At 65.7% G+C, this 112,857-nt stretch carries 111 protein-coding genes and 1 tRNA gene (2 of these 112 cut by a window edge); 36 read left to right on the top strand and 76 right to left on the bottom strand.

Translation table 11 applies throughout. The features are described from left to right. From SBP01_RS05800 to SBP01_RS05640, 33 genes are all read right to left on the bottom strand, one after another. On the bottom strand, window positions 1–538 hold the 5' portion of the coding sequence (locus SBP01_RS05800) for a rhomboid family intramembrane serine protease (protein ID WP_275212676.1). The gene continues 80 nt to the left of window position 1, outside the view; only the first 538 of its 618 coding nucleotides appear in the window; its start codon is at window positions 536–538; the stop codon falls past the left edge of the window. A gap of 8 nt (window positions 539–546) precedes the next feature. After that, complete coding sequence (ilvA, locus tag SBP01_RS05795; RefSeq protein ID WP_275212677.1) at window positions 547–1,785, bottom strand: threonine ammonia-lyase; 1,239 nt, start codon at window positions 1,783–1,785, stop codon at window positions 547–549. Between the two features lie 47 nt (window positions 1,786–1,832). Further along, entirely contained in the window at window positions 1,833–3,098 is a 1,266-nt protein-coding gene (locus tag SBP01_RS05790) for an AI-2E family transporter (protein ID WP_275212678.1), read from the bottom strand. A gap of 40 nt (window positions 3,099–3,138) precedes the next feature. After that, window positions 3,139–4,098 carry an aldose 1-epimerase family protein gene (locus SBP01_RS05785; RefSeq protein ID WP_320537817.1) on the bottom strand — a complete coding sequence of 320 codons (960 nt, stop codon included), beginning with the start codon at window positions 4,096–4,098 and terminating at the stop codon, window positions 3,139–3,141. Window positions 4,099–4,283: 185 nt separating this feature from the next. Further along, window positions 4,284–5,192 (bottom strand): Bax inhibitor-1/YccA family protein, encoded by a 909-nt coding sequence (locus tag SBP01_RS05780; protein WP_275212680.1) that lies wholly within the window; start codon window positions 5,190–5,192, stop codon window positions 4,284–4,286. Window positions 5,193–5,325: 133 nt separating this feature from the next. Further along, window positions 5,326–6,033 carry an ABC transporter ATP-binding protein gene (locus SBP01_RS05775; RefSeq protein ID WP_414004288.1) on the bottom strand — a complete coding sequence of 236 codons (708 nt, stop codon included), beginning with the start codon at window positions 6,031–6,033 and terminating at the stop codon, window positions 5,326–5,328. After that, complete coding sequence (locus SBP01_RS05770) at window positions 6,026–6,958, bottom strand: ABC transporter ATP-binding protein (protein WP_414004268.1); 933 nt, start codon at window positions 6,956–6,958, stop codon at window positions 6,026–6,028. The genes SBP01_RS05775 and SBP01_RS05770 overlap by 8 nt, the downstream gene beginning before the upstream one ends. Further along, window positions 6,955–8,211: a branched-chain amino acid ABC transporter permease gene (locus tag SBP01_RS05765; protein ID WP_320537816.1), complete on the bottom strand. Its 1,257-nt coding sequence runs from the start codon at window positions 8,209–8,211 to the stop codon at window positions 6,955–6,957. The genes SBP01_RS05770 and SBP01_RS05765 overlap by 4 nt, the downstream gene beginning before the upstream one ends. Continuing rightward, window positions 8,208–9,212 (bottom strand): branched-chain amino acid ABC transporter permease, encoded by a 1,005-nt coding sequence (locus SBP01_RS05760; protein ID WP_320537815.1) that lies wholly within the window; start codon window positions 9,210–9,212, stop codon window positions 8,208–8,210. Before SBP01_RS05760 ends, SBP01_RS05765 begins: the two co-directional genes overlap by 4 nt. A gap of 87 nt (window positions 9,213–9,299) precedes the next feature. Next, window positions 9,300–10,532 (bottom strand): branched-chain amino acid ABC transporter substrate-binding protein, encoded by a 1,233-nt coding sequence (locus SBP01_RS05755; protein ID WP_320537814.1) that lies wholly within the window; start codon window positions 10,530–10,532, stop codon window positions 9,300–9,302. A gap of 353 nt (window positions 10,533–10,885) precedes the next feature. After that, window positions 10,886–10,959, bottom strand: a tRNA-Leu gene (locus tag SBP01_RS05750). 23 nt (window positions 10,960–10,982) lie between these two features. Then, window positions 10,983–11,924 carry an N-acetyltransferase gene (locus SBP01_RS05745; RefSeq protein WP_320537813.1) on the bottom strand — a complete coding sequence of 314 codons (942 nt, stop codon included), beginning with the start codon at window positions 11,922–11,924 and terminating at the stop codon, window positions 10,983–10,985. Window positions 11,925–12,055: 131 nt separating this feature from the next. After that, complete coding sequence (locus SBP01_RS05740) at window positions 12,056–13,552, bottom strand: NAD(P)/FAD-dependent oxidoreductase (RefSeq protein ID WP_275212688.1); 1,497 nt, start codon at window positions 13,550–13,552, stop codon at window positions 12,056–12,058. A 34-nt stretch (window positions 13,553–13,586) separates the two neighbouring features. Then, window positions 13,587–14,981: a S8 family serine peptidase gene (locus tag SBP01_RS05735; protein WP_320537812.1), complete on the bottom strand. Its 1,395-nt coding sequence runs from the start codon at window positions 14,979–14,981 to the stop codon at window positions 13,587–13,589. A 35-nt stretch (window positions 14,982–15,016) separates the two neighbouring features. Then, window positions 15,017–15,964: a Ppx/GppA phosphatase family protein gene (locus tag SBP01_RS05730; RefSeq protein WP_320537811.1), complete on the bottom strand. Its 948-nt coding sequence runs from the start codon at window positions 15,962–15,964 to the stop codon at window positions 15,017–15,019. After that, window positions 15,961–16,644: a DUF501 domain-containing protein gene (locus SBP01_RS05725; RefSeq protein ID WP_414004267.1), complete on the bottom strand. Its 684-nt coding sequence runs from the start codon at window positions 16,642–16,644 to the stop codon at window positions 15,961–15,963. Before SBP01_RS05725 ends, SBP01_RS05730 begins: the two co-directional genes overlap by 4 nt. Window positions 16,645–16,659: 15 nt before the next feature. Then, window positions 16,660–17,418: a septum formation initiator family protein gene (locus SBP01_RS05720; protein WP_320537810.1), complete on the bottom strand. Its 759-nt coding sequence runs from the start codon at window positions 17,416–17,418 to the stop codon at window positions 16,660–16,662. A 90-nt stretch (window positions 17,419–17,508) separates the two neighbouring features. Beyond that, entirely contained in the window at window positions 17,509–18,789 is a 1,281-nt protein-coding gene (eno, locus tag SBP01_RS05715) for a phosphopyruvate hydratase (RefSeq protein WP_320537809.1), read from the bottom strand. 133 nt (window positions 18,790–18,922) lie between these two features. Next, window positions 18,923–19,501 (bottom strand): MazG nucleotide pyrophosphohydrolase domain-containing protein, encoded by a 579-nt coding sequence (locus tag SBP01_RS05710; protein ID WP_320538289.1) that lies wholly within the window; start codon window positions 19,499–19,501, stop codon window positions 18,923–18,925. Window positions 19,502–19,562: 61 nt separating this feature from the next. After that, window positions 19,563–20,714: an adenosine deaminase gene (locus SBP01_RS05705; RefSeq protein ID WP_275212695.1), complete on the bottom strand. Its 1,152-nt coding sequence runs from the start codon at window positions 20,712–20,714 to the stop codon at window positions 19,563–19,565. 39 nt (window positions 20,715–20,753) lie between these two features. Further along, window positions 20,754–21,479 carry a DedA family protein gene (locus SBP01_RS05700; protein WP_320537808.1) on the bottom strand — a complete coding sequence of 242 codons (726 nt, stop codon included), beginning with the start codon at window positions 21,477–21,479 and terminating at the stop codon, window positions 20,754–20,756. A gap of 102 nt (window positions 21,480–21,581) precedes the next feature. Next, entirely contained in the window at window positions 21,582–22,217 is a 636-nt protein-coding gene (locus tag SBP01_RS05695) for a DedA family protein (protein WP_275212697.1), read from the bottom strand. Between the two features lie 5 nt (window positions 22,218–22,222). Beyond that, window positions 22,223–23,536 carry a thymidine phosphorylase gene (locus SBP01_RS05690; RefSeq protein WP_320537807.1) on the bottom strand — a complete coding sequence of 438 codons (1,314 nt, stop codon included), beginning with the start codon at window positions 23,534–23,536 and terminating at the stop codon, window positions 22,223–22,225. Further along, on the bottom strand, window positions 23,520–23,936 hold the full coding sequence (locus tag SBP01_RS05685; RefSeq protein ID WP_275212700.1) for a cytidine deaminase: 417 nt from the start codon (window positions 23,934–23,936) through the stop codon (window positions 23,520–23,522). The genes SBP01_RS05690 and SBP01_RS05685 overlap by 17 nt, the downstream gene beginning before the upstream one ends. 5 nt (window positions 23,937–23,941) lie before the next feature. After that, window positions 23,942–25,267, bottom strand: coding sequence for an ABC transporter permease (locus tag SBP01_RS05680; RefSeq protein ID WP_275212701.1), 1,326 nt, complete (start codon window positions 25,265–25,267; stop codon window positions 23,942–23,944). Continuing rightward, window positions 25,264–26,631, bottom strand: coding sequence for an ABC transporter permease (locus SBP01_RS05675; protein WP_414004266.1), 1,368 nt, complete (start codon window positions 26,629–26,631; stop codon window positions 25,264–25,266). The genes SBP01_RS05680 and SBP01_RS05675 overlap by 4 nt, the downstream gene beginning before the upstream one ends. Then, the gene (locus SBP01_RS05670; RefSeq protein WP_320537806.1) at window positions 26,624–28,243 is read right to left on the bottom strand and encodes an ABC transporter ATP-binding protein; all 1,620 of its coding nucleotides are present in this window, start codon (window positions 28,241–28,243) and stop codon (window positions 26,624–26,626) included. Before SBP01_RS05670 ends, SBP01_RS05675 begins: the two co-directional genes overlap by 8 nt. 175 nt (window positions 28,244–28,418) lie before the next feature. Next, the gene (locus tag SBP01_RS05665) at window positions 28,419–29,528 is read right to left on the bottom strand and encodes a BMP family lipoprotein (RefSeq protein ID WP_275212703.1); all 1,110 of its coding nucleotides are present in this window, start codon (window positions 29,526–29,528) and stop codon (window positions 28,419–28,421) included. A gap of 218 nt (window positions 29,529–29,746) precedes the next feature. Continuing rightward, the gene (locus tag SBP01_RS05660) at window positions 29,747–30,769 is read right to left on the bottom strand and encodes an NADP-dependent oxidoreductase (protein WP_320537805.1); all 1,023 of its coding nucleotides are present in this window, start codon (window positions 30,767–30,769) and stop codon (window positions 29,747–29,749) included. Continuing rightward, a complete protein-coding gene (locus SBP01_RS05655; protein WP_275212705.1) occupies window positions 30,766–31,197 on the bottom strand; it encodes an organic hydroperoxide resistance protein in 432 nt (143 codons plus the stop codon). The genes SBP01_RS05660 and SBP01_RS05655 overlap by 4 nt, the downstream gene beginning before the upstream one ends. Window positions 31,198–31,257: 60 nt before the next feature. Continuing rightward, on the bottom strand, window positions 31,258–31,692 hold the full coding sequence (locus SBP01_RS05650) for a MarR family winged helix-turn-helix transcriptional regulator (RefSeq protein ID WP_275212706.1): 435 nt from the start codon (window positions 31,690–31,692) through the stop codon (window positions 31,258–31,260). Between the two features lie 136 nt (window positions 31,693–31,828). Further along, window positions 31,829–33,028 (bottom strand): amidohydrolase, encoded by a 1,200-nt coding sequence (locus tag SBP01_RS05645; RefSeq protein WP_275212708.1) that lies wholly within the window; start codon window positions 33,026–33,028, stop codon window positions 31,829–31,831. 50 nt (window positions 33,029–33,078) lie between these two features. Beyond that, complete coding sequence (locus tag SBP01_RS05640) at window positions 33,079–34,212, bottom strand: mannose-1-phosphate guanylyltransferase (RefSeq protein ID WP_320537804.1); 1,134 nt, start codon at window positions 34,210–34,212, stop codon at window positions 33,079–33,081. A gap of 257 nt (window positions 34,213–34,469) precedes the next feature. Here SBP01_RS05640 and sdhC point away from each other — a divergent pair, with 257 nt between their 5' ends. The 5 genes from sdhC to SBP01_RS05615 all read left to right on the top strand — a co-directional run bounded on the left by sdhC (window position 34,470) and on the right by SBP01_RS05615 (window position 38,868). Next, a complete protein-coding gene (gene sdhC, locus SBP01_RS05635) occupies window positions 34,470–34,850 on the top strand; it encodes a succinate dehydrogenase, cytochrome b556 subunit (RefSeq protein WP_275212712.1) in 381 nt (126 codons plus the stop codon). A 3-nt stretch (window positions 34,851–34,853) separates the two neighbouring features. Continuing rightward, window positions 34,854–35,315 (top strand): succinate dehydrogenase hydrophobic membrane anchor subunit, encoded by a 462-nt coding sequence (locus SBP01_RS05630; RefSeq protein WP_275212713.1) that lies wholly within the window; start codon window positions 34,854–34,856, stop codon window positions 35,313–35,315. Window positions 35,316–35,419: 104 nt separating this feature from the next. After that, window positions 35,420–37,219, top strand: coding sequence for a succinate dehydrogenase flavoprotein subunit (gene sdhA, locus SBP01_RS05625; RefSeq protein ID WP_275212714.1), 1,800 nt, complete (start codon window positions 35,420–35,422; stop codon window positions 37,217–37,219). A gap of 1 nt (window position 37,220) precedes the next feature. Then, window positions 37,221–38,003: a succinate dehydrogenase iron-sulfur subunit gene (locus SBP01_RS05620; protein WP_275212715.1), complete on the top strand. Its 783-nt coding sequence runs from the start codon at window positions 37,221–37,223 to the stop codon at window positions 38,001–38,003. Window positions 38,004–38,097: 94 nt separating this feature from the next. After that, entirely contained in the window at window positions 38,098–38,868 is a 771-nt protein-coding gene (locus tag SBP01_RS05615; protein WP_275212716.1) for an alpha/beta hydrolase family protein, read from the top strand. On the opposite strand, the gene SBP01_RS05610 is transcribed toward SBP01_RS05615, so the two are convergent. From SBP01_RS05610 to glyA, 10 genes are all read right to left on the bottom strand, one after another. Continuing rightward, entirely contained in the window at window positions 38,825–39,874 is a 1,050-nt protein-coding gene (locus tag SBP01_RS05610) for a YihY/virulence factor BrkB family protein (protein WP_320537803.1), read from the bottom strand. The two genes, SBP01_RS05615 and SBP01_RS05610, sit on opposite strands and share 44 nt — an antisense overlap. A 37-nt stretch (window positions 39,875–39,911) precedes the next feature. After that, complete coding sequence (locus SBP01_RS05605; RefSeq protein WP_275212717.1) at window positions 39,912–40,517, bottom strand: 2'-5' RNA ligase family protein; 606 nt, start codon at window positions 40,515–40,517, stop codon at window positions 39,912–39,914. 4 nt (window positions 40,518–40,521) lie between these two features. Continuing rightward, window positions 40,522–41,562, bottom strand: coding sequence for a tryptophan--tRNA ligase (gene trpS, locus SBP01_RS05600; protein WP_275212718.1), 1,041 nt, complete (start codon window positions 41,560–41,562; stop codon window positions 40,522–40,524). An 18-nt stretch (window positions 41,563–41,580) separates the two neighbouring features. After that, complete coding sequence (locus tag SBP01_RS05595; RefSeq protein WP_320537802.1) at window positions 41,581–42,414, bottom strand: exodeoxyribonuclease III; 834 nt, start codon at window positions 42,412–42,414, stop codon at window positions 41,581–41,583. A 10-nt stretch (window positions 42,415–42,424) separates the two neighbouring features. Next, on the bottom strand, window positions 42,425–42,988 hold the full coding sequence (locus SBP01_RS05590) for a hypothetical protein (RefSeq protein WP_275212721.1): 564 nt from the start codon (window positions 42,986–42,988) through the stop codon (window positions 42,425–42,427). Between the two features lie 133 nt (window positions 42,989–43,121). Beyond that, window positions 43,122–43,973, bottom strand: a complete 852-nt coding sequence (locus tag SBP01_RS05585; RefSeq protein WP_320537801.1) for an ABC transporter permease — start codon at window positions 43,971–43,973, stop codon at window positions 43,122–43,124. Then, window positions 43,970–44,800 (bottom strand): ABC transporter permease, encoded by an 831-nt coding sequence (locus SBP01_RS05580; RefSeq protein WP_320537800.1) that lies wholly within the window; start codon window positions 44,798–44,800, stop codon window positions 43,970–43,972. Before SBP01_RS05580 ends, SBP01_RS05585 begins: the two co-directional genes overlap by 4 nt. Beyond that, window positions 44,793–45,752, bottom strand: coding sequence for an ABC transporter ATP-binding protein (locus SBP01_RS05575; RefSeq protein WP_320538288.1), 960 nt, complete (start codon window positions 45,750–45,752; stop codon window positions 44,793–44,795). The genes SBP01_RS05580 and SBP01_RS05575 overlap by 8 nt, the downstream gene beginning before the upstream one ends. Before the next feature lie 162 nt (window positions 45,753–45,914). Further along, complete coding sequence (locus tag SBP01_RS05570; RefSeq protein WP_275212724.1) at window positions 45,915–46,832, bottom strand: bifunctional methylenetetrahydrofolate dehydrogenase/methenyltetrahydrofolate cyclohydrolase; 918 nt, start codon at window positions 46,830–46,832, stop codon at window positions 45,915–45,917. Between the two features lie 3 nt (window positions 46,833–46,835). Then, a complete protein-coding gene (glyA, locus tag SBP01_RS05565; RefSeq protein WP_275212726.1) occupies window positions 46,836–48,134 on the bottom strand; it encodes a serine hydroxymethyltransferase in 1,299 nt (432 codons plus the stop codon). 271 nt (window positions 48,135–48,405) lie between these two features. Here glyA and purU point away from each other — a divergent pair, with 271 nt between their 5' ends. The 11 genes from purU (at window position 48,406) to SBP01_RS05510 (ending at window position 60,681) form a co-directional block, all read left to right on the top strand. Then, window positions 48,406–49,266, top strand: a complete 861-nt coding sequence (purU, locus tag SBP01_RS05560) for a formyltetrahydrofolate deformylase (RefSeq protein WP_275212727.1) — start codon at window positions 48,406–48,408, stop codon at window positions 49,264–49,266. Window positions 49,267–49,391: 125 nt separating this feature from the next. Continuing rightward, a complete protein-coding gene (locus SBP01_RS05555) occupies window positions 49,392–49,910 on the top strand; it encodes a gamma carbonic anhydrase family protein (protein ID WP_320537799.1) in 519 nt (172 codons plus the stop codon). Between the two features lie 98 nt (window positions 49,911–50,008). Continuing rightward, window positions 50,009–51,199 (top strand): ROK family transcriptional regulator, encoded by a 1,191-nt coding sequence (locus SBP01_RS05550; RefSeq protein WP_275212729.1) that lies wholly within the window; start codon window positions 50,009–50,011, stop codon window positions 51,197–51,199. Window positions 51,200–51,332: 133 nt separating this feature from the next. Beyond that, a complete protein-coding gene (mmsA, locus tag SBP01_RS05545; RefSeq protein ID WP_275212730.1) occupies window positions 51,333–52,889 on the top strand; it encodes a multiple monosaccharide ABC transporter ATP-binding protein in 1,557 nt (518 codons plus the stop codon). 46 nt (window positions 52,890–52,935) lie between these two features. Further along, a complete protein-coding gene (mmsB, locus tag SBP01_RS05540; protein WP_275212731.1) occupies window positions 52,936–54,219 on the top strand; it encodes a multiple monosaccharide ABC transporter permease in 1,284 nt (427 codons plus the stop codon). Window positions 54,220–54,268: 49 nt separating this feature from the next. Then, window positions 54,269–55,372: a sugar-binding protein gene (locus tag SBP01_RS05535; protein ID WP_320537798.1), complete on the top strand. Its 1,104-nt coding sequence runs from the start codon at window positions 54,269–54,271 to the stop codon at window positions 55,370–55,372. Between the two features lie 271 nt (window positions 55,373–55,643). Beyond that, window positions 55,644–57,110 (top strand): ABC transporter permease, encoded by a 1,467-nt coding sequence (locus tag SBP01_RS05530; protein WP_320537797.1) that lies wholly within the window; start codon window positions 55,644–55,646, stop codon window positions 57,108–57,110. 2 nt (window positions 57,111–57,112) lie between these two features. Beyond that, a complete protein-coding gene (locus SBP01_RS05525; RefSeq protein WP_320537796.1) occupies window positions 57,113–57,802 on the top strand; it encodes an ABC transporter ATP-binding protein in 690 nt (229 codons plus the stop codon). A 34-nt stretch (window positions 57,803–57,836) separates the two neighbouring features. Further along, the gene (locus tag SBP01_RS05520; RefSeq protein ID WP_320537795.1) at window positions 57,837–58,907 is read left to right on the top strand and encodes a Gfo/Idh/MocA family oxidoreductase; all 1,071 of its coding nucleotides are present in this window, start codon (window positions 57,837–57,839) and stop codon (window positions 58,905–58,907) included. Between the two features lie 110 nt (window positions 58,908–59,017). After that, entirely contained in the window at window positions 59,018–60,157 is a 1,140-nt protein-coding gene (locus tag SBP01_RS05515; RefSeq protein ID WP_320537794.1) for a serine/threonine-protein kinase, read from the top strand. Next, window positions 60,154–60,681, top strand: a complete 528-nt coding sequence (locus SBP01_RS05510) for a hypothetical protein (protein WP_320537793.1) — start codon at window positions 60,154–60,156, stop codon at window positions 60,679–60,681. Before SBP01_RS05515 ends, SBP01_RS05510 begins: the two co-directional genes overlap by 4 nt. 132 nt (window positions 60,682–60,813) lie before the next feature. On the opposite strand, the gene SBP01_RS05505 is transcribed toward SBP01_RS05510, so the two are convergent. Beyond that, window positions 60,814–63,024 (bottom strand): catalase, encoded by a 2,211-nt coding sequence (locus SBP01_RS05505; RefSeq protein ID WP_275212738.1) that lies wholly within the window; start codon window positions 63,022–63,024, stop codon window positions 60,814–60,816. A gap of 254 nt (window positions 63,025–63,278) precedes the next feature. Then, complete coding sequence (locus SBP01_RS05500) at window positions 63,279–65,498, bottom strand: NADP-dependent isocitrate dehydrogenase (RefSeq protein ID WP_275212739.1); 2,220 nt, start codon at window positions 65,496–65,498, stop codon at window positions 63,279–63,281. A 524-nt stretch (window positions 65,499–66,022) separates the two neighbouring features. On the opposite strand from SBP01_RS05500, the gene SBP01_RS05495 reads away from it, so the two are divergent. Together SBP01_RS05495 and SBP01_RS05490 are read left to right on the top strand one after the other, a co-directional pair. Beyond that, window positions 66,023–66,997 carry a hypothetical protein gene (locus tag SBP01_RS05495; protein ID WP_320537792.1) on the top strand — a complete coding sequence of 325 codons (975 nt, stop codon included), beginning with the start codon at window positions 66,023–66,025 and terminating at the stop codon, window positions 66,995–66,997. Then, window positions 66,981–67,211: a hypothetical protein gene (locus tag SBP01_RS05490; RefSeq protein WP_320537791.1), complete on the top strand. Its 231-nt coding sequence runs from the start codon at window positions 66,981–66,983 to the stop codon at window positions 67,209–67,211. Before SBP01_RS05495 ends, SBP01_RS05490 begins: the two co-directional genes overlap by 17 nt. Before the next feature lie 90 nt (window positions 67,212–67,301). Here the strand turns inward: SBP01_RS05490 and purH are convergent, their stop codons facing one another. Beyond that, on the bottom strand, window positions 67,302–68,987 hold the full coding sequence (gene purH / locus SBP01_RS05485) for a bifunctional phosphoribosylaminoimidazolecarboxamide formyltransferase/IMP cyclohydrolase (protein ID WP_320537790.1): 1,686 nt from the start codon (window positions 68,985–68,987) through the stop codon (window positions 67,302–67,304). 198 nt (window positions 68,988–69,185) lie between these two features. Between purH and SBP01_RS05480 the strand changes: the two genes are divergently transcribed. Beyond that, window positions 69,186–70,538: an MFS transporter gene (locus SBP01_RS05480; RefSeq protein ID WP_320537789.1), complete on the top strand. Its 1,353-nt coding sequence runs from the start codon at window positions 69,186–69,188 to the stop codon at window positions 70,536–70,538. Window positions 70,539–70,605: 67 nt separating this feature from the next. Here SBP01_RS05480 and SBP01_RS05475 read toward each other — a convergent pair whose 3' ends face one another. Beyond that, window positions 70,606–71,538, bottom strand: coding sequence for a hypothetical protein (locus tag SBP01_RS05475; RefSeq protein WP_320537788.1), 933 nt, complete (start codon window positions 71,536–71,538; stop codon window positions 70,606–70,608). 151 nt (window positions 71,539–71,689) lie between these two features. Beyond that, a complete protein-coding gene (purN, locus tag SBP01_RS05470; protein ID WP_320537787.1) occupies window positions 71,690–72,250 on the bottom strand; it encodes a phosphoribosylglycinamide formyltransferase in 561 nt (186 codons plus the stop codon). A 39-nt stretch (window positions 72,251–72,289) separates the two neighbouring features. Here purN and SBP01_RS05465 point away from each other — a divergent pair, with 39 nt between their 5' ends. Beyond that, window positions 72,290–72,718: a hypothetical protein gene (locus SBP01_RS05465; RefSeq protein ID WP_320537786.1), complete on the top strand. Its 429-nt coding sequence runs from the start codon at window positions 72,290–72,292 to the stop codon at window positions 72,716–72,718. 32 nt (window positions 72,719–72,750) lie between these two features. Here SBP01_RS05465 and SBP01_RS05460 read toward each other — a convergent pair whose 3' ends face one another. Together SBP01_RS05460 and SBP01_RS05455 are read right to left on the bottom strand one after the other, a co-directional pair. Then, the gene (locus SBP01_RS05460; RefSeq protein ID WP_320537785.1) at window positions 72,751–73,245 is read right to left on the bottom strand and encodes a hypothetical protein; all 495 of its coding nucleotides are present in this window, start codon (window positions 73,243–73,245) and stop codon (window positions 72,751–72,753) included. 161 nt (window positions 73,246–73,406) lie between these two features. After that, window positions 73,407–74,717, bottom strand: a complete 1,311-nt coding sequence (locus tag SBP01_RS05455) for a DUF6350 family protein (protein WP_320537784.1) — start codon at window positions 74,715–74,717, stop codon at window positions 73,407–73,409. Between the two features lie 205 nt (window positions 74,718–74,922). On the opposite strand from SBP01_RS05455, the gene SBP01_RS05450 reads away from it, so the two are divergent. Both SBP01_RS05450 and SBP01_RS05445 read left to right on the top strand, forming a co-directional pair. Further along, complete coding sequence (locus tag SBP01_RS05450) at window positions 74,923–75,318, top strand: DUF4383 domain-containing protein (protein WP_275212750.1); 396 nt, start codon at window positions 74,923–74,925, stop codon at window positions 75,316–75,318. Between the two features lie 205 nt (window positions 75,319–75,523). After that, window positions 75,524–76,354, top strand: coding sequence for an HNH endonuclease (locus tag SBP01_RS05445; RefSeq protein WP_320537783.1), 831 nt, complete (start codon window positions 75,524–75,526; stop codon window positions 76,352–76,354). A gap of 78 nt (window positions 76,355–76,432) precedes the next feature. Here the strand turns inward: SBP01_RS05445 and SBP01_RS05440 are convergent, their stop codons facing one another. Then, window positions 76,433–76,849 carry a PRC-barrel domain containing protein gene (locus SBP01_RS05440; RefSeq protein WP_320537782.1) on the bottom strand — a complete coding sequence of 139 codons (417 nt, stop codon included), beginning with the start codon at window positions 76,847–76,849 and terminating at the stop codon, window positions 76,433–76,435. Between the two features lie 174 nt (window positions 76,850–77,023). Here SBP01_RS05440 and SBP01_RS05435 point away from each other — a divergent pair, with 174 nt between their 5' ends. The 3 genes from SBP01_RS05435 to SBP01_RS05425 all read left to right on the top strand — a co-directional run bounded on the left by SBP01_RS05435 (window position 77,024) and on the right by SBP01_RS05425 (window position 81,821). Next, a complete protein-coding gene (locus SBP01_RS05435; protein ID WP_320537781.1) occupies window positions 77,024–78,205 on the top strand; it encodes a glycosyltransferase family 1 protein in 1,182 nt (393 codons plus the stop codon). Continuing rightward, a complete protein-coding gene (locus SBP01_RS05430) occupies window positions 78,202–79,593 on the top strand; it encodes a UDP-glucose/GDP-mannose dehydrogenase family protein (protein ID WP_320537780.1) in 1,392 nt (463 codons plus the stop codon). Before SBP01_RS05435 ends, SBP01_RS05430 begins: the two co-directional genes overlap by 4 nt. A gap of 68 nt (window positions 79,594–79,661) precedes the next feature. After that, window positions 79,662–81,821, top strand: a complete 2,160-nt coding sequence (locus SBP01_RS05425) for an EAL domain-containing protein (protein WP_320537779.1) — start codon at window positions 79,662–79,664, stop codon at window positions 81,819–81,821. Here the strand turns inward: SBP01_RS05425 and SBP01_RS05420 are convergent. Then, window positions 81,818–82,342 carry a hypothetical protein gene (locus SBP01_RS05420; RefSeq protein WP_320537778.1) on the bottom strand — a complete coding sequence of 175 codons (525 nt, stop codon included), beginning with the start codon at window positions 82,340–82,342 and terminating at the stop codon, window positions 81,818–81,820. The two genes, SBP01_RS05425 and SBP01_RS05420, sit on opposite strands and share 4 nt — an antisense overlap. 217 nt (window positions 82,343–82,559) lie before the next feature. On the opposite strand from SBP01_RS05420, the gene SBP01_RS05415 reads away from it, so the two are divergent. Together SBP01_RS05415 and SBP01_RS05410 are read left to right on the top strand one after the other, a co-directional pair. Further along, complete coding sequence (locus tag SBP01_RS05415; RefSeq protein ID WP_320538287.1) at window positions 82,560–83,111, top strand: dihydrofolate reductase family protein; 552 nt, start codon at window positions 82,560–82,562, stop codon at window positions 83,109–83,111. 125 nt (window positions 83,112–83,236) lie between these two features. After that, window positions 83,237–84,325 carry an IS630 family transposase gene (locus SBP01_RS05410; protein ID WP_275216658.1) on the top strand — a complete coding sequence of 363 codons (1,089 nt, stop codon included), beginning with the start codon at window positions 83,237–83,239 and terminating at the stop codon, window positions 84,323–84,325. A 61-nt stretch (window positions 84,326–84,386) separates the two neighbouring features. On the opposite strand, the gene SBP01_RS05405 is transcribed toward SBP01_RS05410, so the two are convergent. Continuing rightward, on the bottom strand, window positions 84,387–85,208 hold the full coding sequence (locus tag SBP01_RS05405) for an SDR family NAD(P)-dependent oxidoreductase (protein WP_320537777.1): 822 nt from the start codon (window positions 85,206–85,208) through the stop codon (window positions 84,387–84,389). Between the two features lie 165 nt (window positions 85,209–85,373). On the opposite strand from SBP01_RS05405, the gene SBP01_RS05400 reads away from it, so the two are divergent. Next, on the top strand, window positions 85,374–85,793 hold the full coding sequence (locus SBP01_RS05400; RefSeq protein WP_320537776.1) for a TfoX/Sxy family protein: 420 nt from the start codon (window positions 85,374–85,376) through the stop codon (window positions 85,791–85,793). A gap of 2 nt (window positions 85,794–85,795) precedes the next feature. After that, window positions 85,796–87,073 (top strand): NAD(P)/FAD-dependent oxidoreductase, encoded by a 1,278-nt coding sequence (locus tag SBP01_RS05395; protein WP_320537775.1) that lies wholly within the window; start codon window positions 85,796–85,798, stop codon window positions 87,071–87,073. A gap of 35 nt (window positions 87,074–87,108) precedes the next feature. On the opposite strand, the gene SBP01_RS05390 is transcribed toward SBP01_RS05395, so the two are convergent. After that, on the bottom strand, window positions 87,109–88,512 hold the full coding sequence (locus SBP01_RS05390; RefSeq protein WP_320537774.1) for a GntP family permease: 1,404 nt from the start codon (window positions 88,510–88,512) through the stop codon (window positions 87,109–87,111). Window positions 88,513–88,588: 76 nt separating this feature from the next. Beyond that, window positions 88,589–89,134, bottom strand: coding sequence for a gluconokinase (locus SBP01_RS05385; RefSeq protein ID WP_275212764.1), 546 nt, complete (start codon window positions 89,132–89,134; stop codon window positions 88,589–88,591). 190 nt (window positions 89,135–89,324) lie between these two features. Between SBP01_RS05385 and SBP01_RS05380 the strand changes: the two genes are divergently transcribed. Together SBP01_RS05380 and ctaD are read left to right on the top strand one after the other, a co-directional pair. After that, the gene (locus tag SBP01_RS05380; RefSeq protein WP_320537773.1) at window positions 89,325–90,059 is read left to right on the top strand and encodes a FadR/GntR family transcriptional regulator; all 735 of its coding nucleotides are present in this window, start codon (window positions 89,325–89,327) and stop codon (window positions 90,057–90,059) included. Between the two features lie 123 nt (window positions 90,060–90,182). After that, the gene (gene ctaD / locus SBP01_RS05375; protein WP_275212824.1) at window positions 90,183–91,928 is read left to right on the top strand and encodes a cytochrome c oxidase subunit I; all 1,746 of its coding nucleotides are present in this window, start codon (window positions 90,183–90,185) and stop codon (window positions 91,926–91,928) included. A gap of 133 nt (window positions 91,929–92,061) precedes the next feature. Here ctaD and SBP01_RS05370 read toward each other — a convergent pair whose 3' ends face one another. Continuing rightward, window positions 92,062–92,265 (bottom strand): cold-shock protein, encoded by a 204-nt coding sequence (locus SBP01_RS05370; protein WP_066274236.1) that lies wholly within the window; start codon window positions 92,263–92,265, stop codon window positions 92,062–92,064. 291 nt (window positions 92,266–92,556) lie between these two features. Between SBP01_RS05370 and SBP01_RS05365 the strand changes: the two genes are divergently transcribed. After that, a complete protein-coding gene (locus tag SBP01_RS05365; RefSeq protein WP_320537772.1) occupies window positions 92,557–93,627 on the top strand; it encodes a tellurite resistance/C4-dicarboxylate transporter family protein in 1,071 nt (356 codons plus the stop codon). A 32-nt stretch (window positions 93,628–93,659) separates the two neighbouring features. Here the strand turns inward: SBP01_RS05365 and SBP01_RS05360 are convergent, their stop codons facing one another. From SBP01_RS05360 to SBP01_RS05335, 6 genes are all read right to left on the bottom strand, one after another. Beyond that, window positions 93,660–94,007: a PRC-barrel domain-containing protein gene (locus tag SBP01_RS05360; protein WP_275212767.1), complete on the bottom strand. Its 348-nt coding sequence runs from the start codon at window positions 94,005–94,007 to the stop codon at window positions 93,660–93,662. Next, window positions 93,994–94,401 carry a hypothetical protein gene (locus tag SBP01_RS05355; RefSeq protein ID WP_275212768.1) on the bottom strand — a complete coding sequence of 136 codons (408 nt, stop codon included), beginning with the start codon at window positions 94,399–94,401 and terminating at the stop codon, window positions 93,994–93,996. The genes SBP01_RS05360 and SBP01_RS05355 overlap by 14 nt, the downstream gene beginning before the upstream one ends. Further along, window positions 94,398–95,627 (bottom strand): Nramp family divalent metal transporter, encoded by a 1,230-nt coding sequence (locus SBP01_RS05350; protein WP_320537771.1) that lies wholly within the window; start codon window positions 95,625–95,627, stop codon window positions 94,398–94,400. The genes SBP01_RS05355 and SBP01_RS05350 overlap by 4 nt, the downstream gene beginning before the upstream one ends. Then, entirely contained in the window at window positions 95,624–96,100 is a 477-nt protein-coding gene (locus tag SBP01_RS05345) for a hypothetical protein (RefSeq protein ID WP_320537770.1), read from the bottom strand. Before SBP01_RS05345 ends, SBP01_RS05350 begins: the two co-directional genes overlap by 4 nt. Before the next feature lie 119 nt (window positions 96,101–96,219). Further along, a complete protein-coding gene (locus tag SBP01_RS05340; RefSeq protein ID WP_320537769.1) occupies window positions 96,220–97,086 on the bottom strand; it encodes an SDR family oxidoreductase in 867 nt (288 codons plus the stop codon). After that, the gene (locus tag SBP01_RS05335; protein ID WP_320537768.1) at window positions 97,083–97,529 is read right to left on the bottom strand and encodes a nuclear transport factor 2 family protein; all 447 of its coding nucleotides are present in this window, start codon (window positions 97,527–97,529) and stop codon (window positions 97,083–97,085) included. Before SBP01_RS05335 ends, SBP01_RS05340 begins: the two co-directional genes overlap by 4 nt. Before the next feature lie 99 nt (window positions 97,530–97,628). Between SBP01_RS05335 and SBP01_RS05330 the strand changes: the two genes are divergently transcribed. Further along, window positions 97,629–98,306: a TetR/AcrR family transcriptional regulator gene (locus SBP01_RS05330; RefSeq protein ID WP_320537767.1), complete on the top strand. Its 678-nt coding sequence runs from the start codon at window positions 97,629–97,631 to the stop codon at window positions 98,304–98,306. A 57-nt stretch (window positions 98,307–98,363) separates the two neighbouring features. Next, entirely contained in the window at window positions 98,364–99,128 is a 765-nt protein-coding gene (locus SBP01_RS05325) for an alpha/beta fold hydrolase (protein ID WP_320537766.1), read from the top strand. Between the two features lie 84 nt (window positions 99,129–99,212). Here the strand turns inward: SBP01_RS05325 and mgtA are convergent, their stop codons facing one another. The 11 genes from mgtA to SBP01_RS05270 form a co-directional block, all read right to left on the bottom strand. Then, a complete protein-coding gene (gene mgtA, locus SBP01_RS05320) occupies window positions 99,213–101,927 on the bottom strand; it encodes a magnesium-translocating P-type ATPase (RefSeq protein WP_320537765.1) in 2,715 nt (904 codons plus the stop codon). A 130-nt stretch (window positions 101,928–102,057) separates the two neighbouring features. Beyond that, window positions 102,058–102,987 (bottom strand): urea transporter, encoded by a 930-nt coding sequence (locus tag SBP01_RS05315; RefSeq protein ID WP_320537764.1) that lies wholly within the window; start codon window positions 102,985–102,987, stop codon window positions 102,058–102,060. Continuing rightward, entirely contained in the window at window positions 102,984–104,018 is a 1,035-nt protein-coding gene (locus SBP01_RS05310; RefSeq protein ID WP_320537763.1) for a nickel transporter, read from the bottom strand. The genes SBP01_RS05315 and SBP01_RS05310 overlap by 4 nt, the downstream gene beginning before the upstream one ends. After that, entirely contained in the window at window positions 104,018–104,848 is an 831-nt protein-coding gene (locus SBP01_RS05305; protein WP_320537762.1) for an urease accessory protein UreD, read from the bottom strand. Before SBP01_RS05305 ends, SBP01_RS05310 begins: the two co-directional genes overlap by 1 nt. Before the next feature lie 152 nt (window positions 104,849–105,000). Beyond that, window positions 105,001–105,618: an urease accessory protein UreG gene (gene ureG, locus SBP01_RS05300; RefSeq protein ID WP_320537761.1), complete on the bottom strand. Its 618-nt coding sequence runs from the start codon at window positions 105,616–105,618 to the stop codon at window positions 105,001–105,003. Window positions 105,619–105,630: 12 nt separating this feature from the next. After that, entirely contained in the window at window positions 105,631–106,311 is a 681-nt protein-coding gene (locus SBP01_RS05295; RefSeq protein WP_320537760.1) for an urease accessory protein UreF, read from the bottom strand. Then, window positions 106,292–106,774: an urease accessory protein UreE gene (gene ureE, locus SBP01_RS05290; RefSeq protein WP_320537759.1), complete on the bottom strand. Its 483-nt coding sequence runs from the start codon at window positions 106,772–106,774 to the stop codon at window positions 106,292–106,294. Before ureE ends, SBP01_RS05295 begins: the two co-directional genes overlap by 20 nt. Window positions 106,775–106,784: 10 nt before the next feature. Then, window positions 106,785–108,542 (bottom strand): urease subunit alpha, encoded by a 1,758-nt coding sequence (gene ureC / locus SBP01_RS05285; protein ID WP_320537758.1) that lies wholly within the window; start codon window positions 108,540–108,542, stop codon window positions 106,785–106,787. Next, a complete protein-coding gene (locus SBP01_RS05280; RefSeq protein ID WP_320537757.1) occupies window positions 108,539–108,868 on the bottom strand; it encodes an urease subunit beta in 330 nt (109 codons plus the stop codon). The genes ureC and SBP01_RS05280 overlap by 4 nt, the downstream gene beginning before the upstream one ends. Before the next feature lie 10 nt (window positions 108,869–108,878). After that, window positions 108,879–109,181, bottom strand: coding sequence for an urease subunit gamma (locus tag SBP01_RS05275; protein ID WP_320537756.1), 303 nt, complete (start codon window positions 109,179–109,181; stop codon window positions 108,879–108,881). Window positions 109,182–109,437: 256 nt separating this feature from the next. Beyond that, window positions 109,438–109,953 carry a cupin domain-containing protein gene (locus tag SBP01_RS05270; RefSeq protein ID WP_320537755.1) on the bottom strand — a complete coding sequence of 172 codons (516 nt, stop codon included), beginning with the start codon at window positions 109,951–109,953 and terminating at the stop codon, window positions 109,438–109,440. A gap of 78 nt (window positions 109,954–110,031) precedes the next feature. Between SBP01_RS05270 and SBP01_RS05265 the strand changes: the two genes are divergently transcribed. Then, a complete protein-coding gene (locus SBP01_RS05265) occupies window positions 110,032–110,649 on the top strand; it encodes a TetR/AcrR family transcriptional regulator (protein ID WP_320537754.1) in 618 nt (205 codons plus the stop codon). Window positions 110,650–110,661: 12 nt separating this feature from the next. Here SBP01_RS05265 and SBP01_RS05260 read toward each other — a convergent pair whose 3' ends face one another. Beyond that, window positions 110,662–111,066, bottom strand: coding sequence for a hypothetical protein (locus SBP01_RS05260; protein WP_320537753.1), 405 nt, complete (start codon window positions 111,064–111,066; stop codon window positions 110,662–110,664). A gap of 401 nt (window positions 111,067–111,467) precedes the next feature. Then, the gene (locus SBP01_RS05255; protein ID WP_320537752.1) at window positions 111,468–111,947 is read right to left on the bottom strand and encodes a YybH family protein; all 480 of its coding nucleotides are present in this window, start codon (window positions 111,945–111,947) and stop codon (window positions 111,468–111,470) included. Between the two features lie 173 nt (window positions 111,948–112,120). On the opposite strand from SBP01_RS05255, the gene SBP01_RS05250 reads away from it, so the two are divergent. Then, a complete protein-coding gene (locus SBP01_RS05250; RefSeq protein WP_275212793.1) occupies window positions 112,121–112,510 on the top strand; it encodes a hypothetical protein in 390 nt (129 codons plus the stop codon). 167 nt (window positions 112,511–112,677) lie between these two features. Here SBP01_RS05250 and SBP01_RS05245 read toward each other — a convergent pair whose 3' ends face one another. Next, window positions 112,678–112,857, bottom strand: the 3' portion of a protein-coding gene (locus tag SBP01_RS05245; protein WP_275212794.1) for a cupin domain-containing protein. 183 nt of this gene lie beyond the right edge of the window; the window shows 180 of its 363 coding nt (coding positions 184–363); the start codon falls outside the window, past its right edge — the gene reads right to left on this strand; it ends in the stop codon at window positions 112,678–112,680.

The following is a 112,857-nucleotide window of genomic DNA, read 5'->3' as shown; positions in this document are numbered from 1 at the left end:
CCTGCCAGGAGACGAAGCCGCCCATGACTGGCAGGACGCCCAGCAGGATGCCGCCGTAGACCATAAACAGAACCACGGCGAGCAGGATTTGGCGCCAGCTGCCGTTGAAGAAACCACGGACCAGGAGGAAGGCGAACAGCCCGAACACCAGGCCTGAGGCTCCCACGGTGATGCCGCCGTCGCCAATCATCCAGACCGTCAGGCCGGAACCCAGCCAGCTGAATGCCAACGCAGTCAGGAACACCCGCAGCCCCGAGAGGAAGACCAGGAAGCCGAAAATGACCAGCGGAAGGGCGTTGGAGAGGAGATGGTTCATGTTGGCGTGCAGGAGCGGGAAAGTGAAGATATCCAGGAGCCCGTCAAGTGACCTGGGCCGCAGGCCAAAGGTCCTGTTCAGGGCGTGGAGGGTCAGCATATTGACCACTTCGATGACAAAGAGCAGGAACACAAAGCCGCCGGAGACCAGCAGCCCGCCCTTGGCGCGCGAAGCGGTGGTCTGCCTGCTCCTCGGTCGCCCGTCCCCCATCGCATCCAGCATGGCCGCTCCTAATGCACCACAATCGGCTGAAAGCCCTCGGCGCGGAGGGCGCCCAGGACCTGTTCACAATGTTCGTGGCCCTTGGTCTCGAGGTTAACGGTGATGGAGACGTCGCCCATGCTGATTGAGCCGCCCACCCGGGTGTGGTCCAGCCCGGTGACGTTGGCATCGTTTTCGGCAATGATTCGGGCGATCGTCGCCAGCGAGCCCGGCCGGTCATCGAGCATCATCCTCACGGTCATGTACCGGCCGGCGGCGGACAGGCCGCGCTGGATGACCTTGAGCATCAGCATCGGGTCGATATTGCCGCCGGACAGGATCACCGCCGTGGTGCCGGGGTTTTCGATCTTTCCGTCCATCAGCGCGGCCACCCCGACAGCCCCCGCGGGTTCCACCACCAGCTTTGCCCGTTCCAGCAGGAAGATCAGGGCACGCGCCAGCGAATCCTCACTCACGGTAACCACGTCATCCACCAGTTCGCGGATGATGCTGAACGGCAGCTGGCCGGGGCGGCCCACGGCGATGCCGTCAGCCATGGTGGAGACTTTCTTCAGCGGAACCAGCGCGTCAGCGGCCAGGGACGGCGGATAGGCCGCGGCGTTTTCAGCCTGCACGCCAATGATGCGGATCTCACGGCCCAGTTCGCGGGCTCTTTCCTTGACGGCCACGGCCACGCCGGCGAGCAGCCCGCCGCCGCCGACGCCCATCAGGATGGTGTCCACGTTGGGGATTTGTTCCAGGATTTCCAGCCCAACAGTGCCCTGGCCGGACACCACATCAACGTTGTCGAAGGGGTGCACAAAGACCATGCCGGATTCGTCCGCATAGCGCTGCGCCTCGGCAAGGGCCTCGTCCACGTTGTGCCCGTGGAGTACCACCTCGGCGCCGTGGCTGCGGGTGGCGGCCAGCTTGGGCAGCGCCACGCCCAGGGGCATGTAGATGCGGGCCTTGATGCCGAGTGCTTTGGCCGCCACAGCCACGCCCTGGGCGTGGTTACCGGCCGATGCGGCCACAACGCCGCGCTTTTTCTCCTCAGCGGACAGCTTTGCCATCCGCACGTAGGCGCCGCGGACCTTGAAGGAACCGGCCCGCTGCAGGTTTTCACATTTGAAAAAGACCTCGCCGCCCACCATGCTCCCGAGGGCCCGTGATGATTCCACCGGTGTCCGCGTAATAATCCCGTCGAGCAGCTTCTGCGCCTCAAGGACATCGTCCAGCGTGACGGGAAGGGTATCGAGGGTGTTCACGGACTGTTCTCCTTGGGTGGGTTCGGCTCCGGCGGCCGGCAGGCTGGTCAGGCCTTGCCCTCCGGATTGGATGCGTCTGTGCTGGCTGCGGCCTCCTCGCCACGGAAGGACCGGACGTCCGGCGGCCGGACTTCCCTGATGGTGTCATCAGTGTCCGGGCCAAGCGTCACTGGCCCTTCGGGGGTTACCAGCACTTGTTCATGTTCCCACGTTCTGGCAGCGATGTATCGAATTGCGGTGTTTGCTACGGCAAGAATAGGCACTGAGAACAGCGCCCCGGGGATGCCTGCCAGGTAAGATCCGGCCGCCACACTGAGGATGACCGCCACCGGATGCAGGGATACAGCCTTGCCCATGACCAAGGGTTGCAGGATGTGGCTCTCCAGCTGCTGGACCAGGAGCACGATGGCCAGCATGATCAGGGCGTTGACCGGGCCGTTGGCCACGAGCGCCAGCAGGACGGCGATGGCGCCGGTAACGAGTGCGCCGACCACCGGGATGAACGAACCAATGAACACGAGTACGCTCAGCGGCAGGGCCAGCGGAACCCCGATAATGGCGGCTCCCACGCCGATCCCCACCGCGTCCACGAAGGCGACAAACATCTGGATCCGCGCATAGCTGACCATGGAGGCCCAGCCTTTGCGTCCTGCGCCGAACGCGGCGGCGCGGGCCTTCTTCGGCAGCAGCCGCACAATGAAGGCCCAGATCCGGTCGCCCTCCAGCAGGAAGAATATGAGGATGAAAAGGGCCAGCACCAGGCCTGCGGCGAAGTGCCCGGCCGTGCTGCCGAAGGACAGCGCTCCGCTGAGGATGCTGCTGCTGTTGTTTTGCAGGGCAGAGGTAGCTTCCTTAAGGTACTGGTCGATCTGGTCCGCCGTGAGGTGAAGCGGTCCGTCGGCGAGCCAGTCCTGGATCTGTTGCACGCCTGCCAGGGCCTGGGACCACAGTTCGTCGAAGCCCGAAATCAATTGACGTCCAACGAGGGCAAGCGCACCCACGATCAGGCCTAGGAAGCCGAGCACGGTGATGGCCACGGCGGCACCGTTCGGCAGCCGTTTGCTGCGCAACCAGCGCACCACGGGGCTCAGCAGCCCGGCAAGGAGCGCTGCCACCATGACCGGAATGATCAGGAAGCTGATCCGGCTGAGCAGCCAGATCAGGGCGCCGCCCACCACCAGGATGAGCCCGACGCGCCAGGCCCACGAGGCCGCGATGCGGACCCCGTAGGGAATGTCCTGCTCGAGCTCCCGGTCCGCCCGGATGCGCGGCGGCATTGAAGTGGATGGGGTGGCGTCCTCAGCTGGCGTCATAACCTAATACTTCCTCAGCTCCGGCCCTTATGCGAAACGACTACCCGGCACCGTCCAACACGGCATCGATCCCCCAGGTCATGGTGAAGGACCCGTCCGCCGGCAGCCACCGCAGTCCGTCGCCGGAGTTGAAGGCGTTGGCGGGACCGGTCATGGGTTCGATGGCGACGGCCTTGGACCGCCCCGGCAGTTCGGTTGTCACAAAAACGTGCACGTAGCCGCACGCTTCGTCCTGCCACAGCGACACACTGCGCCCGTCGGCGGCCGAGAGCGTGTGGCGCGCCGCACCGCCGTCGAACGTCAGGTCAGTCAGTGCCACATCAATGTCAAGGTCCCCGACCCGCTGGCCCGCGCGGAAGTCGCTGTCCCCGCTGACCGGCTCCGAGCTGCGCGGAATCAGCCGCGCATCCGCCACCAGGCGGCTTTCCGCAGCGACAGTCAGGACCAGGTTCTCCACGTCCGCGTCACCCAGCCGCAGGTACGGGTGCGCCCCCAGCACGAACGGCGCGGGGACGGCGGAGTCGTTGATCAGGGTCTGCCTGACTTCCAGGCCCAGATCCTCCGTCAGCAGGTACTGCACGCGGTGCCGGACCAGGAAGGGATAACCGTGCTGGGGGAACACCGTCGCCTCCAGGGTCACCGAATACTGCGACTCATCAACGAGGTTGTAGGCGGAGTTGCGGAGCAGCCCGTGGCTGGCGTTGTTCCGCGAAACCTCGGTGATGTCGAGCTGCTGCTTCTTGCCGTTGAGGTACCAGATCCCGTCCTCTACCCTGTTTGCCCAGGGGGCCAGAGTGATTCCGGCGGCTCCGGGAGAAATTTCGGCATCCCCATACGTCTCCGTGAGTTGCACACCGCCGCGGCTGTACAGCCGGAGCCCGGCCGCCAGTTCGGTGACCACCGCAAGGGCATCAGCCCTGCGGATCTCATACTGACGGCCCGTGGCATATTTATGGGGCCCGGAGGCAGCGCTGGCGTCCGGGGCTGTACTGGAGGTCATGAGCACCACCGTACAGGGGCTCTCCCGGCTGCTGCCACGGCGAAACACCCCACGCCCTGCAAGGGTTCGCCGGAACCCTCACGGCCGGGTACAAAAACGACAGGGCTCCCGCACGTGCGCGCGGCACTGTGCGGGAGCCCTCCCGTAGTGGTGGGTGCTGACGACGGCGGTATCCCGCCCGGGTGCTAGTCGTCGCCCCGCAGAATGGCCAGGAGGCGGATGATTTCCACGTACAGCCACACCAGGGTGACAGTCAGACCGAACGCCGCGGTCCAGGAGAACCGCTGCGGGGCGCCGTTCCTGACGCCGGCCTCAATGCTGGTGAAGTCCATGACCAGGGAGAACGCCGCCAGGCCGATGGCGAGGACGCCGATGGCCACGCCGATGACGCCGCTGCGGAGACCGAACGGTTCGGTGGTCAGACCGGTCAGCATCATGACGAGGTTGACCACAGAGAAGAGCGCGTAACCCACCATGGCGATCATAAAGAAGCGCATGGCCTTGGGTGTCGCGCGGACCTTCCCGCTCTTGAACAGGACCAGGGTTACGGCAAACACGGACAGCGTGCCAATGACGGCCTGCAGGCCCACGCCCGGGTACATCGTGTCCAGCACGCGGGTGAGGCCGCCGAGGAACAGGCCTTCCAGCCCGGCGTAGGCGAGGATCAGGGCCGGTGAGGGCTGCTTCTTGAAGGTGTTCACCATCGCCAGGACGAAACCGCCCAGCGCGCCGACAATCATCAGCATGCTGGCAAGCCCCATGCTGACGAACATGGTGACGGCGGCCCCCACCAGAAGGACACCGAGGCAGGCGGCAGTCTTGACGATGACGTCGTCGAACGTCATCCGGCCGGTGTCGGCCGGACCCGCAGCGGGCTGGTTGTACATCTGCTGCAGTTGTTCGGTGGTCATGCCCTGCTGGGCGTAACCGGCCTGGCCATCCATGACCTGGCCGGGAGCACGGCCGAAGGCCTGCTGTCCATAGGGCTGCTGACCGTACTGGCCCTGCCCGTAAGGCGCCTGCGGGACACGCGGTGCCTGCGTTGCTCCACGGAAGTTCTTTCCGTTGAAGATCGGGTTTCCGCCAAGTGCCATTGCTGGTGTCCTCCAAGTAAGGGGTTGATTCTGAACCTTTAAGGTTCACGTTACCAATTACCACGCACCCGGGCAGCGATAAGTTCCCTCTTCAGATGGCTCGAGACCCAACCGTGATCCGGCCGGCCCGCTTTCAGCCCACGCCCAGGTACGCCTCCTTGATGGCCGGATTCGCCAGCAGCTCCTTTCCGGTGCCGCTGTGGGTGATCTCGCCCGTCTCCAGGACGAAGGCGCGGTGGGCGCCGGCCAGTGCCTGGTTGGCGTTCTGTTCGACCATCAGAACCGTGGTCCCCTGGTTGTTGATCTCCTTGATGATCTTGAAAATCTGGCGGATGAACTGCGGTGCCAGTCCCATGGAGGGCTCGTCAAGGAGAAGCAGTTTGGGATCGGACATCAGGGCCCGGCCGATCGCCAGCATCTGCTGCTCGCCGCCGGACATGGTGCCGCCGTACTGTTTGATCCGTTCCTTCAGGCGGGGAAAGAGGTCAAACACCCGCTCCAGATCCTGCGGCACGCCGCTTCTGTCCTTCCTGCCGAAGGTTCCCATGTCCAAATTTTCCATGACCGTCATTCCGGGGAAGATCCCGCGACCCTCCGGGGCCTGGGAAATACCGCGGACCACCCGGATATGCGCCTTCATCCTGGTGATGTCCTCACCGGCAAAGGTGATCTTGCCGGCCGAGGGGTTAAGGATTCCGGAGATGGTTTTCATTGTGGTTGTCTTACCGGCCCCGTTGGCGCCGATCAGGGAAACCACTTCCCCCTCGTTGACCGTGAAGGACATGTCCCGGATGGCGCGGATGCGCCCGTAGTGGACAGAAATCCCTTCAACTTCAAGCAACGTCATCTTCGGGCTCCCCCAGGTAGGCCGCAACAACCCGCGGATCTTCACGAATGGCCCGTGGCAGGCCGTCGGCAATCTTCTTGCCGAATTCCAGGACAACAATCCGGTCCGTTACACCCATGACCAGCTTCATATCGTGCTCAATGAGCAGCACCGTGTAGCCCTCGTCGCGGATGGTCCGGATCAGGGCCATCAGCTCTTCCTTTTCCGCCGGGTTGAAGCCTGCGGCCGGCTCGTCCAGGCACAGGACCTTTGGATCCGTGGCCAGCGCCCGGGCGATCTCCAGGCGGCGCTGATACCCGTAGGGAAGGTGGCGGGACAGAAAGTGCGCGTGGTCGGCAATCCCCACAAAATCGAGCAGGGCCATGCCGCGTTCGATCGCCGATTTTTCCTCCCTGATGTGGGTGGGCAACCTCAGCAGCGCGCCGCCGACGCTGGTGCGGTGGCGGGCGTCCAGGCCGACCACGACGTTTTCCAGGGCTGTCATCTCGCCGAAGAGGCGGATGTTCTGGAAGGTGCGTGAAAGCCCCAGCCTGGTGATCTTGTGCTGCTTCAGCCCGTTGATGACCTGGCCTTCGAGGACCACCTGCCCGCTGGTGGGCTTGTACACCCCGGTCATGGCGTTGAAGCAGGTGGTCTTACCGGCTCCGTTGGGCCCGATCAGCCCAAGGATCTCTCCCCGCTTGATGTCGAAGCTGATGTTGTCCAGCGCCACCAGCCCGCCGAACTTGATGGTGAGGTTTTTCACCTCCACGATGTTCTCGCCCACTTTGGCGGTGATTTCCCGGTCCGGCGCCACCATTTCGGCAAGCTCCGCCTCAACCCCCGCATCGGCCAGTGCTGCCACATCAGGTCCGGGCTGTACCCCCGCTTCCGTTGCCGCCGCATGCTTCGCTCCGCCCGTGGCGTTCTGCTCGCTCATGCCTGTGCTCCTTTCTCACTGGCCGGTCCGGGCCGTGCACCGGCCCCGGGTGGCGCGGCGGGCGATGACGGGCCGGCACCTTCCTTGCTGGCTATCTTTTTGTAGGCCGTCCGCCCATAGGCGAGCAGCCGCTGCCGGGCGGGCAGCAGGCCCTGGGATCGGAAGATCATAATGAGGACCAGGGCGATGCCGAAAATGAGGTACTTGTATTCCGCGATCGCGGTAAAGCGCAACGGAATGTAGCTCACCAGGGCGCCGCCGAGAATAGCTCCGACCTTGTTGCCTGCCCCGCCGAGGACCACCGCGGCAAGGAACAGGATGGAGGTGGTGACGTCGAATTTCTGGTTGTTCACGAACCCCACCTGGCCCGCAAACAGGGCACCCGAGAGTCCGCCGATGGCCGCCCCGATGGCGAACGCCCACACTTTGTATTTGAACGTGGGCACGCCCATGATTTCTGCTGCGTCCTCATCCTCCCGGATGGCAATCCAGGCGCGGCCCACGCGGCTGCGCTCAAGGTTGCCCACCAGCAGCGTGATGATGATGATGATGGTCAGTGTCAGCCAGTACCAGGGCACGCCGTTGGAGTTGGAAAAGATGGGGGTGCCGTCAGCCTCGGTGCCAGGAGGATGGCCAACGTTCTGAAACCCCACCTGGCCCTTCATGGCCGGAATGAGCGTGGCAAGGATGCGGACAATCTCGCCGAACCCCAGGGTGACGATCGCCAGGTAGTCGCCGCGTAGCCGGAGGGTGGGAACGCCCAGGACCACGCCAAAGAACATGGTCACGGCCATGGCAACCGGGATGGTCCACAGGTACGGGATGTGCAGGAACGGCGAGTCCGGGCTGGTCAGCATGGCTGCGCAGTAGGATCCAACGGCGAAGAAGGCCACATACCCAAGGTCCAGCAGGCCGGCGTAGCCCACCACCACGTTCAGTCCGACGGCGATGAGCGCGAACCGTGCCATGTCGAAGCAGGCCAGGGCGAAGTTGTTGCCCGGCTCTGTGGTGATGATGGGCGGGTTGATGAGCGGCAGCAGGTAGGCCAGGACCACAACCACAATAAGGAACGCCCATTGCTGTTGGCGGGACAGGGCATTCCACCGCTCGCCCCAGGATCCGAAAATCCCGCGGCGGCCGCGCTTTTCCGGCGTGACGCTGCTTCCGGGTCCGATGGTTTCGGCCTCGCGTTCCGCCGCGGCCTGGGCCGATGCTGCCTCCGGAAGCGGGGTGGGTCCGTCTATCATGCTCATGCTTTGCTCCTTCCCAGGGCAGTGCCGAGAATTCCCTGCGGTCGCAGCAGGAGGACCAGGACCAGGACCACGAAGGCCACCACGTCGGTCCACTGCGAATTTCCGAGCAGGATCTGGCCATAGTTGCCGATGAGGCCCAGGAGCAGACCGCCCAGGAGCGCACCCCGGACATTGCCGATGCCGCCCAGGACAGCGGCTGCGAACGCCTTGATGCCCAGAACGAAGCCGCCGCTGTACTGCACCCCGGAGGGGATTTTCATAACGTAGAACAGTGCCGCGGCTCCGGCAAGCAGGCCACCGATCACAAAGGTGGTGATGATGATGCGTTCTTTATTGACGCCCATGAGCGTCGCGGTGTCAGGGTCCTGGGCTACGGCACGGATGCCGCGGCCGGTCCGCGATTTCCGGATAAAGCGCTCGGTTGCCACCATCATGATCACGGCGGCGATGATGATGACCAGCTGCTGGGAATCCACGATGGTTCCGAAGATATCGAAGATGGGGGTGGGCCGGAACATGGTCAGTGCCAGCTCCGGGCTGGGACCGCGCCACAGGTAGATCAGGTACTGGATGGTGAACGATGCTCCGATGGCGGTAATCAGGAAGACGAGGCGCGGGGCGTTTCGCTTCCGGAGCGGCTTGTAGGCCACGCGCTCAAGGACGAAAGCTGTCAGGGCGGACGCAACCATGGCCACCACCAGGGCAAGGATGAGGTTCAGGATGATGGCCCAGATGTCCAGCCGCGGGACCGACGGGCCGAAGCCCAAGCCGCTGAGGGTGAAGAAGACTGCGTAGCAGCCCACGATGAATACTTCCGAGTGCGCAAAGTTGATGAGATTCAGGACGCCGTAGACCAACGTGTAGCCCAGCGCCACGAGTGCGTAAATGGCACCGAACGTCAGTCCGTCAAACGTTGCGCTCCAGAAATTCTCCATGAGGGACGGGACGTCGAAAGAGATCCAGTCGTTTTCCAGCGGCAGGTGGACGAGGAGTGGGAGCATCAGGACTTCCTGTCAGGCGTTAGGTCAGGAAAAGGCTGTGGGGCCGGCTAATGCTGGCCCCACAGCCGGTTTACTCTAAGGCGGCGACTACTCGCCGATTGGTCCAATCGGAACGATCTTGCCGTTCTCGACCTTGTAGCCGTACACAGTCGGTGCCTGGAGCTCGCCCTTGGCGTCCCACTTGTAGTGCTTGCTCAGGCCGTCCTTGTCATAGGTCTTGACCCAGGACAGAAGGTCGGCCCGGGACTGCTTACCGGCGTCGATACCCGACAGGAGCACCGTAGCCGCGTCGTAGCCCTCGATGGAATAGGTTCCCGGCTCGGCGCCCTTCGAGACTTCCTTATAGGCAGAGGCGAAATCGGGAATCAGTTCGCCAGGGATGCACGGGCAGGTGAAGTACGCGTTGTTGGAAGCGTCACCGGCCTGCTTGATGAACTGATCATCCTTCACACCATCAGGTGCCACGAAGGTGCCGGTGAACCCCTTGCCCGAGAGCTGCTGGTCGAACGGTGCGCCCTCAGCGTAGTAGCCGGAGTAGAACACAGCATCGGCCTTGGCGTTCATGATCTTGGAGATCACTGCCGAGAAGTCCTTCTGGCCGGTGGTGACCTTCTCGGTCCCGACCAGTGCACTGCCGAGCCCGGCGGAGGTTGACGTGCCAAGTCCGATGCCGTAATCGGAGTCGTCCTGAACGAGGTAAACCTTCTTGGCGCCCAGCTTGCCGGTCAGGAACTTGGCGGCAGCCGGGCCCTGGACGGCGTCGTTACCCAGGCCGCGGAAGAACGTGGTCCAGCCGTTCTCAGTAAGGCCGGGGTTGGTTGCGGACGGGGTGATGTGCACCAGGCCCTTCTGCTCGAAAATGTTGCCGGTCGCCTTGGACTCCCCCGAGAACGGGAGACCGATGACGCCCACAATCTCGGGTTCACTGACCAGCTGGGTGACAGGGCCGGTGGCCTTGTTGGGGTCACCTTCCGTGTCGAACTTCTTGAACTGGACCTGGCAGCCGGGGTTTGCGGCATTGTGCTGGTTGATGGCCAGCTGGATGCCGTTGAAGATGTTCACACCGAGCTGGGCATTCGCTCCGGTCTGTGCGCCTGCGTACGCCAACGTCGTTGTTGCGGCACAGGTCGCTTTGCCGTCGCCCTTCGGCAGGACAGCACCGGAAGGCACATCCACCTTGGAAATTGCCGGAATGTTCACCTTGCCGGAGGCTCCGGAGGTTTCGCTGGGGGCGGGGCCGGCCTGATTGGCACAACCCGAGAGGGTCAGGGTGAGGGTGGCTGCCGCCGCCCACGCCGTGATGACTTTCTTTCGGTACATTTATTTACCTTCCGAGCCGGATTATCTCGACTGCTGCGGATGACCGAGGCAGCTTACGCGTACTTCCGAAATTGTTTCCTGAGACTACTCCCAAAAGTGTGTCGTGAAACACATTGCCGGGAGGGTGTGGCGAAAACTGGATGCGAACGTGGATCAGGGGCTCCTGATTTAGCTTCAAAATAATGCAAATATGCCGCGGATATAAGTGACTGAGGTCACATCCTTATAACAGTAGTTGCATATGCGAAATCAAGCCGTCACCAGGAGGCGTGAGGGTAGCCGGCCGGTCCGGCCTCTGGAGGCGCCGGTGGAGGCAGGCAGGCGCGCAGGAGGGTGCCTTAAAAGAGAGTGTGTACCCCAGGTGGGACTCGAACCCACAACACGCGGATTTTAAGTCCGCTGCCTCTGCCAATTGGGCTACTGGGGCGCCCGGTCAATGGTATCCCGTGATCAGCCTGCCAGTGGTGCGGCATACCGGAAAGTGCCATGGACTCCGCCGGGCCAAAGTGCCAGCGGCAGCAGTTGGAACTTCTCGCCCCAGGACTCATCCGGCGGCAGGACGCCGAAGGAGGCTGCCGGGACGAACCCGAACCGGGCGTAGTACTCGGGGCTGCCCAGCAGCGCAATGCCGCCCTCCCCCGCTGCGTTGGCCCGGGCAATCGTGTCCTTCATCAGTGCGGTGCCGATGCCGTGCCGCTGGAGTCGGGGCGTGACGCCAATGGGTCCGAGCCCCAGCAGTCCGTAGTCACCCGCCCAACCGCGGGTGCTGATGACGTGGCCCACCACTTCACCCGCCAGCTCCGCCACCACACTGAATTCAGGCAGGTACTCGGCGCAGTCGAAGAGCCGGCGCAGCATGTCAACTTCAAGCGGTTCGCCCTCCACCGCCAGGCCGGTGACCGGCGAGACGGCGAATGCTTCGGCTGTCAGCGCGAGGATCCTGTCCCTGTCCGCGGGCGTCCCGTTCCGGAGGACCAGCTCCGGCTTCGGCTGGTTCAGGCTGGCAGCTGACAATTCATGGAGGACTTCGAGGGCGCGCGGCGCGTCCGCTACCGGCACCAGCAGGTGGTCGTGGTGAAGCCCCGCCAGCACGTTGCAGCTGATCCTGGCATCCGTCAGCGCCTTTCCGACGGCCGCCGTCAGCCCAATAGCGTCCAGTTCAGAGTGCACCTGCAGGGTGATCCAGGCACCCACGAAGTCGTAGGGAAGACCCAAACCATCCGCGGCCTCGCGCGGCAGGACCACCGCGAGGCCCTCGGCTTCCCGCACCAATGCCTGGATTTCAGGATCCAGCGGCCTGCCGTGCGGCCACAGGACGCAGACATATTCGCCGTCCCGGAGCACGGGGTGCAGCGTTGCGAGCAGGGCCTGGAGGTTGGTTTCGCCAGTCATCCTGACAGTCTAAAAGGAAGGGCGCCGAAGGCAGACTTGCCGGGCCACGCAAAACGGCGGCCGTCCCCCGGAAGGGGCGGCCGCCGTCGGGCGTTATCTCGGTGCAGCAGGAGGCTGCGGTACCGAAGACGCTACTTGGCGTCTGCGGTGACTGACTGCTTGGGATCCACGCTGGTGGCGGCGGCAGAACCGGGCTTTGCCGCGCCGGCTGAGGCCTCAGGGGCAGCCGGCGCAGCCACGGGGGCGGCGGCAGGCTTGGGCGCCGGGGTGGCGGCCGCCACGAACGCTCCGCGCGGGTTGTCCAGGTCGATCAGCTGCGTGGTATCGCGGCCCATGAAGAATGCCAGGATCCAGCCCATGATCACGCGGACCTTGCGCTCCACGGTGGGCATGGCCATGCCGTGGTAGCCGCGGTGTGCCAGCCACGCCAGCGGGCCCTTGAGCCCGATGCGGCCGATGAGGTTGATGTTGGCGACACCCTTCCACTCACCGAATCCGGCCACGGCGCCAAGGTTCTTGTGCTTGTAGTCCTTCAGCGGCTTGTCCCAGCGGGAAGCCCACAGGTTCTTGGCGAGGCGCTTGGCCTGGCGAAGTGCGTGCTGGGCGTTGGGGACGCAGGTGCCATCCGGCAGGCCGCTGCCCGAAAGGTCCGGCACGGCGGCGATGTCGCCGGCAGCCCAGGCGTTCTCAACGATGCCTTCGTCGCCGGAGATACGCAGGTCCGGGAGGACGCGGACGCGGCCGCGGGGCTCCAGCGGGAAGTCGGAGGAACGGATCATCGGGTTGGCCTGCACGCCGGCAGTCCAGACCAGCGTGTCGGCTTCAAATTCCTGGGCGAGGGTCTTGTCCGGGAGGTTGATGAGCTTCAGGGCGCCTTCGGCGCTGTCCAGCGAGGTGTTCAGCAGGACCTCGATGCCGCGGCTGCGAAGGTGCTCCACTACCCATTCGGCCTGGGGTGCGGTGACCTCGGGCATGATGCGGCCCATGGCTTCAACCAGGACGAAGCGGACTTCCTCCTGCTTGATGCGTGGGTTGTTCCGCACAGCGGCGCGCGCCAGGTCTTCCATTTCGGTGATGCACTCGATGCCGGCGAAGCCGCCACCGACCACAACGAAGGTCAGGGCCTTGGCGCGGGCGGCAGGGTCCGTGATGGTGGAGGCGGCTTCGATCCGCTCCAGCACCTTGTTGCGCAGGGCCACAGCCTCTTCGATGGTCTTCAGGCCGATGCCCTTGTCCGCGAGGCCCTTGATGGGGAACGTGCGGGTGATGGCGCCTGCGGAGACCACGATGTCAAAGTACGGGACTTCAATGTGGGGTCCGCCGTCCGCAGGTGCCACGACGGCGGTGCGGTTGGCGTGGTCGATGGAGGTGACGCTGCCCTGGATGAGTTCAGTCTGTTTCAGGTGCTGACGGTGGGACACCACGGCGTGGCGGGCCTCGATGTTGCCGCCGGCAACTTCGGGCAGGAAGGGCTGGTAAGTCATGTAGGGCAGTGGATCCACGAGGGTGACGATGCCACCGGCATTCGCGATCTTCTTCTGCAGTTTGAGTGCTACGTACAGGCCGACGTACCCGCCGCCGACGACGAGTACCCTGGGACGGTCCTGGAGCTCTGGGGTGGTTGCCATTTCTCAAGGATACAGTAGTTTGTGAAAATCTTCACTAACTGTGTTGGCCTTGGGAATCCGCGGTATCGAGGGCTCCGGTGTCCGGATCGTCCCGGGCCAGGCGCGGGTCCTTGGCGGCCCGGCGCAACTGGAACGCGGCCACGGCGATGATCACCACAAACAGCAACGCTGAACCGATGACCACCGCGGCGCTGATGGCGCTGTCCCGCTGCGAGGGAGGCACCACTGCGGGCACCGTGGGGTCGGGCAGGGTGGGAACGGCGCTGGCAACGTCGGCGCTGGGAAGCGGGGCAGGCGTGGCCAGGTTCCCGCGGCGGTGCACCCGGATCCAGTCGGCAATGGAGCCCAGCGGGTTGGCCGCCGTTTCCGGTACCGAATCCTTCAGCGCTCCCTCGGCGTTCAGCACGCCATAGCCGTACAGCGGGTCCTTCCCGGCGGGGCCGGCGTCCCTGGCGGTGCTCACAATCCGGTTGATGACCTGCTTCGCGCTCATGGCCGGCCACTTGGACCTGACCAGGGCTGCCACCCCGGCCACGATCGGAGCAGCGCCCGAGGTGCCGGCCCACTCGGCATAGCCGCCGCCGGGCAGACCGCCCTGGAGGTTCTCTGCCGGGGCGGCCACGCCGATACTGATCCCTTGCGAGGACGAGTCGACGCTCGCCACGCCCTTGCGGTCCAGGCCGGCGACGGTCAGGACGCCGGGAATGGTGGCAGGGGCGCCCACCTGGAGGTTGCCGCCCACCCGGTTTCCGGCAGCGGCAACGATCACCACGTCTTTCTGTTCGGCATACAGGAAAGCAGCGTCCCAGCTCTGGGGCCACTGCGGCGTCGTGCTGCCCAGGGAGATGTTGATGACCCCGGCACCGTTATCCACGGCCCAGCGGACGGCCTCGGGAATCTGGTCCTGGTCGCTCTTGCCCGCGGGGTTTGCAGATCCCAGCCAGGTGGAGACGGACAGGATCTCCGCCTCCGGCGCCACGCCCACAATGCCGTCCGGACCAACAGCTGACGGGCTGGTGGCCGGTGGCGGGGTGGCGCCGGGTGTGGGCGTGGGCGTGGGGGGCTGGTGGCCGCGGCCGGCCAGCATAGTGGCTACCAGCGTGCCGTGTTCGGGCTTGACACCGAGGGTCTTCTGCCCGTTGGCGGTGCCTGCCCCGGAGGCGTCATACCCGCCGGTGACTGCCCCTTTCAGGTCCGGGTGGCCCGCGTCCACGCCGCTGTCGATCACGGCGACTTTGACGCCGGCGCCCTTGGAGACGTCCCAGGCCTTCGTGATCCCGGATTCGTCCAGCCAGTACTGTTTGTCGCGCACGTCGTCCGCCTGGGCGGCGGGCGCCAGCACCAGGCCTGAGGCCAGGCTGACGCCTGCAAGGGTTATCGCCAGGAGCGAGGAGGCGGTCCGGCGGAACCGGGCTGTTGCTCTGGTCATCTGGATTCCCCTGCTTGGTGCGCGGCTGCCCGGTGTCAGTTAAGGCTCAGGGCAATTCCATCAAGAATATCGTGTTCGCTGGCCGTGGCTGTGCCGATCCGGCCGGCGCTGACGTCGTGCAGACGCTCAAGGATCCGCCGCCACACCAGCCCGCCGGCGCCCATGACATCCACCCGGCCGGGGTGCATGTAAGGCAGCTCCGCGCGGGCGGCCCGGGTCATCGCCAGGAGATCGGCGGAGGCCTCGGTGATGGTGCTGAGTGGCAGTTCGGCTCCGTGGATGGCGGCCGGCGAATATTCCGGCAGCCGCAGGGCGTGCGCGGTGATGGTGGTGATGGACCCGGCAACGCCGACGACGGCGGTGGCGCGTTCCAGCGGAACGTCCTGGCCTGCGCGGGTTATCGCGGCGTCCACGTCTGCTACTGCGGCGGCGATCTGTTCCGCCGTGGGCGGATCGTCGCGAAGGTGCCGTTCCGTCAGGCGGACGCAGCCGATGTCCACGGATTTGGCGGCCGTGACACCGGATGCGGTGCCAAGGACGAATTCGGTGCTGCCGCCGCCGAGGTCAACCACCAGGACCTGGTCGCCGTCGTGAATGGGCAGGACGCTGCTGGCCCCGGCGAAGGAGAGGGCAGCCTCTTCCTCTCCCGAGATGACCTCAGGCTCGACTCCGAGCAGGGTCCGGACTCCGTCCACAAAAACGTGGCGGTTGCGCGCGTCCCGGCTCGCGGACGTGGCAACAAACCGCACTGCCGTGGCGCCGTGTTGACGGATCAGCCGGGCGTAGTCGGCGGTGGCTGCAAAAGTGCGTTCGAGGGCATCCGGGGCAAGCTCGCCGGTGGCATCCACGCCCTGGCCGAGGCGGACCACACGCATTTCCCGGACCACGTCCGTGAGCCTGGGGGCACCGTTACTGCGGTCCACATCCGCGATCAGCAGGCGGATGGAGTTGGTTCCGCAGTCGATGGCGGCGACGCGGGTCACTGGCTGGTTTCCGGGCTGCGTGAGGTTTTCCGGACCGGGGCCGGCCGGCCCACGATGTCCGGCAGGCCCTGGGGTCCGTGGCGGCTCAGGTCCCGGGACGGGGCTTCCCCGGCTGTATCCCAGGCGCCGTCGCAGTAGCATCGGTCCGCGGTCCACCACTCGCTGATGCCCGCGATCGCCTCATCACCCAGGGGGTTCACGCCCGGCCCGGCGGCCAGGGAATGACCCACCAGCACGTGCAGGCATTTCACGCGGGTGGGCATGCCGCCGGCGGAGATGCCGTCAATCTCCGGCACGGCACCGATGCCCGCCCGCTCGCCGATCCCGGCCCGGGCCGCAAGGTAGTCCTCGTGGGCGGCACGGTAGGCGGCTGCCAGGGGCTCGTCCGAGGTGAGCCGCTCATTCATCTCGTTCATCAGGCCGGCGGCTTCGAGCCGGGAGACTGCCGAGGTGATGACCGGGTGCGTCAGGTAGAAAGTGGTGGGGAACGGCGTGCCGTTGCCCAGGCGCGGCGCCGTTGCGGCAACCAGGGGGTTGCCGCAAACGCAGCGGGCCGGGATTTCCACGACGTCGCGCACCGGCCGTCCCAGTTGCCTGCTGAGTACTTCAAGATCGTGTGCTGATGGCTGGCGGGATTTCTCCGGCTCAGTTGCCGTGTGTGCTTCCACTGGCGCGGCCATCCTTCCTCTGGTGGTTCAGTCTGTGGCCGCGCGCCTGACGGACTCCCACAGGGAATCCACCCAGGGCAGATCGGCGGGGTCTTGCGCTGCTGCGGCGTTCTGGCTACTGCTTGATCCTGCCGGCAAATCACTGCCGAAGACCCAGTAACCGGTTTCGCCCGGCATAACCATGTTAATGCGGTCGCGGGCCTGCTGTTTCACATAGTTGGGATCCTGCCACCGCGAGATCTGCTGGCGCAGCCTGTCCCCCTCGGCCTGGCGGGCGGCGATGTCATCGCTCAGGGCGGTCAGTTCGGCACGTTTGTCGAAAAAGATCTTGACCGTGGGCGCAAGCATGATGGTGATCGCAATCATCACCACGGCCAGTGCCAGCATGCGCCCGGAAAAGGCTTTGGCGGGGACGGGCTGGGTTTCCTCCGCCTCCTCGCCCTTCGGCGTTCCGCCCGGGCCGGACCCGCTGCTCCCCCGCACTTTTGTGCCCGGGCGGCCTTTTGCAGAAGTTCCCTTGGGAGAGGTGCCCTTCGACGAGGTGCCCTTCGACGGGGCGCCCGTGGCAGGAGTGCCCTTCGTGGCGCCCGGGGCCCTGGACGAGGCTCCTGGATGGGCAGCGGCACCCGCCGGCCGGCCGGCCGTGCCAGCGGCGGCGCCGCCCTTCGTCCCGCCAAATTGGGCGCGGATCACGTCAGCGGTGTCAGCGGCGGCTTCCTGGGGACGATCCGCTGTGCCGCGCTGTGGGGAAGCTGCTTTGGGAACTTTGGGACGGCGGGTAGCCATGACACTCCTGAAACGTGCGGCCTGCCTCAAAACAAAACCGGTGGCTATGGTCTTTCAACCATAGCCACCGGTCAGAGATTTACGCGGCTACTAGCCCTTGAAACGCGGGAACGCGCTGCGGCCGGCGTAGCGCGCGGCGTCGTCGAGTTCTTCTTCGATGCGCAGCAGCTGGTTGTACTTGGCAACGCGCTCGGAGCGGGCCGGGGCACCGGTCTTGATCTGTCCCGCGTTGGTGGCAACGGAGATGTCAGCAATGGTGGTGTCCTCGGTCTCGCCGGAGCGGTGTGAGGTGATGGTGGTGTAGCCGGCGCGCTGGGCCAGGGAAACGGCGTCCAGGGTCTCGGTCAGTGAACCGATCTGGTTGACCTTCACCAGCAGCGAGTTGGCCGTCCCGGTGTCGATGCCGCGCTGCAGGATGGCAGGGTTGGTGACGAAGAGGTCATCCCCGACGAGCTGGACCTTGTCGCCGATGCTGTCGGTGAGGGTCTTCCAGCCGTCCCAGTCGTTTTCGTCCAGCGGGTCCTCAATCGACACCAGCGGGTAGTCGGCAACGAGCTCGGCGTAGTAAGCGCTCATCTCGGTGGCGGAGAGTGCCTTGCCCTCGAACTGGTAGGCGCCGTCCTTGAAGAACTCGGAGGAGGCGACATCCAAGGCCAGCGCGATGTCCTTGCCCGGAGTGTAGCCGGCGTTCTTGATGGCTTCCTGGATCAGGTCCAGCGCGGCGCGGTTGGAGGGGAGGTTCGGCGCGAAGCCGCCCTCGTCGCCCAGGCCGGTGGAGAGGCCCTTGGCCTGCAGCACGGACTTGAGGTTGTGGTAGACCTCAACGCCCCAGCGCAGGCCCTCGGAGAAGGTCTCCGCGCCAATGGGGACGATCATGAATTCCTGGATGTCGACGTCGGAATCCGCGTGTGAGCCACCGTTGAGGATGTTCATCAGCGGGACGGGGAGGACGTGCGCGTTGGGGCCCCCGAGGTACTTGTAGAGCGGCAGGTCCGCGGAGGCGGCGGCGGCGTTGGCCACGGCCAGGGACACGCCCAGGATGGCGTTCGCGCCGAGCTTGCTCTTGTTGGGGGTGCCGTCCAGGTCCAGCATGGCCTGGTCGATGCTGCGCTGGTCCGTGGCGTCGAAGCCGATCAGGGCAGGAGCGATCTGGTCGATGACGGCGTCAACGGCCTTCTGGACGCCCTTGCCGAGGTAACGTCCCTTGTCGCCGTCACGAAGCTCAACGGCTTCGTGCTCGCCGGTGGAGGCTCCGGAGGGAACTGCTGCACGGCCGATCTGGCCGTCGGAGAGCAGGACTTCAACTTCTACGGTCGGGTTGCCTCGGGAATCGAGGATCTCGCGGGCGTGGATGGCATCGATAAGCGCCATGGATTTGCTCCTTGGGGGCGATTTTTGGTGGGTCTAACAGCTGAAAATTGGCGGAATCACTGGGACGTCGTCGTCAGGGACTAGCGTAGTCGAGAGTGGCGGACGTTACGGAACGCCATCCGTCACCCGGACGTCATGATGGCGGGCCGAACCGCCGGCGGATTGCGCCGCGCAGGGCCCGCTCCGCGTCGAATCCCCGGGCGTGCGCGGAGCCGACGACGGCCAGCAGCAGCTCCCCCAGCTCGGCTTCGGAGGTGACGTCCGGGGTTTCGGCCAGCTCACCCGCCGGAACCGGTGATCCTGCGCGGCCTGCCCGGTCGATGAACTTCTGCGCCTTGGCCAGTGCGGGCAGGGCGTCGGGGATCCCTTCGTGGGGGCCACGGCGTTCCGGCCGCTCCGAACTCTTGACCGCGTCCCATTTCCGGACGATCTCATCAACCGTGGCCGGGAAACTGTCCTGCAGGGTGCCGTCGGCCCGGAAGACGTGCGGGTTGCGCCGGACCATCTTGGCAGTGAGTCCGCGCGCGACGTCGTCGAACGTAAAGGAGCCGCGCTCCTCGGCGAGCCGGGCGTGCAGCACCACCTGCAGCAGCACGTCCCCCAGCTCGCCGCGGAGCTCGGTGTCATCGGCGCCGGTTTCAATGGTCTCGGCAACTTCGAAGGCTTCCTCCAGGAGATACTCCACCAAGGAGGCATGCGTCAGGGCTGCCATCCACGGGCAGTGCTCCCGCAGTTCGGCTATCACCCTGACCAGGCGTTCGACGGGAAGCTGGTCAGCCAAGGTTGGCGTAGGTGTCGTTGATGTACTCCACCAGCGCTTCCTTCTCCTCCAGCGGCAGGAATGATGCCTCGGCGGCGTTCAGGGTCAGCTCCAGCAGGTCATCGAGGTCGTAGTCGAAGGTCTCAACAAGGAGCTCGAACTCGTCGGTCAGCGTGACACCGCTCATCAGCCGGTTGTCGGTGTTGATGGTGACGTTGAAGCCCAGCTGGTAGAGCATGTCCAGCGGATGGCTCTCGATGCCCTCACCGAAGCCGGCGATCGCACCGGTCTGGAGGTTCGAGGAAGGGCAGATCTCCAGGGCGATCCCGCGGTCCCGGATCCAGCTGGAGAGGTCGCCCAGGGTGACCAGGCCAATGCTGTCCTCCCCGCCGTCGGCCTCGGCGTCGTCTTCGTCGTCAAACTCCACCATGATGTCCTCAGCGATGCGGACGCCATGGCCCAGGCGCAGGGCCCGGCCGTCCACCAGGGCGGACTGGATGCTTTCGAGTCCGGCGGCTTCGCCGGCGTGCACGGTAGCGGGGAAGTTGTTCTGGGCCAGGTAGGTGAACGCCTCCTTGAACCGGGACGGCAGGAATCCGTCCTCGGCACCGGCGATGTCAAAGCCCACGGCGCCCTTGTTGCGGTGGCGCACGGCCAGTTCGGCGATTTCCTGGCCGCGATCGGCATGGCGCATGGCGGTGATGAGCTGGCCCACCTGGATTTCGCGGCCGGTTTCCGCCACGGCGTCCACGCCGGCTTCGAGGCCTTCCTGCACTGCTTCGACGGCCTCGTCAAGGGAGAGGCCCTGCTGGAGGTGCTGCTCCGGCGCCCAGCGCACTTCGCCGTACACCACGCCGTCGTCCGCGAGGTCCTCCACGAATTCCTTGGCCACCCGGAACAGGCCTTCCTTGGTCTGCATGACGGCGACCGTGTGGTCGAAGGTCTCCAGGTACCGGACCAGCGAGCCGGAGTCAGCCGATTCACGGAACCATTGGCCCAGGGCCACAGGATCAGTGGACGGGAGCGTGTGGCCGACAGCCTGCGCCAGTTCGATGATGGTGGCAGGGCGGAGACCACCGTCCAGATGATCGTGAAGGGAAACCTTCGGCAGGCTCTTCAGGTCGAAATCAATGGCAGGGGCAGCGTCAACAATGGGCTCAGTCACCTTCCAACCTTAGGGTCGGCAGGCAGCTTATGCCAGCCGCTACTTTCCGGGCTCGGCCTCGGCCGATGCGGGGGCCAGCAGCGGGGCAGCTCCGGTGTGCGGGGGCAGGGTCCCGTCCGGGCCGCCGTCGAGCCATTCGTCCACGGTTTTTGCATCCTTGCTGGCCAGGTGGTTATGCCACCACCGCAGCAGGTGGTCGATAAGGACGCCCAGCACGATCGCGAACACCACGGCGATGCCGGCGCTGAGCAGCGGGTTGTGGTGCAGCCAGGGGAAGGAACTGGCCAGCAGGCCGATGCCGATGGAATAACCAACCCAGGTGAGGCAGGCAAAAGCATCCAGCAGGAAGAAGCGGCGGTGCCCGAATCCTGTGCTGCCGGCAACGTAGTTCACTGCCACGCGGCCCCACGGGATGTAGCGGGCGGTGAAAATCAGGACGGCGCCGCGTTTGTCGAGTTCATAGCGGGCCCAGCCGAACGCTTTCTGGATTTTGGGCCGGCGCATCCACTTCCAGCGTTCGAGGCCGATCCTCCGGCCGAGCATAAAGGCCATATTGTCGCCGGCCATGGCGCCAACCAGCGCGGTAGCACCCAAAATCCACATGTTGGGTTCGCCGCTGTGCCTGGAAAACGCTGCAAGCGCCACGATCAGGGTCTCGCTGGGGACCACCATGGCGAAGCCGTCAACAAAGAAAAACACGAGCAGGACGGGGTAGATCCACCATTGGCCCGCCGCATGGAGCACGGCTTCATTTATAAACTCCACGCGGGTGTTGCTCCTAGACGAAAAAATGCTGCAGCTGGACGTGAGATATATCGCTCTTTAGTGTCCCATGGCCGGGATGCCCTCCGCTACGCCCGCAGGCGGTCATTCCTGCACGTCGGGGTCCTTCAGGCGCTCCACCACCGGAACCTTGCCGCGGATGCGGTTGATGACCAGGTCCACAACGATTCCCAGGCCCACGGCGCACACAATGGCGATGACCGCGCCGAGGAAATGGTTGCTCTCGAACCACTGGCCAAAGAACAGGCCGATCCCTACCGAGTAGGACGCCCAGAGGGTTGCCGAAAGGACAGTCAGGCCGACGAACCGGAGGTGCGGGTAGTGCGTCACGCCGGCGGTCAGATTCACCGCCACCCGGCCGATCGGGATAAACCGCGCCACAAGGACCAGCGATGCCGGCCGTTTCCTGAGCTCCGTACCGGCCCACCGGAACGCGCTTTGCATCCGGGGCCCTCGCTGCCACCTCCACCGGGCTGTGCCCGCCCGCCGTCCGATGAGGTAGGCGATGTTGTCGCCCGCGAAGGCGCCCAGGGCCGCCATGGCCATCAGCAGCCATGGGTTGGGCACGTCGGCGGTGGCGGCCACGGCAGCGAGGCCCACCACCACCGATTCGCTGGGGATCGGCGGGAAGAAGCCGTCAATGAGGCAGCATGCCAAAACGAGGAGCAGCACCCAGGGTTGCCCGGCGGCAGCGAGGATGAAGTCATTGATGGCCTGCATTGTCTCTATGCTATTCGGTCGATGATCAGCCGTTGTGCCGGGCGGGACCCTTCAGGAGCGATGGTGACCGCATGTTCAAGGGATTCCTTGGCGCGCGCAAACTTTTCCGGAGTATCGGTGAGCAATGTCAGGAGCGGTTCACCGGCCCGGACCTGCGCGCCGGGCTTCGCGTGCATGCGGATCCCGGCCCCTGCCTGTACCGCGTCCTCCTTACGGGCGCGGCCTGCGCCGAGGCGCCACGCGGCCACGCCGACGGCGAGGGCATCGAGTTCCACGAGGACTCCGTCGGCCGGCGCATAGATGACCTCGGATTCCCTGGCTACCGGCAGCTTGGCCCTCGGGTCACCTCCCTGCGCCTCAATCATCCTGTTCCAGACGTCCATGGCCCGGCCGTCCTTCAAGGCGGCGCGGGGATCGGCATCGCGGACACCGGCGCATGCCAGCATCTCCGCTGCCAGGCGAACGGTCAGTTCCACCACATCCTCCGGGCCGCCGCCGGCCAGGACTTCCACCGATTCCTCGACCTCGATCGCGTTGCCCGCCGTCAGCCCGAGCGGCGTGCTCATGTTGGTCAGCAAAGCAACAGTGTTAACTCCCGCGTCCTTACCCAGCGCCACCATGGTTTCGGCCAGCTCCCGCGCCCGGGCCTCGTCCTTCATGAACGCCCCGCTGCCCACTTTGACATCGAGGACCAGTGACCCGGTCCCCTCGGCGATCTTTTTGCTCATGATCGAGGAAGCAATCAGCGGGATGGCTTCCACCGTGCCCGTGACATCGCGCAGGGCATAGAGCTTTTTATCTGCCGGCGCCAGTCCGGCTCCCGCAGCGCAGATCACGGCGCCCACGTCCTGCAGCTGAGCCATCATTTCGTCGTTGCTCAGGTCGGCGCGCCAGCCCGGAATTGATTCCAGCTTGTCCAGGGTGCCGCCGGTGTGGCCGAGTCCGCGGCCGGACAGTTGCGGGACGGCTACGCCGAACACGGCGACCAGCGGGGCCAGCGGGAGGGTGATCTTGTCACCGACTCCCCCGGTGGAATGCTTGTCGCTGGTAACCTTCGTGCCGCCGTCGGGCCGCTGGAGGCCGCTGAAGTCCATCCGCTCCCCGGAGGCGATCATGGCGGCAGTCCAGCGGGAAATCTCTGCGCGGTCCATGCCGTTGAGCAGAATGGCCATGTTCAGCGCGGCCATCTGCTCCTCCGCAATGGCTCCGCGGGTATAGGCATCGATGGTCCAGTCGATCTGCTCCGGGCTGAGGACCCCGCGGTCCCGCTTGGTACGGATAATGTCGACGGCGTCGAACGCTTCAGTTACCTGTGTCACCGGAGTCCTCCAGATGTTGGGGACCAAATGCGTCGGGCAGCACCTGGTCCATCGTCTTGATGCCTTGGGTGGTCATGAGTTCCATGGCCGGAGCCCGGAACTCGTAAAGCAGCTGCCGGCAGCGGCCGCACGGCATCAGCACGTTGCCGGCGGCGTCCACGCAGTAGAAGGCGCGCAGCTGGCCGCCGCCGGTCATCTGCAGGTTTCCCACCAGGACGCATTCCGCGCAAAGCGTCAGCCCGTAGCTGGCGTTCTCCACGTTGCAGCCGCTGATCAGCCTTCCGTCGGCGGTGAGGGCGGCTGCCCCGACCGGATATTTCGAATAGGGGGCATAAGCGTTCTCCATGGCCCGCGTTGCCTCTGCCCTGAGCAAATCCCAGTCGATGATGCCGGCTTCCATCGCCGTCATCCCTTGACGTAGGGGATGCCGCTGGCCGCCGGCGGCCGTGACCGGCCAACGAGCCCGGCAACGGCGAGCACGGTGACCAGGTACGGCAGCATGGCCATGAACTGGCTGGGCACCGGGGTTCCGATGATGGTCACGATGCTCTGCAGGTTGTCCGCGAAACCGAACAGCAGGGCGGCGAAGAACGCACCGATGGGGTTCCACCGGCCAAAGATCAGGGCGGCCAGGGCGATGAAGCCTCGGCCGCCGGAGATCTCTTTGGTGAAGCTGTCGATCGCCACGAGGGTGAAGAAGGACCCGCCGATGCCCGCGATGGCACCTCCCAGGGTCACGTTCCAGAAGCGCGTGGCGTTGACCTTGATGCCCATGGTGTCCGCGGCCTGGGGATGTTCCCCGACGGCGCGGACGCGCAGGCCCCACTTGGTCTTGAACAGCCCCACCCAGACCACGATGACGGCGACGTACATGAGGTACCCCACCACGGACTGCTTGAACAGGATGGGGCCGAGGATGGGAATGCTGGAGAGGACCGGGATCTCGACAATGTCCAGGCCGGGCGGGGAGTTGAACCTGGCTTTGTTCTCCTGCATAACGGTGCTGAACAGGAAGCCGGTCACGCCCGAAACCAGGACGTTGAGCACCACACCCACAATGATCTGGTTGACCAGGTACTTGATGCTGAATACTGCCAGCACCATGGATACTGCCGCGCCGGCGACGGCGGCCGCCAGCAGGCCCACGAACGGGTTTTGGGTAACGCTGGCCACGATGGCCGCCGTGAACGCACCGCCGAGGAGCTGACCCTCGATGGCGATGTTAACCACGCCCACGCGCTCACACAGCACGCCGGACAGTGAGCCGAAAACGAGCGGAACGGCCAGCGTCACCGAACCGGCGATGAGCCCGGCCAGCGAGATGCTGGGGGTTCGTGCTCCGCCCACAACCCAGATCAGGAAGGCGGCCACAAACAGCACGGTGAAGGTGATGGTGAGCCAGGCCGGGGTTGGCCGGTTCCTGGTTTTGAGGTAGATGGCATACGCCGCCAGCCCCAGCATCAGGACTGAGAGCACGATGCCGCCCGCCATGGCAGGGATTTCGAGGGCTGGTAGCTGGAAGAAATCGCTGCCGGTGGATATGCCGAACTTGGCCGTCTGCCCAGAACCCATCAGCCCGAAGAATATGAAGGCCACCAGGGCCAGTCCGGAGAGCACCACAGGGGTCTTCCAGATCACCGGTTTCCCGGACGTTTCCGGTGCCTCGCCTGCGCGGGGCGCTGTGCCGGGGGTTCCCTTTCCCGGCAGGGGCGATGTTGCTGTTGCGCTCATGCTGCGCCTCCGGTGGTTGCTGCCTGCTGGGATTTGCCGGCCTTGACCGGCTTCTTGCGGCGGGGGTTGAGCCCGAAGATGGCCCGCACCAGGGGCGGGGCCGCAATGAAGAGGACAATCAGCGACTGAACCACCAGGACAATGTCGATGGGGGTTCCCGTCTGGATCTGCATCTGCACGGCGCCGGCGCGGAAGGCGCCGAACAGCAGGCCGGCGGCGAAGGTACCCCACGGCGTCGAACGTCCCAGCAGTGCCACCGTAATGGCGTCGAAGCCATACGTCGCCGCGACCCCGTCGGTCAGGACCTTTTCCGTGCCGGCCACCTGGGCGACGCCGGACATGCCGGCCAGGGCGCCGGCGATGGCCATCACCAGGATGGTGGAGCGGGAGACGTTGATCCCGGCGGTCAGGGCGGCCTTGGGGTTGGCCCCCACGGCCCGGAATTCAAAGCCGACCGTGGAGCGGTTCAGGAGCCACCACACCAGGACGGTGGCCGCGATGGCCAGCAGAAAGCCCAGGTGCAGGCGGTACTGCGAGCCAAAGATCTGCGGGTAGACGGCAGTGGGGTCCAGGATGGGCGAGATGGGGTTGGACTCCCCCGGGCGCTGGAACGCCGGAGTGTTCAGCAGGTATCGCAGGAAGTACAGGGCGATGTAGTTGAACATGATGGTCAGGATGACCTCGTGGGCCCCTGTCCGGGCCTTGAGCAGGCCCACCAGCCCGCCCCAGAGCGCGCCGCCCACAATGCCTGCCACCAGGACCAGCAGGAGGTGCAGGCCCAGGGGAAGGTGCAGGGCAAAACCGACCCAGGCGGCGAGGATGCCGGCCATGATGATCTGGCCCTGCGCACCAATGTTGAACAGGCCTGCCCGGAACGCCAGGGCAACGCCCAGGCCCGCGGTGATGAGCGGCGTGGCGATGGTGAGGGTTTCCATCAGCGGCGCGAACTGCACGGCCAGGCCCGAACCCCGGGGGTTGAAGACCGAGCCCTGGAACAGCGCGATATAGGACCGGGTGGCGGCGTTCCAGACGGCAGCGAGGAAGTCGGTGGGGCGGGCGAACAGGTATCCCGAGGTGGTGGCCACCCGCTCGTCCGTGGCGGCAATCAGCAGGCCGCCCAGGATGAGCGCCAGCAACACCGCAAGGACCGAGACCACACCGCTGCCGGTGAAAATCTTTCGGAGCACGGTGTCCGGGGCGCCGGGCAGTTTTCCGCTTTGGGCGGTGGCAGGCACTGCCGAGGGGCTGATGGCGCCGCCGGCAGTATCCACGGCCACGACGGCGGCAGTTTCTTCGGCCGCCGCGCTTTTTTCGTGGGTCCTGGGGTGCTGGTCGACGTGTCTGGGGGTGTCCTCGTCAGGCACGGTGGCCTCCTTCGGGGCTGGAGGTTGCGCGGCCTTCGGCGGCTGCGGCGTCTGTGTGGGCAGGCTGGGCGGGGTGCGCGGTGTCAACACCGTGACCGGTGGCGGCTGCGTCCTCCTGCGGGATGCCGGCCATCATCAGCCCCAGGACGTCGCGGCCGGTTCCGGCGGGGACGATGCCCACGAGCTTTCCCTTGTAGATCACGGCGATGCGGTCGGCGAGTTCCATGACCTCATCGAGTTCGGTGGAAATGATCATCACCGGCGTGCCCTGATCGCGTTCGGCAACAATCCGCTTGTGCAGGAACTCGATGGAGCCGACGTCCACACCGCGGGTGGGTTGCGAGGCGATGAAGAGGCGCAGCGGCCGGGACAGTTCCCGTGCCATGACCACCTTCTGCTGGTTGCCGCCGGACAGGGTGCCGGCCGCCAGCAGACCTGAGGGAGTCCTGACATCGAACTCGTCGATCCGGGATTTTGCGTTTTCGAGGACCTTCGCCGGGCTCATGCTGATGCCCTTGGCAAACGGCGGCTGATCGTAACGGTCAAGCACCAGGTTCTCGGCGATGGAGAACGTGCCGATCAGGCCGTCAACGGACCGGTCCTCGGGTACGAAGCCGACGCCGGCGTTGAGGACGTCCTTCACGCTGCGGCCAACCAGCTCCACGTTGTCCAGGAGGATGGAGCCGTGCACCCGGTCCTGCAGTCCGAGGATGGCCTCGGTAAGTTCCGTCTGGCCGTTGCCCTGGACTCCCGCGATGGCCAGGATCTCCCCGCGGGCAATGTCGAAGCTGATGCCGTCCACCGTGTGCTGCCCGTTCGGAGCGATGACGGTGAGGTCCTTGACCTTGAAAGTCTTTTCCAGGGGCTTGGCCGGGGCCTTGTCGAGTGTCAGGTTGACCGCGCGGCCCACCATCATCGAGGCCAGGGCCGTCGTGGAATCGCCGGGATTGGCTGTGCCCACCACTTTGCCGCGCCGGATCACGGTAATGGTGTCCGAGACCGCCTTCACTTCCCGCAGCTTGTGCGAGATGAACACGATGGAGGTGCCGTGGGACTTGAGCTGGCGCATGATGTCCAGCAGTTCGTCGGTTTCCTGGGGTGTCAGCACGGCGGTGGGTTCATCCAGGATCAGCACTTTCGCGTCCCGAACCAGCGCCTTGATGATCTCCACGCGCTGTTGGACTCCCACCGGGAGGTCCTCCACAAGCGCGTCCGGGTCCACGTCGAAGCCGTAGCGGTCCGAGATTTCCTTGATTTTGCGGCGGGTGTCGTCCAGGTTGAGGAAGCCGCCTGCTTTGGTGCTTTCGGCGCCCAGGGCCACATTCTCCGCAACGGTGAACACGGGCACCAGCATGAAGTGCTGGTGCACCATGCCGATCCCGGCGGCCATGGCGTCGCCGGGGCCGCGGAAGGAAACGGGTTTGTCATCGACGAGGATCTCGCCCTCGGTGGGCTCGTAGAGCCCGTACAGCACGTTCATCAGGGTGGATTTGCCGGCCCCGTTCTCGCCCAGCAGACAATGGATCTGACCGGGTTCAACCACCACATCGATGTGATCGTTGGCGAGCAGGGAGCCGAAACGTTTGGTGATCCCTCTGAGTTCAAGTTTCAAAACTCTGACCAATCTCGAAGCGTCCGTAACCGTACCGGACGGGATATGGGACTGCAGCACCAGCCTAGTGCCTGCAGTCCCGGGTGGGCTGCTGCGCGCGGGGAGGCTTCCAACGAAAAGCGCCACCGCCCGGTCAGTCGATGACCATCCGGGAGGTGGCGCTTAGCGAGGGAGGTTATACCTTCGGGCTCGCCGCAGACTCGACCTTCAGCTTGCCGGCCACGATGTCCTTCTTGATCTGGTCCAGTTCGGACTTCAGATCGGCCGGAACCTGTGAATCAAAGCTGTGGAACGGAGCCAGCTGGACGCCGTCGTTAGCCAGTGTGCCAACGTACGGCGTGTTGCTGAACTTGCCGTCCTTGTCTTCCTTCACCACGGTCTCCACTGCCTCGCCCATTTGCTTCATGACCGAGGACAGCATGATGTCCTTGTAGTCCGGAGCCGTGAGGAAGCCGTCGGAGTCGACCCAGATGAGCTTGACGTCCTTGCCGGCGGCCTTGGCCTCGTTCAGTGCCGCGCCTGCACCCTTGCCCACCGGGCCGGCCACGGGCATCACGATGTCCGCGCCCTGGTCCAGGAAGTTCTGGGTGAGCTGCTTGCCGACGTCCTGCTTTTCGAAGTCGCCCGTAAAGCTGCCGTCCTGTGCCGCCTTGTCCCAGCCCAGGACCTTGACGTTCTTGCCCTTTTTCTCGTTGTAGTACTTCACGCCGTCCGCGTAGCCGTCCATGAAGATGGTGACGGTCGGGATCTTGATGCCGCCGAAGGTGGCCACGGTTCCGGTCTTGGTGGAACCGGCGGCCAGGTAGCCGGCCATGAACGCGGCCTGGGCCGTGTCATAGATGATCGGCTTGACGTTGCTGATCGGATCAGCGTAGCCAAAGTCGATGATCGCGAAGTGGCTCTTGGGGTTGGCGGTGGCCTGGGCCTTGGTGGCGTCACCGAGGAGGAAGCCCACCGTGATGGTGAGGTTGCAGCCCGCGGTGACCATTGCGCGCAGGTTCGGCTCGAAGTCGTTGTTCGTCTTCGATTCCACCTGGTTGACCTTGATGCCCAGGTCCTTCTCGGTCTTCTTCAGCCCCTCGTAGGAGGACTGGTTGAAGGACTGGTCATCGAATCCGCCGGAGTCGGAGACGATGCAGCCGGTGTAATCAGCTGCCGCGTTTGACGCGGTGCTTCCGCTCTCAGGTGCGGCGCCACAGCCGGTCAGCAGGAGTGCCGCGGCACCCACTGAGGCCACGCCGGCCGTCGAGCCGCGCTTGAACTTGGTGCGCAGTGTGTTCTTCAAATTTCCTCCAGGAGAGAGTGGCGCTACGACTCGAATTCAATGAGTGTCCGTTTCTACACTGAAATTCTGTTGTCACTGATGGCTTCGCAGCACTGCGCCGAGGCGCACTGATAGAAGCAACAGTAGTGGCCTGAAGCACACCGGCTACCACATCCCGCGCGGATCCCGAAGATCGTTGAGAATTTGTTACCAACGGGTAGAACACACCGCGCCCCTGCTCAGAGGCGGACCAGCATCTTGCCCGTGTTGGCGCCCTCCAGCAGATCCATGAAGGCTTGCGGCGCGTTCTCCAGCCCGTCCACCACGGTCTCGTCGTACCGGACGGTGCCGTCCGCAAGCCAGGCCGCCATCTTCTCGAAGAACTCCGCGCGGTGCTGGCGCTGCCCGCCCACCAGGAAGCCGCGAAGAGTGAGCTGCTTGCCGATGGCGAGCGCAAGGTTCCGGGGAGCCGGTGTGGCGTCGGTTGAGTTGTACTGAGCGATGGCCCCGCACATGGCTACGCGTCCGCCCACATTGAGTTCCGCCAGGGCTGCTTCGAGGTGGTCACCGCCGACGTTGTCGAAGTAAACGTCGATCCCCTTGCCGCCGGCAGCTGCCTTGAGCTGGTCACGGACAGGCGCGTCCCGGTAGTTAAAGGCGGCGTCGAAGCCCAGCTCGAGGAGCCGCGCCACTTTTTCGGGCGTTCCGGCGCTTCCGATAACGCGCGAGGCGCCCATGGCCTTCGCGATCTGGCCCACCAGGGAACCCACGGCCCCGGCGGCGCCTGACACGAAAACAGCATCGCCGGGTTTGAATTCAGCAACCTTGAGCAGGCCGGCATACGCGGTCAGGCCGGTCATGCCCAACGCGCCAAGAAAGGCCGACGCCGGAGCCAGGTCCGTGCGGGCAACCGACGTTGCGTCGGCGTCCAGGACAGCGTATTCGCGCCAGCCCAAGTGGTGCACCACTACGTCCCCCACCTTCCGTGCCTCGGAGCCGGACGCGATCACCTCGCCCACCGCGCCGCCGTCGAGCGCTGCATCCAGGGCGAACGGCGCCGAGTACGATTTCACATCATTCATGCGGCCGCGCATGTAGGGGTCCACGGAGATAAAGAGGTTGCGGACCAGGATCTGGCCGTCCCGGAGTTCAGGCAGCGGCGACTCGGCGAGCCGGAAGTTCTCCGGAACCGGGCGCCCGACCGGACGCGACGCGAGCCGGATTTCGCGGGTGGACGTGGGAAGGGATGTGGCAGCGCTCATGCGGCGAACTCCAGGATTTTGATGTCTACGGTCATGTTGCCGCGAGTGGCATTGGAGTAAGGGCAGATCTGGTGCGCCTTGGCCACCAGGGCCTCGGCGGTGGCCAGGTCCAGGGCGGGAACGGCGATTTCCAGCTCCGCCGCGAGGCCGTACCCCGCGCCGCCGTCCAATGCGCCAAAGTGGATCTTGGCCGCCACGGCCGAGTCCGTCAGGTCTGCGCCCTCCTTGCGGCCCACCAGGCGGAGCGCGGAGTGGAAGCAGGCGGCGTAGCCGGCTGCGAAGAGCTGCTCCGGGTTGGTGCCCTGGCCGTTGCCGCCCAGCTCCACCGGGCTGGCCAGGCTGACATCCAGCTTCCCGTCATTGGTGCGTGCGTTGCCGTCACGGCCTTCGCCGGAAGCCAGGGCCTCGGCAGTGTAAAGGGTTTTCATGTGGTCCGTCCTGTTGGTTGTGGATAACGGAAAATCTTGGGGGGTCAGTGGATGGTGCGCTCAGCGGGAGCTGTGCAGGGCGTCCGTGAGCCGTTCGAGGGTGCTCCGCAGCTGCTCCAGCTCCACCGCCGACAGCCCGGCGGCCTCGGCGAGCCGCTGGGGAATCGCGTTGGCTTTGCCGCTCAAGGCCCGGCCGGCCGGCGTCAGGTGGACCTCAACGCGGCGCTCATCCTCCGCGGACCGGCGCCGCTCCACCAGCTCCATTGCCTCGAGGCGTTTGAGCAGGGGGGACAGCGTGCCGGAGTCCAGGCCGAGGTCCACGCCAAGCTCTTTGACGCCCTTCGGTTCCGCCTCCCACAGCACCAGCATGACCAGATATTGCGGATAGGTCAGGCCGAGGTCTTCCAGCAGGGGCCGGTAGACGGCGGTGGCAGCGCGGGAGGCGGAGTAGAGGGCGAAGCAGACCTGATGGTCGAGGCGGGGGGCATCATTCACAACCACAACGATAGGGCACAATTCAATTGTGCACAACCTACCCGCGTTCCTTTGTTCCGTTTAAATGCCGAACGGACATCCGCTGCGCCCTGTCTGGGTGCGGCAGATGTCCGTCCGGAGCGGATTGTGGGGTGTATCAGAGGTCGCGGATGGTCCGGAGTGCCGCGGCGGTGAGGACCTGGACGCCGAGGCCCAGGGCCCGTTCATCCACGATGTAGTCCCCCCTGTGCAGGTCGTATTCCTCGCCGCCGGGAGTCTTGGTGCCGAGCCGCACCATGGCGCCGGGAAGTTCGGCCAGGAACCAGGCGAAGTCCTCGCCGCCCATGGACTGCGGCGTCAGTGTCACGGCGCTTTCACCGAGTTCGGCGCGGGCGGCCGCCTCAATCAGGGCTGTTTCATGCTCGGAGTTGACCACAGGCGGCACTCCCCTGGTGTGTTCCAGGTGCACGTCCACACCGTAGGGCGCGGCCACCTGCTGCACCACTTCGTCCAGGAGCTCACCGGCGTCGTGCCAGGCGTCACGGTCGAGGCAGCGCATGGTGCCGGCCATGTAACCCGTGCCGGGAATGGCGTTGGGAGCGGATCCGGCGCTGATCTGGCCCCACACCACGGACACCCCGCTGCGGACATCCACCCGGCGGGACAGCACGGCCGGAACGTTGACGGCGATCTGGGCGAGGGCGAACACCAGGTCCTCGGTGAGGTGCGGCCGCGATGTGTGGCCGCCGCGGCCGCTCAGTTCGATCTTGATGGTGTCTGAGGCGGACGTAATGGCGCCGATGCGCGTACCGATGCGTCCGACGTCGATCCTTGGGTCGCAGTGCAGCGCAAAAATGCGCGGCACACCGTCCAGAACGCCCTGCTCGATGCAGGAGAGCGCGCCGCCGGGCATGGTCTCTTCAGCCGGCTGGAAGATCACACGGACCGTGCCGCCCAGCGGCGATTCCAGGTGCATGCTCTGCAGAACCAGGGCGACGCCGAGCATGGTTGCGGTGTGGACGTCGTGACCACAGGCATGCGTGACGCCGTGGTTCCTCGAGGCAAAGGGCAGGCCGGTTTCCTCGATGATCGGCAGGGCGTCAATATCGCCGCGGAGGGCGGTGGCAATCGGCCCCTCGCCGATGTCCACGGTGAGGCCGGTGCCCTCCAGCCGCCGCGGCGTGAGGCCGGCCGCTTCGAGGCGCTCAGCCAGTTTGTCCGTGGTGCGGAATTCCTTGAAGGAGAGCTCCGGGTGCGCGTGGAGGTCCCTGCGGAAATCGATCAGTTCCGGCAGGAGCGGCTCCAGCCACGGCCGCACTAATGTGGTGGGCTCGGCTTCAGTAGTGTAATTACGCACCCATTTACTCTAGCGAGCGTCCGGGGAATAGCGTCATCAGGGTTGCAGAGTTACAGAACGTCGGTATCGCCGCTTGCCTTGAGCGCGTCAACGGCTCCCTTGACCCGCTGGGCGTGTTCCTTGGTGGTCACCAAAAGGGCATCGCCGGTGTCCACGATGACCACGTCTTTGATGCCGATCAGGGCGATCACCCGCTTCGTGTCGGAAACCACCACGCCGCTGGCGTTCTCCGTAAAGACGCGGGCGCCCTCACCGATGACCGTGACGTCGTCCACTTCGCGCGCGCTGTTGAGCCTGCCCACCGAAGCAAAATCCCCGACGTCGTCCCAGCCGAAAGTGCCCGGCACCACGGCGACGTCGCCGGCGGCCGCAGCCGGTTCAGCCACGGCGTAGTCGATGGCAATCTTGGGCAGGGTGGGCCAGACGCGGGCGGTCACGGCGTCACGGTCCGGAGTGTCCCAGGCCTGGGCAATCTCCAACAAACCCTTGAATAGCTCGGGCTGGTTGGCCTCAAGGTGCTTGAGCATCAACGCCACCGGCGCCACGAACATGCCGGCGTTCCAGACGTACTCGCCGCTGTCCACGTACTGCTGGGCAACTTCCTCGTCCGGCTTCTCCACGAACTCCACCACGGCCTGCGCGCTGGGTGCACCTTCGATGTGGAGCTCCTGCCCCGCCCGGATGTAGCCAAAGCCGGTGGACGGGTGCGTGGGTTTAATGCCGATGGTCACGATCTTGCCGGCAGCCGCCGTATAAATAGCCTCGCGCACCGCCGCCTGGAAGAGGTTGTCCGGGCTGATCACCTGATCCGCGGCGAACGAACCCATGATGGTATCCGGATCGCGTTCGTGCAGGATGGCGGCGGCCAGCCCGATCGCGGCGCCGGAATCCTTGGGCTCGCTCTCAAGCACCAGGTCGGCGTCCTGCACCTCAGGCAGCTGGCGGCACACGGCGGCCCGGTGCGCGGTGCCGGTGACCACCAGGACCCGCCGGCCCGCGAGGGGCTCCAGCCGGTCATACGTGGCACGCAGCAACGTGCTGCCCGAACCGGTGAGATCGTGAAGGAACTTGGGAGCTGCTGCACGTGACAGGGGCCAGAGGCGGGTCCCCACTCCGCCTGCCGGAATCACCGCGATAAAACGGTCAAGGGGTGATGCCGGGCTTGTCACTTGGTCTGTACTCATCAACGCCTACTTTAGCCGACCGGCCTCCCGGTCCCCGCTGTGGCGGCGCCAGCGGAGGTTCTTCGGCCCCCGAAGTGTGGGCTTCGTCTCAATTAAAACCAAAACACCGGCATTGCGGGGTCACCAAGTGGTTCCTAAATTGAATAAGCTGTTAGCGAAGCCTACATTTAGGCTCTGAGCTACGAGTGCTCTCGCAGCAGGCGTTCCCCCCGCGTGGATCTCATGCCAGCGCCGCTGTGTTGCAGGGAGGTTTATCAGTGCCGACGAAACCAGCTGGCACCTTGTACCGCGGCCGTGAAGGCCAGTGGTCCTGGGTAGGACACCGCATTACCGGTGTAGTGATTTTTTTCTTCTTGTTGGTCCATGTGCTGGACACCTCATTGGTGCGTGTGTCCCCCGAGGCTTACACCGCAGTCATCGGTGCATACAAGAACCCCCTCATGGCCCTGGGTGAAACGGGCCTGGTTGCCGCCATCGTTTTCCACGCCTTCAACGGCCTGCGTATCATCGCCGTGGACTTCTGGAAGAAGGGCGCAAAGTACCAGCGCCAGATGCTGTGGACCGTCCTGGCCCTGTGGGTAGTTGTGATGGTCGGCTTCTCCATCCGCCACCTTTCCCTCGCTCTTGGAGGTCACTAAGCCATGACTGCAACTATCGACAGCCCCCGCAGCGGGAAGATCTCACCGCGGTACCGCCGCAGCGGCGGATCCAAGGGCAACTTCGAAATGCTGGCGTGGCTGTTCATGCGCCTCTCCGGCGTTGTCCTGGTGGTGCTGATCTTCGGCCACCTCTTCGTGAACCTCCTGGTGGGCGAAGGCATCCACGCCATCGACTTCGGCTTCGTCGCCGGCAAGTGGGCTGACCCGTTCTGGCAGATCTGGGACCTCGCCATGCTGTGGCTGGCCATGCTGCACGGCACCAACGGCGTCCGCACCATCATCAACGATTACGCCGAGAAGGACTCCACCCGTCTCTGGCTCAAGATCGTCCTGTACGCGGCCACTGCTGTGATTATCGTCCTGGGTACCCTGGTGATCTTCACGTTCAACCCGTGCCCCGTAGTTAACGGTGTCCCGCTGCCCGGCGGCTTCTGCCCCGCCTAGCCACATCCTGGCCGTCGCCCCACGGGCCACGGCCTGCGTTTTGCGGCGCAGGTAACGCCTGCCCGTTGTTTTATTGCGAATTTTGAGAGAAAGAGCGCCAAAGTATGCAGGTCCATAAGTACGACGTCGTCATCGTCGGTGCCGGTGGCGCTGGCATGCGCGCCGCGATCGAATCCGGTCAGCGCGCGCGCACAGCAGTACTGACCAAGCTCTACCCCACCCGCTCGCACACCGGTGCGGCGCAGGGCGGCATGTGCGCGGCCCTTGCCAACGTCGAGGAAGACAACTGGGAATGGCACACCTTCGACACCGTCAAGGGCGGCGACTACCTGGTTGACCAGGACGCCGCGGAGGTGATGGCAAAGGAAGCCATCGACGCCGTGCTGGACCTTGAGAAGATGGGCCTGCCGTTCAACCGCACGCCTGAGGGCCGGATCGACCAGCGCCGCTTCGGCGGCCACACCCGCGATCACGGCAAGGCACCGGTCCGCCGCGCCTGCTACGCCGCAGACCGCACCGGCCACATGATCCTGCAGACGCTGTACCAAAACTGCGTCAAGCACAATGTGGAGTTCTACAACGAGTACTACGTCCTGGACCTGCTGACGGTCGAGGAAGACGCCGTCCGCGAGGACGGCACACCGTACAAGCAGAAGCGCGTGGCCGGGGTTGTGTCCTACGACCTCGCCTCCGGTGAGCTGCACGTCTTCCAGGCCAAGTCCGTGGTGTTCGCCTCCGGCGGCGCGGGCAAGGTCTTCAAGACCACCTCCAACGCCCACACCCTCACCGGTGACGGCATGGGAATCGCCTTCCGCCGCGGCATCCCGCTGGAAGACATGGAGTTCTTCCAGTTCCACCCGACAGGCCTTGCCGGCCTCGGCATCCTGCTCTCCGAAGCAGCCCGCGGTGAGGGCGCCATCCTGCGTAACTCCGAGGGTGAGCGCTTCATGGAGCGCTATGCACCCACCATCAAGGACCTCGCACCGCGTGACATCGTGGCCCGCTCCATGGCCAATGAAGTCCGCGAAGGCCGCGGCTGCGGCCCGAACAAGGACTACGTCCTCCTGGACCTGACCCACCTGGAGCCGGCGCACATCGACGCCAAGCTCCCGGACATCACCGAGTTTGCCCGCACCTACCTTGGTGTGGAGCCCTACACGGAACCGGTTCCCGTGTTCCCCACGGCGCACTACGCCATGGGCGGCATCCCCACCAACATCAGCGCCGAGGTCCTGCAGGACAACGACACCGTGATCCCGGGCCTGTACGCCGCCGGTGAAGTGGCATGCGTGTCCGTCCACGGCTCCAACCGCCTGGGCACCAACTCACTGCTTGACATCAACGTGTTCGGCAAGCGCGCCGGCATTGCAGCGGCCGAGTACTCCAAGACCGCCGACTTCGTGGAACTCCCCGAAGACCCGGAGGCCTACACCATCGATCTGCTGAACATTGCCCGCAACGGCACCGGCGACGAAAAGGTGGCCCTGATCCGTAAGGACCTGCAGGACACCATGGACGCCAACATGCAGGTGTTCCGCACTGCAGACACGCTGAACCAGGTTCTGCGGGACATCGAGTCCTTCGAAGCCCGCTACAAGAACATCAGCGTCCAGGACAAGGGCAAGCGCTTCAACCTGGACCTGCTCGAAGCTGTCGAGCTGGGCTTCCTGCTGGAGCTGGCCAAGGTCATGACCGTAGCAGCGCTGCACCGTGAGGAATCCCGCGGCGGACACTTCCGCGAGGACTTCCCGGAACGTGACGACGAAAAATTCATGAAGCACTCCATGGCGTACAAGGATGACCACGCACCGGCGGATGGTTCCGCCGAGTCAATCGCGGGCATCCGACTTGCCACCAAACCGGTGGTCTTTACGCGCTACGAGCCGATGGTGAGGAAGTACTAAGATGACCGCTGAACTCGCTGAGCCAGCCTCAAAGATCGAACTGCCCGCCGGCGTCGGCGGGGGCGGGGACATCCCTTCCTTCGACGTCACGCTGCGTGTGCGCCGCTACAACCCCGAGGTGTCCGAGGACGCCACGTGGGATGACTTCAAGGTGACCATGTACGGCACCGACCGCGTGCTGGATGCCCTGCACAAAGTCAAGTGGGAAATCGACGGCAGCGTCTCGTTCCGCCGTTCCTGCGCCCACGGTGTCTGCGGTTCCGATGCCATGCGCATCAACGGCCGCAATCGCCTGGCCTGCAAGACCCTCCTGAAGGACTTGGATACGTCCAAGCCCATCACGGTCGAGCCCATCAAGGGCCTGCCGGTGGAGAAGGACCTTATTGTGGACATGGAGCCGTTCTTCCAGTCGTTCCGCGAAGTCATGCCCTTCCTGATCAACAAGGGCCACGAGCCCACCAAGGAACGCCTGCAGTCCGCCGAGGACCGCGAGCGGTTCGACGACACCACCAAGTGCATCCTGTGCGCTGCGTGCACCTCGTCCTGCCCCGTGTTCTGGACCGATGGCCAGTACTTCGGGCCGGCCGCGATCGTCAACGCGCACCGCTTCATCTTCGATTCCCGTGATGACGCCGGTGACATGCGCCTGGAGATCCTGAACGACAAGGAAGGTGTGTGGCGCTGCCGCACCACCTTCAACTGCACCGAAGCATGCCCCCGCGGCATTCAGGTGACCCAGGCCATTGCCGAGGTCAAGCAGGCAATCCTCTCGCGCAAGGTCTAATTTTCAGTTTTGCATACGACGGCGTCTCCCACCTTTGTGGTGATAGGCGCCGTCGTGGTTTAACTCCTGACAGCACCCACGAAAGCAGCACACGATGTCCCGCTCTGAAAAAGTCAGCTTCGAAGGAACCACCGGCGAGCTCCTCTCCGGCATCATTGACCTTCCGGAGGGGCCGGTTCGCGGCTGGGGCCTGTTCTCCCACGGCTTCACCCTGGGCAAGGACAGCCCGTCCGCGTCCAGGATGTGCAAGGCCTTGGCCGACAGCGGGATCGGCATGCTGCGCTTCGACAATCTGGGGCTGGGCGAGTCCGCCGGCCACTGGTCCGAGGGCTCCTTCAGCCACAAGGTGGCGGACACGGTGAGGGCTGCGGAGTTCATGCGCGCGCAGGGCAAGCAAATTTCGCTGCTGGTGGGCCACTCCTTTGGCGGTGCAGCCGTACTGTCCGCGGCCAGGCAGATTCCCGAGCTCGACGCCGTCGCAACCGTAGGTGCCCCGTTCTCCCCCAAGCATGTGGCGCACGTGTTCGACGCCGCCCTGGACAGGATCCTCAGCGAGGGCAGCGCCGAAGTGGATCTGGGCGGGAAACGCGTGGAGATCCGGAAGCATTTTGTGGAGGACCTGGAGAACGCGGACCTTACGGACTGCATCCGGCAACTGCACAAGCCCCTGATGGTGCTGCACTCCCCCACGGACAACACGGTGGGCATCGAAAACGCCAGCACCATCTTCCAAACCGCCCGCCACCCGCGGAACTTCATCTCACTCGAAGGCAGCGACCACCTGCTGACCGGCAAGGGTCAGGCAGCCCGTGCCGCCCGGATCATTTCTGCCTGGGCCGACCAATACCTGGACGCCGGGCACTAGCGGCGGGACCGCCGTCGCGCTCCACGGGCGTCTTGCCGGGCTGGATGTGGCGGGAGCCCCAGAGCCCCTTCTCGTGACCGGCAGGCGCGCTCGTGAGGTCCGCTTCGCGGACAACTGACCAGGCGGCCGACACCAGGTAGACCTGGCTGACCAGGTTGAACCAGATCAGCAGGCCGATGATGATGGCGAACGGTGCCAGGATGGGGTTCCGGCCGGCACCGGCGAGCAGTTCAGTGCTGAAGACCTGCAGAATGGTGGTGCCCACCGCGGCCAGGATGGTCCCTTCCAGCAGCGCACGCCGGGAGAGCTTCAGCCCGCCCGCCAGGCGGAACATCACGACGGCGGTCACCCAGCTGAGCACCAGCGGCACACCGATCTTGATCAGCGTGGTCAGCGGACCGGCGATAACGGGGTCCAGGTGGAGGAAGTCGCTGACCCATCCGGCGGCGGTGCCGAACACCAGCGACGCGCCCGCGCTGATGACCAGGGCCACGCCCAGCAGCAGCAGGGTGCCCGCGTCCCGCAGCTTCATCAGGATGATGTTGAGTTTCAGTGGCGGCAGCTGCACCACGCCGCGCAGGCCGTCACGCAGCCCGGCGATCCATCCCAGGGATGTGATCACGGTGACCACCGCTGCGATCACGGCGGTCCAGCCCAGGCCGGTCGGGTTCAGCAGGTCCTTGGGATCCACCAGGCCTGCGCCGCCATTGACTTTCAGCAGGCCGGGCGCACTTTGGGCCACGCTGCTGATGATGTTGTCCAGCAGTGCAGGCTGGCCCTGCAGCACCAGGCCGGCAATGGAGAATCCCGTCGCCAGCAGGCCCGTGATGGAGAAGAACATGTTGAAGCCGATGCCGGCACTCATGAGCGGGCCGTGCTGGAGGTTGTAGTGCTGCCATGCACGCATCGGCCGGAAGGCGTTAAGCCGGGCGAGCAGCCACTGGACCAGCGCCATGAGGCTGGCCAGCGGGCCGCCGTCGGATCTTCTGGCCTTGCCCCACTCCATCCTTTTTTGGATGACGGCCAGCTTCAGGCGCGCCTGCTCAGTGGGAAGCGGTGGCTCCGTTTGCGTCGGCGTCTTTCGTGGTGCCGCCGCCCCCGCCGTCGTCGTCAGTTTCGGTCCCAAAGTCCAACTCTTCCCGTAGCTGCCAGATGCCGTCAGCATCATGCTCGTAGAGTCCCATGCTAACCACAGGGAAGGTGGCCCTGTAGCTTTCGAGCACCGTTTCGGCCTGATCGAGGCTCTCCGGGGCAACATCGTGGGCGATGGTGACATGGGGATGGTACGAAAACGGCAGGTCCCGTTGGAGCGGGCCGGTCTGAAGTTTCTCGTGCAGCTCCACGCAGGCGTCGAAGCCCTCTTCCACGTTGATGTAAACCACCGGGGAAACCGGCCGGAAAGTCCCCGTACCGGAAATGGTCACCATAAACGGGGCCTGGTTGCGGGCCACCTCATGGACGTGGGCGCGGGTGGCTTCCCAGTCGTCGGTGGGGGTGGTGGTGACCAGCGTGATGTGGGCGGGGACCACCCCGGCCATCGGATCACCGAACGAAGCCCGCCACCGCTGAAGTTCCGCCGCGATGGCAGGCGGGAACCCCAGAATGACGCCGACGCTCACTCCTTCGCTGACAGTCCTCGCGGCCGGCATTGCTCTAGCGGACTCCGGCCAGGCGCAGTGAGGGCAGGAAACCCATCCGCTCATAGACCTGGCTGAGCGTCACCGAAGCGATCTCGCGGGCACGCTCCGCGCCCTGGGCAAGCAGCCTGTCCAGCTCGGCCGGATCCGCCATCAGCTCGTTGGTGCGGTTTCGCAGCGGCGTGATGAAGTCCACCATGACTTCGGCGAGATCCACCTTCAGGTGGCCATACATTTTGCCTTGGTACTCGGCCTCGAGCTCCGGCACCGGTTTGCCGGTCAGGGAGGAATAGATGGTCAGCAGGTTGGAGATGCCCGGCTTTTCTTCGAGGTCGAACCGGATCTCCGTGCCGGTATCCGTCACCGCCGACTTGATGCGCTTGGCGGCCACCTTGGGGTCTTCCAGGAGCTGGATGGAGCCGTTGGGTGACTCCCCCGTTTTCGACATCTTGGCGGTGGGGTTCTGCAGGTCGTAGATCTTCGCGCTTTCCTTGAGGATGGTGGCCTCGGGCACGGTGAAGGTCTCGCCGAAGCGTGTGTTGAACCGCTGGGCCAGGTTCCGGGTCAGCTCCAGGTGCTGGCGCTGGTCCTCACCAACCGGCACCAGGTCGGTCTGGTACAGCAGGATGTCCGCGGCCATCAGGGTGGGGTAGGCGAAGAGCCCCAGGGTGGCGGCGTCGGCGCCGGCCTTCTGTGTTTTGTCCTTGAACTGGGTCATGCGGGAGGCTTCGCCGAAGCCGGTGATGCAGTTCAGCGCCCACGCCAGCTGCGCGTGCTCGGGGACGTGTGACTGGACGAAGAAGATGCTCTTGTCCGGATCAATGCCGGCCGCGATGTACTGGGCCGCCACCACGCGGGTGCGGTTGCTGAGTTCGGCCGGGTCGAAGTCCACGGTGATGGCGTGCAGATCGGGGATGAAGAACACGGCGTCGTAGGCGGACTGCATGTCCACCCAGTTGCGGACGGCACCGATGTAGTTGCCCAGGTGCAGGGAGTCGGCTGTGGGCTTGGCGCCGGAAAGAATCCGTTTGCGGCCCTGTGAAGGTGAGCTGGTCATTCGTTGGAACCTTAAGATTTAGAGCCGGTAGTCCACTACCAGCGGGGCATGGTCAGAGAAGCGGGTGTCCCACGAGGGCGCCCGGTCCACAACTGCGGAGACGGCGGCCGCTGCGAGGTCCGGTGTGGCCAGGTGGTAGTCGATGCGCCAACCGGTGTCGTTATCGAACGCCTGGCCACGTTGTGACCACCAGGTGTACGGGCCGTCCACATCTCCTGCCAGGCCGCGATGAACATCCCTCCAACCGATGTCCTCGCCGAAGAAGCGGTCAAAGTAGGCGCGTTCCTCGGGCAGGAAGCCGGCTTTCCTGACGTTACCCTTCCAGTTCCGGATGTCCCGTTCGGTGTGGCCAACGTTGAGGTCGCCCACGACGAGTGCGTGATCACTGTGCTTGGTGAGCTCCGGCAGGCGGGTGCTCATGACGTCCAGGAAGCGGTACTTGTCCACCTGCTTGGGAGTTCCGGCCTCGCCGGAGTGCACGTAGGCGCTGGCGACCGTCAGCTGAACAGGGTTTCCGGCGGCATCGTTCACGCGGAAATCAGCCTCCACCCAGCGGCCGGCGGTGGCGAAGTAGTCATCCCCGATGCCGTTGCGGGTGTACAGGGGTTCTTCGCGCGACGCAATGGCGACGCCGGCACGGCCTTTGGCTTCCGCTTCGGCATGGAGGATATGCCAGCCGTCGCCCAGCAACTGGCGTACGATCGCGTCGGGTGCCCGGACCTCCTGGAGGCAGAGGATATCCACTTCGCGGGGCTCCAGCCAGGCCGCCATGCCGTTCTTGAAGGCAGCCCGGAGGCCGTTGACGTTGACTGATGCGATGCGAAGGTGATCCTTCTTCAATGCCGAACTCACCCGCACCACTCTAGTCGATGATGGTTCCGCTGACCGGGTCCCCGGTGCTGCCGGCGGAGCGGATCATGTCCCGGGCGTTCGTTGCGGTGATCTCGATGGTCTCCAGTGCCCGGCGAATGGTGTCCTGGTCCGCGCCGTCACCTTTGGCCCGTTCCTGCTCCACCACCCGGATCTGCACCTGCACAATCTTGAAGGAGTGGTCCAGTTTGAGGTCCCGGACCTCGTCTCCCTCGGTCCGCTCGGCCACCACCCGGGTGCCGCCATGGTCAGCAGAGGCCGACGACGGCGCGCGGCCGGCGGCGCTGTTGAACGCATTCTGGGCTTCCGTCAGTTTGGCACCCGCCTTTTTGGCGGCCTTCTGGATGCTGAATACCACGAACGACGCCAGCGCGAGCCAGAAGCCGGCGATGACCGCGACAACCCAGCCCACGACGTCGTTCTGGTTCGCGGCGAAGATGACCGCGACCAGGAAGGCGATGATAAAGACCATCATCCCGGGCCCGCTGATCCGAAGCATGGAGAAGCCGCCCTTGGACCGGCCGGACGGGGACTGTGGGTTACCCAGAGATCGCATGGGTCCATTGTCTCAAACGCCGCGGCGCCCTTTTACCCCTTCCACCCCCGGCGAACACTCCCCCAAGTAAGTAGCAGTAAGTGTCGTTTTGGACGGTCAAAACGACACTTAGTGCTACCCAGTTGGGGCGGGGTTACCTCAGGAACAGCTTCCGAAGCCGCACCGTGGTGAGCAGCATGCCCAGAGCCGTCATCAGCACGTAGTAGCCAATATGGACGGCGGTGGCGGGCGTGAAGACGCCCACGCTGATCTGGCGCAGCAGCTCCACACCATGCCAGAGCGGCATGGCCTGGATGAGCCATTGGATGTACTGCGGGTAGACGCTGAGCGGATAGAACGTGGCACTGAACAGAAACATGGGCAGCATGATGAAGTTGATCCAGTCCATCTGCTGGAAGGTCTTCAGGAAGCTGGTGATCCCCATTCCGAGGCTGGCAAATCCGAAAGCGATGAGCACCGACGCCGGAATCATCAGGACGGCCCAGGGTGTGGTGATCAACCCCATCAGGCCCATCACCGCCGTGAACCCCGTCGCATAGAGCAGGCCACGCAACAGCGCCAGGAAAATCTCGCCGAGGGCCACGTCCAGCGGCCCCAGGGAGGTGTACAGCATGCCCTGGTACAGCTTGGCGAAGTTCATTTTGAAGAACACGTTCCAGGTGGAGTCATACACCGCGCCGTTCATGGCCGAGACGGCCAGCAGTGCCGGGGCGATGTAGGCGGCGTAGCTGATGGGCGCTCCGTCGGGCCCCTGCACCGACCCAACGATGGCGCCAAGGCCCACGCCCATGGAGATCAGGAACAGCACCGGCTCAAAGAAGCCGGAAAGCATCACCAGCCAGTTGCTGCTTTTTGTGGCCATCAGCCCCCGCGAGATCACGGCTTTGGCGTTACGGGAATACAGCGGACCGAACGTCCTGTTGCGCGCGAGCTCCGTGACGCTGTGGCGCGGGCCCCTGACGCTGCTGCCGGGGACGGTGCTCATTGCCCCAGCCTCCGGATGAACTGGCGCTTCGTCAGGACCCATCCGAGCACCGCCAGCGCAGCCAGCACCGCGATGTGCACCGCCGTGAGAACCGGCGGCTCGCGGTAGCCGTAGCTGAAGACGCGGCCCAGCTGTGTTCCGTGCCAGATCGGCGAGATCCAGCCGATCCAGCGGACGGCCAGGGGCAGCGTGTCCAGCGGGAAGAACGTTCCGGAGAAAAGGAAGAGCGGCATCACAATGAAGCGCATCACCAGCGCGAACTGGCCCTTGTCTTCCTTTATGGACGCGGCATAGGCCATCAGCGGCAAGCCAAACGAGAGCCCAGCGAGGGTGGCCACCACAATCCCGGCCCAACCCCAGCCGGACGGGGACGCACCGAACAATCCCACAACCGCAAAGTAGATTGCCGACTGCACCAGCAGGCGCACCGTCACGGCCATGATCTGCCCGGCGGCAATCTGCTGCGGGGCGAGCGGGGAAGCGTGCGGCCCGTAGTAGATCCGGCGCCACTTGAATCCGTCCATCACGGGGAACGTGAACTCGTTGGCGGCGGTCATCACCGCCGCCGAAACGAGCAGCGCCGGAGCAATGAAGGCCAGATAGCTGACGCCCCCGAAGGATCCCGCGGCCCCGGCGTCCACCAGGGTGGCCAGCCCCACCCCCATCGCAAACAGGTACGCCACCGGCTGCCCCACGCTGTACATCAGGATGGACCAGCCGTAGCCCTTCATCACGCGGAGCACCTGCTCGGCGTAGTAGAACGCACCCCAGCGCCGCGCCCTCGCCGCGGAGACGGCCGGCGGGTGGGCGCGGGCCTGATCAGTCAACGAGGCTCCGGCCCGTCAGGCGCAGGAACACGTCCTCCAAGGACGACCGGCGGACCAGCGAAGTCAACGGCCGGAGGCCACGGGAAGAGACCTGCTCAAGGGCCGCCTCGCCGTCGTGCGTGTACATCAGCACCCGGTCCGGAAGCACTTCGAGGCGTTCGCCAATCCCTTGCAGCTCGCCGGCGATGGTGACGTTGCGTTCGGACCCGAAGCGCAGTTCCAGCACTTCCCGGGTGGAGTGCTCGCGGATCAGCTGCGCGGGTGATCCCTCGGCCATGATGCGGCCCTTGTCCACCACAATCAGCCTGTCGCACAGCTGTTCGGCCTCGTCCATGTAATGCGTGGTCAGGATCAGGGTGACGCCCTGTTCCTTGAGCCGGAAGAGCCGGTCCCAGAGCGTATGCCGGGCCTGCGGATCCAGACCCGTGGTGGGCTCGTCCAGCAGCAGGATCTGCGGCTCGTTGATCAGCGAACGCGCGATGGTCAGCCGCCGTTTCATGCCGCCGGACAGCGCATCCACCTTGGACTTGGCCTTGTCCGTGAGCTGGGCGAATTCGAGCAGTTCGTCAGCCTTCGGCTTCAGGTAGCTCATGGGCAGGCCGAAATAGCGGCCGTAGACCAGGAGATTGTCCCGGACCCTGAGTTCCTCGTCCAGGTTGTCCTGCTGCGGAACCACGCCAAGGTGCGCGCGGACCTCGGGCCCGTGGCTGTCCGGGTCCAGGCCCATGATGCTGAGCTTCCCGGACGTCCGCTGCGTGACCGCGCCGATCATCTTCATCGTGGTGGACTTGCCGGCCCCGTTCGGGCCGAGCAGGCCGAAGGACTCCCCTGCCGGCACGCTGAAGGAGATACCGTCGACGGCGGCAACCTCACCGTAGGTCTTGCGCAGGTCCTCGGCGGTGATGACCGTATCCTGCCGGGCGGGAAGGCCACCGGGCGGGGTGGAGGACATGATGGCTTTGTTGTGCACCCTCCGCAGACTAATGGAGGCTCCCTGAATGGGAAAGGGGCCTTGCACCTGGCTCTTGTTGGGTTGAGGTGGAACGGCCGACGGCGGCCCGCACCTTGCGCGAAAAAGGTGCGGCCCGCCGTCGGGCGCGATGTTTCTTGTGAGCTACGCGGTTGCCGAACCGCTTTCCTGTGCCACCTGGCGTTCCGCGGCTTCGACCACATTGGTCATGAGCAGCGCCACGGTCATGGGGCCCACGCCGCCGGGGTTCGGCGAAATCCATCCGGCCACTTCGGCAGCGGCGGGATCGATGTCGCCGTGGACCTTGCTCTTGCCCGTCTCGGGGTCGGTTTCACGGGTGACACCAACGTCGAGCAGCGCGGCACCGGGCTTGACGTCCGCGGCCTTGACGATGTGCTTGACCCCTGCGGCACCCACAATGACGTCGGCCTGCCGCAGCAGCTCGGAGAGGTTCTCCGTGCCGGTGTGCGTCAGCGTGACGGTGGCGTTCACGGACCGGCGCGTGAGCAGCAGGCCGATGGTACGGCCCACCGTGACACCGCGCCCCACCACAACGACGTGCTTGCCCGCGAGGCTGTAGCCGTTCCGCTCCAGGAGCTCGATGACGCCGCGGGGGGTGCACGGCAGCGGCGAGGTGATCTCGCCGCTGACGTTGAGCACCAGCCGGCCTAGGTTGGTCGGGTGCAGGCCGTCCGCGTCCTTGGCGGGGTCAATCCGCTCCAGGATGGCATCAGTATCCAAATGCTTGGGCAGCGGCAACTGCACGATGTACCCGTGACAGGCCGGGTCCGCATTGAGTTCGTCAATGAGGGCCTCAACCTGTTCCTGGGTGGAATCCGCCGGCAGCTCGCGCTGGATCGAATTCATGCCGATCGCCGCTGACTGTTTGTGTTTCATCGACACGTAGAGCTGCGAGGCCGGGTCCGCCCCCACAAGAACGGTGGCAATGCCGGGGACGACGCCTTTGGCCTTCAGGGCCGCAACACGTTCAACGAGCTCAGACTTGATGGCGGCGGCGGCGGCCTTGCCGTCAAGAACCTTGGCAGTTTGGGTCTTAGTCATGGATCACCACTGCTCGTGCTGCGGGTACAGCGGGAAGTCGGCGGCAAGCTTGTCGACGCGGGACTGCAGGGCCTCGACGTCGGTGGCCGAGCCGGCTTTCAGCGCGGTGGCGATGATCTCGGCGACCTCGGTGAACTCCCGGGCCCCGAAGCCTCGGGTGGCCAGGGCGGGGGTGCCGATGCGAAGGCCGGAGGTGACCATCGGCGGACGCGGGTCGAACGGAACGGCGTTGCGGTTCACCGTGATGCCCACGGAGTGCAGGAGGTCTTCTGCCTGCTGGCCGTCCAGCTGCGAGTTGCGCAGGTCCACCAGGACCAGGTGGACGTCGGTTCCGCCGGTGAGGACAGAGACGCCGGCCTCGGCGACATCAGCCTGGTTGAGGCGGTCCGCGATGATCCTGGCGCCTTCGAGCACACGCTCCTGGCGTTCCTTGAACTCCTCGGTGCCTGCGATCTTGAAGGCCACGGCCTTGGCGGCGATGACGTGCATCAGCGGGCCGCCCTGCTGGCCGGGGAAGACGTTGGAGTTGATCTTCTTGGCCCACTCCTGCTTCGCCAGGATCACACCGGAGCGCGGCCCGGCCAGGGTCTTATGAACCGTGGAGGTGACGACGTCGGAGTACGGCACCGGGCTCGGGTGCAGGCCGGCGGCTACCAGGCCGGCGAAGTGCGCCATGTCGGTCCAGAGCAGCGCACCCACCTCATCGGCGATGGAGCGGAAGGCTTCGAAGTCGAGGTGGCGCGGGTACGCGGACCAGCCGGCGATGATGACCTGCGGCTTCTCGGCGATGGCCTGTTCGCGCAACTTGTCCATGTCCACGCGGAAGGTGTCTTCCTCCACCTGGTAGGCAGCCACGTTGTACAGCTTGCCGGAGAAGTTCAGCTTCATGCCGTGGGTCAGGTGGCCGCCGTGTGCCAGGGACAGTCCCAGGATCTTGTCACCCGGGGTGATCATGGCGGACAGTGCCGCCGCGTTCGCCTGCGCACCGGAGTGCGGCTGGACGTTGGCGTACTCGGCGCCGAAGAGGGCCTTGACGCGGTCGATGGCCAACTGCTCGGCGATGTCCACATATTCGCAGCCACCGTAGTAGCGGCGGCCGGGGTAACCCTCGGCGTATTTGTTCGTAAGGACCGAGCCCTGGGCTTCCATCACGGCGCGCGGGGCGAAGTTCTCGGAAGCAATCATTTCCAGGGTGCCGCGCTGGCGGCCAAGTTCCTGTGCAAGGACTGCAGCGATTTCGGGGTCGAGCTCGGCCAGCGGCTGGTTGCTGACTTCTGCTGTGGTGGTGGCGGTAGTAGTCACGAAAAACTCCTGGCTAGGGATACGGGCACTGCTAAGGTCAGGCTACCGGCTGGCGTTCGGCACCGCCCCTACATGACAGGGGGTGAACGCGCGCAGGACGAAACTGGTCCCCTCAGGTTCCAGCTCTTTCCGGCAAGACATGACCCTCGGCCCAGGCGTACGATCCGTGGTCTTCGTGATTGCCGCTCCCTGGTGGTTAAGCCACCCAACGCCAGTTGCGACCAGCCCAGACTACCAAAAACGGCCGGGCCCCGCGGGTAGGCTAAATATCGTGACTGATGAGCAGCTGACCAAAGCGTACGTACTAACACTGTCCTGCCCGGACCGCCCGGGAATCGTCCATGCGGTGGCGGGCGCCCTGCTGGTGGCCGGCTGTAATATTTTGGACTCGCAGCAGTACGGCAGCCCCGCCACGGGCAACTTCTTTATGCGCGTGGAAGCCACGACGACGGCCTCCCGCGCCGAGCTTCACGCCGCCCTCGAGCCGGTGGCGGACGCGTTCGGGATGCAGTGGGGCCTCAACGCTGTGGGGCGGAAGGTGCGGACCCTGCTGATGGCCAGCACGTCCGCGCACTGCCTCAACGACATCCTCTTCCAGCAGCGCTCCGGCACCCTGCCCATCGATATCCCGGCCATCGTCTCGAACCACCGGGACCTCGCCGGCCTTGCCGAGTTCTACGGCATCCCCTTCCACTACATTCCGGTCACGCCGGACACCAAAGTGGAGGCCGAGGCCAAGCTGCGAGCCCTCATGGCCGAACACGACATCGAACTCACCGTGCTGGCCCGCTACATGCAGATCATTTCCGATGAGCTCTGCGCGGAACTGACCGGCAAGGCCATCAATATCCACCACTCATTCCTCCCCTCCTTCAAGGGCGCCAAGCCCTACCACCAGGCCCACGCCCGCGGGGTGAAGCTGATCGGCGCCACCGCACATTACGTCACGGCCGCCCTGGATGAAGGCCCCATCATTGAGCAGGAAGTCATCCGGGTGGACCACGCCCGGACCCCGGAACAGTTTGTGCAGATGGGCCGTGCCGTTGAGGGCAGGACCCTGACCCAGGCGCTCCAATGGCACGCCGAGCACCGGGTGCTGCTGGACGGCAACCGGACCGTGGTCTTCAACTAGCCCGTTTCCCTACCCCTTCCCCCTCCTCCCCCAAGTAAGTAGCAGCAAGTGTCGTTTTGACGGCTCAAAACGACATGTACTGCTACTTAGTTGGGGCCGGGGGCGGATGTCCTAGGCTTGGCGGTATGGCTCCTCTTCACACTTTCGCCGGCCATGCTCCGGCCGTCCACGAAACAGCGTTCATCGCCCCCACCGCGTCCGTCATCGGCAACGCCTCCCTCGCCCGGGATTCCAGCGCCTTCTACGGCGTATCCGTGCGCGCGGACACCGCCGCCATCATGGTGGGCCCCGGAAGCAACCTTCAGGACAACGTGGTGCTGCACGCGGATCCCGGCTTCCCCTGCACCGTCGGCGCCGGGGTCAGCGTGGGTCACGCCGCCGTCGTTCATGGTTGCACCGTGGAGGACGACTGCCTGATCGGCATGGGCGCGACCGTCCTCAATGGTGCAGTGATCGGCGCCGGCTCGCTGGTGGCGGCCGGTGCCGTGGTCCTGGAGGGGACGATTGTACCGCCGCGATCGCTGGTGGCAGGCGTACCCGCCAAGGTCCGGCGGGAACTTACCGACGAAGAGTTTGAGGGCGTAAAACAGAACGCCGCCCGCTATGTGGAACTCGCCCGCCTTCACCGCGACCTCCACGGATAACTTCTTCCCCGCCCGATTCTTGGCCGAACCGCGTGCCGGGCCACTCAGTTGCGTTAACTTCTTGACTACAACTGCCAACGTAAGGCAATCTACTTTTTATGTCCGCTACAGCGCGCCCAACGAAGAGCAGGGCGAAAAATCCAGGGTCCCAGTCCGCCCTGAGGCAACTGAACCAGCAGCGGATCATTGAGACCCTGATGAGCGGCCCGTCCACCCAGGCCGAGCTTGCACGGCAGACCGGGCTGTCCACCGCCACCGTCTCCAACATCGTCAAAATCATGCAGGACGCGGGCCTGGCGTCCACCGAACCGATCACCAGTTCCGGCCGCCGGGCGCTGAATGTCCGGCTCAACAGCAACGGCGCGGTAGCCGTCGGCATCGACTTCGGCAGGCGCCATCTGCGCGTGGTCCTGGCTTCCCTGAGCTACCACGTGATCGCGGAGGAATCCGTCCTGCTCCCGCTGGGCCACCAGTCAGAGGAGGGCATCGACGCGGCGGTGCTGCTGCTGGACAAGCTCCTGCTGGAAAGCGGCGTGGACCGCGCCGCACTGGTGGGTGCCGGCGTCGGAATCCCGGGGCCGATCGACCGCCGTACCGGCACTGTGGCGCAGGGTGCCATCCTCCCGGAATGGGTGGGCATCAACATCCTGCAGCACCTGGAAGAAACCCTCAAAATGCCCGTCTTTGTTGACAACGACGCCAATCTCGGCGCGTGGTCAGAGGTCACCTGGGGGCCCCATACCGGGGTCAGCAACCTGATGTTCCTTAAGATCGGATCGGGTATTGGCGCCGGCCTGATCCTCAACGGAGCGCCCTACTACGGCACGGTCGGCATCACCGGCGAAATCGGCCACGCCACCATCCACGAGCAGGGCCTGGTGTGCCGTTGCGGCAACCGTGGCTGCCTGGAGACCATCGCCTCCACCACCACCATGATTGAGCTGCTCAGCCGCGGCGAGGACCCCCCGGCCAGCCCGGCGGACATCGTCCGGAAGGCCCTGGCCCGCGATCCCGCCACACTGCGCGTGGTGGACGATGCGGGCCAGGCCGTGGGGCGCGCCCTGGGCAACGTAGCCAACCTGATCAATCCCGAAGTGATTGTGGTGGGCGGCCCTCTGGCAGGCCTGGGCGACCTGCTGCTTGACCCCATCCGGCGGGGCCTCATCCGGCACGCCGTCCCGGTTGTGGGCGAAACCACAACCCTGACGATGTCATCGCTGGGTGACCGCGCAGAGGCCCTGGGCGCGGCCGCTCTGGTGTTCCAGCACGCGGGGATCCGCAGCACGTAGACCAACTTGTTATGCGCCAATTGCGTTCAAGACTTGACGACAACCGGTGTGATCCAGTTTACTTTTTCATCAGACGACCCCCGCGCTTTGCGAGGGCGGACGAAGAAGTCACGTATTGGAGGCGTAAGGGCACATGACGTCCCAACCCACGCACACTGACCCCGTAATTCTGGAGATGCGCTCCATCACCAAGGAATTTCCCGGCGTCAAAGCACTGTCCGAAGTAAGCCTCCGGGTCAAGGCAGGCGAGATCCACGCGATCTGCGGCGAAAACGGCGCCGGCAAGTCCACGCTGATGAAGGTCCTGTCCGGTGTCTACCCGTACGGAAGCTACGACGGCGACATTGTGTACCAGAACGAAGTCCAGCAGTTCCGGGACATCCGGGCCAGCGAGCACGCCGGCATCGTGATCATCCACCAGGAACTGGCCCTCATCCCCGAACTGTCCATCATGGAGAACATCTTCCTGGGGAATGAGCCCACCAAGCGCGGTGTCATCGACTGGGCCGAAGCCCGGCGGCGGTCCCTCGACCTGCTGGCGCGCGTGGGCCTCCGAGACGACCCGGACACGCCTATCAAGGAGATCGGCGTCGGCAAGCAGCAGTTGGTGGAGATCGCCAAGGCCCTGAACAAGTCAGTGAAAATCCTCATCCTGGACGAACCCACCGCGGCGCTGAACGAATCGGACTCCCAGCACCTGCTGGACCTGATGCTGGGTCTCAAGGGCCGGGGCATTACTTCAATCATCATTTCCCACAAGCTCAACGAGATCGAGCAGATCGCCGATTCCATCACCATCATCCGGGACGGCAAATCGATCGAAACCCTTGATGTTAAGGCCGACGGCGTGGACGAGGACCGCATCATCAAGGGCATGGTGGGGCGCGCGCTTGAATCCCGCTTCCCGGACCACACACCGAAAATCGGCGAAGTGTTGTTCGAGGTCAAGAACTGGAACGTGGCACATCCGCAGATCCAGGACCGCATGGTCTGCAAGAACTCGAACTTCTTTGTGCGCCGCGGTGAGATCGTCGGATTTGCAGGGCTCATGGGTGCCGGGCGCACCGAACTGGCCCGGTCCATCTTCGGCCGGTCCTACGGCCACTTCGTCTCCGGACAGATCTACATGCACGGCAAGGAAGTAACCCTCAAGAGCGTTCACCAGGCGATCCAGGCCGGCCTTGGCTACGTCACCGAAGACCGGAAGTCCCTCGGCCTGAACCTGCTTGATGACATCAAGACAACCACGGTGTCAGCCAACCTGGAGAAGATCAGCAAACGCAGCGTGGTGGACACGAACAAGGAGTTTGCGGTTGCCGAGGAATACCGGAAGTCCCTCCGGACGAAGGCCCCTTCGGTGCAGGAGGGGGTGGCCAAGCTGTCCGGCGGAAACCAGCAGAAGGTAGTCCTGGCCAAGTGGATGTTCACTGACCCGGAACTGCTGATCCTGGATGAACCCACCCGCGGGATCGACGTCGGAGCCAAGTACGAGATCTACGGCATCATCCAGCAACTGGCCAACCAGGGGAAAGGCGTCATTGTGATTTCCTCCGAACTGCCTGAACTGCTGGGACTCTCGGACCGCATTTACACCATCTTCGAGGGCGCCATCACGGGCGTACTCGACAAGGCGGAAGCGAGCCAGGAAAGCCTGATGAAGCTCATGACCTCCGCCCGAAAGGCCGCCTAATCCTCTGGATCCTTCCAGAACCTTCCAGATACAAGGACCGAAAACAATGAACGCGCTCAAGAAACTCTTCGGTGGCGACACCCGCCAGTTCGGGATGATCTTTGCCCTCGTGGCTCTGATAGTTCTCTTCCAGTGGCTCACAGGCGGCATCACCCTCACACCGGGCAACGTCATCAACCTCTTCAACGGAAACTCCTACATCCTTATCCTGGCCATCGGCATGGTGCTGGTCATCATCGCCGGGCACATTGACCTGTCGGTCGGCTCGGTGGCTGCCTTCGTGGGCATGGTGGTGGCCATCTGCATGAGGGACTGGCACCTTCCCTGGTTTGTCGCGATCCTGCTGGGCCTGGGCCTCGGCGCCCTGATCGGTGCGTGGCAAGGCATGTGGACGGCGTATGTGGGCATACCAGCGTTCATTGTGACCCTGGCCGGCATGCTGATCTTCCGCGGTGCACAGCAGTTCGTGGGCCAGTCCAACTCGATTCCCGTCCCCAGGGAGTTCCAGTACATCGGCGCCGGCTACCTCCCTGAAGTGGGGCCGGACACCGGCTTCAACAACCTCACCGTCCTTCTGGGGCTTGCAGGCGTCGCGTTCGTGATCTTCGGCGAAGTCCGACGGCGGCGCAACGCCAAGGCGCTCGGCGCAGAGGTTTCGGAGACCTGGGTGAGCGTCCTTCGGCTCGTCCTGATCTGTGGAGCCATCCTCTATGCAACGTACCTCTTCGCCACGGGCCGTCCCGGCACATCGTTCCCGATTCCGGGGCTCATCCTCGCCGTTATGGTTTTGGTCTACGGCTTCATCTCCTCCAAAACCGTGGTTGGCCGGCACGTCTACGCCGTCGGCGGCAACCGCCACGCTGCGGAACTCTCCGGTGTGAAGTCCAAGAAGATCAACTTCCTGGTCATGATGAACATGTCCATCATCGCCGGTTTGGCGGGCATGATCTTCGTGGCCCGCTCCACTTCTGCCGGTCCTTCGGACGGCACCGGCTGGGAACTTGACGCCATCGCCGCTGTCTTCATTGGCGGCGCGGCAGTCACCGGCGGCGTGGGTACCGTCATCGGATCCATCGTCGGAGGCTTGGTCATGGCCGTCCTGAACAACGGCCTGCAGCTGCTCAGCGTGGGTGCGGACTGGCAGTCCATGATCAAGGGTCTGGTGCTGTTGGTGGCTGTGGCCGTCGACGTCTACAACAAGTCCCAAGGCCGCGCGTCGATTATCGGGTTGATGATGAAGAACTTCAGCCGACCGTCCAACGGCACAGGCACACCGCTGCAGCCGGACGAAGTCACCTCCACCAGAGAAACCATTTCCAAGGAAGCCTGAGCAGTTCAGCTTCCCGCCCCCAACACCCCAAAAGAAAGTGGACACAGAAATGCGAATGTTTGGCAAAGCAGGAAAGGCAGCAACGATAGCTGCGATCGCAGCACTGGCGCTGACAGGCTGCGGACGTTCCGAACCAAGCACCTCAGGCGGCGGCGCCAGCGGGGGAACCGGCGGGTTCCCCCAGGACTCCGCGATCGGCGTCGCACTTCCCAAGAAGACCAGCGAGAACTGGGTATTGGCGGAAAAGCTGTTCAATGACGGGCTTAGCAGTGCCGGTTTCAAGCCCACGGTGCAGTTCGCCAACAATGGTGTGGCCGAACAGCAGAACCAGATCAGCGCCATGATCTCCAAGGGCGCAAAGGTCATCATCGTGGGTGCCCTTGACGGCTCCCAGCTGGGAACGCAGCTCCAGCAGGCAAAGGATGCAGGCGCCACCATCATCGCCTACGACCGCCTCCTGCTGAACACCGAAAACGTGGACTACTACGTGGCTTACGACAACTTCAAAGTCGGCGTGCTGCAGGGCCAAGCCCTGCTGGACGGTATGAAGGCGAAGAAGCCGGCCGGCCCTTACAACATCGAACTTCTGGCCGGGTCGCCGGATGACGCCAACGCGAAGGTCTTCTTTGACGGCGCCATGTCGGTCCTCAAGCCGAAGATCGACGACGGAACGCTGAAGGTCCTCTCGGGCCAGACGACATTCGAGAAAGCTGTCACGCAGGACTGGAAGGCCGAGAACGCCCAGCGGCGGATGGATACCCTGTTGACCGGTTCATACGGGACGGCCTCGCTGGACGGTGTCCTCTCACCGAACGACACCCTTGCCCGGGCTGTCATCACGTCCGTCAAGGCGGCTGGCAAGCCGATTCCGGTCGTCACCGGACAGGACTCCGAAGTTGAGTCCGTGAAGTCGATCATGGCCGGCGAGCAGTACTCCACCATCAACAAGGACACCCGCAAGCTCGTTGAGCATGCGATTGTTATGGTCAAGGACCTCCAGGCCGGCAAGAAGCCTGAGATCAATGACGACAAGTCCTACAACAACGGCACGAAGGTTGTCCCGGCGTTCCTGCTTCCGCCGGTCATCGTGACCAAGGAGAACGTGAAGACGGCCTACACGGACGACCCGGTACTCGGCCCGATCACCAAGTAACCAAGAAGTAACTGCATAACCGGGCCCCGGCCCGCCGGCAACGGCGGACCGGGGCCTTTTGCCGCCCCCGCCAAACCCTCCCTCACCTAATGCGGGTTTCCAGCAAACCCTCTCACCTAATGCGGGTTTCCAGCAAACGCTCCCTCACCTGCCGATTCACGGCCCACGCATTCACAGCCCGCGCATAGGTATGCCACCGCAGGGGCACAGCAGCGCTGAGCACTGTGGAGGCAGGGGCCCGCACCAGGCGGCCCATGTCCCGAGGAGTACAGTGAGCGTCCTTGCCCGGAGTGTTGGCAACGCCTTCAGAAACAAAGTCCGAACAGCTGCCGTCGTGGCGGTCCTTGCCGTCGCCATCGGACTTGCCCTGGCCATGCTGGTGGCCAACCAGGCTGTCGGCGCAAAAGTCCAGGAGCTCAATGCCTCCGTGGGTACCGTGCTGACCGTCAACCCGGCCGGCGGCCAGGGCTTCGACGGCGGCGGCGAGCCGCTGACAGCCGAACAGGCCGGAACCGCAGCCGCCGTCCCCAACGTCAGCTCCGTCGTCGGGACCAGTTCCCTCCGGCTCCGCAACGCTACCGAAGCGGCAGCACAGTCCGCCGCAGGAACCCAGGCGGGCGGCCCCCAGGGCGCACCGGGCGGCGGCCAGAGCCAGAACCAGGGCACCGCCACAGTTACCACCAGCCTCACCGCCGCGATCGACGCCGGCACCCTGGGCGGCCGCAACCAGGCCGCCAACGGCACCACAGGGACCTCCGGCACCGCCACGGCGCAGCCGGCCCGCTCACTGCCCATCACCGCAACGGGCATCGGCGCCGAGGTGGACAGCACAGGCAAGGCACTGGGCATCACCCAGGGCAACGGCCTGGGGGACTACACCGCCGAATCAACCAACGCTCTCCTGGGCACCACGTTGGCGGAAAAGAACGGCCTGGGCGTGGGCTCCACCTTCAGCATCAATGACAGGACCTTCACGGTGGCCGGCCTGTTCGATTCCGGCACCACCTTCGGCAACAACGCCCTCTATGTGACCCTTCCCGCGGCGCAGGGCCTCGCTGAACTTCCCGGCGAGCTCTCCTCCATGATCGTCACCGTCAACAGCATGGAAAACGTCGATTCCGCCAAGACCGCCCTCCAGGCCGCCCTCGGCACCGACAAGGCAGACGTCACCCAGGGCCAGCGCAACCTCGAAACGGCGGTCAGCTCCCTGGACAGCGTCAAGAACATCTCCCTCATCGCGTTCATCGCAGCGCTGGGCACGGCGGGCCTGATCATCCTCCTGATCATGGTCATGCTGGTCCGCGAGCGCCGCCGCGAGATTGGCGTGCTCAAGGCGATCGGCGCGCCCAACCGCACCATCGGACTCCAGTTCGTCCTGGAGGCGCTGGTAGTGGTGGCGATGGGCAGCGTGGTGGGCGCCGCCGTCGCCTCCTTCGCCAGCGGCGGCATCGCGTCCGCGCTGATCAGTTCCAGTTCAACAACGACGACGGCGGCCTCCACCGGGCGCGGCGTCGGCGGCGGGGCGGCCGGGTTCCCCGGCGGCGGCTCCGGCATGCCGGGCCAGGGCGGCCCGTTCGGCGGCGCCTCGCAGCTGCTGACCTCGGTCACCGCGAGCGCCTCCCCCGGCGTGATCGCGGCCGGCATCGCGGCAGTGTTCGGCGTGGCCATCATCGGCGCCCTGATCCCTGCCCTGCTCACGGCCCGCATCCGTCCCATCGAAGTCCTGCGAGGAGAATAACCATGATTGAAGTCAAGAACCTGGTCCGCACTTTCAACTCCGGCGACCGCACCATCAGACCGGTCAACGATGTCAGTTTTGTCCTGGAGCAGGGCACCCTGGCATCCATCGTGGGCAAGAGCGGCAGCGGCAAGAGCACCCTGTTGTCCCTCCTCGGTGCGCTGGACAAACCCACCAGCGGAGACGTCGTCGTGAACGGCGTCAGCCTGGCCGCCATGCCGGACAGCAAGCTGACCGAGTACCGGCGCCGGGACATCGGTTTTGTGTTCCAGCAGTTCAACCTCATCCCGAACCTCTCCGCGGTGGACAACGTGATGCTCCCCATGGAGTTCGCCGGCGTCCGGAAGACCCAGCGCCGGCAGCGGGCACAGGACCTGCTGGAGCAGGTCCAGCTGGACCCCGCAAAGCAGGTCCGGCGCATCAACCGGCTGTCCGGCGGCGAGCAGCAAAGGGTGGCCATTGCCCGCGCGCTGGCCAACGAACCCAAGCTGATCCTCGCGGACGAGCCCACCGGCAACCTTGACGAACAGACCGGCGACCACATCATCGAGCTCCTGAGCGCACTCAGCCGTGACCACAACACCACCATCCTGGTGGTCACGCACGACAGGGCGCTGGCGAATAAGACCGACCGCCGCTTCCGGCTCCAGCAGGGCAGGCTGACCGAAGAACCGGTCCGGGCCATGGTCTGACGCCCCGGCAGTCCGGGGTGAGAGGATGGGCACCATGAGCGCGCTAATTGCCACGCCGTGGTTGTCCAGCCAGCCCGACCAGGACCCGCGGTCCGCTACCGGGAGGCCGTTGCGCTGGGGTGTCATTGCCACCGGCGGGATTGCCCGTTCCGTGTCGCGGGACCTGGCGCTGCTGGCGGATGCGGAGTTATACGCCGTCAGCTCCCGCGGCCGGGACACAGCGGAGAGCTTCGCCACCGCCTATGATTTCGCCCGCAGCTACTGGGACGACGACGGCGTCCCCGGCTACCAGCATCTGCTCGCCGACGACGCGGTGGACGTTGTCTATGTCGCCACGCCGCACGCGCAGCACCATCAGATTGTGCTGGCGGCGCTCAATGCCGGCAAGCACGTCCTGTGCGAAAAGGCCTTCACCATCAACGCGCGTGAGGCCAGCGAGCTGGTGGCCGTGGCCCGCGAACGGAGGCTCTTCCTGATGGAGGCCATCTGGAGCCGGTTCCTGCCGGGGATGCAACGGGCCTTCGAGATCGCGGCGTCGGGAGAACTGGGGGACGTGCACTGGGTGACTGCCGATCTGGGCTTTCCGGCCCCGTACTCTCCGACCTCCAGGCTGTGGGCCCGGGAGGCCGGCGGCGGTGCGCTCCTGGACATTTCCGTCTACCCGCTGCTGTGGGCCCTGGGAACCTTGGGGTTCCCCCAGACAGTCAGTGCCGCGGGTTCCATTAACGACGACGGCGTGGACTCCCAGAACGCTCTGACGCTTGGCTACAACCACGGCGCCCAGGCCCAGCTGACGTCCTCGCTGCTGGCATTCGGTCCCCGGACGGCCACCGTGGCGGGAAGCCTGGGCTACTTGCAGAGCGCGGGTTCCATCAACAACCCGAGGGAACTGGTAATCAGTGTGGGCCTTGGCGAGCTGCGCACCGAGCCGTTCGACGTCGTCGGCCTCGGCTACACCTACGAGCTTCGCGAGGTGACCCGTTGTATCCAGCAGGGTGTCACCGAAAGTCCGGTGATGCCGCTGGAGGATTCCATCAAAACCATGCGTCTCTTCGACGGCGTCCGCGGGCAGCTGGGGGTCAGCTACCCGAACGACGTCCACTAAGGGCGGCGCCCTGCACGGAGCGCGCAAAACGACAGTAGCCTTAGTTTCCCCGTTCACCGGTATAATTTGACGTACAACAGTGCCGCAGTGCACACCGGGAGGAACGGGTCATGGGGGCGGAATCGCCTAGCTCCATCAAGGATGAAGTGGTTGGCGGACGCTACCGTTTGGGTGACGTGATCGGCCGCGGCGGCATGTCCACCGTTTACTGTGCCCATGACGAAAACCTTGGCCGGGACGTGGCCTTGAAGCTTTTCGCACCGCAGGCCCCGGATGCCGACGAGCTGAAACGCCAGGAAGCGGAGATCCAGCTGCTGGCAACCCTCAACCACCCCAGCCTGGTGACGTTGTTCGACGCCGGGATTGACACCCGCATCCCCGGTGAACCCCGGCCGTTCCTGACCATGGAACTGGTCGAAGGCCAGGACCTTCGCAGCCGCATCAGGCACAGCCCCGTCCCCCTGGACGAACTGGCTGTGATCGGGGCGGGCATTGCCGACGCCCTGGCGTACGTTCACGGTCTGGGTGTCATCCACCGGGACATCAAGCCCGGCAATATCCTCCTGGTTCAGATCCGCCCGGGCGAGCCCCTGCGTCCCAAGCTGACGGACTTCGGCATAGCCAGGATCGTTGACGCGACACGGCTCACTGCCACGGGAACCATGGTGGGGACTGCCGCGTACCTCAGCCCGGAGCAGGCTTTGGGCTCGCCGCTGTCTCCTGCCACGGACATCTACTCCTTCGGGCTTGTCCTGTTGGAGTGCATCAAGCAAACGATTGAGTATCCGGGTAACGCGGTCGAGTCGGCCGTGGCACGCCTGCACCGCTCGCCTGAGATCCCGGACGATGTCCCCTCCGAGTGGGCCGACCTGATCCGCTCCATGACGGCCATCGAGCCGTTGGAACGTCCGGCGGCGGCCGACGTCGAAACGGTGCTCCGGCAAGCACTGGTCTCGCCGGCATCCACCCCGGGTGAACTCGCGCTGGAAACCACCCGGGTGCTCCCGGCCATGCCTTTCAGGCCCCCCTCCATCGCGATCACCGCCGAAACTGAGCTGCCCCCTGCCCCGCGGCGATCCAGGCGTTTCTGGCTTTACATCATTCTGGGCCTCCTCGCCGTGGTGGCTGCCGCAACGGCCCTGACCGTCAGCCTCGCTGCACAGCAAACGCCCGACGTCGTCCCCTACCCCACGGTCACCGGCAGCCTGGGTGACCACCTCCAGGAACTCCAGAAAAGCGTGGAACCATGACGTCAGGGCAGAACGTCCGCCGGGGCCGCTGCGCTTTGCGCTGCCTGTCAGCAGCTGCGGCCGCCCTTCTGTTTGCCGGATCCCTGGCCGCCTGCGGTCCGGCGGACTCGGGCTTGAAGCAGGACACTGCGGCGAAACTTCAGCAACGCGTCCTGAGCGTCAGCCAGGCCGCCGCGGGTAATGACCCAACGGGTGCGCTCAACGAGTTGACGGCGCTCGAGGCAGACCTGGCGGCGGCTACCGACAACGGGACCGTATCGGATGCCCGCCGGCGCTCGATCACAACTGCGGTTGCGGCCGTCCGGGCAGACCTCAATGACGTCCTCGCGGCGGCAGCGGCAGCCGCGAAGACCGCCGAGGACGCCGCCGCAGCCCAGCGGCAGGCTGAAGCGGATGCTACCGCGGCTGCCGCCGCTGCCGCTGCTGCCGAGGCCAACAATGCGGCTCCCGCACCGGTTGCACCCGCCCCCGCCCCGGCACAGAACAACGGCAAAGCCGGCAAGGGAAAAGGCAAGGACGGCTGACGGCCACCAACGGCTGGGCTGCCCGTTACTGAGTTTGCACGCCCGCAACGGAAGCGGCGCCCCGGTTTCCCGGGGCACCGCTTCTGACTGTCCGCTAAACGGAGGCAGGTCCTTCTTGGTTAGCCGGAAAGCTTAGTTGGCCGGAAAGCGTTCCCACACACGGTGGTTCGCCAGCAGTTCCGCGATTTGCGGAACCAGCTCACCTGCCGTGCCCGCCGCGACAACACCGGCAGTGTCCTGAGGGATGCCGGCCGTTTCAAGCGTCGCAGAGTGTTCCCCCCACGCCCCCAGCGCCTTGGCATGCCGGAACGCTTCGGAAAGCAGCAGCACAACCCGCGGATCCAGTGAAGCGCCGGGTTCGCCGGCCTTGGCGTCACGGCCGGCTGTGGCATCCGAAGCCCGCATTGCTCCGCCGGCAACTATGACTGCATCGAATTCGGTGGAGCGCGCGGTGAGGTAGGTCCGTTGGACGGGGACGCCGCCGTCGCCCTCTTCACCCAGGGTTCCGCCGGCCGGTGCGATGACCAGCGGCACGATGCCCAAAGCGTCCAGTGCCTTGCGTGCTGCGTTGACCTCCTCAAGGTCGCTGTCCTGATCCGCCATGATCCCTACTACGCGGCCGGCCACCGGCCAGGTCTTGCCCAGCTGCGACAGGGCGGGGCTGGGTTCGGCGTCGGCAACGTCCTCGGTGGCGGCCGGCGCGGGCATGCCCAGGCCCTTCGCCACGGCCGCGCACAGGTCCGTGTCCACATTGGCCAGGGCAAGCAACTGCCGCTCCCGGATTGCCTTCTCGTAGCACTTGCCCAGTTCGAAGGTGTAGGCCTGGATCACGTGATCCTGCTCCACGGGGGTGAGGCTGCGGAAGAACAGCCGGGCCTGGCTGTAATGATCGCTGAAGGATGCCGGGTTCTTCCGCTCCTTGATGGACGCGGCAAGCTCTTCCGGCACGTCAATGAAGGCGCTCATGTCCTGGCCGGCGAGGAACGGGCAGCCGCCGTCCAGCGAATTGGGGTGGTACGGTGCCGCCCCGCCGTGCACCGCCTGCTGGTGCATGCCGTCGCGGAGCATGTCATTCACCGGTGCCTGCGGACGGTTGATCGGGATCTGGCCGAAGTTTGGACCGCCAAGCCGGGAGATCTGGGTGTCAAGGTAGGAAAACAGCCTGACCTGCAGCAGCGGGTCGTTGGTAACGTCGATGCCAGGCACCAAATGTCCTGGATGGAAGGCCACCTGCTCGGTCTCCGCGAAATAGTTGGTGGGGTTGGCGTTGAGCGTCATGATGCCGATGGGCTGGACCGGGGCCAACTCCTCGGGAACGAACTTGGTGGGGTCCAGCAGGTCGATGCCCTCGAACATCTGGTCCTCGGTATCCGGGAAGGTCTGCACCCCCAGTTCCCATTCCGGGAAAGCGCCGGCTTCGATGGCGTCGGCCAGGTCCCGGCGATGGAAGTCCGGGTCCATCCCGTTGATGATCTGGGCTTCTTCCCAGACCAGCGAGTGGACGCCCTGCTTGGGCTTCCAGTGGAACTTCACCAGCGTGGTCTTTCCCTCGGCGTTCACGAAGCGGAAAGTGTGGACGCCGAAACCTTCCATGGTCCGCAAGGACCGCGGGATCCCCCGGTCGGACATGTTCCACATGGTGTGGGCCTGCGCCTCAGTGTGCAGGGAAACAAAATCCCAAAAGGTGTCATGGGCGCTCTGGGCCTGCGGAATCTCCCGGTCCGGGTGGGGCTTTCCGGCGTGGATAAGGTCCGGAAACTTGATGCCGTCCTGAATGAAGAAGACCGGGATGTTGTTGCCCACGAGGTCGTAGGTGCCTTCATCCGTGTAGAACTTGGTGGAAAATCCCCGCGTGTCACGGACGGCGTCCGCAGACCCGCGCGAGCCCAGGACCGTGGAAAAGCGTACGAAGACCGGCGTTTCCACATCCTTGGCCAGGAAGCCGGCGCGGCTGATCCTGGCGGCGGTGCCGTAGGACCTGAACACTCCATGCGCGCCCGCGCCACGGGCGTGCACCACACGCTCCGGAATGCGTTCGTGGTCGAAATGCGTGATCTTTTCCCGGAGGTGGTGGTCCTGCAGCAGGACAGGTCCGCGCGGGCCGGCTTTCAGGGAATGGTCCGTGTCGCCGAGCCTGAGCCCCTGCGCTGTGGTGAGGTACTGCCCCGACTGGGCACGCGCGGTCAGAGGCGCCCCGGTCGGCGTCCCCGTTGGTGAGACTGCTTCCGGGCCCTGCTGGTCCGGCTTGGGCGGCAGGGGCTCACGCGGAGTGGTGGGCTCGTCGAGGGCCGCGGGTTCACTGGCAGGAACACCGGGAATCTGGATGTTGCTTTCTTCAGGCACGGATTTTTCTCCTCTGGGGTGGGCAACCTCAGCAGTCATCGGCAATCCGCCGAGATACTAAGCGTACTTAGTACCCTAGGGAAAGATGCCTCCTGCCACAACCCGGGTTCCGGTATTCGGGCCGGGAATGCTCCGATGTGGCCGCCAAGAAACCCGGCACGGCGGAACGCCTCACCCACCGATTCCGAAGAAAAAAGGCGGTGCCCCGGTTTCCCGGGGCACCGCCTTTTACTGTTCTTCAGGCTCAGAGAACCTTAGCTCAGCGTGGCAATGACCTTGTTCAGCGTTGCGGAGGGCCGCATGACAGCGGAGGTCTTGGCGTCGTCCGGACGGTAGTAGCCGCCGATGTCCACCGGTGAGCCCTGCACCGCGGCGAGTTCGCCAACGATGGTTTCCTCGTTGGACGTCAGTTCGCCGGCAACAGCGGAGAATGAGGCTGCGAGCTCGGCGTCCTCGGTCTGCTTGGCCAGTTCCTCGGCCCAGTACCGTGCCAGGTAGTAGTGGCTGCCGCGGTTGTCCAGCTCGCCCGCGCGGCGGCTCGGGGACTTGTTTTCCAGCAGGAAGGTCCCCGTTGCCTTGTCCAGGGTGTCGGCCAGCACCTGCGCACGGGCGTTGTTGGTGGTGGTGGCCAGGTGCTCGAAGCTCACGGCCAGGGCCAGGAACTCGCCCAGGCTGTCCCAGCGAAGGTGGTTTTCCTTGAGCAGCTGCTGGACGTGCTTCGGGGCTGACCCGCCTGCACCGGTCTCGAAGAGTCCGCCGCCGTTCATCAGCGGAACCACGGAGAGCATCTTGGCGCTGGTTCCGAGTTCCAGGATCGGGAACAGGTCCGTGAGGTAGTCCCTGAGCACGTTTCCGGAGACGGAGATGGTGTCCTCGCCCTTGCGGATGCGCTCCAGGGTGAAGGCGGTTGCCTTCTCCGGGGACATGATCTCGATCTGCAGGCCCGTGGTGTCGTGGTCCTTGAGGTACTCGTTAACCTTGGCGATCAGGTTGCGGTCGTGGGCGCGGCTTTCATCCAGCCAGAAGACGGCGGGCATCTTGGAGGCGCGGGCGCGGGTGACGGCCAGCTTGACCCAGTCGCGGATGGGGGCGTCCTTGGTCTGGCAGGCACGCCAGATGTCACCGGGGGCCACGTCGTGTTCGATCAGCACGTTGCCGGCGCCGTCAACGATCTGCACCTTGCCGGCTTCCTGGATTTCGAACGTCTTGTCGTGGCTGCCGTATTCCTCGGCCGCCTGCGCCATCAGGCCCACGTTCGGGACGGTGCCCATGGTGGTCGGATCGAAGGCCCCGTGGGCGCGGCAGTCATCAAGGACTACCTGGTAGACGCCTGCGTATGAGCTGTCCGGCAGGACGGCCAGGGTGTCGGCTTCCTTGCCGTCCGGGCCCCACATGTGGCCGGAGGAGCGGATCATGGCCGGCATGGAGGCATCCACAATGATGTCCGAGGGAACGTTCAGGCTGGTGATGCCCTTGTCCGAGTCCACCATCGCCAGGGCCGGACCGTCGTCGAGGCCCTTCTTGATGAGTGCCTGGACTCCGGCGCGAACGTCCTCCGGCAGGTCCTCAAGGCTGCTCAGAATGGCGGCCAGGCCGTTGTTGGGGCTGATGCCGGCGGCGGCCAGCTGCTTGCCGTAGGTCTCGAAGAGCTCGGAGAAGTAGGCCTTCACCACGTGACCGAAGATGATGGGGTCCGACACCTTCATCATGGTGGCCTTCAGGTGCGCGGAGAAAAGGACACCTTCCTCCTTGGCGCGGGCAACCTGGGCTTTGAGGAACTCATCCAGGGCTGCGGCGCGCATCACGGTGCCGTCGATGACTTCGCCGGCCAGAACCGGGAAGGCCTTCTTCAGGACCTTGACGGAGCCGTCTTCGCGCACCAGCTGGATGGCGATGGTGCCGTCGGCGTCGATGACCACGGACTTCTCGTTGGAGCGGAAATCGTCCTTGGCCATGGTGGCCACGTTGGTTTTGGAGTCCGCCGACCAGGCACCCATGGAGTGCGGGTTCTGGCGGGCGTAGTTCTTCACCGACAGCGGCGCCCGGCGGTCCGAGTTGCCTTCACGCAGGACGGGGTTCACGGCGGAGCCCTTGATCTTGTCGTAGCGGGACCGGACGGCCGTCTCTTCATCGGAGGCGGGGTTGTCCGGGTAGTCCGGCAGGTTGTAGCCCTGGCTCTGGAGCTCGGCGATGGCGGCCTTCAGCTGCGGGATGGATGCGCTGATGTTCGGGAGCTTGATGATGTTGGCTTCCGGCGTCTTCGCCAGTTCACCGAGTTCAGCAAGGGCGTCACCGGTCTGCTGCTCCGGGGTGAGGTAGTCACCGAACACGGAGATGATGCGGCCTGCGAGCGAAATGTCACGGGTCTCCACCTCCACACCTGCAGTCGAAGCAAATGCCTCGATGATCGGCAAGAACGAATACGTAGCCAGCATCGGCGCTTCGTCGGTGTGGGTATAGATAATCTTGGACATGCGCGGGCGTCTCCCTAGAGGTCGGCTGTGGAAATTTGGTCTATTTCACCACGCCTAACTTACCCGAGGTCACAGCTTTGAGCCCTACCCGGGACGGCCGGGAGGCCCCGTATTACCGCCGGTTTGGGGGCAGTGCGCGGCGCACGACGGCGGGCGGCACCCCGCCGGGGAGAGTCGCCGTCGTGATTTGCCACCGGTAAGGCCCGCCGGCGGGCGGGGCAACTGTCGGCGCCGCTTGTGGGGAAGATCACGCGGGCAGGGCTGCACGTACTTGGGGCCGCGGATCGCCTTGGCGAGTTCCGGAAAGCGATCACGATTTGGGCCCCGACTTCGTTCAGAGTCCGCTGCCCGGACCGGAGAAGTCATTGATATGAGAAAAGTACCCCCTGGCCTCATCTTTTTCCAGACTGACGCGGCACCGGGGACGGTTTTACTATTTACAAAAGTCGTGTTGCATCGGTAGGTTCTACTGGTCATGGGCGGGCTCAGTGAGACCGCTCTCTCACCGTTCAGACAGGACAATCATGACGCGAACCAGGTCCTTGGCGGCCAGCCTCCTCAGCCTCACCGCAGCTGCCATGCTGGCGCTGGTGGGGGCCGGAACCGCGAACGCCGTTCCGGCTGCGTCAGGCGATAAGACAGCCCCCGTGGTGGCCAGCGCCAAGGTGGACAGCACCGGCGCCGCGGAATACTGGACTGCGGACCGCATGCGCGCCGCGATTCCCGGCGATGCCCTGGCCGGCGCTGCCCCCGGCCGCGTGGCCACCTCCCCAGACACGGTTGCCAAGGGCAAGAACACCAAGGTCAAGCCCAGCACCGCAGCCAAAACCAACAGCAGCAGCCCCAAGTTCGCCCGCGAGGCGGCAACGGTGGACAACATCGGCAAGGTTTTCTTCACCATGGGCGGGGCCAACTATGTGTGCTCCGGTAATGCCGTCACGTCCGCGAACGGAAGCACCGTGGCGACGGCCGGCCACTGCGTCAATAGCGGTCCGGGCGCCTTCGCCAAGAACTTCATCTTTGTTCCGGCCTATGAGAATGGTGCGGCGCCCTACGGACGGTGGACGGCCAAGAGCCTGCACACCACCCCCCAATGGCAGCAGAAGGGGGATATCGCCTTTGACACCGGCTTCGCGGTCATGAACCCCAATGCGGACGGCGAGAGTCTCACGGACGTTGTGGGAGGGTCCGGCGTTGAGTTCAATTCTGATCGCGGCGTGCAGTACACCTCCTATGGCTACCCCGCCTCCGCGCCCTACAACGGCGAAACACTGTGGAGCTGCAAGGGCAAGGCAACGGATGACACCACGCATCCTGAATTCAACACCCAGGGAATCCCGTGCACCATGACCGGCGGCTCCTCCGGCGGCCCCTGGTTCCTCTCCAGCGGCCTGCAAAACTCCATCAACAGCTACGGCTATAACAGCGCCAACGTGATGTACGGCCCGTACTGGGGCCAAGTCATTGAGGATACGTACACCCTTGCCCAGGCAGCCTAAAAAGTCGCAGGACCCGGCCCCGGACCGGCGACCGGGCGGACGGCCGCTGGAGGGTTCCGTCAGCCATAGTGAATCGGACCAGACGCCCGAAGAAATCCTCGCGTACTGGACCCCGGAAAGGATGGCGGCGGCAAAGCCCCGGGAGCTTCGCCTCCCGGACCCTGCCCCGGGGGCGCCGGACGACGACGCGGACCCGGACGCGAATCATTCCTGAATTCCAGTTCCAACGCCCGACGGCGCCTCTCCCCTCATCGGGGACAGGCGCCGTCGGGCGTTCTACTTCAGTGCAGTCTTCGAGTGGGGGTCAGTGGAAGAAGTGGCGGGCACCCGTGAAGTACATGGTGATGCCGGCGGCGTTGGCCGCGGCGATGACTTCCTCATCCCGGACGGACCCGCCCGGCTGAACCACGGCGCGGACGCCGGCGTCGATCAGGATCTGCAGGCCGTCGGCGAACGGGAAGAACGCGTCCGAGGCGGCAACGGCGCCGCGGGCACGCTCCGGTGCGTTGGCAGCGCTGGTGTTGGAGGCACCGCCGGCACCTTCGACGTCGGACTCCACCGAGACACCGAGCGAGTTGGCCCGCTCCACGGCGAGGCGGCAGGAGTCCAGCCGGTTGACCTGGCCCATGCCGATGCCGACGGCTGCGCCGTTGTCCGCGAGCAGGATGGCGTTGGACTTGGCTGCGCGGCAGGCGGTCCAAGCGAAGGCCAGGTCCGCGAGCGTCTTCTCGTCCGCGGCTTCACCGGCGGCGAGGGTCCAGTTGGCGGGGTTGTCGCCGTCGGCGTCCACCTTGTCAGTGGCCTGGACCAGCATGCCGCCGGAGACCTGGCGGAATTCCGTCGGGTAGCGGCCGTAGCCCTCGGGCAGGGCCAGCAGGCGGATGTTCTTCTTCTTGGCGAGGATTTCGACCGCTTCGGGTTCGAAGGCCGGGGCGATGACCACTTCGGTGAAGATGCCGGCCACCGTGCGGGCCATGCCGGCCGTCACGGTGCTGTTGGCAGCGATGACGCCGCCGAACGCTGAGACCGGATCGCAGGCGTGGGCCTTGGCATGGGCGTCGGCGATCGGATCTTCAGCATCGGCCGACCCAACGGCCACACCGCAGGGGTTGGCGTGCTTGATGATGGCGACGGCGGGCTCGGTGAAGTCGAACGCGGCGCGCAGGGCGGCGTCGGCGTCGACGAAGTTGTTGTAGCTCATGGCCTTGCCGTGCAGCTGGTCAGCCTGGGCGATGCCGGCCGGAGCAGCCTTATCGACGTACAGCGCGGCCTGCTGGTGGGGGTTTTCGCCGTAGCGCAGGACCTCGGAGCGTTCCAGGGATAGGCCGGCGTAGGCGGGCCAGTCGATGATGCCGTCGCCGTCCTCATCCTTGAACTGGCTGGCCGTCCAGGTGGCCACCGCGTTGTCGTACGCGGCGGTGTGGGCAAACGCTTTCGCGGCCAGCCGGCGTCGGGTCTTCAGGTCAAAGCCGCCTTCAGCCGCGGCGGTGACCACCTGGCCGTAGAAGCCGGGGTCAACCACAATGGCGACGGCGGCGTGGTTCTTCGCTGCTGAACGCACCATGGCGGGACCGCCGATATCGATCTGCTCCACCACGTCATCCTGTGCGGCGCCGGACTTGACCGTCTCCACGAAGGGGTAGAGGTTCACCACGACGAGGTCGAAGGTCTCGATCTCCATCTTGGTCAGCGTGTCCATGTGCGCCGGGACGCGGCGGTCGGCCAGGATGCCGCCGTGGACCCGGGGGTGCAGTGTCTTGACGCGGCCGTCGAGCATTTCCGGGGAGCCGGTGACTTCCTCGACTTCCTGGACCGGGATGCCGGCCGCGGCGATCTTCTTGGCCGTTGAACCGGTGGACACAATCTTCACGCCCGCTGCGTGCAGTCCTTTGGCGAGCTCCTCCAGACCGGTCTTGTCGTAGACCGAGATCAGGGCCCGGCGGATGGGAACCCGGTCGATGGATACACGTTCAGGCTGCGTGAAGCTCACAAAAGTCTCCGTCTTATGTCGCGGACCAGTGCCGCGGGTGGGCCGCGGGTGGTGGGGGTAGGGCCAGTTTATCGTGTTGTCCGCTGCCTCCGTTTTGCGGGCGGCCGGTGCGCTGCCCGGACTGCACCCCGGACGCGCGAAGCGACGCCACGCAGATCCCGACTTCGCGTGCCTCTAAGATTTAGGCAGGAGGCTGCGATGAATATTTACACCACTGTGCCCAGCGGCGAACAGGTGGTCCAGGAACTGCCGTGGCGGTGGAAGGTCCAGGGCCGGATCTTTGTGATCGGCGGCCTCGGATTCATGTTCGATGCCTGGGACGTGACGCTGAACGGCATCCTCATCCCGCTGCTCTCCACCCACTGGGCACTCGCGGCCGGTGAGGTGGCCTGGGTGGGCACAGCCAACCTGATCGGCATGGCCCTGGGCGCCTTTGTGTGGGGAACCATTGCGGACACCATCGGGCGGAAGAAGGCGTTCACGGCAACGCTGCTGATCTTCTCGCTGTTCACCGTGCTCGGCGCGTTCTCCCCGGACTTCATCTGGTTCTGCGTGTTCCGCTTTATGGCCGGCTTCGGCCTGGGCGGCTGCATTCCCGTGGACTATGCGCTGGTGGGTGAGTTCACACCCCGGAAGCAGCGCGGCAAGGTCCTCACCGCGATGGACGGCTGGTGGCCGGTGGGCGCGGCCCTGGCGGGCTTTGTATCCGCCGCAATGGTGGGCATCTTCGGGGACTGGCGGCTGACCATGCTGGTGATGGTGCTGCCGGCGCTGCTGGTGTTCTGGATCCGGCGCAGTGTCCCGGAGTCTCCGCTGTTCCTGATCCGCAAAGGCCGCCGGGAGGAAGCCGCCCGAGTCATTGATGACCTCGTGGCAGCCACCGGCGCCGAACCCCGGGCCTACAGCCTGCCGGATGCGCAGGACGTTCCGCGGCTGTCCGCCGGCAGCGCCTGGCATCAGCTGCGCCTGGTCTGGCAGTTCAACTGGAAGATCACCACCACCGCATGGGCCCTGTTTTTCAGCATCCTGCTGGTCTATTACCTGTCCCTGACGTGGATGCCGCGGATCCTGATCGGTGCCGGTTTCGCGGAGTACAAGGCCTTCGTGACCACGGCCTCCATGTCGGCCGTGGGCCTGCTGGGCGTGGTGGTCGCCGCCCTGCTGGTGGAGCGCGTGGGCCGCAAGTGGATTCTGGCCATCACGGGCCCGCTCTCGGCGCTGACCCTGGTGATCGTGGCGTTTGTGGTGGACATCCCGTCGGCGGCGATCTTCTGGCTGCTCGTGTTCGGCTTTATCGTCCAGGTGGCCATCCCGGTGCTCTACGCCTATGTGTCCGAGCTGTACCCCACGGAGCTGCGCGGCACGGGGTTTGGCTGGGCCTCGACGTTCTCCCGGCTGGGTGCCGGCCTTGGGCCACTCATTTTCGCCAACTACTTCTGGCCCGAGCTCGGCCTGGCCACCTCCTTCGCCCTGGCCGGCGGGCTTGTCCTGGTTGCCGTGCTGTGGATGGCGTTCTTCTCCCCCGAAACCAAGCTGCGCCGCCTCGACTAGGCCCCCCTTGCCCAACTAGGTAGCGCCAACTGTCGTTATGGACGCTCAAAACGGCAGATAGCGCTACCTACTTGGGCGACCAGCCTCGGGTCATAAGCGCCGAACGGACTTTGGCGACGGCGGCCCGCGCGTCGTTCTGCATGTGGCGTTTGGAGATTCTGACCGGCAGCCAGCCCGCCCTTGCGAAATCCTCCTCGCGGGCGATGTCCCTGACGATCCGGGCCACCTCAGAGTGTCCATCGCCTTCGTATTCCACTGCCACTTTGTGGTCCCGATAGGCGAGATCAGGCTGACGTACGACGCCGGCTCCCAGGTCCGCGCGCATGTTCAATTTCGGTTCCGGCAATCCCGCGTACTCCAGTGCCAGCCGCAGCCTCGTTTCCGGGGCGGAATCAGCCCCGACTCTGGCCTGTTCGAGGGCAAGGCGGGCCTTTTGAATCCCCGGGGTCCCCTTGTGCCGGTCGAGCATATCCTCAAGGTCTTCCTTGGTCGCGAAGGGTTCAGCCCTCCCTTCGAAGTCCGGCCGAGGAATCCTCAACAGGTGATCCGCTACGACAGTTATCTCATCAATGCTCATTTTCCGGGCGCAGTCCAGCCACGTTCGGGCACGCGAGGTGACCAGCAGGCCGTTGAAATTAACGATTTCGTCGTCGAAGAACTGGCCCCGGTGACCCTTCACTCCCGGACGGCGCATGATGGCCACCGAATCGGGCCGGGAGATATGAATCAGCTGCTCATCGCTTCCCGGGAGGAAGCCCGGGAACTCCCACAACAGGAACGCCGACGCATGGGAAGCCGCGGCTGACTCCGTAACCAGGGTGTAGGGGCGAATGCTGCGGTCAAGAGGGCAGTCCTCCACCTCCGGCACCCGGACGCCGCGGCTGGGGCGCCCCAAGCCCTGGTGACGCAACCTACGTTGGGTGATCCCGGCGTCGGCCGCTTCTTTCAGTGTGAACGGAAGGGAGGACAACGGCTGGGGCAGTTCGCTGGGGACCTTCATCTGCCCATGGTGGCAGGCCCGCGAGAAGGCCGCTGAAGTTATCCACAGGCTCCCCTCCGTCAACCCAAGTAGGTAGCGCTATCTGTCGTTCTGAGGGGTCAAAACGACAGATAGCGCTACCTACTTGGGAGGGGTTAGGCGGCGGGAGGGGTTAGGCGGCGAGGGCTGCCAGGGTGGACACCAGGAGGCGGCGCTCCACCACCTTGATCCGCTCGTGCAGGGTGTCCTCGGTGTCCCCCGGCTCAACGGCGACGGCTTCCTGGGCGATGATGGGGCCCGTATCCACGCCGGCGTCGGCCCAGTGCACCGTGCAGCCGGTCACCTTCACGCCGTAGGCCATGGCGTCGCGGACGCCGTGGGCACCGGGGAACGCCGGCAGCAGCGCGGGGTGGGTATTGAGGTACTTGCCGTCAAAGGCATCGATGAAGTCGGCGCTGACAATCCGCATGAAGCCGGAGGAGACCACCACATCCGGGGCGTAGGAAGCCACCTTCGCCGTCAGGGCGGCATCCCATTCGTCGCGGGTTGGGAACGAATTGAAGTTGACCACAAAGGTTTCCAGCCCGGCCTCGGACGAACGCTCCACCCCGTAGGTCCCCTCACGATCGGCACCCACCGCCGCGATTTCCACGTCCAGCTCCCCGGACTTCACGGCGTCAATGACGGCCTGGAGGTTGGAGCCGGTACCGGAAACGAGGACTACGATGCGCATGGGTCTAGCTTATGGGCAGGCTCGCGTAGGCTGGAATCCATGACTACTCCCCCGGAACCAGCTGGCCAGCAGCGGACTAAACCGCAGCTCAGCGAGGCCGCGAAAACCTCGCTCAGCAAGACCCGCAACCTGTTCCGGATCTTCATTCTCACCGTGCTCGGCGCCTTTTTCGTCTACCAGCTGGACGTCAGCTACCTCTGGCTCACCGGCATCCTGACGGCGGCCAGCTTTGTCCTGGGCATCATGCTGCTGGTCCGGTCGGCAAAGCTGAAGGAGTCCCGGCTGGTCCTGTTCGGCACCATCGCGGGCCTGGTGGTTTCGCTCATCATGCTGCTGGTCATCCTGGCCTCAGCGGTGTTCTTCAGCCAGGTCCAGGAGTTCCAGGCCTGCCAGCGGGAAGCCCTGACGGACCAGGCAATGTCCAATTGCCGTGTCCAGCTGGAGCAGTCAATGCCCGGCCTCCGCTAGCGGTACCAGCCCACCTACCGGTACCAGCCCACCTACCGGTACCAGCCCACCGCCCGGTCGTAACGGCATTCAAGCGCTCCGGTGCCGGGTTCGATGCCTCCTCCGGTAGGGAAGTAGATGGCACCGAAGTCCGCGCCCTCAGCCTCGATCCGCCCTTTCGCCCAGATCCGGGCCTGCTCGAGGTCCTTTTGAGGGATGGATTCCCGGGTGCTGCGATCCCCGCTGAGGTGGATGTCCAACTGGTACTCCCCCGCATGGGACGTTCCGGCGTGGCTTTCGGGGTCGCCTTCATCGCGCCTGCTGATCAGGACCTCCGCGGATGCGTGCAGAATGGCTGGCGTGCTCACGGGGGTGCCCTGCTGCTGTTGTTCGATCCGCAGGCCCGAGGCCACGCTCTGGACGGTGTCGTCATCGGTGACCGTGTAGGCGGATCCGCCGAGGTCAGCCTCTGAACCCCCGATGCTGGCTAGGTGCTGCCCGAACTGCTCGGAGCTGGACTGGTTCGAACCGGATGTGGTGGAGTTCATGCACCCTCCCTGAGGGTATTCGCGGCAGGTGCCGACCCCAGCAACACTAGCCCCAAACCACCCGGCCAAACCGGATGGTGCCGGAATGATTTGTGCCGCAAAAGCGAACGGCAAGGGTGACACCGGACCGGCCGTCCGCGGGCTACACGCGCCAGCTAAAGCTAGGAGACCAGCTCCGCGTCCGCGTCGACCTGTTGCTGGCGTTCCAGCCATGGACCGGCCGCGTAACCGATGACGACGCCGATCCCCACTTCAGCGGCCAGCCAGAGTCCCAGCCACCAGGGGTCGGGACCGATGTCGGTGAGGCGTCCCAGCCCCGCGGAGCCGCCGGCCAGCCAGGCCAGTGCGGCCGCCAGCAGTCCTGCAACGGCGCCGATCAGGACGCCGAGGGCCAAGGTGGAGGCAGTGGCAGTGAACCAGCGGGCGTGCACTTTGATGGACAGCCATTCATCAAAGTGGTTTTCGCCTTCACGGAGGAACCACCAGCCGGCCAGGACCCCGGCCAGCACCGGGACCACCAGGGCCACAAAGCCGTAGTCCAGCGGCCCGGACGGGATCGCGGCGAAGACCGGGATGGCGGGCAGGGGCCCGGTGGCGGTGCCCAGCGGCCCCACCTGCGAGCCGACGCCCATGGCGAAACCGGAGCCGCTGATCCAGGCCAGGGCAAAGACCGCGAGGTTGGGCAGGTAGCCGAGTTGCGCAATGGTGAGCGCCGCACCCCCTACCGCGCCGGCGTCGAGCCCTTCATAAACGGTCAGCACCAGGTTCCAATGGATGACGAGGTCAACAGCCAGGAGCACGCACGCGAGCGTCAGCGCGGACACCAGCGCCAGGAAGCCGGCTTTCGCGGCTGACCCGAGGTAGGATCCGGCCCAGCGCGAATGCTGGCTGGTGCGGGAAATCCAGTCCACGGCATCGACGCCGATCAGCCGGCTCCACGACCCGGCTTCGCGGCGCGCTCCGATGACCATGCCCAGGGCGAACGGGATCAGGGGGATCAGCATGGCGTGCCAGATGTTGATGACGACGTCCGGCGTGCGGCACACAAAGCCGGTAGCCGCGCCGAAGGCCGAGTAGACCAGCCACGAACCGAGCAACGCCTGCCACAGCTGGTCCGTGTACGAGGCGCGGGCCAGCCGCCGCCCGGCCCGCCAGGCGAGCAGGAAGGGGATGAGGGTGAGCCCGAGCGGAATCAGGGTGAGCAGGCCAGAGTTTGCGCTGCGGGCCGCGCCGGTTCCGGCGTCGGCCAGTTCCAGCGGAACGCCGTGGATCAGCAGCCAAGCCTGGCCGGCAAGCCGGGCCAACGCGTCGAACGCGGTGTTCTGAAAACCTCCGGTCGCCCAGACGGCAACGATGGGCACCAGGACCAGGAGCGCCGAGATGATGGCCGCCTGCGCCGTTTCGAGGGCGCCCTGCAGCCATAAGGGCATGGGAAGGCCACGGTCTCCGGTCTGATCAGCGCGCAGTTTCATCGTTTCCCATGGTGTCACGGCCGGACCCGCCAGCCGGTCTGCGACAGGCGTCGCAGCCGCATCGGAGCCGATTTCGGCGCTTTTTCCACAGCTCCGCCGTAAAATTGGATTGTCCGCAATCAGTGGTTGGAGGCAGAAAATGACTACCGCATCCCCACATGCCCACGGTGTACATTTCGGACGCGCAGACGTCCAGAATGCGGGCATGGGTGTAGGTATTCTCATGTTGGCAGTGGGTATCCTGGGCTTTGTCCCCGGCGTCACCACCCGGTACAGCGAATTGATGTTCCTTGGGCCTGATTCCCATGCCATGTTCCTTGGTGTGTTTCAGGTGTCCATGTTGCTGAACGTTGTGCAGATGGCCATCGGCGCAACGGGCTGGGCGATGTCCCGGACCGAACACGGCGCACGCAATTTCCTGATGGGCGCCGGTGCGCTGTACATCATCCTCAGCATTTTTGGACTCAGTGTCGGTGTAGGGTCGGCGGCCAATTTCCTGTCGCTGAACATGACGGACAACTGGACCCACCTGGTGCTGGGCGTAGCGATGATCGTTTGCGGTTGGCTGCTGACCCGCACCAGGGCCGGGGACAGGGCGTAGCCCGGAAAGACAAGCCGGGACATGGGAGCCGCGCATGAGGAATGATCCGTAAATTCTGAATATTCGTCCTACTCGCCGGTGCAGTTGGCGCGGTCCCGCGAACAGCTGCACCGGCTTCCTTATGCCACGGCCCGCGCCGGAGCCGCCATCGCCGCGGAGGGGCCCTGCGTGCCGGACCGGGAAATCCTCGATGCAAGAATGAGGCATGAGCGCCATCATCCTCGGCTGGGACCCTGCAAGCTGGGACCGCTGGAACTATGCGGCCGCCGTTGACCGGGTGGCCGCCTCCGGGTTGCATGTCGAGCCGTGGCAGGCGGGCCGGGACATCCCTGCGGGCACTGACGCCTGGCTGGTCCTGCAGGGAACTCACGGTCCCGGCCTGCTGGGTCACGGCGTGGTGGCGGGCACAGGCGCCGGGCAGCCGCTCGTGGCGTTCGACGCGCTCCTGCCCCTCGGGGACCACGTTCCCGCTGACGTTCTTACTGGCGCGTTGCCGGGCGCCCCATGGCAGCGCCTCGGTGAGAACGCCGGCGGCGCAAGCGTGGAGCTTGGCCCGGGTGAGGAGCTCCATCTCCGGGACCTGTGGGCCCGCGTCGGACCGGGCCAGGGACCGGACCCCACCCTGCCGGCACCCGGCACCTACCCGGGGAACGCCGTGGTCCACGTCCCGGCAAACCGGTACGAACGCGACCCCGAGGCGCGGCGGGCCTGCATCGCCCAGCGCGGGACCAGTTGCGCGGCCTGCGGGTTCTCCTTCGAAGTGGCGTACGGGGAGATCGGCGCAGACTTCATCGACGTCCACCATACGGTGCCGGACTCGCAGCTTGGCAGCACCTACCAGCTGGACCCGCTCACGGATCTGGTCCCGCTGTGCGCCAACTGCCATGCGATGGCCCACCGCGGGGTGAACGCTGCGAGGACCGAGGTGGAACTCCGCCAGGCCATCGCCAACGCCGGATACCTCCGCGGCGAAACGGCGTCACCGGAAGAACTCGAAGCACAGCGCATAGCCCGGGAAATTCTCGGCCCGGGCTAAGCGGCATATTGCAGGAGGGGGTCCGGGAGCCCCAAAGCAGCTCACGGCGTCGTCCGATGGTGCTTAGGCGCGGGCTGCTTACCGGCGCGGGTCCTCGGTGCCGCCAGCTCCGGCGCGGTACTTCCGCAGCCTGCCGCGGGCCTCTCCGGTGTCCGTCCGTGCCTCGGAATAGGTCCGGACACCCTTCTCGTAGTGCGTGTACAGGCGGGCTTCCTCCGCGGGGTCGAGGCGTCCGTCCGTGTCCCCCCGCGGAGCGTCCTTGACCTGGTCCCTGGTGTAGGGAACCACAAGGTCGGCGCCGTCGATTCTGGCCCCTTCCACCGGGACAAAGGACTGCGAGGTGCCGAAGAGTCCGGTCTTGACCGTCACCCAGGCGGGCTCACCCGTGTCGTCATCGGAGTAGAGCTGGCCGAGCCCGCCGATCTTGCCGCCGTCGGACCCCGCAACGTTGCCGCCCTTGCTGAGCAGCCCTTCAATGTCTTCCCTCGTAAGCATGACGTCTCCTTTGAGGTTCGGGTACAGCTGCGCTTCTACCGTAGGCAGGCCGATTACCTAAACGGAAGCGCTGATGCATTTCCCCGAATCGTTCCGCCCCGTGTTCACCCAACCTTTCCCTCGGCTCAACCAGCGTGACCCCGCCGCGTCAGGCGGCGGGCGCACCGTGGAGGGGTGAGGATCGCAATTGTTGCCGAATCATTCCTGCCATTGATGAACGGGGTGACCCACTCCATCCTGCGGGTGCTTGAGCATCTGGAGGGTCAGGGTCACGACGTCCTGGTCATCGCCCCCTCCACCCATCCGGTCGCCGACGCCCTGGCCGAGTATGTAGGCCCGGCCGAGGTGGTTCACGGCGCGAAGGTGCTCCGGGTTCCCGCGGTTCCGCTGGCGGGCTATACGAACGTCAGAGTGGCGATGGGCGGTGTGTACCGGGTCAAGCGAATCCTTGCCGACTACGCACCGGACCTGGTCCACCTTGCCTCGCCGTTCATCCTCGGCTGGCGGGCGGTGCAGGCGGCGCATCAGTTGCGGATCCCCACCGTGGCCATCTACCAGACCGAGGTGCCCAGCTATGCGGCCCGGTATGGCGTGCCGTTCCTGGAGAACTGGGCGTGGAACAGGGTGGAGAACATCCACCTGCTGGCCACCCGGACCCTGGTGCCGTCCACGTTCGCGCTGAATCAGTTGCGCGGCCGTGGGATCCCGCGGGTGGGCATGTGGCGGCGCGGCGTGGATACCGCGCGGTTTTCGCCGGAAAAGCGCGACGCCGGGTGGCGGGCAGCCGTGGCGCCCGGCGGTGAGCGGATCATCGGCTACGTCGGCCGGCTGGCCATCGAAAAGCAGGTGGAGGACCTCGCGGCACTCGCCGAAATCCCGAACTCCAGACTGGTGATCGTGGGTGACGGTCCGCAGCGGGCCGCCCTGCAGGAAGCACTGCCGGGCGCCCATTTCACCGGGTTCCTCGGCGGCGAGGAGCTCGCGAGGGCCGTCGCCTCGTTCGATCTCTTTGTCCATCCCGGCGAGTTTGAGACGTTCTGCCAGACCATCCAGGAGGCCATGGCCTCGGGCGTTCCCGTGGTGGCCACCGGCCGCGGCGGGCCCCTGGACCTGGTGGAAAACTCCCGCACCGGCTGGCTGTACCAGCCCGGGGACCTGGCCGGTTTCCGGGCCCGCGTGCTGGACCTCATGGGCGACGACGCCAAGCGCCGCGCCTTCGCCGCGGCGGCGCACGCCTCGGTCCAGGACCGGACGTGGCCCGCGCTGTGCGCCCGGCTTGAGGAGCAGTACCACGAAGTTATCGCGAGCCATCCGGTCATCCGGCCGGCCGAGTCCAAACGAGGAGTGTCCCTGTGAAAATATCCGTGATCGGCTGCGGCTACCTCGGCGCCGTGCACGCCGCCACGCTCGCCTCCATGGGCCACACCGTGGTGGGCATTGATGTGGACGCCGCCAAGGTGGACCAGCTGGGCCGTGGCGTGGCGCCCTTCTTCGAACCCGGCCTGGACGAGCTGCTCCGCGACGGAACCGCCACCGGGCGGCTGACGTTCTCCACGGACTTCGCCGCCGCGGCCGGCGCCCAGGTGCACTTCCTGTGCGTCGGGACGCCGCAGTCCAAAACGTCCGACGGCGCCGACCTCACCTTTCTGGTGGCCGCCACCGAGGCGCTGCTCCCGCACCTGGCGGGGGGCGCCGTCGTCGTCGGTAAATCAACGGTGCCCGTGGGCACCGTGGACATGCTCCGTGACGTCCTGGCCGGGCGGCCGGACGTGCAGCTGGGTTGGAACCCGGAGTTCCTGCGCCAGGGCACCGCGGTGAAGGACACGCTGGTGCCGGACCGGCTGGTGTACGGCGTGTCGGGCGGCAAGGCGGCGGCCTTCAACCCCGGGACCGGTGCGCCGCGCGGGGTGACAGCTGCCTTGGACGCCGTCTACGAGCCACTCCTGAATGCCGGTATTCCCCGCCTGGTGTGCAACTTCGCCACGGCCGAGCTGATCAAGTCGGCGGCCAACGCCTATCTGGCCACCAAGGTCAGCTTCATCAACGCCATCGCCGAACTGTGCGACGCGTCCGGGGCGGACGTGGCCGAACTCAGCGAGGCCATGGGCATGGACCCCCGGATCGGCAGCCGCTACCTGCATGCGGGCCTCGGCTTCGGCGGCGGGTGCCTGCCCAAGGACATCCGCAGCCTCAGCAGCCAGGCCGCCGCCCTGGGGGTGGCCCCGGTCAACGACTGGATGGGTGTGGTGGACGCGATCAACGTCCGCCAGCGGACCCGGACCGTCGCACTTGCTGCCGGCCTGTGCGGCGGGGAGCTTTCCGGCCGGGCCGTGACCATCCTCGGCGCCGCCTTCAAACCGGAGACCGATGACATCCGTGACTCCCCGGCGCTGGACGTCGCCACCCGGCTGGCAGCTGCCGGAGCGCATGTGACCGTGACGGATCCGAAGGCCGTGAACAACGCATGGCTGCGCTATCCGCAGCTGCGGTTTGAATCCTCCACTGCCCGGGCGTTGGAGGGTGCCGAACTGGTGCTGCTGCTGACCGAGTGGGATGAGTACCGCCGCCTGTCCCCCGCTTTTGCAGGCGGACTCGTCCGACGCCGGGTGGTCCTGGACGGGCGGAACGTCCTGGATGCTGCGGCCTGGCGGGCCGAGGGGTGGGTGGTCCGCGGGCTGGGCACCAACTCCGGCGAGGCCGTCCAGGCGGCCGGGGACGGCCTCGCCGGGATGCGCCACTCGTAGCAAAAGTCACGCATTTTTGCCACGGGACCCCCACGCGCACTTTATGATGTGCGTGGGGGTGGTTGCGCATGGGGGGAACCAGGCGGCAGAACAAGGTTTTGGCGGAACGGACGTTTGGCGTGCTCCTGGACGCCAGCCCGGACGCCCTTCTGGCACTGGATCCGGACGGCATCATCCGGATCGCGAACACCGCGTCCAGCAGGCTGTTCGGGTACCCGCGCGGAAAGCTGCTCGGCAGCGACCACTCGCTGCTGCTGTGCGAACCGTTCCGGACGGCGGCCCGCCAGCTGCGCGAAGACCTGCGGGCAGCTCCCAGCCAACCGACGCCGCCGCGTGAAGTGCGCATGCTGCACCGTGACGGCACGGACCTGGCCGCCGAAATGGCAGGCTCACTGCTGGACGACGGCGGCCGGCAACTGCTGCTGCTTTCTTTCCGCAGCACCTCACACCGGAAGAGCGCCGATGCCGAGTTGCGGGAAGCAATGTCCCTGTTGACGGCGACGCTGGAATCCACGGCTGACGGGATCCTCGTGATCAGTGCCGAGGGCAGGATTGCCGGGCTCAATGAGCAGTTCCTGAAGATGTGGGCCATACCGCAGGAATATGTCGAGGCCGATTCTGACCAGGCGGCCATGCGGGTGATCCTGTCCCAAGTCAAGGATCCGGAGGACTTCCTAGCCCGGGTGTCCGAACTGACACAGGATCCCACGGCCGAAAGCCACGACGTGGTGGACTTCCTGGACGGCCGGACCTTCGAACGGTATTCGCGCCCGCAGCGGGTGGGGAGCAAAGTTGTGGGCCGGGTCTGGAGCTTCCGGGATGTCACCCCGCGCCGGCAGGCCCAGGAGCTGGCCCAAAGAGCCCAGGAACAGGCGCAGCAGGCCCTCCAGGATCTCGCCTCCCAGGCGGAGCAGTTGAGGGCCATGGCCTTCACCGACCCGCTGACCGGACTGGCGAACCGGGCGGTCTTCAACAATGAACTGCTCGCCGCCCTGAAGGAGCCGCGGCTCAAATCCGTGGATGTCTTCCTGATTGACCTTGACGACTTCAAGGAGGTCAACGACATTCTTGGCCACCACGCCGGGGACGTCATGCTGGTGGAGGTCGCCCGGAGGCTTCGGGGCTGCGTGCCCACCGCGGATGTGGTGGCCAGGCTGGGCGGCGACGAGTTTGTGGTCCTGCTGACGGCCTGCCCCAATGCGGAGGCTATTGCCGAATGCATTGTCCGCTGCCTGCACGTGCCCTTCACCATCGAGGGCACCGTGCTGCGTCCCAGCTTGAGCCTGGGACTCGCTTCGATAGGCAGGGCCGCCCTGGGCGCTTCGGAACTCCTGCGCGAGGCCGATATTGCCATGTACGCGGCCAAGGCAGCGGGCAAGAACCGCTTCCTGCGGTTCCATCCGGACATGATGACCGCCCTGGTCAGGCGGACTGACCTTGAGGCCGGCCTCCAGCTCTCCGTAGCCCGCAGTGAAATCTCCGTGGAGTTCCAGCCCATCGTGTCGCCGCGGATGGACCAGGTGGTGACGTTCGAAGCGCTGGCACGTTGGGATCGCGGGGATCAGCGCGTCCCGCCCGGACTCTTCATTCCCCTGGCCGAACGCAGCAGGCTCATCAACGAAATCGGCGCCGAAGTGATGGGGCAAAGCCTGAAACACCTGGCGACGTGGCTTGGCGCGGACCTGTCACGGTCGTTGTCCATAAATGTTTCCGGAGTCCAGCTCCAGGAACCTGACTTTGCGGAACAGGTGCTGCAGCTCGCGGAGAAATACGGTGTGGGACCCTACCAGCTGGTCCTTGAGGTCACCGAAAGCGTGTTCTTCGACGCCGACTGCAACGTCATCAGGCAGCTCAGCCAACTCCGGGCCGCCGGAGCCCGCGTGGCGTTGGACGATTTCGGCACGGGCTATTCCTCGTTGGGACGGCTGCAGGAGCTCCCGGTGGACATCCTCAAAATCGACCGGACCTTTGTCTCCATGGTGCACACCGGCAATGAGCGCCTGCCCATTCTCAGCTCCATGATCAACATGGCCCACAGCCTGGGTCTCACCGTAACGGCCGAAGGCATCGAAACCGAGGAGCAGGCGAACTACCTCATTGCCCTCGAATGTGATTCGCTGCAGGGCTACCTGTTCTCCCACCCGGAACCCGCCGGCCGGTTCGAACAGGCCCTGAAGACTTCAGGCCAGGCCCTGGACGCCTTGTCGAGCCGTGCAGGGCTTCCCTAGGCAGCTTTTTTGCGCTGCTTTGGCTGGGTCCGCTGCTTGGCAGGCTGGTGCGGTGCCGGTCGCTTCTGAGCCTGTCGCTGCTGAGCCTGCTGGGGGGCTTCGGGAGTGGCTTGGGCGGGAGCCTCGGCGGGTGCATGCTGGGGTGCTTCCGCCGGCCGGGGCGCCTCAGCGGCGGGATGCTCGTCCTCTGCCGTGGCGTACCCGGCCATTTCGGACTCAGCCGAGTCGTACTCCGCCATCTCGAACTCAGCCTCGTACTCCGCCGAGTCGTACTGCGCGTACTGGCGGTTGCGGCGCCAGCGGCGGATCAGGTTGGCGGCGGCGATGATGCCTGCCAAGGGGGTGAGCACTGCGGCAGCGTAGACAAACAGCATCCAGGTCAGGGTGGCCATGGGCGGCTGGTTGTTGTGCAGGAGGGAGAGGCCGCCGAACATGGCGATGGTCCAAAACAGCACTACGGCGGTCAGCACAGCCGCCGCCGGGAAATACTGGTTGCTCACGATTTTTTTCAGGGTTTCCACGCACTTCCTCCTGCCTGGCCGGGGCGCAGCGCAAGGCCGCATAGAGACAAGTATGAGCCTGCCGGGCCGTGGATTCGTGCAACACGCAGGCGGTGGTGATGAACATAACGTGGGTGGCTGACCGTTGACGCTCTTCCCCATCGGCGGACTGAAGAATACCGTGGACGTTGTCCGGCGCCCCGCCGGCCCGCACTGCCCCGAAAACCCTGGAGGTCCCATGCGCAAGGTCACGTCCGGTCTGTTCCACTCCGTTGACGGTGTGGTGTCAGAACCGAATCTTTGGCAGTTCAACAGCTTCGATGAAGATCTTGGCCAAGGCCTCACCGGTGTGATGGAACGCGTGGATACCGTCCTGCTGGGACGGGTGAATTACCAGGAGTGGGCAGGCTATTGGCCCACGGCAGCGGCGGACCAGGGTTTCGCCGACTTTATTAATGGCGTGCAGAAGTTCGTCGCCTCCCGGACGCTCACCGAGCCCCTCGAATGGCAGAATTCCCGCCTGATCCAAGGACCGCTCGAGGACTTCGTAGCTGACCTCAAACAGGGCGACGGCGGCGAGATCGCCGTTATGGGCAGCATCTCCCTGGTACGCCAGCTGCTGTTCGCCGGGCTTCTGGATGAGCTGACCCTGATGACCCACCCGGTGGTGGCTGGAAGCGGCCGGCACCTGTTTGAAGCCGGCGACCCCACCACCCGGCTCAGGCTGACCGACCAGTACCGCACGTCCAAGGGCAACGTCGTCAGCACCTACAGCCTGCTCGGCGAGTAACGTCAGCCGCCGGTTCCGGCGTCGAGGGTGCCAGGCCTCGGTGGTGCCCGGCCCGCGCATCCGCCCCGGCCCAACTAGTGGTGTGTCTCCAAAATAGTTGATGCTTTGAGCGTTATGCTTGTGTAATGGCGAACATTGCTCCTGCTTTGGTGGTTTCTGATTCCCAGCGTGCTTTGTTGGAGGTGCTCGCGAAGTCGCAGACGGCGTCCCATCGCGAGGTTCAGCGGGCGCAGGTGTTGTTGATGGCCGCGGAGGGGTTGGCCAATGATTCGATCGCGAAGGTTGCCGGGCTGAGTCCGGGGACGGTCAGGTCGTGGCGGGCCCGGTTCGAGGCAGAAGGCTTGGCCCACTTGGGCGAGGTGCGTGCCGGGCGTGGCCGCAAGCCGGTCATTCCACAGTCCAAGATCGATGAAATCGTTGATCTGACGCGCAATTCCAAGCCCGAAGGACACACGCACTGGTCGGTGCGGACGATGGCCGCGAAGGTGGGTGTGTCCCCGGCGCAGGTTCAGCGGATCTGGGCGGCCCGGGGCTTGAAACCACACCTCGTGGATACTTTCAAGCTCTCCAACGATCCGAAGTTTGAGGAAAAACTCATCGATGTCGTTGGTCTGTATCTGAACCCGCCGGAGAAGGCGATCGTGCTGTGCATGGACGAGAAATCCTCGATCCAGGCCCTGGACCGCACCCAGCCGTCCCTTCCGATGACGAAGGGCCGGGCCGAAACAATGACCCATGACTACAAACGCAACGGCACCACCACCTTGTTCGCCGCCCTGGACGTGGCCACCGGAAAAGTCATCGGCTCGTGCCTGCCCAAGCACCGGCACGAGGAATTCCTGGTGTTCCTCAAAACCATCAACAAGGAAGTCCCGCGCGGTTTGGACGTCCATCTGATCCTGGACAACTACGCCACCCACAAACACCCGGACGTGAAGGCCTGGCTGGTCAGAAATCCGAGGTTCCAGCTACATTTCACCCCCACCTCATCCTCGTGGCTGAACCTGGTCGAGCGCTGGTTCAGGGAACTGACCGACAAGGCATTACGCCGCGGTGCGTTCCATTCGGTACCGGATCTGATCACCAAAATCGAGGAGTACCTCGCCGCCCACAACACCGAACCCAAGCCCCTGGTATGGACCGCGACCGCAGACTCAATCCTTAAGAAAGTAGCCCGCGGCCGCGTCGCCCTCGAGACCATCAAACAAAACTGAGACAGACCACTAGGTAGCAGTAAGTGTCGTTTTGAGGGGTCAAAACGACACTTAGTGCTACTTACTTGGGTTGGACCAGCGCCTCGCTGGCCTCCCACAAACCCTGCGCCAGCTCGGCGTCGTAGGCCTGGGCGTTGGCTTTGGCGAGGGCGCGCTTGTAGTAGTAGGCGCCGGAGACCCAGTCGGTACCGGGGGTGCCGTTGATCAGCCAGAGAAGGGTGTCAGCGCCTTGCTCCGGGGTGAGCATAAAGCGGTTCAGGAGCGTCTTGTAGGCGTGCCGCATGGGGCTGGTGGAGTCCGCCGCGAAGTTGGTGCGGACCACGCCCGGGTGGAACGCCGCCGTCGTAATTCCCTGCTCACCGAAGCGCCGGTGCAGCTCGGACGTGAAGAGGATGTTGGCGAGTTTCGCTGTGCCGTAGGCACGGTTGGTGGAGTAGCTGTGCTCGGCGTTGAGGTCGAAGAGGTCGATCTTACCGAAGTTGTTGGCACCGCTGGAGGTGTTGATGACCTTGGCGCGGCTGGCAGTCAGGACGTCCATGAGCTCGGTGGTGAGCAGGAACGGCGCCAAATGGTTGATCTGGAAGGTGGATTCGTTCCCGTCCACCGTGAGCTGGTGTTTGCCCCTGATGCCGCCGGCGTTATTGGCCAGGACATCGATCCGTTCGTAGCCGTCCCGCAGCTGCGCCGCGAGCTCGCGGACCTGCGCCAGTTCGGCGAAATCGGTCACGAAGTAGTCCGTGTTGAGCTCCTTGGCGAGTGCGCGCGTCTTCTCAGCGGAACGCCCGACGACGACCACCCGGTCCCCTGCCGCGGCCAGAGTCCGTGCGGCTGCCGCGCCGATGCCGTCGCTGGCGCCGCTGATCACAATGGTGCGAGGAGTCAAGGGGTGTCCTTTGGTTCGGGGTGCGGCGCCTGGGTGGAACACGCTGCCTCTGGCACAACGACGGCGGGGCGGCCGGTGTTCCCCCTTGCCCTGTACCCGCTGTCCCCGCGGGCATATCCTGCACTCAGATCCTCGAAAAGATTCCGCGACCGAAAGAGGACATCCATGGAAATGCCCAAGGCAACTGACGAGGACAAGGAGCGGTTCCGGTCCATCGTGCCGGAGCACCCGGATGTCGCCATCAAACCGATGTTCGGCAACCTCGGCGCCTTCGTCAACGGCAACATGTTCGCCGGGCTGTTCGGCCCCACCATCGGCGTCAAGCTGGCCGAGGCAGACCGGCAGGAGCTTGAGGGCACCGAGCGGACCGTGCCGTTCGGCCCGCCGGAGCGTCCCATGGGTGGCTACACCGGGCTGCCGGAAGTGTGGAACGCGGAAGGCGACGGCGACGACGCCCGGGCACGGGCCTGGGCGGAGAAGGCGTACGCCCATGTCTCGGCGCTCCCGCCCAAAACACCGAAGGCGCCCACGGCCCCCAAGGCCGCAGCGTCCGGAACCGCGGCATCCAGGGGCGGCAGGAGGTAGCCATGTCCGCCCAGCCAGGCACAGCCCGCAACGTGGACACCCTCGTGATCGGCGCCGGTCAGGCCGGCCTCGCCCTGAGTTACTGGCTGACGCACCACGGCGTGGAGCATGTGCTCCTGGAGCGGCGCGGCACGCTGGGCGGGGCATGGCTGGACCGGTGGGATTCCTTTTACCTGAACACGCCCAACTTCGGGCTCAGCCTTCCCGGCCTGCCCTATGAGGGGCAGGACCCGGACGGTTTCCTCCCCCGGGACGCCGCCGTCGAATTCTTCCGCAAGTACGGGGCACGGATTGCCGCGCCCGTCCGGCTGGAAACCGCGGTCACCCGGGTCGCCCGGGACGGGACCGGCTTCACCGTGGAAACTGACCAGGGCGAGTGGTCCGCCCGGAACGTGGTGCTGGCGAACGGCGCCTTCCAGAGGCCCCGGATCCCGGCGGCTGCCCGGGAGATCCCGCGGCAGGTCCTTCAATTGCACAGCCACGACTACCGCAATCCGCAGCAGCTTCCCGCCGGCGCTGTCCTGGTGGTGGGAACGGGGCAGTCGGGCGGGCAGATCACCGAGGACCTGATGGCCGCCGGCCGCGAGGTGCACTTGTCCGTTTCGATGTGCCCGGAAGCGCCACGGCGGTACCGCGGCCAGGACGTGTTCCATTGGATCCTTGAAGTCAGCCTGCACGGCCCGGAATACGGCATCAACGGCCTCATGGTGGACCACCTCCCGTCGCCTGCCGCGCGCTTCGCCTGCAACCCCCTGCTCTCGGGAAACGACGGCGGGCACAGCATTCACCTGAGGGAACTCGGGCGCCGGGGCGTGCAGCTGCACGGGCATTTGGAAACGGCCGACGGCGACGGCGGCCTCCGCTTCACCGATGACCTCCCCGAACGCCTGGCGATGGTGGAAGCCGGGTTCGGGCAGCGGCTCAAGGTACTGGCAGATGCCTACATTGCCGCCGCCGGCATCAACGCGCCTGAGCCTGAGGCCCCGCCGCCGGATGGGTGGCTCCCGGCGGCTTCAGGCTCCCGCCTGAATCTGGCCGACGCGGACATCACCTCAATCATCTGGGCCACGGGTTACCGGCTGGATAACAGCATCCTGGACATGCCGGTGCTGGATGAGTGGGACTACCCGCGCCACACCCGGGGCGTCACCGAGATCCCCGGACTGTACGCCGTGGGGCTGCCCTGGCTGACCCGGCATGCTTCGGCCACCCTGCCCGGGGTGGGCCCGGACGCCGAGTTCATTGCCGAACATATTGCCGGCGGCCGGGCGGCGGGCTGAGGTCCGGCCCCTATCCCGCTGCCCCGGCTATCCCGCTATCCGGCTATCCCGGCGAGGAGGAAGATGACTGCCGCGATGGCGAAGCCCATGACGCCGATAAGGGTCTCCATGACCGTCCAGGTCCTCAGCGTGGTCTTGACGTCCATCCCGAAGAAGCGGCCCACCAGCCAGAAGCCCGAGTCGTTGACGTGGGATACCACAACGGAACCGGCGGCCACAGCGATGACCATGGCGGCGACCTGCATGCCCGTGAGCCCGGCCGCGGCCACAGCCGGGGCAATGAGCCCGGCGGTGGTCGTCAGCGCCACCGTGGCGGAACCCTGGGCAATGCGCAGGATGGCGGAGATCAGGAAGCCGGCCAGGATCAGCGGGATGCCCACGTTGCCCAGGATGCCCGCAAGCGCCGCGCCGATGCCGGAGGCACGGAGCACGCCGCCGAACATGCCGCCGGCACCGGTGATCAGGATGACGGAGCAGACCGGGCCCAGCGAGGATTCGAGCAGCTTCTCGATGGCCCCCGCGTCCTTGCCGCGGCGGGCGCCGAGCACGAACACAGCCACCAGTACGGCGATCAGCAGGGCTACCGGGGTTTCGCCGATGGTGCGCAGGACCTGGAACCACTGCTCGTTCTTGACCTCATCGGACAGTACGCCGGAGGAGGCCAGGGTGTTCAGGCCGGTGTTAATGAATATGAGGACGAGCGGGAGGAGCAGCAGCCCGATGATGGTGCGGAAGCGGGGCGGGTGGGACTCGGCCTCGGCGCTGGCGTGGCCGAGGATTTCCGGCACGGGCAGGACCAGCTTCTTGCCGGTCCACAGGCCAAACAGGTAAGCGGTGACGTACCAGGTGGGAATGGCGGTGAGCAGGCCGGCAATCAGGACCAGCCCGATGTTGGCGTCAAAGAATGCCGCAGCGGAAACGGGGCCCGGGTGCGGCGGCAGGAAGATGTGCATGACGGAGAACGCGCCGGCCGCCGGCAGGCCGTAGCGGAGGACACCCCCGCCCAGGCGGTGGGCCACGGCGAAGACGACGGGCAGCATCACCACCAGGCCGGCGTCGAAGAAGATGGGGAAGCCGAAGATCAGGGAGGCCAGGCCGAGGGCAAACGGGGCCCGCTTCTCGCCAAAGACGCCGATCAGGTAATCGGCCAGCACCTTGGCGCCGCCGCTGGTTTCAACAATGCGGCCGAGCATGGCACCGAGGCCCACCAGGAGCGCCACCGTGCCCAGGGTGGTCCCGAAGCCGTCGATCAGCACAGGCACCACCTTGTTGGCGGGGATGCCGGTGGCGAACGCCGTCGCGAGGCTGATCACGATCAGGGCCACGAGTGCGTGCATTCGCAGCTTGATGATCAGGACCAGCAGCACAGCGATCGCTGCCGCGGCGATGAGCAGCAGGGGGCCTGCGCCCAGCGTTTGGGTCCATCCTTGGATGACCATGGTTCTCCTTTGAAGCGGAACTTACGGGTGGATAAATCGGGGCGGCTCAGCGAGCCGGGGCTCGGCGAGCCGGGGCTCAGGAAGAGCTGGTGGCAGCGTTAGCGGGAACGCCGAGGGCCGCGATGACTGCGGCGACGATCTCCTGCGGCGGCAGGGCAATGTCCAAGCGGAGGCTGCCGGCAGCCAACTCGCCGGTGGTGAGGGGTTCCAGGGTGGCCAGCTGGCTGGGCAGCAGGGTGGGTGGCATGAAGTGGCCCTCACGCCCCTGCATGCGCTGGCTGATCAGCTCGGCTCCGCCGTCGAGATGGATGAAGAGCACGCGGCCGTCAGCGCCGGAGAGGAGTTCCCGGTAGGTCTGCTTGAGCGCGGAGCAGGTGAGCACGGTGCTGGTGCCGGCCGCGGCCTGCGTAGTCATCCAGTCCTGAATTTCCTGCAGCCAGGGCCAGCGGTCCCCGTCCTCCAGGGGGATGCCCTGGGTCATCTTGCTGATGTTGGACCGGGGGTGGAATTCGTCGGCCTCGGCACAGGCCCAGCCAAGCTGCCGGGAGAGGGCCGCGGCGATGGTGGACTTGCCGGAACCGGCAACGCCCATGACCACCAGATGCGTGGCTTGATACTGCATGTTCAACCTCCGAAGAAGACGCCTTTGGCTTGGGAAGAAAGCTCGTTTGTACAGGCACACCGAAGTGCGCCGGGAAATAAGGTATCACCATTTGAACCCATAGATAATATCTTTGAGTGTCACAAGTCATACCTTTAGCTTCACGTTAGGTATCCTGTGAGAGCGCTCCGGCGCAGGAGAGGCAGGAACAATGTCGACGGCGACAGGACAGGGCGCGGATACCGCGGACGGCGGCGGGTCCTCCCCCGCCATGCATGAGCGGGTGCTGGAAGCGGTCGGCATTGCCATCGCGTCCGCAAGCCTTCCGCCCGGAAGCAGGCTCACCCTTGAGGGCCTCCAGCAGCAGTACGGGATTTCCCGGACCGTCGCGCGGGACACCATGAAGGTCCTCGAATCCATGAACCTCGTCTATTCCCGACGGCGGGTGGGCATCGTGGTGCAGGAACGCGCGCTCTGGAACGTCTATGACCCCAAGCTAGTGCGCTGGCGGCTCGCCTCGGACCGGCGGGAGATCCAGTACACCAGCCTGACGGAGCTGCGCATCGCCGTCGAACCCATTGCCGCAGCGGGCGCCGCCCGGCGGGCGAGCGCCGCCGAACGGGCAAAGCTGGTTGCCCTGGGCGCCGAGCTGAGGCGGCTGGGCGAGGCCGGCGACCTTAAGGCGTTCCTGGCGGTGGACATCGAATTCCACAGCCTGCTGCTCCACAGCTGCGGCAACGAAATGTTCGCTGCACTGGATGGGATGGTGGCCGAGGTGCTGACCAGCCGAACGCAGCAGGGGCTGATGCCGTTCAAGCCACGGAACGAAGCCCTGCAGGCCCACGAGGATGTCGCTGCCGCGGTGGCCCGCGGTGATGCGGTGATGGCGGAGACGGCCGTCCACCACATACTCAATGAGGTCCGGAACGCGATGGGCCTGTCCTAGCCGTCCCCCGGGGCGAAGACTGCCTGAAACTCTTCCCGCACCCCTATTTCCTGAGTAGCCTGCAGATAGGGGCTTGTGCAAGGGGCCCGTTATTGCCGGGCAGACGTATCTGTGAGGTGGAAGATGGCCATCACCGGGGATTCACGTATTGGGACAGCCGCCCCTGAGCTGGTACCGCGGCGCAAAGGCAGCATTGTGGTCAAGTGGATCACCACCACCGACCATAAAACGATCGGGTACATGTACCTGATCACGTCATTTATATTCTTCTGCCTGGCCGGAGTCATGGCGCTGCTGATCCGTGCTGAGCTCTTCCAGCCGGGCATGCAGATCCTGCAGACCAAAGAGCAGTACAACCAGTTGTTCACCATGCACGGGATCGCGATGCTGCTGATGTTCGCGACCCCTTTGTTTGCGGGATTTGCGAACTTCGTTATGCCGCTTCAGATCGGGGCCCCGGACGTCGCGTTCCCGCGTTTGAATGCGCTGGCATTCTGGTTCTTCCTTTTCGGCTCCACCATTGCCATGTCAGGCTTCATCACGCCCCAGGGCGCGGCATCGTTCGGCTGGTTTGCGTATGCCCCGCTGAACAACACCACCTTCAGCCCGGGCGTGGGCGGCGACCTGTGGATCTTCGGCCTGATTCTGTCCGGCTTCGGCACCATCCTCGGCGCCGTCAACTTCATCACCACCATCATCTGCATGCGTGCGCCCGGCATGACCATGTGGCGGATGCCGATCTTCAGCTGGAACACGCTCATCACCTCCATCCTGGTGATCATGGCCTTCCCGCCGCTGGCTGCGGCGCTGTTTGCCGTGGGAGCTGACCGACGGTTCGGGGCCCACATCTACGACCCCGAAAACGGCGGCCCCATTCTGTACCAGCATCTGTTCTGGTTCTTCGGCCATCCGGAGGTCTACATCATTGCGCTGCCGTTCTTCGGCATCGTTTCGGAGATCTTCCCGGTGTTCAGCCGGAAGCCGATCTTCGGTTACAAGGGCCTGGTGTACGCCACGATCTCGATTGCCGCCCTGTCCATGACGGTATGGGCGCATCACATGTACGTCACCGGTTCAGTGCTGCTGCCGTTCTTCGCGTTCATGACCATGCTGATCGCGGTGCCCACCGGAGTGAAGTTCTTCAACTGGATCGGCACCATGTGGCGGGGGTCGCTGACGTTTGAAACCCCGATGCTGTGGAGCATCGGCTTCCTCATTACGTTCCTCTTCGGCGGCCTGACCGGCATCATCCTGGCCTCACCGCCGCTGGACTTCCACGTCTCGGATACGTATTTTGTGGTGGCCCACTTCCACTACGTGGTGTTCGGCACCGTGGTCTTCGCGATGTTCGCGGGGTTCTACTTCTGGTGGCCCAAGTTCTCGGGCAGGATGCTCAATGAACGCTTGGGCAAGATCCACTTCTGGATGCTGTTCCTGGGCTTCCACGGGACGTTCCTCATCCAGCACTGGCTCGGCGTGATGGGCATGCCCCGCCGGTACGCCGACTACCTGGTTGAGGACAACTTCACCTGGATGAACCAGTTCTCCACCATTTCCTCGATGCTTCTGGGCGCTTCGCTGATTCCGTTCTTCTGGAACGTCTACATCACGGCCCGCAGGGCAGAGAAGGTGGAAGTGGATGACCCGTGGGGCTTCGGGGCTTCGCTGGAGTGGGCCACCTCGTGCCCGCCGCCGCGCCACAACTTCACGTCCCTGCCGCGGATCCGGTCCGAGCGGCCGGCACTTGACCTGCACCACCCGGAACTCCGCGTCCGCGAGCACGAAACCACGCATGGCCCCGCAGCCGCCGCCCTGGGCGCTGCCGACATCGGCGAGAGGGATGTCAGGAACCCGGACCCGGGCCAGTGACCAAAAGCGGCAGGTGACAACGGCAGGACCTTGGACGTCACGCCGCAAGGGGTTAACAGAAAGCAGGACCGGTTCAAATGAACCGGTCCTGCTTTGAAATATGAAACCCTAAGGCCCCAGAATCTCTAAGGAATTAGAGGGACTGGATGTTTACGGCCTGGGGACCCTTGGGGCCCTGCTCGGTTTCGAAGGAAACCTTCTGGTTCTCTTCGAGTGAGCGGAAGCCGGAGGAAGCGATCGCAGAGTAGTGTGCGAAAACGTCCTGTGAGGAGTCATCGGGGGAAATGAAGCCGAAGCCCTTTTCAGCGTTAAACCATTTGACGGTACCAGTAGCCATTATTTTTGTCCTTCGTGAAGGTGGAGGAAAAGTCCCGACTTTCGGGTCCTCCGGTGTGGGGTGTTCAAAACCGCTACTTCAGAAGAACGCGGACTTTCGACCGCGCGTACTGCCTGAACTACCAACTGCATAAACACAACAACAGGATTAACCATACAGGAGATTTCCGCCGTTATTTACCAACAGCAACGAACCGTGCCCCGGGGCCTGCGGATTCCGGCCTCAGCGTCCCCGCTCCGGGGCCGCTGCCAGCACAACCACCCTGACTGGTGCCAGCCCTAAACTGGGGGCATGACCACGGCTCGCCCCGTCCCAGATTCGCTCCGCTCCCGCATTGCAGAGTCGGTGCAGACTCTCACCCCGGGGTATTTTGCCCTCCCCATGGCCGCCGGCATCATCTCAGTGGGGCTTGAACTTGAGGGCTTCCACGCGTTTTCCGCGGCACTCCTGGTGATCTGCGCGGCCTCCTACGCGGTGATCCTCACCCTGAGCCTTGCCCGGCTGGCCAGGTTCCGCGCCGACATGCGCCGGGACTTCATGGACCCGGCCCGGGCGTTCGGCTTCTTCACCTTCATCGCCGGCACCAATGTGCTGGGTGTGCGGCTGGGCATGGCGGGGTGGCCGGGCACGACGGCGGCACTCCTCGCTGTGGCGGTGCTCGCCTGGGTGGTGCTCGGCTATGTGGTGCCATGGACCGCCGTGCTGGGCCGGGACGAGCGGCCGGTGGTCAAGGACGCCAACGGCACCTGGTTCATCTGGTGCGTGGCGAGCCAGTCCGTGTCCGTGGCGGCCGCATCCATTGAACCCGTTGCAGGGCCGGACTGGCGCGCCGCCCTGGCCCTCGTGGCGGTGGTGGCCTGGTCCGTGGGGCTCATCCTGTACGCCGCGGTGGGGATCTTCGTCTCGCTGCGGCTCATGACCTACCCCATCCGGCCCGAGGACCTCAGGCCGCAGTACTTCGTGGCCATGGGCGCCATGGCCATCAGCGTCCTGGCCGGCGCACGGATCGTCGAGATGGCCGGCGCGCCGATGGTGGACGCGACGCGGGGCCTGGTGGCCGGATCCTCCGTGGTGTTCTGGTCCTTCGCCTCGTGGCTCTTCCCGGTGCTGCTCGCGGCCGGCTGGTGGCGGCACGTGATCCACCGCGTGCCGCTGTCCTACGAGCCCGGCCTCTGGAGCGTCATCTTCCCGCTGGGCATGTACGCCGTGGCCGGCATCTACCTGGGCCGCGCATCGGATCTGCCCATCGTCGCCGCGATCGGGCAGGCCGAGCTGTGGTTGGCCGTGGCCGCGTTCCTGGCAACCTTTGCCGGGATGCTCTGGCATCTGTGGATCACCCTGGCCCGCCCGACGCCGCGCTGAGAGCTCTACTTCGGGTCGCGACTTCCGGGTCCCTACTCCTGGCCTGACCCGTCCAGGGCCGGAGAGTAGGCGGTAAAGCCGGGCCGCAGCCGCACAGACTCTGCGCCAATCATGGCGATGTCCTCCCACAGCACCAGGAACGAACCGCGGTGCCGCCAGCGCAGCATGCGGGGCAGCGGCCACGGCCGGCTGAGCCCGGTCCGCTCGTAGCCCAGGAACGAGGCGGCGCTGTGCGGGCTGACCACCAGTCCCAGCAGGCGCGCCTCGGCCAGCAGCTGCCGCGGGGTCCCGTCCACCACAAACCGGGCGTCGGCCACGCGCCCCAGGCGCGTGCCGCCGTCGTCGTAGACGTTCACGCCCAGCAGGTCACCGAGGATCATGGCGCCCTCCCGGAATGCGCCCGATGACCTTGTCCCGGATCCAGCGTTCCACCCAGCCGGCGTCCAGGTTCTCGCCGCTGATGCCCAGGCTGATGACAACGCCGACGTCGGCCACGTCCTTCCAGGGGATCCGGATCAGCCGTGCCGACGGCGGCCTGCCGCCGAAGATGCGGGTGCCCAGCACCGGACCGGTAAGCAGGGCCGTGAGCACCGGCGCCGGGGTGCCGGGCTCCAGCTCCGTGTCCAAAGCAGGCCCGCTGAGCTCGAGGTCGTCCACGGTGGTGACCGGGACGCCGTCGTGATCCAACACCTGCCGGTCCATCAAATGGAGCTGCGCGTCCAGGGTGCGGCCCGCCACGGGGGGAACCGGTGCCAGCGGACGGTCAGTTTTCATGCTCCCGCTCCTGTCACGATCATCAGCGGGATGGCGGCCACGGAAGCCACCAGGATGATGAGCAGGTAGATCATGGCCAGCACGTTCACGGGCCGGCCGTTGACGTGTTCGCCCATGTACTGCGGATCGTTGGCCACGATCAGGATGGGCAGATAGGTCAGGGGCAGGGCGATGGCGGAGAACACCACGGAGTATTCAGTGACCAGGACGGGGTCCGCGCCGGTTGCCAGCACCCCGATGCCCACCAGCAGACAGATGATCATGGCCAGGTGGAAGCGGGCGGCCTGGGCCGGGCGGCGGAATTTGCCCCAGGACCAGCCGAAGAACTGTGCCAGGGTGTAGCCGCTGGAGAGGGTGGTCTCCAGGGCCGCGCCGAACGTCGCCGCCACCATTCCCACCAGCACGAATGCCAGGCCCACCTTTCCGGCCCCCTCAGCCACCGGGAGAACCACCTGGGACAGGGAGGTCACCGCGATGCCCGCCGGGAGAAGAACCACCGCGGACACCGCGGCGATGGACACGGACAGCAGGCCGCCCAGCGGAAAGCCCACCAGGACGTTGATCCTGGACTGGCCGAGGTCCTTGACCGTCCACCCTTCCTCCACAGCCCCGGAGGAGAAGAAGAACACCTCGTACGGGGTCATGGCGGCGCCGAACAGGGCAATGGCGTAGTACCAGTAGGTGGGCGCGGTTTCCTGGGCCGGGACCGCGGGCGCCAGGACCTGGTTGGCGAGGGAACCCCAGTCCGGCTTGAGCAGGAACAGCGCCACGGCGAACGTAACGAGGGTCAGCCCCAGCAGGCCGGTGACGTTTTCCATGACGGAGAATTTCACCCGCCAGATCACCAGCCACACGGCGAACGCCGCCACCGGAATCCACAGCAGGTAGTACACGCTGCTGGCCAATTGGAGGGCCAGCGCCACGCCGCCGATCTCAGCGGTCACGGTCATCAGGTTGATCAGGAAGGAGGCGGCCAGGTTGGCCAGCCCCGCCCGCGCTCCCAGCCGTTCCCGGATCACCTCGAACGTGGTCCGGCCGGACGCCGCCGCCACCCGCCCGGACATGTTGGCGAACAGGCAGATCCCCACCACGCCGACTCCCACCACCCACACCAGCGACAGGCCAAAACGGGAACCGACGACCGCGTTGGTCACCAGATCGCCGATGTCCACAAACCCGCCGATGGCGGTCAGGACGCCGAGTGCGACGCCGAGGAGGCGCTTCACTTCCCGCCCTCCTTTGCGCTCAGTTGGGCGAGCCGGTCCGCCGCGGCAGCAAGTTCCCGGCTGCCGTCCGCGATGGCAGGGGTGCCGTCACTGCTGGCCACCGCATTCCGGGCGGTGGACAGGGCGGCCGCGCAGCCGTCCAGGACCTCAAGCGCTGCGGCGACGGTGTCACGGTCCTGCCCCGTGCCGGGGGCCAGCTTGGCCACGGCGTCCCGGCTGGTCTGGAGTTCCTTCAGGGCGTCGTCCAGCGCAGTGGAGCTGGCGGCCCGGGTGAGCTTGCCGCCTGAGATCTGCTGGAGGACCAGGCGCGACGTGGCGATGGCGGAGGAGCTGTCTTGCACGGCGGTGCTGACGGATTCGTTGACGCCGCTGCCGCCGCCGCTGCCGCCGCTGCATCCGGTGAGGACGGTGAGCACGGCGGAGACCAGGAAGGCGAGCGCTGCGAGGCGGGCGGTGACTGGGCATTTCAGCATCTTTGCCTCCAGCCTCCGGGCAGCCCCGGGTCCGACCGAATAACGCTCTGCACGCAGCCCCAGCTAGTTGCCTAAGGCTAGGTATAGCACTTTCCGGGGCCGCCGGAACCGGAAAGTGCTCAGCTTTTCAGGACCTCCTGCAATCCGGTGACGGGGATGTCCGGGAACTCGGCGCGGGAGGGCGCCCACTGAAAGGCTGCGCCGCCGGATTCCTCCCAGATCCCGGCCTTGGCGATCCGGGCAAGGAACGGGGAGAACGGCCTCGCCGCAACGGACAGGACCCGCTCGGCGGCCGCGGGGATCCGCTGGACCGAACCGTGGCCTGACCGGGCCAGCACGGCCTCGGCCACCTCGTTGGCCGTGGCTGTGGCCGATCCCCATTCGATGACACGGTTCCGCAGTGCAGGGTCAGAAACCGCACGGACCACCAGCGCGGCGGCGTCCTTGACGGACGTGTAGGTGACGGGGGCGCGCCCGGACCCGAACACCATGACTTTGTCCTTGGACTCGAGCGGGGCGGTCATGTTCGCGAGCCGCTGCTCCAGGAGGGCGCCCGCCCGGATGACGGTCCAGGCCATGCCGGATGCCCGGAGCGCATCCTCGGCCGCGGCCTTGCAGCGCAGGAACTCGATGGGCCCGTTGGCAGCGGCGCCGTGCATGGACATCATCACCAGGTGTTCCACGCCGGCGGCGGCAGCCGCGTGCACCAGCCGGATGGCGCCGTCACGGTCAACGGTGCGCGGGTCGGAGTCCTTGATGCCGAACCCCGAGGCCGCGAACACGGCCGCCGTGCACCCGGCCACGGCTTTCCGGCAGTCCTCCTCGGAGGCGAGGTCGCCGCGCAGGAGCTCGACGCCGTCGGCCGCGGTCCCGGGGAAGGGCTGGGACTTGCCGCGTGCCATGACCCGGACCTGGTGGCCGGCGTCCACCAGCAGGGGCACCAGGGCACGGCCGAGCCGGCCTGTCCCGCCGACAACCAGGATCATGGCCGTTCACCGCCTGTCCCGCGGACGGCCATGCTGACCGCGGCGTTCACGTCCCCGGATTCCCGCTCGACCGGTTCAAGGTAAAAGTGTGCGCCGGCGATCTTGCCGCCGCGGACGGTGAGGATGGCGATGCCTGCGGACCTGCTCACGGTTCCGTCCGGGCGGGTGCCCCGGTTGCTCCATTCCATCCAGACCTTGCCGCCCGGGCCGGTCGCGGCGTCATGCACGGTGAGGCTCAGGTCCGGCAGGCCGGCGAAAAGAGCGGTCCAATTCTTCCGCACCTGGGCTGAACCCCTAAAGCTTCGGGCGGGGTGGGCCGGGGTGACGTTCTCATAGTCCTCGGCGAACTCCGACACCATCGCGTCGAGGTCGTGGCGGTTTGCGGCGGCCACCATGCGCCGCACCGGGCCTTCGGGAAGACGCTCCATACCTGATGCGTCCATGATCTGCTCCTTCGTTGTCCGTCGCGGGAGGCGGAGAGGCTGGTACGCTGAATTTGATACAGTCAGCTGTAATCAACTGATACAGGGAGTCTATTCCTCGTGGAAGCACCGGTCAACGCATCGAACCGTGAGGCGTCCCGCCCGCGCGCCTACGATGCCAGGCGCCGCCAGGAGGCCGCCGAAGAGTCCAGGATGCTGGTGCTGGCGCAGGCGCGCGACCTGTTTCTGACGCGCGGGTACGGCCGGACCACCATCGCTGCGATCGCCGGGGCGTCAAGTGTTTCGAAGGAGTCCGTCTACAAAAGCTTCGGCGGGAAGCCGGGACTGGTGCGGGCCATCTACGAGCAGAGCCTGCTTGGAGCCGGCGGCACCCCGGCCGAGGAACGTTCGGACCGTGCCCAGGCCACCGTCACTGATCCGCGTGAACTCATGGAGCAGTTTGGCCGGTTCATCTCCGAGGTCAGCCCCCTCGGCTCCCCCGTCTACCTGCTCATCAGGGATGCCGCCGCGAGCGGGGATCCGGACATGGCCGCGCTCCTGAACGACGTTGACGCCGCGCGGTACCGGCGGATGCTGCACAACGCGCGGCAGGTGCTCGCCCGGGGCTTCCTGCGGGCTGACCTGACCGCAGAGGAGGTGGCCGACGTGATGTTCACCAGCACCTCGGCCGAACTCTACGAGGTCCTTGTCCTCAAGCGGGGCTGGAGCGCGGAACGCTATGGGCAGTTCATGGCCAGGACGCTCGCCGCCAACCTGCTGCCCGAGCCGCCGGCCTGAGCACGTACCCCGAAATACGTCCTCCCCAAAGCGCTCCGCCAGGCGTAGCATCCTGCCATGGGACCACTGCGGGCCATCCTTCTTCCCGGGAGCGTGCTCCCCGCCGACCTCGCCTACGGCGCGCTGATCCGGGCCTTGGGGCCGGACGTGCAGGCCGTCGCCAAGGACCTGGAGCTGTATGCCGGCGACACTCCCCCGCCGGACTGGAGCCTGGACACCGAGGTTGAGGGCGTCCTGCGCGAGGCCGACGCCCGGGGATGGGACACGTTCCATCTGGCGGGCTATTCAGGGGGCGGTGCGGCGGCGTTGGCGTTCACCGCCAAATACCCGGGCAGGCTGCGGAGCCTCGCGCTGCTGGAACCGGCCTGGGCAGGGAACTGGGACTGGAGCCCTGCCTACGCGGAGATCTGGAAGCAGTACCAGCAGCTGGAGACCCTCCCGCAGGAGCAGTTCATGGCCGCTTTTATGCGGCTGGGGGTAAAGCCCGACGTCGTCCTCCCGCCGCCGCCGGATCCCCCGCCGCCGTGGATGGCCAAGCGGCCGGCGGGCATCAGGGCGTTCCTGCGGACCTTCAAGACCTACGATCTGGACCGGGCCAGCCTGGCCGCCTTCCGCCAGCCCGTGTTTTTTGCCCTCGGCGGGCTGAGCAACCCCGACGACTACGGCGATACTGCCAGCCGGCTCTCCAGGGTGTTCTTCCCCGACTTCCACCTGGAGGTGTTCCCCCACCGGCACCACTTCGACCCTCCGCACCGGGTGGAACCCGAGCGTGTGGCGGAGCTGCTCAAGCGGCACTGGGAGCAGGCGGAAGCGGCCCTCTAGAAGCAACGCGGGGTCAGATTACGCCCGAAAATCGGAAGTTATTGGGCGGTATCTGACCCCGCGTTGCACGGGCGGAAGCGAACCTCAAGCCCGCGCGCTGCGCCCGGCGAGCAGGCGCCGGTGCCGCGGCGCGGCCACCGGGACCGGGGCGCTGAAGCGGAAGGCCCGGCGGGCGATGTGGTGGTTTTCGGGCCGGCGGCGGACCAGGATGGGGCCGGCGGGCACCTGCTGGGCGTCCCGGGCGAAGAACCAGGCCTTGGCACCTTCCACCAGGACCAAGTACACCACGATCATCCCCAGCAGCGCGAGGAAGAACGGGACCGGCAGCGGGTCGAAGCCCAGGACCCCGGCCAGGGGCGAGAGCGGCAGGTAGATTCCCACTGCCACCACACCCAGCGAGGCGGCAAGCAAACCGACGGACGGCCGGCTGCGCAGGAACGGCACCCGCCGGGTCCGGATGGCGAAGATGATCAAGGTCTGGGTGGCGATGGATTCGATGAACCAGCCGGCCCTGAACTCCCCCGGCACGGCGTTAAAGACAAACAGCATCAGGGCGAACGTGGCGAAGTCGAACAGCGAGCTGATGGGCCCGAACAGGAACATGAACCGGCGGATGAACGCGATGTTCCAGTGCGAGGGCGCCCGGAGCTGTTCGTTGTCCACGCGGTCGCCCGGGATGGCGAGCTGGCCGGAGTCGTAGAGCAGGTTGTTCAGCAGGATCTGGCCGGGCAGCATGGGCAGGAAGCTGAGCACCACGGACGCCGTGGCGGCGCTGAACATGTTGCCGAAGTTGCTGGAGGTACCCATCAGGACGTACTTGATGGTGTTCGCGAAGATCCGGCGGCCCTCCCGCACGCCTTCGGCGAGGACGCCCAGGTCCTTGTCCAGGAGCACGACGTCGGCAGCGTCCTTCGCGACGTCGGTGGCACTGTCCACGGAAATCCCGATGTCCGCCTTGTGCAGCGCCAGGGCGTCGTTCACGCCGTCGCCCATGAACCCCACCGCGCCGCCGCTTTGCCGCAGCAGGGTGATGATGCGCGCCTTCTGTTCGGGCGAGACCCGGGCGAAGATGGTGGCGGTGCGGGCCGCGTCGGTGAGTTCGGCGTCGGACATTGCCTCCACGTCAGCACCGGTCAGCGTCCCGCCGGAGATCACCCCGACCTCCACGCAGACCCGTTCGGCCACTTTGGCGTTATCCCCGGTGGCAATTTTGACGGTGATTCCCAGGGCTTCCAGCTCGTCCAGGGAGGCCATGGCGTTGGCTTTGGGCCGGTCCAGGAAGATCAGGAACCCGGCCAGGGTGAGGCCGCGCTCATCGGCCGCGGTCAGCGCCCTGAGCCCCGCCGCAGCGCGGGTGGCCACGGCCACCACCCGGGAGCCGGCGTCGAACTGTTCATCGAGCATGGCCTGCACGGCAGGCGGAGTGGGCCCGCACAGGGCCAGGACGTCTTCGGGCGCACCTTTGGTGACCAGCTGCGCGGGTCCGCCGGGCTCCCGGACCAGCACGGTGGTGCGGCGGCGCTGGTGGTCGAAGTCGATCAGGTCCAGCCGCTCGAACCGTGCCGGGTCAAAGTCGGCGGCGCCGGGGCTTTCCCACAGGGCCGCGTCCAGCGGGTTCTGCCCCGCGGAGGTAAGTTTGGCTTCGGTGTAATCCGCCTCGGTGGCCAGCAGCCCCAGGGTGAGCAGGCCGCCGTCGGAGGTTTCCGGGGTGAGCGGAAGGGCTCCGGTGAAGCTGATCCGCCCCTCGGTCAGGGTGCCGGTCTTGTCCGTGACCAGAATGTCCATGTCCCCAAGGTCCTCGATGCAGACGAGCCGTTTGACCAGCACCTTCCGCTTGGCCAGCTGGCGGGTGCCGGTGGCCAAGGACGTGCTGACGACGGCGGGGAGCAGCTGCGGGGTGATGCCCACGGCGATCGCGAGGGAGAACAGCAGGGATTCCAGGAGCGGCCGCTGGAGCAGCAGGTTGGCGAGGAAGATCAGCGAGGTGAGCACCACCGCAACCTGCAGCAGCAGGAAACTGAACCGCTTGAGCCCGAGCTGGAATTCGGTCTGCGGCTGCCGTTCCCCCAGGCCCAGGGCGATCCGGCCAAACTCGGCGCGGCCGCCGGTGGCCACCACCACGCCCGTGCAGCCGCCGGACTGGATCACGGTGCCCATGAACACGCAGGAGGAGAGGTCCGCCAGGGCGGACCCGGCCCGGACCGGCGCGGGGTCCTTCGCCGCGGGCAGCGACTCCCCGGTGAGGATGCTTTCGTCGCAGAGGAGGTTCTTGGTGCTCAGGAGCCGGAGGTCCGCCGGGATGATGGCACCCAGGGAGAGATGGACGACGTCGCCGGGCACCAGGGCGGTGACGTCCACTTCCCGGGTGGTTCCGGCAGTTCCGCCGGCGGGTCCGCGCCGGAGCACCACGGCGCGGTGGGTGACGCGGGAGTGCAGCGCCTCGGAGGCCCGCTCGGCGCGGAACTCGTTGGTGAAGCCCAGGCCCACGCTCACCAGCAGGATCACGCCGATGACGATCGAGTTGGTGGCGTCACCCAGGAACAGGGACAGGCCGGCGGTGATCAGCAGGAGGATCAGGATGGGGCTGGCGAACTGGCGGCCCAGGACAGCCCAGCCGTTGGCACGGTGGGTGCGGACGGCGTTGGGGCCGAGGGCCGCGAGGCGGGCGGCGGCCTCCTCGTCGGACAGGCCCTCGGGGCCTGAGCCCAGGCGTTCGAGCACCTCCGTGGCGGACAGCGACGCGGCGTCGGTGATGGGCAGCTGGAGCGAGGTCCGCTCCTGGACGTTCAGCTCTGGCATGCGGATCCGTTCGGACACGTCAATCTTGGAAAGAGTGGGGCTACGGCTAAGAGTACGACGGGAAGCTGACAATGTCGGCTGCGGGTCCGTCACATCCAGGAGTTGGAGGTCCACCGCCCGGCCGCGGACGTCAGGTCCTGGGGCTGAACCCGGGAGTATGGTGGAGCGCCACCAACATGAGCCAGGTGGCGAGGATGAACGGCCACGTATAGACAGGCAGCGCGGTCAGGCCCATCACCCAGGCCAGGACCGACGAAACACCAACACCCACCACGGCAGCAACCCAGGGCTGCCAGGTGCCCCGCAGAAAGACCGCAGCCAGGGCAATGGCCGTCAGGACCCCGGAATAGCCCAACAGCCCGTGCGCCAGGGACTGGACATCCGAGCCGGTGGCAAGATCCATGCCCGCCTCCAGGCCGCTGCCCAGCAGTGCAGCCGCGCCCACCTTCCAATGGGCGATAAAAAGCCCCACCAGGATCACGGCGCCGGCCAGGGCGGAGTCCACCAGCACGACTTCTGAAATGTTGCTGAGGATCGCTTGGCCCATGTTGGCCAGGACGTTCTCCGGGACCTCGCCCAGATCGGTGCGCGGCCCGTGCAAGGGGGCATGGACGGCAAAGAGCACCCCGGCGACGATGCAGAACGGCGCGGTGGTCACGGGCAGCGCGTACCGGCGGACGGACGGGTGGTAGAACAGCCAAGCGACGGCAACGGTGACCGGCCCGCAGGCGAGGCCGCCCAGGACGGCGAACGCGGCCGCCGGCCAGGTGAAACCCAGCGCTGAGAACTGCGCTGCGCCCACCAGGGCCCCGCAGTAGCCGTGCAGGCCGTTGCCCAGTTCGCCGAGCCGCCGGCGGCACAGGACACCGCTGAGGGTTGAAAAGAGCAGCCCCAGCACCGCCAGCGCAGCCATCCGCCAGTTCGCGATGGCGAACCCGGCCAGTACCGCCAGGCCCGTCCACACGTTCGCCTGGAAGTAGATCTGGCTCAGGCCGCGGGTGGTGGCGGCAATCCAGTTGAGGCTGGCGACGGATTCCCGGGGCAGATAGACGGAAGTCATCGGGCGTGCCGCCGCCCCCGAAGGACGGCAACCAGCCACACGGCGGCGAACGTGCAAACGAGCGCGAGTCCGCCCTCCCCCAGGTCGATTCCCGCCAGCCAGGCAACGACCGGCTGGTCCACTCCCGCGGCGTTGACCAGCCCGCCGAGCGTGATGACGGCGATGAACAGGGCGGACAGGGCGGACAGACCGGTGATGACAGCGTTGAACCCGAGCCGGCGCTGCGGGTTTTCGATGGCGGATTTGTACAGCCGCATCATGGCGATCCCGTTGATGGAGTCACAGAGGGTCATGGCGGCGGCGAAGGCCAGCGGAATGGCCATCAGGGCAAACGGTGAGACTCCGGCCAGCGTGGCTGAGGTGGTCATGACCAGCAGGCCGATGGTGGTGGCGGTATCGAAGCCTAAACCGAAGAGGAAGCCGATGACGTAGATGTTCCGCGGACGTTCCACCCTGGCCAGGGGCTTGGCCAAAAGCCGGGCCATGAACCCTTTGGCCTCCAGGTCCCCGCTGTGGACCGTCCCTCCCCTGGCCGCCTTCCGGTAGGCCTGGGCGGCTTTGAGGAAAGCGGAGCCGTTGAAAAGGCCCATGACCAGCAGGAACGTCCCGGAGACCGCGCTTCCGATCAGCGCGAGCACCAGGTTGCCGGCGCTTCCCGCCTCCATCAGCTGCCCCACCAGGGCGACGCCGGACAGCACCAGCAGCCCGGCCAGCATCACCACAGAGCTGTGGCCCAGGCTGAAGGCAAATCCCACGCTGACCGGGTCCTTGTGCTGTGCCACGAACCTGCGGGTGGAGTTGTCTATGGCTGAGATGTGGTCCCAGTCGTAGCTGTGTTTCACCCCGGCGAGGTAGGCGGTGAAGACCAGCCCCAGCGCGAGGGGCCGGGCTGTTAAGGTACCGATCGCCAGCAGCGCCGCGGCGGTGCAGTGGAGCAGGACGACGGCGCCGGCCACCACGAGCATGCGGGTCCTGGCCGGCAGTTGCTCGCGCTGCCGGTACAGGACGGCCACATCACTCAAGGTGGTCATCAGTACTTCCTGAGGTTCATTGGTGCCTGCCCGTACCAGCGTTCGCGCAGCAAGCCGGTGCAGGCCCGGAGGAGCCGGTTGAGTTCCCCGGTGCTGTTGGACAGGGAACGCAGGACCAGCGCCGCAGTGCCCGCCTGCCGGGCGGTCAGCGACACGCCGGTGTGGGCGTCGTGTCCTGCGGCCAGCGCATGGAGGTCGTCGGCGAGCGCCTGGTCCACCCGCGGGTCCACCGCGATCAGGGAGCCCAGGTGGCTGAACCCTTCCATGAAGCCCATCCCGGTAACATCCGCGAGCGGGGGCCGGATGAGCAGGTTGTCCAGCGCGAGCAGCTGCGTGCCGTGGGTGCCGGCCACATGGATTTCGTTCCGGAGCCGCAGTTCCTCGTACTTGAACGAGGACCCGTCAGGTGACCAGCCGGGAGTCACCACCTCGGCCATGATCAGGCTCGACGTCGGGCAGACGGTCACGTGGGTACGTTGCCGGTAGCTGGCCTCCCGGTAGGCGATCAGCTGGTCCGGGGCCAGCTCCAGCTGCGCATTGTCGCCGAGCCGCAAGGTCATCCGCTGCTCGGCAAAGGAGCCGGGCGTCCGGTAAACCTTCGTCGCAGACTGTGTAGTCAACAACAAAGAAGCCCCCGCCTCCACCTCAACGTCAATAACGAAGAGATCAGCCCCAAGATACGCCCCGCCAGGGTTCACCATGACATAGCAAACCTGCCCCGACTCATCCAGATAGTGCGGCCGCAAAATCCGCAGGGCGCCCCGATGGTACTGCTGCACCGCCACGGACCTGCCCTGCCGAACGGCGACTTGTAGCTCAAGCTCCCCCATTGGCGACCTGGCTGCGGAGGCTGCGGAGCCGGATATTAGGGGCCGCGGCGTGGTGGGCACCGCGAAGCGGGCACGGCCCCTAATATCCGGTGAAGCCGCCGCACCCAGCCCGGTGCCCGGTTGGGTGACCACTTGAGAGGCCGCCGTCGTGCTCACTTGGCCAGGTCGAGCATCAGGACGTCGCGCCGGATCCACCGAATCACGGCGTCGAGCCCTTCGTCGGTTTTGAGGTTGGTGAAGCAGAAGGGTTTGTCGCCGCGGAATTCTTTCGAGTCCCGTTCCATGACGGACAGGTCGGCGCCGACGTGCGGGGCGAGGTCGGTTTTGTTGATGATGAAGAGGTCGGACTTGATCATGCCCTGGCCGGCCTTGCGCGGGATCTTTTCGCCCTGGGCCACGTCGATGATGTAGATGGAAAAGTCAACCAGTTCGGGGCTGAAGGTGGCGGAGAGGTTGTCGCCGCCGGATTCGACGAAGATGACCTGCAGGTCGGGGTGGCGGGCCTTGAGTTCCTTGATGGCCGCGGTGTTCATGGAGGTGTCTTCCCGGATGGCGGTGTGCGGGCAGCCGCCGGTTTCGACGCCGATGATCCGGTCCTCCGGAAGGATTCCGTTGGCCGCCAGGATCTTGGCGTCCTCGATGGTGTAGATGTCGTTGGTGATGGCGGCCATGGAGATCTCGCCGCTCATGTGGCGGGTCAGCCGTTCCACCAGCTGGGTTTTGCCGGCCCCCACCGGGCCGCCGATGCCGATAATGATGGGTTCAGTCATGGTGTCCTCCTGTTAGCTCATGAACATGCGCGCACGTTGCCGCTCATGCCGCATCTGCGAAATTTCCAGTCCGGGGGTCGTGGCCCCGAAGTCGTCCGGCGTCAGGTGCCCGATCCGCTCAACTGCGGCAGCGACGTCGTCGGCCGCTCTCCCCAGCAGCCGCTGCCCGGCGTTCTGGCCGAGCGGAATGGCCCGCACCGCGTTCTGCGTCAGCGACGTGACCGCGGCGAAAAGGTACGCGGCGAGCGCCTCCGCCAGCGGCACACCCAGGGAACGGGCGACGACGGCGAACGCCAGCGGCTGGTGGCCTGCGGCGCGGCCGGTGCTCACCAGGTCGCTGTACTCCGCCAGCCCGGGCGACGGGAAGACCTGGCCGCCGATCTCCAGCAGCCGGCCGCCCATGGTGATGCTGGCCTCGCGCACCTGCCGGGGCAGGAGCTGTGCCGTGAGCACGGGATCCAGTTCCGCCACGGGTGTTCCCTCGTAGAGGAGGCGGATGGCCATCCCGTCCGAGTAGGTCAGCTGCTGCCCCACAAAGGCGGAGAGCCAGCGCCCGAACGAATCGGCGTCGTGGATCAGCCCGCGCTCAATGTACCCCTCGAACCCCAGCGAGTGCGCGAACGCCCCGGTGGGAAGTGCGGAGTCCGTCAGCTGCTGGAGCCCGAGCTGGTAGCTAGTGCGAGTGTTCGGCATGGCGGAAAGGAACAGGCATGACCCGTTCCTGCCGGTCGTAGGGAACCCCGACGTGCTTGAGATAGTCCTCCACGGTGTGGTCGTAGGCGCAGACCATGACCTCGGCCCCGTATTCCGAGGACGAGTCGAAGAACTGGGCCTGCAGGTGCCGGTTGCCCAGCGAGTGCGCCACCACCCCCATTTCGTGGATGGACCGCGGCGCGATGACCAGGACATCGGTGGGCAGGACGGAGACCACGATCATGTTGGTGTCCGCCACGTGCAGGATGTCGCCGTCGCGCAGGTCCGCAGACCCTGCGGGCAGGCGGATGCCGAGCTCCTTGCCGTGGTCGGTGGTGACGCGCTGGATCCGTTTGACCAGCTCGGCGCTGGGCAGGACCACCTTCTCCCGGTGCAGGCCCGCGTACTCCCCCGCGTCCGGCGGCAGATCGTGCAGGTTGCCCAGGACTTTTTCGATAATCACAAAGCCGCTCCTAGAAGAGGAAGTAGCGCTGGGCCATGGGCAGTTCGTCGGACGGCTCGCAGGTGACATCCTCGCCGTCCACCGTCACCTTGTACGTCTCCGGGTCCACTTCGATGTCCGGCGTGGCGTTGTTGTGCTTCAGGTCCGCCTTGGTGAGGGTGCGGATGCCGGACACCGGGCGGATGACCCGCTCCAGTCCGAGCTCTTCCGGCACGCCTGCCTCGATCGCGGCCTTGGACAGGAACGTGATGGAGGACTTTTGCAGGGCCTTGCCCAGGGTGGCGTACATGGGCCGCATGGTGCGGGGCTGCGGGGTGGGGATGGACCCGTTGGAGTCGCCCATCAGCGCGTAGGCGATCTGCCCGCCCTTGAGGACCACTTCGGGTTTGACGCCGAAGAACGCCGGATCCCAGAGCACCAGGTCCGCGAACTTGCCCACCTCGATCGAGCCGATGGCGTCCGCCATGCCCTGCGCGATGGCCGGGTTGATGGTGTACTTCGCGATGTAGCGCTTGAGCCGGAAATTATCGCTCTCGGCCCCGGCACCGTTCGCGGCGCCGTGCTCGCCGGCTGCGCTTTCCCCCCGGGGATCCTTCAAAACGCCGCGCTGCCGCTTCATCTTGTCCGCCACCTGCCAGGTGCGGGTCACCACTTCGCCCACACGGCCCATGGCCTGCGAGTCGGAGGAGGTGATCGCGAAAATGCCCAGGTCCTGCAGGACGTCCTCGGCGGCGATGGTCTCGGCGCGGATGCGGGAATCCGCGAACGCCACGTCCTCGGGGATGGCCGGGCTGAGGTGGTGGCACACCATCAGCATGTCCAGGTGCTCTTCGATGGTGTTCCGCGTGTAGGGCAGGGTGGGGTTGGTGGACGCGGGCAGGACGTTGGGCAGGCCGGCGATCTTGATGATGTCCGGCGCGTGACCGCCGCCGGCGCCTTCGGTGTGGAATGTGTGGATGACGCGGCCATCGATGGCCCGGATGGTGTCCTCTACGAAGCCGCACTCGTTCAGGGTGTCGGTATGGATGGCCACCTGGACGTCGTACTCGTCGGCGACCTTCAGCGACGTGTCGATCGAGGACGTGGTGGCGCCCCAGTCCTCGTGGACTTTGAGCCCGATGGCCCCGGCCCGGATCTGCTCGGCCAAAGGCTCGACGGCGGACGCGTGGCCCTTGCCGAAGAGGCCCACGTTGATCGGGAGACCTTCGATGGCCTGCAGCATGCGCTGGATGTGCCATTTGCCCGGGGTGATGGTGGTGGCTTTGGTGCCTTCGGCCGGGCCGGTGCCGCCGCCCACCATGGTGGTGATCCCGCTGCACAGTGCGGTGGGGACCTGGTCCGGGGAGATGAAGTGGATGTGGGTGTCGATGCCGCCGGCGGTGAGGATTTTCCGCTCCCCGGCGATGATCTCGGTGCTGGCCCCGATCACGATGTCCACGCCGTCGGTAATCTGGGGGTTGCCGGCCTTGCCGATTTTGACGATGTGGCCGTCTTTGAGGGCGACGTCCGCCTTGTAGATGCCCGTGTAGTCCAGGATGATCGCGTTGGTGATGACGGTGTCCGGGACCTCTTCGTCCCGGGTGACCTGGCCGTTCTGGCCCATGCCGTCACGGATCACCTTGCCGCCGCCGAACACCACTTCCTCGCCGTAGACGGTGAGGTCTTTCTCGATCTCAAGGAACAGTTCAGTGTCAGCCAGCCGGATGGCATCTCCCGTGGTGGGGCCGTACAGGTCCGCGTACTGCTTGCGGGGAATTTCAAGGCTCATTTGCGTACTCCTTGGTTCTGGGAGAGGGGGCCGTTGACGGCGTTGCTGAGCCCGAAGACCTCGCGGTTGCCTGCCAGTTCGATCAGCCGGACCGGCCTGCTGTCGCCGGGCTCGAACCGGGCGGCGGTGCCTGCCGGGATGTCCAGCCGGCGGCCGTAGGCGGCCGCGCGGTCAAAGTCCAGGGCGGCGTTGGCTTCGGCGAAGTGGTAATGCGAACCGACCTGGATGGGCCGGTCTCCGGTGTTGGTGACATGGACGTCGATGGCGTCCCGTCCCGCGTTGAGCGTCACCGGTTCGGAATTGAGGACGTATTCTCCGGGGATCATGGACGGGCTCCTATCGGATGGGATCGTGAACGGTGACGAGCTTGGTGCCGTCCGGGAAGGTCGCTTCGATCTGGACATCGTGGATCATCTCGGGCACCCCTTCCATGACGTCGTCGCGGGTGAGCAGCGTGGTGCCGTAGCTCATCAGGTCCGCCACGGTCCGGCCGTCGCGGGCCCCTTCGATCAGTTCGTAACTGATCAGGGCAACCGCCTCGGGGAAGTTCAGCTTCAAGCCCCGGGACTGCCGGCGACGGGCCAGATCGGCGGCAACAACGATCATGAGTTTTTCCTGCTCACGAGGCAAAAGATGCATTGCTTCTCCTTCACGAAAAGGTCAGGGCCGCGGAAAACCGGACGTCAGATCCTCCGTGCTTGGAACAGCCGGGGACGAGCGGAGCAGCCTTTACGGTTATATGCCTCAAAGCCGGGCGCAGGCAATGATCGTGGTGGTGTGTTTGGATCCTCCGTGAAACCTGATGGCCAGCTGTGAAGAGCTTGAATGCCGCTTGGCAGGGGTCTGACGAGGGGTCTCACGGGGGTGCACCGGGAGCGGCCGGTCACTTTTCCCGTCAGCCCATGGGGGGATTCAGGCCGTACCGGGCGATGATGCCCGGCAGCCATGGCGCCTCGCCAAACTGGAGACCGTATTCAGCGGCGAGTTTGCCGATGGCTTCAGGGTCCGGTGGACCGCCGGATTCAAGCTGATCGGCCAGCCCCCAGAAGAAATGCTCGAACCCCGCAGGACTGATCACTTCGATCATCCGCGCGGGAACTTTGCCGGCGTTCCACATGGTGTGCAGCTCGCCGCGTGGCTTGGTGATGTAGCCGCCGGCGCCCAGGACCGCCTCCCGCTCACCGGAGCGGAACCCGATTTCGCCTTCGAGGACGATCGAGTACTCATCCTCGCGCGTGTGCTTATGCGGTGGAACGAGGGCCCCTACCGGGAAGGGATGCTCCACGATGGAGATCTGTTCGTTGGTATGTTCGCCGAACAGTTTGAAGACAACCCCGATTGTTCCAAGGCTGCCGTGGCGTCCTTCTCCTGGCTGCACGACAGTGAGCCGTGGAGCCTCTTCAGCGCTCATGACATCCCACCTTTTCTTATTCGATATACACTTGTGTACATCGAATTATCCAGCCGCGACAGGACGGGTGTCAACAGTTTGAGTGAACAGGGCCGTTCAACCAAAGCCCGCCGGTACCAGATGAATAAGCGTGCCGAGCAGGTGGAAACCACGCGCCAGCGGATCGTGGACGCAGCGGTGGCACTGCACGGGTCAGTCGGCCCCGCCAAGACCACCATTGCGGGAGTGGCCGAGCAGGCAGGGGTGACGCGCCTGACGGTCTACCGGCATTTTGCGGACGACGCCGCGCTGTATTCCGCCTGCTCCTCGCACTGGCTCTCCCAGCAGCAGCTGCCGGATCCCGCCGCCTGGTCCGAGCTCACGGACCCGCTCACGCGCCTGCACGCCGGCCTGGCCGACCTTTACCGGTTTTATCGCGACGGCGAGCCGATGCTCAGGCGCATCTATGGCGATTGGGCCGCCCTTCCGGAAGGCCACCGCTCAGACCTCGCCCAGCGCAACAACTTCTTCCGCGACCGGCTTCTGGAGCCGTTTCCGGAACCGGACAGCGGCCGGCTACGCGCCGTCGTCGCGCATTCCGTTTCTTTCTGGACGTGGCGGTCTCTCTGCCACGACAACGGGCTTTCCAATGACGACGCCGTCCAGGCCATGACGGGGCTGGCAGCAATGACGGCAGGCCTGCAGCAGCCCTGCTGAAGGTGCCATGCGCTACTTGAGGCTGAGGACCTCGTCGATGGGGCGGCCGTTGACGAACACCCGGGCGCTGGTGGCGGCCGACGCGGCCATGGCGGTGTACTCCAGCTGGGCCTTCGCGCGCGGGATGTCGCACTCGCCGCCCAGCATGAACTGCCCGGAAAGGTAGATGGTGATGGTGCTGCCGTCCAGTTCGCCGCCGAGGTAGGTCAGGCTCGACTGGTACAGCACGTTCACCAGCCCGGACATGCCGACGTCGCGGTTCTTGTTCGCGAGCAGGGCGCCAATGCTGGGGCCCACCTGGTCCCGGAAGCGGACCGGGGCGGTGGTGGTGGCCACCAGGCTGTCGCCGCAGCCGATCTTCGGCCCCGAGGCGCCGTTGTCACCGACGGCGACGTAGTAGACCGTCAGCGGGGCCACCTGCTCCGGGAACCCCGTGAAGGTGGGCTCCGGCGCGGGTTGCGGGCTCTCTGAAGGGCCGGCGGGCGGGCCTGCGGGGGCGGACGACGGCGGTGCGGTGGCCGTGGGGGAAACGGTCGCCGGGGGGGGAAACGGTCGCCGGGGCGCTGGTCGCCGCCGTCGGGCCCGCCGTGGTGCCCGGCGCCGCGGACGGGGTTGCCGACGCAGCGGGGGCCGGGGAGCTGCTGGTGGGTGCCGGGGCCGGCGGACCGAAGCAGCCCGCGAGCGCAAACAGCGCGCCAACCGCCAAAACGCTGAGTGCGGACAGCCTGGGCCTGGTCATGATGCCCCCCTTGGACGCGGGCCCGGTTCGGTGGACCCTGCTTTCAAGTTACGCCGCAGGGGGCCTCCCAAACAGGGACTTAAGTCCGGCCGCCGGAGCCGGGGCGGGGCTTGTCCGGCATGGCCTGGCTCAGGAGGCTGGTGAGGCCCGGGCTGACGTGCTGGCCCGTATCGCCATGGCGGTGGGCCAGCCGCCACTCCCCGTTTTCCCGGCGGTAGATGTGGGTGACCCGGACCAGTTCCTCTTCCAGCGGGCCGCCATCCACGGAGACGGCCGATCTTTCGTAGCCCACCGTGTACGCGAGGTCACCGCTGACATCGGCGGCCACCAGTTCATAGACCACGGGCGTTCCGTCAGCGAACCGGGTGGACACCCAGCGGAACGTAGCACTGACGTCCGCCCAGCCGCTCTTCCCGGGCGCGACAGCCGGGAAAAGTGTGGTAGGGCCGTCCTCGGACAACAGCCCGATCAGCGGGCCGGGATCGCCGCGATGGATGGCGCTCGCGGCAAGTTCATGCCGTGCCACAAGGCTGGAGATGGTGCTTTCCTTGTCTGTCATGACCGCCTCCGGGGTCTGCTGGATCGCCTGATTCAGTCACCGTAGGATCAGTCGAACCAGGGGTCAAGGCCGGCCGCGGACTGTCCGCCGGCGGGCGGCTGTGGCCGCCGCGGAACGCTCACCGGCCCAAAATGAACCTGCCGCAATGGAGGGCCGGGAGGCTAAAATGGAGCATGTTGGTCTTCCCAGCCATCGGGCTCCTGCTTTGGGTCGCGTTCCTCTTTGTTGTGATGGTGCTGGCCGGCGTTGTCTGGGCCGCATCCAGGCTGGCGCTCGCTCTGGCCAGCTTCCTCCAGCGCCCCGTTCAGGGGCCAGTCGCCGCCGGCCTGCGGACCCCGCCGCAGGTCCCGCACCCTCTCCCCCGCCACCATCTCCCCCGCCAAGGTCCGCCACCGGCCCTGTTGCCCAACCGGGACCGGACTCCGCCGCCGGTCCACACCACGTCCCAGGCCCGGGCGCAGGCGGATATCTGGCCCAAGTGGACCCCGGCTCATCGGCGCTATGTAGACGAAGAGTTAGCGCTCTGGCAGGAGCAGTTCGACGCACTGAGCTCCCGTAGGTAGGGCCGCCGGTCCGCTCGTCACCTCACCGCGCGGTGGTCACGGCGCGTGCTCACCGCGCGGTGGTCGGTGCGGCGGCATGACAGTAGCCGCCCCCTGGTGCAGCGGAGCGGCTACTGGTGGCGGTTCGGGTCACACTGCGCTGGATGACGCCGACGGGAACCGCATGTTCAGCGCTTCGCGTAGTCGGCGAATCCCTGCCAGTCGATGACCACACAGGGCTCGTCTCCCACCACCCAGGCGTCATGCCCGGGTGCCATGATGCCGAAGTCGCCGGCGCTGTATTCCATCTCCTCGCCGTCGTCCATGACCACTTTCATCCGGCCCGAAACGAAGTACCCCATGTGGGA

Origin of the sequence: Pseudarthrobacter sp. IC2-21 (assembly GCF_034048115.1) — a bacterium.
In the GTDB taxonomy this organism is placed as follows: domain Bacteria; phylum Actinomycetota; class Actinomycetes; order Actinomycetales; family Micrococcaceae; genus Arthrobacter; species Arthrobacter naphthalenicus.
Note: the sequence above shows the minus strand (reverse complement) of the source record. Positions and strands in the feature narration are given on the sequence as shown.

Coding starts and splice junctions, on each gene's coding strand:
- SBP01_RS05790 (WP_275212678.1), bottom strand. CDS start 3,098: ATGACGCCAGCTGAGGACGCCACCCCATCCACTTCAATGCCGCCGCGC.
- SBP01_RS05785 (WP_320537817.1), bottom strand. CDS start 4,098: ATGACCTCCAGTACAGCCCCGGACGCCAGCGCTGCCTCCGGGCCCCAT.
- SBP01_RS05780 (WP_275212680.1), bottom strand. CDS start 5,192: ATGGCACTTGGCGGAAACCCGATCTTCAACGGAAAGAACTTCCGTGGA.
- SBP01_RS05770 (WP_414004268.1), bottom strand. CDS start 6,958: ATGAGCGAGCAGAACGCCACGGGCGGAGCGAAGCATGCGGCGGCAACG.
- SBP01_RS05765 (WP_320537816.1), bottom strand. CDS start 8,211: ATGAGCATGATAGACGGACCCACCCCGCTTCCGGAGGCAGCATCGGCC.
- SBP01_RS05760 (WP_320537815.1), bottom strand. CDS start 9,212: ATGCTCCCACTCCTCGTCCACCTGCCGCTGGAAAACGACTGGATCTCT.
- SBP01_RS05755 (WP_320537814.1), bottom strand. CDS start 10,532: ATGTACCGAAAGAAAGTCATCACGGCGTGGGCGGCGGCAGCCACCCTC.
- SBP01_RS05745 (WP_320537813.1), bottom strand. CDS start 11,924: ATGACTGGCGAAACCAACCTCCAGGCCCTGCTCGCAACGCTGCACCCC.
- SBP01_RS05740 (WP_275212688.1), bottom strand. CDS start 13,552: ATGGCAACCACCCCAGAGCTCCAGGACCGTCCCAGGGTACTCGTCGTC.
- SBP01_RS05735 (WP_320537812.1), bottom strand. CDS start 14,981: ATGACCAGAGCAACAGCCCGGTTCCGCCGGACCGCCTCCTCGCTCCTG.
- SBP01_RS05725 (WP_414004267.1), bottom strand. CDS start 16,644: ATGGCCGCGCCAGTGGAAGCACACACGGCAACTGAGCCGGAGAAATCC.
- SBP01_RS05720 (WP_320537810.1), bottom strand. CDS start 17,418: ATGGCTACCCGCCGTCCCAAAGTTCCCAAAGCAGCTTCCCCACAGCGC.
- eno (WP_320537809.1), bottom strand. CDS start 18,789: ATGGCGCTTATCGATGCCATCCACGCCCGCGAGATCCTCGATTCCCGA.
- SBP01_RS05710 (WP_320538289.1), bottom strand. CDS start 19,501: ATGGCAGCCCTGACGCATGCCTCCTTGGTGGAGTATCTCCTGGAGGAA.
- SBP01_RS05695 (WP_275212697.1), bottom strand. CDS start 22,217: ATGCAGGCCATCAATGACTTCATCCTCGCTGCCGCCGGGCAACCCTGG.
- SBP01_RS05685 (WP_275212700.1), bottom strand. CDS start 23,936: ATGGAAGCCGGCATCATCGACTGGGATTTGCTCAGGGCAGAGGCAACG.
- SBP01_RS05680 (WP_275212701.1), bottom strand. CDS start 25,267: ATGAGCGCAACAGCAACATCGCCCCTGCCGGGAAAGGGAACCCCCGGC.
- SBP01_RS05660 (WP_320537805.1), bottom strand. CDS start 30,769: ATGAGCGCTGCCACATCCCTTCCCACGTCCACCCGCGAAATCCGGCTC.
- SBP01_RS05655 (WP_275212705.1), bottom strand. CDS start 31,197: ATGAAAACCCTTTACACTGCCGAGGCCCTGGCTTCCGGCGAAGGCCGT.
- SBP01_RS05640 (WP_320537804.1), bottom strand. CDS start 34,212: ATGAGTACAGACCAAGTGACAAGCCCGGCATCACCCCTTGACCGTTTT.
- SBP01_RS05630 (WP_275212713.1), top strand. CDS start 34,854: ATGACTGCAACTATCGACAGCCCCCGCAGCGGGAAGATCTCACCGCGG.
- sdhA (WP_275212714.1), top strand. CDS start 35,420: ATGCAGGTCCATAAGTACGACGTCGTCATCGTCGGTGCCGGTGGCGCT.
- SBP01_RS05620 (WP_275212715.1), top strand. CDS start 37,221: ATGACCGCTGAACTCGCTGAGCCAGCCTCAAAGATCGAACTGCCCGCC.
- SBP01_RS05615 (WP_275212716.1), top strand. CDS start 38,098: ATGTCCCGCTCTGAAAAAGTCAGCTTCGAAGGAACCACCGGCGAGCTC.
- SBP01_RS05610 (WP_320537803.1), bottom strand. CDS start 39,874: ATGGAGTGGGGCAAGGCCAGAAGATCCGACGGCGGCCCGCTGGCCAGC.
- SBP01_RS05605 (WP_275212717.1), bottom strand. CDS start 40,517: ATGCCGGCCGCGAGGACTGTCAGCGAAGGAGTGAGCGTCGGCGTCATT.
- trpS (WP_275212718.1), bottom strand. CDS start 41,562: ATGACCAGCTCACCTTCACAGGGCCGCAAACGGATTCTTTCCGGCGCC.
- SBP01_RS05590 (WP_275212721.1), bottom strand. CDS start 42,988: ATGCGATCTCTGGGTAACCCACAGTCCCCGTCCGGCCGGTCCAAGGGC.
- SBP01_RS05585 (WP_320537801.1), bottom strand. CDS start 43,973: ATGAGCACCGTCCCCGGCAGCAGCGTCAGGGGCCCGCGCCACAGCGTC.
- SBP01_RS05575 (WP_320538288.1), bottom strand. CDS start 45,752: ATGTCCTCCACCCCGCCCGGTGGCCTTCCCGCCCGGCAGGATACGGTC.
- SBP01_RS05570 (WP_275212724.1), bottom strand. CDS start 46,832: ATGACTAAGACCCAAACTGCCAAGGTTCTTGACGGCAAGGCCGCCGCC.
- SBP01_RS05555 (WP_320537799.1), top strand. CDS start 49,392: ATGGCTCCTCTTCACACTTTCGCCGGCCATGCTCCGGCCGTCCACGAA.
- SBP01_RS05550 (WP_275212729.1), top strand. CDS start 50,009: ATGTCCGCTACAGCGCGCCCAACGAAGAGCAGGGCGAAAAATCCAGGG.
- mmsA (WP_275212730.1), top strand. CDS start 51,333: ATGACGTCCCAACCCACGCACACTGACCCCGTAATTCTGGAGATGCGC.
- mmsB (WP_275212731.1), top strand. CDS start 52,936: ATGAACGCGCTCAAGAAACTCTTCGGTGGCGACACCCGCCAGTTCGGG.
- SBP01_RS05535 (WP_320537798.1), top strand. CDS start 54,269: ATGCGAATGTTTGGCAAAGCAGGAAAGGCAGCAACGATAGCTGCGATC.
- SBP01_RS05525 (WP_320537796.1), top strand. CDS start 57,113: ATGATTGAAGTCAAGAACCTGGTCCGCACTTTCAACTCCGGCGACCGC.
- SBP01_RS05520 (WP_320537795.1), top strand. CDS start 57,837: ATGAGCGCGCTAATTGCCACGCCGTGGTTGTCCAGCCAGCCCGACCAG.
- SBP01_RS05515 (WP_320537794.1), top strand. CDS start 59,018: ATGGGGGCGGAATCGCCTAGCTCCATCAAGGATGAAGTGGTTGGCGGA.
- SBP01_RS05510 (WP_320537793.1), top strand. CDS start 60,154: ATGACGTCAGGGCAGAACGTCCGCCGGGGCCGCTGCGCTTTGCGCTGC.
- SBP01_RS05500 (WP_275212739.1), bottom strand. CDS start 65,498: ATGTCCAAGATTATCTATACCCACACCGACGAAGCGCCGATGCTGGCT.
- SBP01_RS05495 (WP_320537792.1), top strand. CDS start 66,023: ATGACGCGAACCAGGTCCTTGGCGGCCAGCCTCCTCAGCCTCACCGCA.
- SBP01_RS05480 (WP_320537789.1), top strand. CDS start 69,186: ATGAATATTTACACCACTGTGCCCAGCGGCGAACAGGTGGTCCAGGAA.
- SBP01_RS05475 (WP_320537788.1), bottom strand. CDS start 71,538: ATGAAGGTCCCCAGCGAACTGCCCCAGCCGTTGTCCTCCCTTCCGTTC.
- purN (WP_320537787.1), bottom strand. CDS start 72,250: ATGCGCATCGTAGTCCTCGTTTCCGGTACCGGCTCCAACCTCCAGGCC.
- SBP01_RS05465 (WP_320537786.1), top strand. CDS start 72,290: ATGACTACTCCCCCGGAACCAGCTGGCCAGCAGCGGACTAAACCGCAG.
- SBP01_RS05460 (WP_320537785.1), bottom strand. CDS start 73,245: ATGAACTCCACCACATCCGGTTCGAACCAGTCCAGCTCCGAGCAGTTC.
- SBP01_RS05455 (WP_320537784.1), bottom strand. CDS start 74,717: ATGAAACTGCGCGCTGATCAGACCGGAGACCGTGGCCTTCCCATGCCC.
- SBP01_RS05450 (WP_275212750.1), top strand. CDS start 74,923: ATGGGTGTAGGTATTCTCATGTTGGCAGTGGGTATCCTGGGCTTTGTC.
- SBP01_RS05445 (WP_320537783.1), top strand. CDS start 75,524: ATGAGCGCCATCATCCTCGGCTGGGACCCTGCAAGCTGGGACCGCTGG.
- SBP01_RS05440 (WP_320537782.1), bottom strand. CDS start 76,849: ATGCTTACGAGGGAAGACATTGAAGGGCTGCTCAGCAAGGGCGGCAAC.
- SBP01_RS05425 (WP_320537779.1), top strand. CDS start 79,662: ATGGGGGGAACCAGGCGGCAGAACAAGGTTTTGGCGGAACGGACGTTT.
- SBP01_RS05415 (WP_320538287.1), top strand. CDS start 82,560: ATGCGCAAGGTCACGTCCGGTCTGTTCCACTCCGTTGACGGTGTGGTG.
- SBP01_RS05410 (WP_275216658.1), top strand. CDS start 83,237: ATGGCGAACATTGCTCCTGCTTTGGTGGTTTCTGATTCCCAGCGTGCT.
- SBP01_RS05400 (WP_320537776.1), top strand. CDS start 85,374: ATGGAAATGCCCAAGGCAACTGACGAGGACAAGGAGCGGTTCCGGTCC.
- SBP01_RS05395 (WP_320537775.1), top strand. CDS start 85,796: ATGTCCGCCCAGCCAGGCACAGCCCGCAACGTGGACACCCTCGTGATC.
- SBP01_RS05390 (WP_320537774.1), bottom strand. CDS start 88,512: ATGGTCATCCAAGGATGGACCCAAACGCTGGGCGCAGGCCCCCTGCTG.
- SBP01_RS05385 (WP_275212764.1), bottom strand. CDS start 89,134: ATGCAGTATCAAGCCACGCATCTGGTGGTCATGGGCGTTGCCGGTTCC.
- SBP01_RS05380 (WP_320537773.1), top strand. CDS start 89,325: ATGTCGACGGCGACAGGACAGGGCGCGGATACCGCGGACGGCGGCGGG.
- ctaD (WP_275212824.1), top strand. CDS start 90,183: ATGGCCATCACCGGGGATTCACGTATTGGGACAGCCGCCCCTGAGCTG.
- SBP01_RS05370 (WP_066274236.1), bottom strand. CDS start 92,265: ATGGCTACTGGTACCGTCAAATGGTTTAACGCTGAAAAGGGCTTCGGC.
- SBP01_RS05365 (WP_320537772.1), top strand. CDS start 92,557: ATGACCACGGCTCGCCCCGTCCCAGATTCGCTCCGCTCCCGCATTGCA.
- SBP01_RS05360 (WP_275212767.1), bottom strand. CDS start 94,007: ATGATCCTCGGTGACCTGCTGGGCGTGAACGTCTACGACGACGGCGGC.
- SBP01_RS05355 (WP_275212768.1), bottom strand. CDS start 94,401: ATGAAAACTGACCGTCCGCTGGCACCGGTTCCCCCCGTGGCGGGCCGC.
- SBP01_RS05345 (WP_320537770.1), bottom strand. CDS start 96,100: ATGCTGAAATGCCCAGTCACCGCCCGCCTCGCAGCGCTCGCCTTCCTG.
- SBP01_RS05340 (WP_320537769.1), bottom strand. CDS start 97,086: ATGATCCTGGTTGTCGGCGGGACAGGCCGGCTCGGCCGTGCCCTGGTG.
- SBP01_RS05335 (WP_320537768.1), bottom strand. CDS start 97,529: ATGGACGCATCAGGTATGGAGCGTCTTCCCGAAGGCCCGGTGCGGCGC.
- SBP01_RS05325 (WP_320537766.1), top strand. CDS start 98,364: ATGGGACCACTGCGGGCCATCCTTCTTCCCGGGAGCGTGCTCCCCGCC.
- mgtA (WP_320537765.1), bottom strand. CDS start 101,927: ATGCCAGAGCTGAACGTCCAGGAGCGGACCTCGCTCCAGCTGCCCATC.
- SBP01_RS05315 (WP_320537764.1), bottom strand. CDS start 102,987: ATGACTTCCGTCTATCTGCCCCGGGAATCCGTCGCCAGCCTCAACTGG.
- SBP01_RS05310 (WP_320537763.1), bottom strand. CDS start 104,018: ATGACCACCTTGAGTGATGTGGCCGTCCTGTACCGGCAGCGCGAGCAA.
- SBP01_RS05305 (WP_320537762.1), bottom strand. CDS start 104,848: ATGGGGGAGCTTGAGCTACAAGTCGCCGTTCGGCAGGGCAGGTCCGTG.
- ureG (WP_320537761.1), bottom strand. CDS start 105,618: ATGACTGAACCCATCATTATCGGCATCGGCGGCCCGGTGGGGGCCGGC.
- SBP01_RS05295 (WP_320537760.1), bottom strand. CDS start 106,311: ATGCCGAACACTCGCACTAGCTACCAGCTCGGGCTCCAGCAGCTGACG.
- ureC (WP_320537758.1), bottom strand. CDS start 108,542: ATGAGCCTTGAAATTCCCCGCAAGCAGTACGCGGACCTGTACGGCCCC.
- SBP01_RS05280 (WP_320537757.1), bottom strand. CDS start 108,868: ATGATCCCCGGAGAATACGTCCTCAATTCCGAACCGGTGACGCTCAAC.
- SBP01_RS05275 (WP_320537756.1), bottom strand. CDS start 109,181: ATGCATCTTTTGCCTCGTGAGCAGGAAAAACTCATGATCGTTGTTGCC.
- SBP01_RS05270 (WP_320537755.1), bottom strand. CDS start 109,953: ATGAGCGCTGAAGAGGCTCCACGGCTCACTGTCGTGCAGCCAGGAGAA.
- SBP01_RS05255 (WP_320537752.1), bottom strand. CDS start 111,947: ATGACAGACAAGGAAAGCACCATCTCCAGCCTTGTGGCACGGCATGAA.
- SBP01_RS05250 (WP_275212793.1), top strand. CDS start 112,121: ATGTTGGTCTTCCCAGCCATCGGGCTCCTGCTTTGGGTCGCGTTCCTC.